At 59.1% G+C, this 115,343-nt stretch carries 90 protein-coding genes and 14 pseudogenes (1 of these 104 running past the window's edge); 45 read left to right on the top strand and 59 right to left on the bottom strand.

Going from position 1 to position 115,343, the window contains the following annotated elements; all coding sequences use genetic code 11:
* Both CES87_RS16510 and tadA read left to right on the top strand, forming a co-directional pair.
* A protein-coding gene (locus CES87_RS16510) for a multicopper oxidase family protein (RefSeq protein ID WP_128606964.1) crosses the window boundary here: on the top strand, positions 1-218 show its 3' end. It extends 1,159 nt beyond the left edge of the window; only the last 218 of its 1,377 coding nucleotides appear in the window; the start codon falls outside the window, past its left edge; the stop codon is at positions 216-218.
* Positions 218-715 (top strand): tRNA adenosine(34) deaminase TadA, encoded by a 498-nt coding sequence (tadA, locus tag CES87_RS16505; protein WP_128606963.1) that lies wholly within the window; start codon positions 218-220, stop codon positions 713-715. Before CES87_RS16510 ends, tadA begins: the two co-directional genes overlap by 1 nt.
* 125 nt (positions 716-840) lie before the next feature.
* On the opposite strand, the pseudogene cmoB reads toward tadA, so the two are convergent.
* The 7 genes and pseudogenes from cmoB to CES87_RS16465 all read right to left on the bottom strand — a co-directional run bounded on the left by cmoB (position 841) and on the right by CES87_RS16465 (position 10,705).
* Positions 841-1,796 (bottom strand): annotated as a pseudogene (gene cmoB, locus CES87_RS16500) (tRNA 5-methoxyuridine(34)/uridine 5-oxyacetic acid(34) synthase CmoB).
* Complete coding sequence (gene cmoA, locus CES87_RS16495) at positions 1,793-2,572, bottom strand: carboxy-S-adenosyl-L-methionine synthase CmoA (RefSeq protein WP_178081434.1); 780 nt, start codon at positions 2,570-2,572, stop codon at positions 1,793-1,795. Before cmoA ends, cmoB begins: the two are co-directional and overlap by 4 nt.
* A gap of 182 nt (positions 2,573-2,754) precedes the next feature.
* Positions 2,755-3,390 carry a lysoplasmalogenase gene (locus CES87_RS16490; protein ID WP_128606960.1) on the bottom strand — a complete coding sequence of 212 codons (636 nt, stop codon included), beginning with the start codon at positions 3,388-3,390 and terminating at the stop codon, positions 2,755-2,757.
* 2 nt (positions 3,391-3,392) lie between these two features.
* A complete protein-coding gene (locus CES87_RS16485) occupies positions 3,393-3,785 on the bottom strand; it encodes a protease inhibitor I42 family protein (protein ID WP_128606959.1) in 393 nt (130 codons plus the stop codon).
* A 195-nt stretch (positions 3,786-3,980) separates the two neighbouring features.
* A complete protein-coding gene (lon, locus tag CES87_RS16480; protein WP_128606958.1) occupies positions 3,981-6,398 on the bottom strand; it encodes an endopeptidase La in 2,418 nt (805 codons plus the stop codon).
* A 314-nt stretch (positions 6,399-6,712) separates the two neighbouring features.
* The gene (locus CES87_RS16470) at positions 6,713-9,121 is read right to left on the bottom strand and encodes a glucose/quinate/shikimate family membrane-bound PQQ-dependent dehydrogenase (protein ID WP_128606956.1); all 2,409 of its coding nucleotides are present in this window, start codon (positions 9,119-9,121) and stop codon (positions 6,713-6,715) included.
* A 201-nt stretch (positions 9,122-9,322) separates the two neighbouring features.
* Complete coding sequence (locus CES87_RS16465; RefSeq protein WP_128606955.1) at positions 9,323-10,705, bottom strand: carbohydrate porin; 1,383 nt, start codon at positions 10,703-10,705, stop codon at positions 9,323-9,325.
* Positions 10,706-11,068: 363 nt separating this feature from the next.
* On the opposite strand from CES87_RS16465, the gene CES87_RS16460 reads away from it, so the two are divergent.
* Together CES87_RS16460 and CES87_RS16455 are read left to right on the top strand one after the other, a co-directional pair.
* Positions 11,069-11,299 (top strand): VF530 family DNA-binding protein, encoded by a 231-nt coding sequence (locus CES87_RS16460; RefSeq protein ID WP_057398608.1) that lies wholly within the window; start codon positions 11,069-11,071, stop codon positions 11,297-11,299.
* A gap of 2 nt (positions 11,300-11,301) precedes the next feature.
* Positions 11,302-11,969: pseudogene (locus tag CES87_RS16455) on the top strand (Pr6Pr family membrane protein).
* A 117-nt stretch (positions 11,970-12,086) separates the two neighbouring features.
* On the opposite strand, the gene CES87_RS16450 reads toward CES87_RS16455, so the two are convergent.
* The 4 genes from CES87_RS16450 to CES87_RS16435 all read right to left on the bottom strand — a co-directional run bounded on the left by CES87_RS16450 (position 12,087) and on the right by CES87_RS16435 (position 18,382).
* Complete coding sequence (locus CES87_RS16450; RefSeq protein WP_128606954.1) at positions 12,087-12,878, bottom strand: siderophore-interacting protein; 792 nt, start codon at positions 12,876-12,878, stop codon at positions 12,087-12,089.
* Positions 12,875-13,450 carry a PadR family transcriptional regulator gene (locus tag CES87_RS16445; RefSeq protein ID WP_128606953.1) on the bottom strand — a complete coding sequence of 192 codons (576 nt, stop codon included), beginning with the start codon at positions 13,448-13,450 and terminating at the stop codon, positions 12,875-12,877. Before CES87_RS16445 ends, CES87_RS16450 begins: the two co-directional genes overlap by 4 nt.
* 135 nt (positions 13,451-13,585) lie before the next feature.
* On the bottom strand, positions 13,586-16,699 hold the full coding sequence (locus tag CES87_RS16440) for a transglycosylase domain-containing protein (RefSeq protein ID WP_128606952.1): 3,114 nt from the start codon (positions 16,697-16,699) through the stop codon (positions 13,586-13,588).
* Between the two features lie 534 nt (positions 16,700-17,233).
* Entirely contained in the window at positions 17,234-18,382 is a 1,149-nt protein-coding gene (locus CES87_RS16435; protein ID WP_128606951.1) for an OpgC family protein, read from the bottom strand.
* Between the two features lie 243 nt (positions 18,383-18,625).
* Here CES87_RS16435 and CES87_RS16430 point away from each other — a divergent pair, with 243 nt between their 5' ends.
* The 3 genes from CES87_RS16430 to CES87_RS16420 are packed head-to-tail and all read left to right on the top strand — an operon-like array spanning position 18,626 to position 21,448.
* Positions 18,626-19,000, top strand: a complete 375-nt coding sequence (locus tag CES87_RS16430; protein WP_128606950.1) for a GtrA family protein — start codon at positions 18,626-18,628, stop codon at positions 18,998-19,000.
* Positions 18,997-19,938 (top strand): glycosyltransferase family 2 protein, encoded by a 942-nt coding sequence (locus CES87_RS16425; protein ID WP_128606949.1) that lies wholly within the window; start codon positions 18,997-18,999, stop codon positions 19,936-19,938. The genes CES87_RS16430 and CES87_RS16425 overlap by 4 nt, the downstream gene beginning before the upstream one ends.
* A gap of 1 nt (position 19,939) precedes the next feature.
* Positions 19,940-21,448 carry a glucosyltransferase domain-containing protein gene (locus CES87_RS16420; protein ID WP_128606948.1) on the top strand — a complete coding sequence of 503 codons (1,509 nt, stop codon included), beginning with the start codon at positions 19,940-19,942 and terminating at the stop codon, positions 21,446-21,448.
* Positions 21,449-21,472: 24 nt separating this feature from the next.
* Here the strand turns inward: CES87_RS16420 and CES87_RS16415 are convergent, their stop codons facing one another.
* Both CES87_RS16415 and CES87_RS33195 read right to left on the bottom strand, forming a co-directional pair.
* Positions 21,473-23,092 carry an FMN-binding glutamate synthase family protein gene (locus tag CES87_RS16415; protein ID WP_128606947.1) on the bottom strand — a complete coding sequence of 540 codons (1,620 nt, stop codon included), beginning with the start codon at positions 23,090-23,092 and terminating at the stop codon, positions 21,473-21,475.
* A 566-nt stretch (positions 23,093-23,658) separates the two neighbouring features.
* Positions 23,659-23,895 (bottom strand): DUF4234 domain-containing protein, encoded by a 237-nt coding sequence (locus tag CES87_RS33195; protein ID WP_256590946.1) that lies wholly within the window; start codon positions 23,893-23,895, stop codon positions 23,659-23,661.
* Positions 23,896-24,086: 191 nt separating this feature from the next.
* Between CES87_RS33195 and CES87_RS16405 the strand changes: the two genes are divergently transcribed.
* From CES87_RS16405 to CES87_RS16395, 3 genes are read left to right on the top strand one after another with little or no spacing between them, the layout of a single operon-like run.
* Entirely contained in the window at positions 24,087-24,530 is a 444-nt protein-coding gene (locus tag CES87_RS16405) for an NUDIX domain-containing protein (RefSeq protein WP_128606946.1), read from the top strand.
* Between the two features lie 22 nt (positions 24,531-24,552).
* Positions 24,553-25,191, top strand: coding sequence for a LysE family translocator (locus CES87_RS16400; protein ID WP_128606945.1), 639 nt, complete (start codon positions 24,553-24,555; stop codon positions 25,189-25,191).
* A 2-nt stretch (positions 25,192-25,193) separates the two neighbouring features.
* Positions 25,194-25,691: a GNAT family N-acetyltransferase gene (locus tag CES87_RS16395; RefSeq protein WP_128606944.1), complete on the top strand. Its 498-nt coding sequence runs from the start codon at positions 25,194-25,196 to the stop codon at positions 25,689-25,691.
* 118 nt (positions 25,692-25,809) lie between these two features.
* Here CES87_RS16395 and metR read toward each other — a convergent pair whose 3' ends face one another.
* On the bottom strand, positions 25,810-26,727 hold the full coding sequence (gene metR, locus CES87_RS16390) for a transcriptional regulator MetR (RefSeq protein WP_128606943.1): 918 nt from the start codon (positions 26,725-26,727) through the stop codon (positions 25,810-25,812).
* 111 nt (positions 26,728-26,838) lie between these two features.
* Between metR and CES87_RS16385 the strand changes: the two are divergent.
* The 3 genes and pseudogenes from CES87_RS16385 to CES87_RS16375 all read left to right on the top strand — a co-directional run.
* Positions 26,839-27,507 (top strand): annotated as a pseudogene (locus tag CES87_RS16385) (5-methyltetrahydropteroyltriglutamate--homocysteine S-methyltransferase); the annotation flags it as partial.
* A 265-nt stretch (positions 27,508-27,772) separates the two neighbouring features.
* Positions 27,773-28,804 (top strand): alpha/beta fold hydrolase, encoded by a 1,032-nt coding sequence (locus tag CES87_RS16380; RefSeq protein ID WP_128606941.1) that lies wholly within the window; start codon positions 27,773-27,775, stop codon positions 28,802-28,804.
* 162 nt (positions 28,805-28,966) lie between these two features.
* Complete coding sequence (locus CES87_RS16375) at positions 28,967-29,635, top strand: DsbA family oxidoreductase (protein WP_128606940.1); 669 nt, start codon at positions 28,967-28,969, stop codon at positions 29,633-29,635.
* 134 nt (positions 29,636-29,769) lie between these two features.
* Here CES87_RS16375 and CES87_RS16370 read toward each other — a convergent pair whose 3' ends face one another.
* The 6 genes and pseudogenes from CES87_RS16370 to CES87_RS16345 form a co-directional block, all read right to left on the bottom strand.
* Positions 29,770-31,161 carry a sigma-54 dependent transcriptional regulator gene (locus CES87_RS16370; RefSeq protein WP_128606939.1) on the bottom strand — a complete coding sequence of 464 codons (1,392 nt, stop codon included), beginning with the start codon at positions 31,159-31,161 and terminating at the stop codon, positions 29,770-29,772.
* Positions 31,151-32,923 carry an ATP-binding protein gene (locus CES87_RS16365; protein WP_371858218.1) on the bottom strand — a complete coding sequence of 591 codons (1,773 nt, stop codon included), beginning with the start codon at positions 32,921-32,923 and terminating at the stop codon, positions 31,151-31,153. Before CES87_RS16365 ends, CES87_RS16370 begins: the two co-directional genes overlap by 11 nt.
* A 10-nt stretch (positions 32,924-32,933) precedes the next feature.
* Positions 32,934-34,061, bottom strand: coding sequence for a GNAT family N-acetyltransferase (locus CES87_RS16360; RefSeq protein ID WP_128606937.1), 1,128 nt, complete (start codon positions 34,059-34,061; stop codon positions 32,934-32,936).
* A 109-nt stretch (positions 34,062-34,170) separates the two neighbouring features.
* On the bottom strand, positions 34,171-35,088 hold the full coding sequence (locus CES87_RS16355) for a carboxylesterase (protein WP_128606936.1): 918 nt from the start codon (positions 35,086-35,088) through the stop codon (positions 34,171-34,173).
* Positions 35,085-36,478, bottom strand: a pseudogene (locus CES87_RS16350) (aspartate aminotransferase family protein). Before CES87_RS16350 ends, CES87_RS16355 begins: the two are co-directional and overlap by 4 nt.
* Complete coding sequence (locus CES87_RS16345) at positions 36,471-37,184, bottom strand: MtnX-like HAD-IB family phosphatase (RefSeq protein WP_128606935.1); 714 nt, start codon at positions 37,182-37,184, stop codon at positions 36,471-36,473. The pseudogene CES87_RS16350 and the gene CES87_RS16345 overlap by 8 nt, the downstream one beginning before the upstream one ends.
* Before the next feature lie 219 nt (positions 37,185-37,403).
* On the opposite strand from CES87_RS16345, the gene CES87_RS16340 reads away from it, so the two are divergent.
* A complete protein-coding gene (locus CES87_RS16340; RefSeq protein ID WP_128606934.1) occupies positions 37,404-38,165 on the top strand; it encodes a MipA/OmpV family protein in 762 nt (253 codons plus the stop codon).
* A gap of 144 nt (positions 38,166-38,309) precedes the next feature.
* On the opposite strand, the pseudogene CES87_RS16335 reads toward CES87_RS16340, so the two are convergent.
* The 11 genes and pseudogenes from CES87_RS16335 to CES87_RS16285 all read right to left on the bottom strand — a co-directional run bounded on the left by CES87_RS16335 (position 38,310) and on the right by CES87_RS16285 (position 49,120).
* Positions 38,310-38,704: pseudogene (locus CES87_RS16335) on the bottom strand (transporter).
* 10 nt (positions 38,705-38,714) lie between these two features.
* A pseudogene (locus CES87_RS16330) lies at positions 38,715-39,088 on the bottom strand (transporter).
* A pseudogene (locus CES87_RS16325) lies at positions 39,085-40,001 on the bottom strand (arginase). Before CES87_RS16325 ends, CES87_RS16330 begins: the two co-directional pseudogenes overlap by 4 nt.
* Before the next feature lie 235 nt (positions 40,002-40,236).
* Positions 40,237-40,566, bottom strand: a complete 330-nt coding sequence (locus tag CES87_RS16320) for a GlpM family protein (protein ID WP_178081433.1) — start codon at positions 40,564-40,566, stop codon at positions 40,237-40,239.
* Positions 40,567-40,586: 20 nt separating this feature from the next.
* Positions 40,587-41,865, bottom strand: a pseudogene (locus CES87_RS16315) (sigma-54-dependent transcriptional regulator).
* A gap of 31 nt (positions 41,866-41,896) precedes the next feature.
* Positions 41,897-43,810, bottom strand: coding sequence for a sensor histidine kinase (locus CES87_RS16310; protein WP_128606931.1), 1,914 nt, complete (start codon positions 43,808-43,810; stop codon positions 41,897-41,899).
* A gap of 153 nt (positions 43,811-43,963) precedes the next feature.
* A complete protein-coding gene (locus CES87_RS16305) occupies positions 43,964-44,698 on the bottom strand; it encodes an amino acid ABC transporter ATP-binding protein (RefSeq protein ID WP_096513228.1) in 735 nt (244 codons plus the stop codon).
* The gene (locus CES87_RS16300; protein WP_128607081.1) at positions 44,695-45,366 is read right to left on the bottom strand and encodes an amino acid ABC transporter permease; all 672 of its coding nucleotides are present in this window, start codon (positions 45,364-45,366) and stop codon (positions 44,695-44,697) included. Before CES87_RS16300 ends, CES87_RS16305 begins: the two co-directional genes overlap by 4 nt.
* Positions 45,366-46,112 carry an amino acid ABC transporter permease gene (locus CES87_RS16295; protein ID WP_128606930.1) on the bottom strand — a complete coding sequence of 249 codons (747 nt, stop codon included), beginning with the start codon at positions 46,110-46,112 and terminating at the stop codon, positions 45,366-45,368. The genes CES87_RS16300 and CES87_RS16295 overlap by 1 nt, the downstream gene beginning before the upstream one ends.
* Positions 46,113-46,305: 193 nt before the next feature.
* Positions 46,306-47,220: a glutamate/aspartate ABC transporter substrate-binding protein gene (locus CES87_RS16290; RefSeq protein WP_128606929.1), complete on the bottom strand. Its 915-nt coding sequence runs from the start codon at positions 47,218-47,220 to the stop codon at positions 46,306-46,308.
* Positions 47,221-47,494: 274 nt separating this feature from the next.
* Positions 47,495-49,120, bottom strand: a complete 1,626-nt coding sequence (locus CES87_RS16285) for a glucan biosynthesis protein D (RefSeq protein WP_128606928.1) — start codon at positions 49,118-49,120, stop codon at positions 47,495-47,497.
* A 413-nt stretch (positions 49,121-49,533) separates the two neighbouring features.
* Here CES87_RS16285 and CES87_RS16280 point away from each other — a divergent pair, with 413 nt between their 5' ends.
* Positions 49,534-49,719 (top strand): hypothetical protein, encoded by a 186-nt coding sequence (locus CES87_RS16280; RefSeq protein ID WP_017340256.1) that lies wholly within the window; start codon positions 49,534-49,536, stop codon positions 49,717-49,719.
* 10 nt (positions 49,720-49,729) lie between these two features.
* On the opposite strand, the gene CES87_RS16275 is transcribed toward CES87_RS16280, so the two are convergent.
* Positions 49,730-49,924 carry a hypothetical protein gene (locus CES87_RS16275; RefSeq protein WP_128606927.1) on the bottom strand — a complete coding sequence of 65 codons (195 nt, stop codon included), beginning with the start codon at positions 49,922-49,924 and terminating at the stop codon, positions 49,730-49,732.
* A 214-nt stretch (positions 49,925-50,138) separates the two neighbouring features.
* Positions 50,139-50,651, bottom strand: a complete 513-nt coding sequence (locus tag CES87_RS16265) for a Bro-N domain-containing protein (protein ID WP_128606926.1) — start codon at positions 50,649-50,651, stop codon at positions 50,139-50,141.
* Between the two features lie 299 nt (positions 50,652-50,950).
* Here CES87_RS16265 and CES87_RS16260 point away from each other — a divergent pair.
* Both CES87_RS16260 and CES87_RS16255 read left to right on the top strand, forming a co-directional pair.
* Positions 50,951-52,203 (top strand): annotated as a pseudogene (locus tag CES87_RS16260) (ATP/GTP-binding protein).
* A gap of 2 nt (positions 52,204-52,205) precedes the next feature.
* On the top strand, positions 52,206-52,832 hold the full coding sequence (locus tag CES87_RS16255) for an RloB family protein (protein ID WP_128606925.1): 627 nt from the start codon (positions 52,206-52,208) through the stop codon (positions 52,830-52,832).
* A gap of 57 nt (positions 52,833-52,889) precedes the next feature.
* Here the strand turns inward: CES87_RS16255 and CES87_RS16250 are convergent, their stop codons facing one another.
* The 8 genes from CES87_RS16250 to CES87_RS16215 form a co-directional block, all read right to left on the bottom strand.
* Positions 52,890-54,374: an APC family permease gene (locus tag CES87_RS16250; RefSeq protein ID WP_128606924.1), complete on the bottom strand. Its 1,485-nt coding sequence runs from the start codon at positions 54,372-54,374 to the stop codon at positions 52,890-52,892.
* 260 nt (positions 54,375-54,634) lie between these two features.
* Complete coding sequence (locus CES87_RS16245) at positions 54,635-56,059, bottom strand: gamma-aminobutyraldehyde dehydrogenase (RefSeq protein ID WP_128606923.1); 1,425 nt, start codon at positions 56,057-56,059, stop codon at positions 54,635-54,637.
* Between the two features lie 169 nt (positions 56,060-56,228).
* Positions 56,229-57,056 carry an ABC transporter permease gene (locus CES87_RS16240; RefSeq protein WP_128606922.1) on the bottom strand — a complete coding sequence of 276 codons (828 nt, stop codon included), beginning with the start codon at positions 57,054-57,056 and terminating at the stop codon, positions 56,229-56,231.
* Positions 57,046-57,993, bottom strand: coding sequence for an ABC transporter permease (locus CES87_RS16235; protein ID WP_128606921.1), 948 nt, complete (start codon positions 57,991-57,993; stop codon positions 57,046-57,048). Before CES87_RS16235 ends, CES87_RS16240 begins: the two co-directional genes overlap by 11 nt.
* Before the next feature lies 1 nt (position 57,994).
* Complete coding sequence (locus CES87_RS16230; RefSeq protein WP_128606920.1) at positions 57,995-59,032, bottom strand: ABC transporter ATP-binding protein; 1,038 nt, start codon at positions 59,030-59,032, stop codon at positions 57,995-57,997.
* 177 nt (positions 59,033-59,209) lie between these two features.
* On the bottom strand, positions 59,210-60,361 hold the full coding sequence (ydcS, locus tag CES87_RS16225; protein WP_128606919.1) for a putative ABC transporter substrate-binding protein YdcS: 1,152 nt from the start codon (positions 60,359-60,361) through the stop codon (positions 59,210-59,212).
* A gap of 83 nt (positions 60,362-60,444) precedes the next feature.
* Complete coding sequence (locus CES87_RS16220; RefSeq protein ID WP_128607080.1) at positions 60,445-61,902, bottom strand: gamma-aminobutyraldehyde dehydrogenase; 1,458 nt, start codon at positions 61,900-61,902, stop codon at positions 60,445-60,447.
* A 147-nt stretch (positions 61,903-62,049) separates the two neighbouring features.
* Entirely contained in the window at positions 62,050-62,964 is a 915-nt protein-coding gene (locus tag CES87_RS16215) for a LysR family transcriptional regulator (RefSeq protein WP_020799666.1), read from the bottom strand.
* Positions 62,965-63,169: 205 nt separating this feature from the next.
* Between CES87_RS16215 and CES87_RS16210 the strand changes: the two genes are divergently transcribed.
* From CES87_RS16210 to CES87_RS16125, 15 genes and pseudogenes are all read left to right on the top strand, one after another.
* Positions 63,170-63,889: a tellurite resistance TerB family protein gene (locus tag CES87_RS16210; RefSeq protein ID WP_128606918.1), complete on the top strand. Its 720-nt coding sequence runs from the start codon at positions 63,170-63,172 to the stop codon at positions 63,887-63,889.
* Between the two features lie 331 nt (positions 63,890-64,220).
* On the top strand, positions 64,221-65,843 hold the full coding sequence (locus tag CES87_RS16200; RefSeq protein ID WP_128606916.1) for a methyl-accepting chemotaxis protein: 1,623 nt from the start codon (positions 64,221-64,223) through the stop codon (positions 65,841-65,843).
* Positions 65,843-66,379 (top strand): chemotaxis protein CheW, encoded by a 537-nt coding sequence (locus tag CES87_RS16195; RefSeq protein ID WP_128606915.1) that lies wholly within the window; start codon positions 65,843-65,845, stop codon positions 66,377-66,379. The genes CES87_RS16200 and CES87_RS16195 overlap by 1 nt, the downstream gene beginning before the upstream one ends.
* Positions 66,376-67,659: a protein-glutamate O-methyltransferase CheR gene (locus tag CES87_RS16190; RefSeq protein ID WP_128606914.1), complete on the top strand. Its 1,284-nt coding sequence runs from the start codon at positions 66,376-66,378 to the stop codon at positions 67,657-67,659. The genes CES87_RS16195 and CES87_RS16190 overlap by 4 nt, the downstream gene beginning before the upstream one ends.
* Complete coding sequence (locus CES87_RS16185) at positions 67,656-68,339, top strand: chemotaxis protein CheW (protein WP_128606913.1); 684 nt, start codon at positions 67,656-67,658, stop codon at positions 68,337-68,339. Before CES87_RS16190 ends, CES87_RS16185 begins: the two co-directional genes overlap by 4 nt.
* Positions 68,336-70,627: pseudogene (locus tag CES87_RS16180) on the top strand (hybrid sensor histidine kinase/response regulator). Before CES87_RS16185 ends, CES87_RS16180 begins: the two are co-directional and overlap by 4 nt.
* Positions 70,624-71,634: a chemotaxis response regulator protein-glutamate methylesterase gene (locus tag CES87_RS16175; RefSeq protein ID WP_128606912.1), complete on the top strand. Its 1,011-nt coding sequence runs from the start codon at positions 70,624-70,626 to the stop codon at positions 71,632-71,634. The pseudogene CES87_RS16180 and the gene CES87_RS16175 overlap by 4 nt, the downstream one beginning before the upstream one ends.
* Before the next feature lie 48 nt (positions 71,635-71,682).
* On the top strand, positions 71,683-72,684 hold the full coding sequence (locus CES87_RS16170; protein WP_128606911.1) for a PleD family two-component system response regulator: 1,002 nt from the start codon (positions 71,683-71,685) through the stop codon (positions 72,682-72,684).
* Positions 72,685-72,913: 229 nt separating this feature from the next.
* A protein-coding gene (gene prfB / locus CES87_RS16160) for a peptide chain release factor 2 (protein WP_128606909.1) occupies positions 72,914-74,009 on the top strand; the annotation gives its coding sequence in 2 pieces (ribosomal slippage) (positions 72,914-72,985 and positions 72,987-74,009; 1,095 coding nt in all).
* Positions 74,010-74,095: 86 nt separating this feature from the next.
* On the top strand, positions 74,096-75,598 hold the full coding sequence (gene lysS / locus CES87_RS16155) for a lysine--tRNA ligase (protein WP_128606908.1): 1,503 nt from the start codon (positions 74,096-74,098) through the stop codon (positions 75,596-75,598).
* A 102-nt stretch (positions 75,599-75,700) separates the two neighbouring features.
* Positions 75,701-76,417 carry a TetR/AcrR family transcriptional regulator gene (locus CES87_RS16150; RefSeq protein WP_178081431.1) on the top strand — a complete coding sequence of 239 codons (717 nt, stop codon included), beginning with the start codon at positions 75,701-75,703 and terminating at the stop codon, positions 76,415-76,417.
* Between the two features lie 157 nt (positions 76,418-76,574).
* Positions 76,575-77,113, top strand: a pseudogene (locus CES87_RS16145) (hypothetical protein); the annotation flags it as partial.
* A 47-nt stretch (positions 77,114-77,160) separates the two neighbouring features.
* Positions 77,161-78,438 (top strand): flavohemoglobin expression-modulating QEGLA motif protein, encoded by a 1,278-nt coding sequence (locus CES87_RS16140; protein WP_128606907.1) that lies wholly within the window; start codon positions 77,161-77,163, stop codon positions 78,436-78,438.
* A gap of 142 nt (positions 78,439-78,580) precedes the next feature.
* Positions 78,581-79,495, top strand: a complete 915-nt coding sequence (locus CES87_RS16130) for an alpha/beta hydrolase (protein WP_128606905.1) — start codon at positions 78,581-78,583, stop codon at positions 79,493-79,495.
* Complete coding sequence (locus tag CES87_RS16125; protein ID WP_128606904.1) at positions 79,492-79,821, top strand: hypothetical protein; 330 nt, start codon at positions 79,492-79,494, stop codon at positions 79,819-79,821. Before CES87_RS16130 ends, CES87_RS16125 begins: the two co-directional genes overlap by 4 nt.
* A 133-nt stretch (positions 79,822-79,954) precedes the next feature.
* Here CES87_RS16125 and CES87_RS16115 read toward each other — a convergent pair whose 3' ends face one another.
* Positions 79,955-80,299 (bottom strand): pilin assembly protein, encoded by a 345-nt coding sequence (locus CES87_RS16115; RefSeq protein ID WP_128606903.1) that lies wholly within the window; start codon positions 80,297-80,299, stop codon positions 79,955-79,957.
* Positions 80,300-80,544: 245 nt separating this feature from the next.
* Here CES87_RS16115 and ppc point away from each other — a divergent pair.
* From ppc to CES87_RS16080, 6 genes and pseudogenes are all read left to right on the top strand, one after another.
* Positions 80,545-83,173 (top strand): annotated as a pseudogene (gene ppc / locus CES87_RS16110) (phosphoenolpyruvate carboxylase).
* Between the two features lie 289 nt (positions 83,174-83,462).
* Positions 83,463-84,110, top strand: a complete 648-nt coding sequence (adk, locus tag CES87_RS16105) for an adenylate kinase (protein ID WP_128606902.1) — start codon at positions 83,463-83,465, stop codon at positions 84,108-84,110.
* Between the two features lie 111 nt (positions 84,111-84,221).
* Positions 84,222-84,896, top strand: a complete 675-nt coding sequence (gene tsaB / locus CES87_RS16100) for a tRNA (adenosine(37)-N6)-threonylcarbamoyltransferase complex dimerization subunit type 1 TsaB (RefSeq protein ID WP_128606901.1) — start codon at positions 84,222-84,224, stop codon at positions 84,894-84,896.
* Between the two features lie 234 nt (positions 84,897-85,130).
* Positions 85,131-85,433, top strand: a complete 303-nt coding sequence (locus tag CES87_RS16090) for a hypothetical protein (protein WP_128606900.1) — start codon at positions 85,131-85,133, stop codon at positions 85,431-85,433.
* Positions 85,433-86,293, top strand: a complete 861-nt coding sequence (locus CES87_RS16085) for a DUF72 domain-containing protein (protein ID WP_128606899.1) — start codon at positions 85,433-85,435, stop codon at positions 86,291-86,293. Before CES87_RS16090 ends, CES87_RS16085 begins: the two co-directional genes overlap by 1 nt.
* A 35-nt stretch (positions 86,294-86,328) precedes the next feature.
* Positions 86,329-87,150 carry an oxaloacetate decarboxylase gene (locus CES87_RS16080; protein WP_128606898.1) on the top strand — a complete coding sequence of 274 codons (822 nt, stop codon included), beginning with the start codon at positions 86,329-86,331 and terminating at the stop codon, positions 87,148-87,150.
* 3 nt (positions 87,151-87,153) lie between these two features.
* On the opposite strand, the gene CES87_RS16075 is transcribed toward CES87_RS16080, so the two are convergent.
* Positions 87,154-87,774 (bottom strand): energy transducer TonB, encoded by a 621-nt coding sequence (locus tag CES87_RS16075; RefSeq protein WP_128606897.1) that lies wholly within the window; start codon positions 87,772-87,774, stop codon positions 87,154-87,156.
* A gap of 93 nt (positions 87,775-87,867) precedes the next feature.
* On the opposite strand from CES87_RS16075, the gene CES87_RS16070 reads away from it, so the two are divergent.
* Positions 87,868-88,650: a class I SAM-dependent methyltransferase gene (locus tag CES87_RS16070; protein WP_128606896.1), complete on the top strand. Its 783-nt coding sequence runs from the start codon at positions 87,868-87,870 to the stop codon at positions 88,648-88,650.
* A gap of 126 nt (positions 88,651-88,776) precedes the next feature.
* Here the strand turns inward: CES87_RS16070 and CES87_RS16065 are convergent.
* Positions 88,777-89,411 (bottom strand): annotated as a pseudogene (locus CES87_RS16065) (TetR/AcrR family transcriptional regulator).
* A gap of 93 nt (positions 89,412-89,504) precedes the next feature.
* Here CES87_RS16065 and CES87_RS16060 point away from each other — a divergent pair.
* The 4 genes from CES87_RS16060 (at position 89,505) to CES87_RS16045 (ending at position 96,137) form a co-directional block, all read left to right on the top strand.
* Entirely contained in the window at positions 89,505-90,605 is a 1,101-nt protein-coding gene (locus CES87_RS16060; RefSeq protein ID WP_128606895.1) for an efflux RND transporter periplasmic adaptor subunit, read from the top strand.
* Between the two features lie 6 nt (positions 90,606-90,611).
* Entirely contained in the window at positions 90,612-93,677 is a 3,066-nt protein-coding gene (locus tag CES87_RS16055) for an efflux RND transporter permease subunit (RefSeq protein ID WP_128606894.1), read from the top strand.
* 628 nt (positions 93,678-94,305) lie between these two features.
* Positions 94,306-94,590: a DUF6124 family protein gene (locus CES87_RS16050; RefSeq protein WP_128606893.1), complete on the top strand. Its 285-nt coding sequence runs from the start codon at positions 94,306-94,308 to the stop codon at positions 94,588-94,590.
* A 200-nt stretch (positions 94,591-94,790) separates the two neighbouring features.
* Positions 94,791-96,137: a Fic family protein gene (locus tag CES87_RS16045; RefSeq protein ID WP_128606892.1), complete on the top strand. Its 1,347-nt coding sequence runs from the start codon at positions 94,791-94,793 to the stop codon at positions 96,135-96,137.
* A 137-nt stretch (positions 96,138-96,274) separates the two neighbouring features.
* Here CES87_RS16045 and CES87_RS16040 read toward each other — a convergent pair whose 3' ends face one another.
* Both CES87_RS16040 and plsB read right to left on the bottom strand, forming a co-directional pair.
* Positions 96,275-96,964 carry a DUF4197 domain-containing protein gene (locus tag CES87_RS16040; protein ID WP_128606891.1) on the bottom strand — a complete coding sequence of 230 codons (690 nt, stop codon included), beginning with the start codon at positions 96,962-96,964 and terminating at the stop codon, positions 96,275-96,277.
* Positions 96,965-97,026: 62 nt separating this feature from the next.
* On the bottom strand, positions 97,027-99,531 hold the full coding sequence (gene plsB, locus CES87_RS16035; protein ID WP_128606890.1) for a glycerol-3-phosphate 1-O-acyltransferase PlsB: 2,505 nt from the start codon (positions 99,529-99,531) through the stop codon (positions 97,027-97,029).
* A 235-nt stretch (positions 99,532-99,766) separates the two neighbouring features.
* On the opposite strand from plsB, the gene CES87_RS16030 reads away from it, so the two are divergent.
* Complete coding sequence (locus CES87_RS16030) at positions 99,767-99,976, top strand: cold-shock protein (protein WP_128606889.1); 210 nt, start codon at positions 99,767-99,769, stop codon at positions 99,974-99,976.
* 137 nt (positions 99,977-100,113) lie between these two features.
* On the opposite strand, the gene CES87_RS16025 is transcribed toward CES87_RS16030, so the two are convergent.
* From CES87_RS16025 to CES87_RS16010, 4 genes are all read right to left on the bottom strand, one after another.
* Entirely contained in the window at positions 100,114-100,491 is a 378-nt protein-coding gene (locus CES87_RS16025; protein ID WP_128606888.1) for a hypothetical protein, read from the bottom strand.
* A gap of 83 nt (positions 100,492-100,574) precedes the next feature.
* Entirely contained in the window at positions 100,575-101,384 is an 810-nt protein-coding gene (locus CES87_RS16020) for a putative RNA methyltransferase (RefSeq protein WP_128606887.1), read from the bottom strand.
* Positions 101,384-102,535 carry a succinyl-diaminopimelate desuccinylase gene (dapE, locus tag CES87_RS16015; RefSeq protein WP_128606886.1) on the bottom strand — a complete coding sequence of 384 codons (1,152 nt, stop codon included), beginning with the start codon at positions 102,533-102,535 and terminating at the stop codon, positions 101,384-101,386. Before dapE ends, CES87_RS16020 begins: the two co-directional genes overlap by 1 nt.
* A gap of 198 nt (positions 102,536-102,733) precedes the next feature.
* On the bottom strand, positions 102,734-105,325 hold the full coding sequence (locus tag CES87_RS16010; RefSeq protein WP_128606885.1) for a glycosyltransferase: 2,592 nt from the start codon (positions 105,323-105,325) through the stop codon (positions 102,734-102,736).
* Between the two features lie 228 nt (positions 105,326-105,553).
* Between CES87_RS16010 and tcdA the strand changes: the two genes are divergently transcribed.
* Complete coding sequence (gene tcdA / locus CES87_RS16005; protein ID WP_371858216.1) at positions 105,554-106,363, top strand: tRNA cyclic N6-threonylcarbamoyladenosine(37) synthase TcdA; 810 nt, start codon at positions 105,554-105,556, stop codon at positions 106,361-106,363.
* 100 nt (positions 106,364-106,463) lie between these two features.
* Here the strand turns inward: tcdA and CES87_RS16000 are convergent.
* The 9 genes and pseudogenes from CES87_RS16000 to CES87_RS15960 form a co-directional block, all read right to left on the bottom strand.
* Positions 106,464-106,760: pseudogene (locus CES87_RS16000) on the bottom strand (SufE family protein); the annotation flags it as partial.
* A gap of 131 nt (positions 106,761-106,891) precedes the next feature.
* Positions 106,892-107,995, bottom strand: coding sequence for a DegT/DnrJ/EryC1/StrS aminotransferase family protein (locus CES87_RS15995; RefSeq protein WP_128606884.1), 1,104 nt, complete (start codon positions 107,993-107,995; stop codon positions 106,892-106,894).
* Entirely contained in the window at positions 107,982-109,220 is a 1,239-nt protein-coding gene (locus CES87_RS15990) for an MFS transporter (protein WP_128606883.1), read from the bottom strand. The genes CES87_RS15995 and CES87_RS15990 overlap by 14 nt, the downstream gene beginning before the upstream one ends.
* Positions 109,221-109,275: 55 nt before the next feature.
* Positions 109,276-111,453 carry a glycosyl hydrolase family 65 protein gene (locus CES87_RS32605; RefSeq protein WP_218196299.1) on the bottom strand — a complete coding sequence of 726 codons (2,178 nt, stop codon included), beginning with the start codon at positions 111,451-111,453 and terminating at the stop codon, positions 109,276-109,278.
* Between the two features lie 20 nt (positions 111,454-111,473).
* Positions 111,474-112,523 carry an NAD(P)-dependent oxidoreductase gene (locus CES87_RS15980; RefSeq protein ID WP_128606882.1) on the bottom strand — a complete coding sequence of 350 codons (1,050 nt, stop codon included), beginning with the start codon at positions 112,521-112,523 and terminating at the stop codon, positions 111,474-111,476.
* A 21-nt stretch (positions 112,524-112,544) separates the two neighbouring features.
* Complete coding sequence (locus CES87_RS15975) at positions 112,545-113,195, bottom strand: hypothetical protein (RefSeq protein WP_128606881.1); 651 nt, start codon at positions 113,193-113,195, stop codon at positions 112,545-112,547.
* 229 nt (positions 113,196-113,424) lie between these two features.
* Positions 113,425-113,691: an adenylyltransferase/cytidyltransferase family protein gene (locus tag CES87_RS15970; RefSeq protein ID WP_128606880.1), complete on the bottom strand. Its 267-nt coding sequence runs from the start codon at positions 113,689-113,691 to the stop codon at positions 113,425-113,427.
* Between the two features lie 7 nt (positions 113,692-113,698).
* Positions 113,699-114,202: a GNAT family N-acetyltransferase gene (locus CES87_RS15965; RefSeq protein WP_128606879.1), complete on the bottom strand. Its 504-nt coding sequence runs from the start codon at positions 114,200-114,202 to the stop codon at positions 113,699-113,701.
* Positions 114,192-115,208, bottom strand: coding sequence for an aspartate aminotransferase family protein (locus CES87_RS15960; protein WP_128606878.1), 1,017 nt, complete (start codon positions 115,206-115,208; stop codon positions 114,192-114,194). The genes CES87_RS15965 and CES87_RS15960 overlap by 11 nt, the downstream gene beginning before the upstream one ends.
* Positions 115,209-115,343 lie beyond the last annotated feature (135 nt).

Below are 115,343 nucleotides of genomic sequence, written 5' to 3'. Positions count from 1 at the left end.
AGTATCAGCATCCGGTTCACCTGCACGGCATGAGCTTCAAGGTCATCGCCTCGAACCGGCACAAGGTCATTCCGTACTTCACCGACACCTATCTGCTGGGCAAGAACGAGCGCGCGCAAGTGGCGCTGGTGGCGGATAACCCCGGCGTGTGGATGTTCCATTGCCACGTGATTGACCACATGGAAACCGGCCTGATGGCCGCTATCGAGGTGGCGTGATGCGTCAGATTCGACCCGCCGCGATTATCGACCGCAGTCGTGACCGCGATTTCATGCACGAAGCCCTCGCCCTTGCCGCTCAAGGCGCTGCCCTGGGCGAAGTGCCGGTAGGCGCGGTTCTGGTGCAGGACGGCGAAATCATTGGCCGCGGCTTCAATTGCCCGATCAGCGCCAGCGACCCGAGCGCCCACGCCGAAATGGTCGCGATCCGTGCTGCGGCTCAGGCCGTGAGCAACTATCGCCTGCCGGGCAGTACGCTTTACGTGACGCTGGAACCGTGCAGCATGTGCGCCGGTTTGATCGTGCACTCGCGGATCGCGCGGGTGGTGTATGGCGCTCTGGAGCCCAAGGCCGGGATTGTGCAAAGTCAGGGACAGTTTTTTACCCAGGGCTTTTTGAATCACCGGGTGTTGTATGAGGGCGGGGTGTTGGCGCAGGAATGCGGGGCGGTTTTGAGCGAGTTCTTCAAGGCCCGTAGAGCAAAACCATCAGACTAAACTCCGAACCCCATGTAGGAGCGAGCCTGCTCGCGATGGTGTGTCAGCCAAGCAAGTGTCGACTGACACTCCATCGCGAGCAGGCTCGCTCCTACAGGGGATCTCCAGTGTTCTGGAAATCCGGGTTACTTACGAGCCACGATCACCGCCCGCATCGGCGCCGGCAGCCCTTCGATGGTCTTGCTGTGATCTTCAGGATCAAGGAAGTCGCTGAGCGATTGATACTTCATCCACTCCGTCCCGCGCTGTTCCTCGACCGTGGTTACGCTCACGTCCACGCATTTCACATCGCTGAACCCGGCACGACGCAGCCACAATTCCAGTGCCGGCACCGAAGGCAAGAACCACACATTGCGCATCTGCGCATAGCGATCTTCCGGCACCAACACCTGATGCTTGTCGCCTTCAACCACCAGCGTCTCCAGCACCAGTTCACCACCCTTGACCAGGCAATCCTTCAGCGCCAGCAAGTGTTCGATTGGCGAGCGACGGTGGTAGAACACGCCCATGGAAAACACTGTGTCGAAACCTTCGAGTTCCGCTGGCAGGTCTTCGAAGGGGAAGGGCAAGTGCCATGCATTGGGCTCTGACAAGTAGCGCTGCACCGCCTGGAACTGGCAAAAGAACAGCCAGTTCGGATCGACGCCGATCACGCTGTCCGCGCCGGCACCGAGCATGCGCCACATGTAGTAGCCGTTGCCGCAGCCGACATCGAGGATGCGTTTGCCCTTCAGATCCAGATGCGGGGCGACTCGCGACCATTTCCAGTCTGAACGCCATTCGGTATCGACGTGCACACCGAACAGGTCGAACGGCCCCTTGCGCCATGGCGACAGGCCCATCAACGCCGTGCGCATCTGCTCGCGGGTGCCGTCGTCGCAATCTGTATCCAGCTTCAGGCCATTAAGCAGATCAACTTCGCTCGGCTGGATCTTCGGCAAAGCGTCCAGCGCACTTTGCCAGCGTTCCAGGTCGCCATGACCCTTCTCCATTTTCCTGTCGAGTTGCGCTTGCAGAGTATTGGCCCAATCGGCCAGCGGTGTTCCGGCCAGACGGCGGGCGAGGGGGACAGATCAATCATGGCAAGGCAATCAACGAGGCAAAGTTAAGACACTGGAACCACGGCACGACTTTCGAGAACCCGGCGGCCAGCAGGCGTTCGCGGTGTTCTTCGAGGCTGTCGGGCTTCATGACGTTTTCGATGGCGCTGCGCTTCTGGGCGATTTCCAGTTCGCTATAGCCGTTGGCGCGTTTGAAGGCGATGTGCAGGTCGGTGAGTAGTGCATGCTCCTGTTCGTCTTCGAAACGCAGTTTTTCCGACAGGATCAGGGCGCCACCGGGCAGCAGAGACTGACGAATGCGCGAGAGCAATTCGGTGCGCTGCTCGGGGGCAATGAATTGCAGAGTGAAGTTCAGCGCCACCACCGACGCGGGCTGGAATTGCAGGGCAAGAATGTCGCCTTCAATTACTTCTACCGGCAACAACTCCTGGAACATCGAGTCCTGACCGTTGAGGTATTCGCGGCAGCGCTCGACCATGGCCGCGGAGTTATCCACAGCGATCACGCGACAACCGTCGGTGCGCACGTGGCGACGCAGAGCTTGAGTCACGGCACCGAGGGAAGAGCCGAGGTCGTAGAGCACGCTATTGGGCTGGGCGAACTGCGCGGCGAGCACGCCGAGGTTCTCCACAATGGTCGGATAACCCGGCACCGAGCGCTTGATCATGTCCGGGAACACCCGCACCACATCCTCGTTAAAGGCGAAGTCAGGTACCTGGGCCAAAGGCTGGGCGAAAAGGCGATCGGATTCTTTGCTCACGGCGGTTCCAGCGGTGTAGGTGGAAAAGGCCGGCATTTTAGCCAAGTTGGCGCGTGGATGCGCGGGTTGTCTGATAAAGCGGCGGGCAGGCCCCGGAATCGTTGTCGCCAGTGATATTGCTTTCGCGAGCAAGCCCGCTCCCACAGTAGTTCTAAGTCGGACTCAAGAAATGTATTCAGCACGGATCTAATGTGGGAGCGGGCTTGCTCGCGAAGAATTCAGCGCGGTTTTGAGCCAAATGCAGAAGCGGTAATCCCCCATTGCCCCAACCAATAACTGAGGATGATCACATAGGGCGCTGCATCGAACGGCACCACAAAGCGACTAATGCCAATCACGCTGTCCGAGAACACAAACGCCACCGCACCAGCCGCTGCCAGTAGCGCCGAGCGTTTAGGCACATCAGTGCCGAGCCGGGCCAGCGCACGCCACAGCATGGCGCTGATGGCCAGGCCGTAGACGATCACCGGGATCAGTAATGGCCCCAATCCGTGGGCGATCAAAATCCCCAACAGAACGGCACCCACACCCAAAGCAATGATCAGTCGCAACACCGCCAACCGCCGGCAATCGCTCAAGTACGCTTTCAGATAGGCCAGATGCGCGACCAAAAACGCCCCAAGGCCAAACACAAACAAATCCTCCGGCCACGCCAGCAACACATCGCCGAGCAGGGAGAAAATCAAGCCGAGGCTGATCCAGCGCCGATATTCGCTGGGCGGCGCGTCGTGCAGCCAGCCGAGCAGGGCCAGGACAGGCATTGGCTTGACCAGCAGGCAGAGCAGCACAGATTGCACGCTCAGGCCGTAGAGAAAAGTCACTGCGCCCATCAGCGCCAGGATCAGCCAGCCCACGATCAGTTAACCGAGATTGCGCAGTCGAAAGATTCCACCGGCAGCACTTCCGGTGCCCAAGGCTGTTGCGAGGTCAGACGCAAACGTCCGGCGCCGGGTGCGAACGCCTGAAAACGCCAGGTCGAGATCCCGGCCGCGCCGACTATGCCGGCGTCTTCCGGGTTGCTGTAGACCTCGGGGCTCAAGGCCCGCAATACGCCTCCGGCCGAATCCTGAATAGCCCAGCGGTAGCCCGTGGTCGGGTTGCTCGGCAGGGTCAGGATCAGGTTTTGCCCGCTGGTGAGCTTCACCGGGCATTCGCTTTGTTTTTCCACGGTCACGTTGAGCTTCGGTTGCGTAGCGCAAGCGGTAAGCAGCGCCAGGGCGATGGGGACAAACAGGCGGGTGGGGGACATAAGGTCAGTGGCTCCGGCGTTCACGACGAACGGCGAGCATAACTGAAGATGAGACAAATTGTGACGGCCACCGGAGGCCGGTGTTGGCAGGGGCTGACGCCTTCGCGGGCAAGCCTCGCTCCTACAGGGGGGGACACGTAATCTGTAGGAGCGAGGCTTGCCCGCGAAGGCGGTGGTGCGGGCGCTACATGACTGTCAGAACAGCACCTTCGCCACATCCGCAAAACGCTTGGCGAAGTGAGCGGTAATCCCTTCCTTCAGATACTCCGGCAATTCCTCGAAATTCCCCCGGTTCGCCTCCGGCAAAATCAGCTCGAAAATCTTCTGCCGCCGCGCCGCAATCACCTTCTCGCGCACGCCGCCAATCGGCAGCACATGTCCGGTCAACGTCAGTTCGCCGGTCATGGCCACGCCTTTTTTCGGCGGCTGGTTGCGCGCCAGCGAAAGCAGGGCGCTGGCCATGGTCACGCCGGCGCTCGGGCCGTCTTTTGGTGTTGCGCCTTCTGGTACATGCAGGTGGATGAAAGCTTCGTCGAAGAACTTCGGATCGCCGCCAAATGACTTCAGATTCGAACTGACATAGCTGTAGGCGATTTCCGCCGACTCCTTCATCACATCACCCAGTTGCCCGGTGAGTTTGAAGCCGCGGTTGAGGGTGTGGATGCGTGTCGCTTCGATCGGTAGGGTCGCGCCGCCCATGCTGGTCCAGGCCAGCCCGGTAATAACTCCTGTGCCGGACAGCACTTGCTCGTTACGGAACACCGGTTTGCCCAAAGAAGTTTCGAGATCTTTCGGTCCCAGCTTGATCACCGCGTTCGGTTCGTCGAGCAGTTTCATTACCGCTTTACGTACCAGTTTGCCGAGGTTTTTCTCTAGCTGGCGGACACCGGCTTCCCGTGCATAGCCGTCGATCAGTGCCTTGAGGGCACTGTCGCTGATGCTCAGGCTGCCTTTCGACACGCCTGCTTTTTCAAGCTGTTTGGGCCACAGGTGGCGCTTGGCGATGGCGACTTTTTCTTCCGTGATGTAACCCGACAGGCGAATTACTTCCATGCGGTCGAGCAAGGGTCCTGGGATCGAGTCCATGGTGTTGGCGGTGCAGATGAACAGCACCTTCGACAGGTCCATCCGCAAATCCAGATAGTGGTCGAGGAATTCGACGTTCTGCTCCGGATCCAGGGTTTCCAGCAGCGCCGAGGCCGGGTCGCCCTGGTAGCTCTGGCCCATTTTGTCGATCTCGTCGAGCATGATCACCGGGTTCATCACTTCGACGTCTTTCAACGCTTGAACCAGTTTGCCCGGTTGCGCGCCGATGTAGGTGCGACGGTGGCCCTTGATCTCGGCTTCGTCGCGCATGCCGCCGAGGCTGAAGCGGTAGAACGGCCGGCCCAGGGATTCGGCAATGGATTTGCCGACGCTGGTCTTGCCGACGCCCGGCGGACCGACGAGCAGCACGATGGAACCGCTGATCTCACCTTTATAGGCACCGACGGCGAGGAATTCGAGGATACGATCCTTGATGTCGTCGAGGCCGGCGTGGTGTTTGTCCAGCACCTTGCGCGCGTGCTTGAGATCGAGTTTGTCCTCGCCGTACACGCCCCACGGCACCGAAGTTGCCCAGTCGAGGTAGTTGCGGGTGATCGCATACTCCGGCGAGCCGGTCTCGAGGATCGACAGCTTGTTCATTTCTTCTTCGATGCGCTTCTGCGCTTGCGGCGACAGCACCTTGCCTGTCAGCCGTTGTTCGAACTGTTCGAGGTCGGCGCTGCGGTCATCCTTGGTCAGCCCCAGCTCCTGCTGGATGACCTTGAGTTGTTCCTTGAGGAAGAACTCGCGCTGGTGCTCGCCGATCTTGCGATTCACTTCAGCAGAGATCTCTTTTTGCAGGCGCGCGACTTCGACTTCCTTGCGCAGCATCGGCAGGACTTTTTCCATGCGCTTGAGCATCGGTACGCAATCGAGCACTTCCTGGAGTTCGCTGCCGGTGGCCGAGGTGAGCGCGGCGGCGAAGTCAGTCAGCGGCGATGGATCGTTGGGGCTGAAGCGGTTGAGGTAGTTCTTCAGCTCTTCGCTGTACAGCGGGTTGAGCGGCAGCAGTTCCTTGATCGCATTGATCAACGCCATGCCGTAGGCCTTGACCTCGTCGGTCGGCTCGCTGGGCTGGTGTGGGTATTCGACTTCCACCAGATAGGGCGGGCGATGGTGCTTGAGCCAGGTCTTGATGCGTACGCGGGTCAGGCCCTGGGCGACGAATTGCAGTTTGCCGTTCTCGCGGCTGGCGTGGTGCACCTTGACCAGCGTGCCGTACAGCGGCAGGGCCGAGGTGTCGAAGTGGCGCGGGTCTTCCTGGGGCGTGTCCATGTAGAAGAGGGCCAGGGACTGGTGATCGGATTTGCTCACCATATCGAGGGTTTCGGCCCACGGTTCTTCATTGACGATGACCGGCAGCACCTGGGCCGGGAAGAACGGTCGGTTGTGGATCGGAATGATGTAAACCTTGTCCGGCAGGTTCTGGCCGGGCAGGGCGAGGCCTTTGCCGGGAGTATGGTGTGGGGCGTTTTCCGGATCGGCGTATTCACTCAGGTCTTCGGGGAACTCTTGCTGGTCGCTCATTTGGGCACCTGCGCAATGGGTATGGGTCTTAGATGGGGCAGGTTGGTGGTGGTTTCAATGATGCCTTGGGGTTAATGGATCATTCGAAGGTGTGTTCAGCGGGGATTCAGGTTAGCTGGACTTTGGCACGACGCGCCCCCTGTAGGAGCGAGCCTGCTCGCGATGGTCTTCAACGATGACGGTGGAAGCCTGACACCCCGTGTCGTTCTCAGGTTCATCGCGAGCGAGCTCGCTCCTACAGGGGGCTTAGGTGTCGCAATAAAAAAAGGCGACTCCTGTGAGGGAGTCGCCTTTGATTTTACTGCCGTTGAAACTTACTCGGACAGTTTGTACGCAATCACATAGTCACCCTGTCTGGTGCCCAGCGAACCGTGACCGCCGGCGACGACGAGCACGTATTGCTTGCCATCCTTGCCGGCATAGGTCATTGGCGTGGTTTGCGCGCCGGCCGGCAGGCGGCCTTCCCACAGTTGCTTGCCGTTTTTAACGTCGTAGGCACGCAGGTACTGGTCGAGCGTGCCGCTCAGGAAGCCCACGCCACCGGCGGTGGTGAAGGTGCCGCCCAGGCTTGGCACGCCCATGCTCAGCGGAATCGGAACCGGTGAGCTGTCGCGCACGGTGCCGTTCTTGTGCATCCAGATGGTTTTGTGGGTGGTCAGGTCGACCGCGGCCACATAGCCCCATGCTGGCGCTTGGCACGGCAGGCCCATTGGCGACAGCAGCGCTTCAAGGACCACGCCGTATGGCGCGCCTTTGTTTGGCTGCACGCCTTCGGTTTCGCTTTTGCGCGGGCCTTGGGCGGCGATTTCCGCAGCCGGGATCAGCCTGGATTTGAACGCCATCCAGTCCGGGTTGACGAAAGCGATCTGACGCACCGGATCAACCGAGATGCCGCCCCAGTCGAACACACCGAAGTTTCCTGGATAAACAATCGAACCTTGCAACGATGGCGGCGTGAACGGGCCGTCGTAGCGCATGGATTTGAAGGTGATCCGGCAAACCAGCTGGTCGAACGGGGTGACGCCCCACATGTCGCGCTCTTTCAACGGTGGCGGCATGAAGTTGAGGTCGGATTTCGGTTGGGTCGGCGACGTGTGGTCGCCTTCCACCGCGCCTTGCGGCACCGGCACTTCATTGATCGGCACGATGGCCTTACCGGTGCTGCGGTCCAGTACGTAGATGCTGCCTTGCTTGGTGGACGCCAATACCGCTGGCTTCACGCCGTCTGCGGTTTTCAGGTCCATCAGGGTCGGCTGGCCGCCCACGTCCATGTCCCACAGGTCATGGTGGGTGAACTGGAAGTGCCAGCGCACTTTACCGGTGGCAATGTCCAGGGCGGTCAGACCGGCGGAGTGCAGTTCCGATTCTGGCGTGCGGGCACCACCGAACTGGTCCGGAGTCTGGTTGCCCATCGGCAGGTAGAGCATGCCGAGTTTTTCATCGACCGCGAACATGGACCACATGTTCGGCGAGTTACGGGTGTAGATCTGGCCTTCGGCAATCGGCGTCGTATCGTCCGGTTTGCCGCTATCCCAGTTCCATACCAGTTTGCCGGTGTGCACGTCGAACGCGCGGATCACGCCGCTTGGCTCGTCGGTGGAAACGTTGTCGGTGACGTGGCCGCCAATCACCACCAAGTCCTTGGTGACCGCTGGCGGCGAGGTGGAGTAGTAACCGCCGGCAGTGAAGCCGCCTATGTTGGCGCGCAGGTCGACCTGGCCCTTGTCACCGAAGTCTTCGCACATCTTGCCCGTGTCGGCGTTGAGGGCGATCAGACGGGTATCGGCGGTCGGCAGGAAGATCCGGCGTGGGCAGATGCTGGCCAGCGGTGCGCTGGCGCTGCCGGTCGGGCTCTGTTCGGAGGCGTACACGGCGTCATCGTGATAAGTCACGCCACGGCAGGTCATGTGCGCCCAACCCTTGAAGTTCGCCGCATTCTGCGTGGAGAGCTTCGGATCGAAACGCCAGATTTCCTTGCCGGTGTCCGGGTCCAGCGCTATCACCTGGCTGTGCGGCGTGCAGACGTAGAGCATGCCGTTGACTTTCAGCGGGGTGTTTTCGGCGGTGGTTTCGCCGGGATCGTTCGGCCCTGGCAGGTCACCGGTGCGGTAGGTCCAGGCCGGTACCAGTTTGTTCACGTTCTGCGGGGTGATTTGCGCCAGTGGCGAGTAACGATCGCCGTGAGCGCTGCGGCCGTAGGAGTTCCAGTCGCCGTCCGGCATGGCCGGTGCGGTATTGGTCATGCCCGACACGCTGTCGCGGTCCAGTTGGCCCTTGATTTCACCGGGGTTGGTGAACTGGCTGGCCAGTGCAGCAACGCCCGCCAGAACTACAGCTACGCTCAGCGCGCCGGTGCCCATCGGTGCGGCGCCTTCGCGCAGCAGGGGACGGCGCAACCACGGCAGTAACATGACGATGCCCAGTGCAAACAACATCGCCAGACGCGGCACCAGTTGCCACCAGTCCAGGCCAACCTCCCACAGCGCCCACACGGTGCTGGCGAACAGCACCAGTGCGTAGAGGCCCAGCGCAGCGCGGCGGGCGGCGATCAGCAGGACGCCGGTCAGCGCCAGACCGATACCTGCCAGCAGGTAATACAGCGAGCCGCCGAGCATGCTCAGCTTGATCCCCCCGGCCAGCATGGCCAGGCCCATTAGCAGAAGCAGGATGCCGAGCAGGCTCGGCAGCAGGCGGCTTCGACTCAAAGCACCATCAGTGCTCATAGTGTGGTTCTCCGTGACGTTTCAAGTAGTCCCGCGCAGGTTCACTGTAGATGATGATCCTGCGGGGCATGGTTTAGATAAATTGACGCATCCCTTGTAGGAGCTGGCTTGCCAGCGAAAACGGTGGATCAGGCAACATCTTGATTGGCTGAAAGACCGTCTTCGCTGGCAAGCCAGCTCCTACACGGTTTGCGGTGTTGGTTAGAAGGACGAAGTGACCTTGATCCCGCCAATCAGCGCGTCGTCGACCTGGTCCACGCCACCGGGGTGGCGGATGTATTGCAGGTTTGGGCGCACGGTCAGCCAATTGGTGACGTGCACGCCGTAATAGAGTTCGGCGCTGTATTCGGTGTCCTGAGGCGGCAGGAACGACGGGTCGTCGTAGTCGAAAACCGCATGGGCCTGATTGGTCGCCTCGGCGTTCTTGCGATAGGCCGGGTTGACGTGGACGCGGGCCATGGCGAAACCGATGTCATCCTTGGCACGGGCATCGAACAAGCCTTTGTAGACGATGCCAGCCTGGACATAGTTGTCGATGGCGTTGGTCTTCTTGTCGTGCATCGTTGCGTTGGCGAACACGCTCAGGCCGCGCGAATGGTCGCTGGCGATGCTGGTGATTTGCTGCTGAATGCCCAGCCACACACCGTGTTTGCTCGACGCACTGCGATAAGCCTCGCCACTCAGGGCGGCGGGCTGGCCGTTGCTGTCTTTGTAGACATCGGTGGCATTGGCGGTGCTGTAGTAGTAACCGGCGCGGTATTCGCCCGGCAGGCCGTTGAGCTTTGGCGTCCACACCAGTTCCACTGGCAGGATCGCGCCCTGGGTGCCGCTACCGCTCAGTTTGAAACCATTGCCGCGATCGAGGTTCGACGGGTTTTGCTCGTAAGCGCCGACTTGCGCGTACAGCTCAGGCGTCAGGTGATATTTGACCCGCATCGCCCATTGGCTGACCGGCCAGTTGTACCAGATGTCGCCGACCCAGTTGCCGACCTGTGAGCCGCAGAACGCCAGGTTCTGGAAGTCGCAGGGAAAGCTGTTGAAGTCTTCGCCCTCGCCAAAGCGGCCGACCTTGATGTCGAGCTTCTGGTCGAAGAATTTCTGCTGGTACCACATCTGCGTCAAACGCCAGGTTTGCCCGCGGCCCCAGACTTCCTGAGCCGAGGTGAAACCGCCGACGCGCGGGTCATTGATGCGGTCGTTGCTGATGTTGTTGCCGCTGCGCTCGGTAATGGTCAGCTGAAATTCAGCATCGTCCCAGCCAAGAATCTTCTGCAAATCGAGGTGGCTGCCGAGGCCGAACTGGTCGCTGTAGCGAGCGGTGCGATCGTGGTCGTAGCCACCGTGCAGATTGCTGCCCATTTCGCCGGTGTAATCGACTTTGAAGTCGTAGCCTTTTTCCGCAAGTTCAGTGCGCGTGCCGTTCCAGTCGCCGAGCATCCACGGTGATTCGCTATCGAAGGCCGGGGCGGCCTGAACGCAGGTAGCGAGGCTAAGCGCGGTGAATCCGCCGATCAGGCTCAAGTGTTTTTGGCGAACGGCAGGGGGAAAGACAGCGCTGTCTTTCGAGGTTTGTAAATCAGGCATTCTTGATCTTTTTCTGGGGAATGAACGGAAACAGCAGAGGCGAAGCGGGTAGCGGAAGCGTTTCAGCTAGAGCGTGCAAGGATAATGTTCTGTTACAAATAGAGAAAGGGCTTTTACTGACATGCATCGTTTCGGATTTGGTAACAGTGCCGCGAAAAAACCCATATCCCTGTAGGAGCGAGCTTGCTTGCGAAGTAGGTTTGAGCAACGCGTTAATCCAGAATGCACGCGTTATCGTTAACGACCATCGCGAGCAAGCTCGCTCCTACACAGATTCACCTACATTTAACAGACCGCTTCCCCCCAACGAAGCCCTCGGCTAAGGTGCGCGGCTTCCCATCCCTACATCGCTGAAGGCCCGGCATGACCGAACAGACCAACGACCCGCTGCACGGCGTAACCCTGGAGCAAATTCTCAATGCCCTGGTTGAACATTACGAATGGTCGGGGCTGGCCGAGCGCATCGATATCCGCTGTTTCAAGAGTGACCCGAGCATCAAGTCGAGCCTGACCTTTCTGCGCAAAACCCCATGGGCACGGGAAAAGGTGGAGCGCTTGTACGTGAAGTTGATGCGCACCAAGCGTCCGCTCTGAACATGGTTACCCAGTCAGTCACGCGACGTCGCTTTGTCGCCGTGGCCGCCGTCCTTGGCTGGGCCGGATTGAGTATTGAGCTGTACCTGACGTTCTATTCACGCTGGACATTGGCGGCCAGCCTGCTGGGCGGGCTGGTGAGCTTCTTCAGTTACTTCACAGTGCTGAGTAACACACTGGTGGCGACCGTGTTGACCTGTGAGCTGACGTCCCGCGAATCTGCTGCGCGTCGCTGGTTTTTGCAGCCGTGGGTCAGCAGCGGCGTTGCCGTGAGCATCGCCGTGGTCGGCCTGGTGTATAGCCTGTTGCTGCGCCATTTGTGGCATCCCGAAGGCTGGCAATGGCTGGCCGATGAACTGATGCACGACGTCATGCCGTTGCTGTTTCTGGGTATTGGTGGTGCTGTGTGCCCAAGGGCACATTGCGACTGCGGCACATCGCGGCGTGGGCGATTTATCCGCTGGTGTACTTCGCCTATGCGCTGCTGCGCGGGCATTTGCTAGCGGCTTATCCGTATCCGTTCATTGATGTCGGCAAGCTGGGTTATCCACAGGTGTTTATCAATGCAGGTGGGTTGCTGGTGGGGTTTGTGGTGATTGCGCTGCTATTGATAGGTATTGATCGGTGGCTCGGGCGTCGTAGTACAGGTTCGGATTTCTCGCGGCAGTGACATTGCCTTCGCGAGCAAGCCCGCTCCCACATTTGATCACTGGCGTGTACAAGTTTTGTGTTCACCACCGATTAAAATGTGGGAGCGGGCTTGCTCGCGAAGAGGCCCGCAATGACACTATTGCTCATCAGTGTCATCCAGCCGCCAGTAGCCCACAGCCTTGACGAACTGCTCGTCCAACCCATGCTCATCCAGCAACACCCGGCGAATCTGCCGCGACACTTTGCTTTCGGTCGCCACCCAGGCATACAAGCTGCCGGTGGGGATCCGGACCTGCCGTACGGTGGTCAGCAAATGGTCCTTACCACCTTCGCGCAGCACCCAGATCACATTGAATTCGGCAGCGCTCTGCAGTGTCTGCTGCTCCTTGCCGTTCTCCACTTCCACGATCACCAGCGCCCGGCGATTGGCCGCCAGACCTTCCAGGCGTCGGGCGATGGCGGGCAGGGCGGTCTCGTCGCCGATCAACAGGTAGCTGTCGAAGATGTCCGGCACGATCATCGAACCCCTTGGCCCGCCGATGTGCAGGAACTGGCCGGGTGTGGCCTGTTCGGCCCAGGTCGAGGCGGGGCCGTCGCCATGCAGGACGAAATCGATGTCCATCTCCAGCGAGTCCAGATCATAGCGACGCGGCGTGTAGTCGCGCATCGCGGGCATCGGTACGTCGCTTTTGCCAGCGCCGAGTACCAGGGTTTCCAGTGCCGCTCGTTCCGCGGCATTTTGCGGGAACAGTAGCTTGACGTGATCGTCCGTGCCGAGGCTGACGAACTCCGCCAGTTCAGGCCCGCCCAGTGTGATCCGGCGCATGCGCGGCGTCAGTTCGACCACCCGCAACACTTCCAGGCGACGACGTTTGATTTCATGCATGACGCGGTGAATGGTTTGGGATGGATGGATTACATCGGTCATTCGGCGGACTCCTGGACAGCTGTAACGGCAGGGCCGTCGACGATGGCTTTGGCGGTGTTGTTGAGCAGGTCGCGCACTCGCAGAATTTCTTCCGGGCTCCAGCGACCGTGGTGCATTTGCAAGGCATAACGCAGGTTATGCACCGCTTCATGGATCTCCGGCGGGCGATCGTGGCCACGCAGTGAACGTTTGCTGACCTCGATGCGCATCCGTACCCCGTCCAGGGCGATCGCCTGTTCCTTCAGGGACAGACGACCGGCATCGGTCACGCTGTAGCGTTTTTTTCCGCCTTCAGCGTCGCCCAGGATCATTTCGCTTTCTTCCAGAAATGTCAGGGTCGGGTAGATAACACCGGGGCTGGGGCTGTAGGCGCCGTCGAACATGCCTTCGATCTGGCGGATCAGGTCATAGCCGTGACAGGGCTGCTCGGCGATCAACGCCAGCAGCAGCAGCTTCAGATCGCCGGGGGCAAAGACCCGGGGACCGCGGCCGCCGCGTTCGCGGCCAGGACGTTTTTCAAAACCGTCGCGGCCGTCGCCGTGTTCGCGGTGTGGGGAATGATGGTCTCTCATCGGATATCTTCTCTCGTCGTATTTAGATACAACTTAAGATATATCTTTTGATGGGGCAAGTCGTTTTACGAGAATCGTTCGCGTTAACGACCAGCGGTTGACTCAAAACCCTGGACACATCCCGGGCCTGGAATTTCACCGCCGTGATAATTCAAGCGGCAGACACATCGTATGGCTGCCTGGCTGCAAGTACGGCGTGAGAATCGGCGCCATGCCCTTGAGCACCTGAACCGGTAACGCTGAAGTGAACTTGAACGCTTCGGCGGAGGCTCCGGGTACGAAGGCGGTCAAGGTGCCGAAATGGGTGTCCCCGATGTAGAACACGAAGGTGGCAGTGCGGTTGATGGATTTCGAACTCAGGATTCGCCCACCCGAACCGAAGGCCTCGATGCGGTTGTCGCCGGTGCCGGTCTTGCCGCCCATGGCCAACGGTTTGCCATCGGGTGTCACGAAACTCCCGGAGACGCGTTTGGCCGTGCCGGCATCCACCACTTGCGACAGCGCTCCACGCATGGCGGTTGCCACCTCGGAAGGCATCACCCGTTTGCCGACATCCGGATCATTGTTCAGCTTGGTTTCATACGGTGTGTTCGCGGCAAAGTGCAGGCTGTCGATACGCAGCGTCGGCATCCGCACGCCGTCGTTGAGAATGGTACCAATCAGCTCGGCCAACGCTGCCGGGCGGTCGCCAGAGCTACCGATGGCGGTGGCCAGCGATGGCACCAGGTGATCGAACGGGTAACCGACCTTTTGCCAGCGCTGGTGAATGTCGAGGAACGCCTCGATTTCCAGCATGGTGCGGATGCGGCCGTCGCGGGCGCCCTTGTGTTTGCTTTTGAACAGCCAGCTATAAACCTCCTGGCGCTCAAACTGGCTGGCCTTGACGATTTCACTCCACTTGGCGTCGGGATGGTTCAACAAATAGCCCATCAGCCACAGATCGAGCGGGTGGACCTTGGCGATGAAACCCTGGTCCGGTAGATCGTATGTGCCGGGGCCATACGCGTCATAGAGGCGCACAAGGCGATCGTCCGTGAGTTTTTCAGTGAGCTTGGCGCCTGTGAGGTGCGAGCGCACAAAGTTGTTGAAGCTCTCCTGGCTGGCATGCGGCAGTAGATATCGGTGTACGGCAGCCATACGGATCGGCGTCGGGCGCATGCTGTCGAGGAAGGTTTCGAGTCGCTCCTGGGTGTCCTTGTTTTTGTACCTTTTCCAGAACTTGAGCAGAAACGATGTGCCCTCGCGGTCGGCGAACTCGGCCAGGTATTCCTGACGCCTTGGGTCGCGGTCGTCCTTGAGCAGTTCGGCGCTGTTGTTGGGGCCCGAGTAGGTGGTGTAGCGCACCAGGTCACGCATCAGGCGAATGAACGGCAGGTTGATCGACTCTCGTATGGCGTCACGCAGGGTCGGCATGCGGCCGTTATCTTCCTTGCGGAAGTTATGGAATACATGCAGGCCACCACCAGTGAAAAACGCTTCGCCGGGGCTGGCAGAGTATTTGCGGTCCAGCGCGGCACCGAGCAGGGTCGACAGGTTGCGGTCCTTGTTCTGGATCATGTAATCGACGACCCATCGACTAATGTGATCCTGCTCCGGCACGTCGACTTTCTTCAGTTCCGGCACGGTCATGCCGGCATATTTGTCGTGCAATTCAGAGATGATTTGCAGATAAGTGGTCAGCACGCGCATTTTCGCGGTAGAGCCCAACTCCAGTTTGCTGCCTTCGTTGATGTCGAACGGCTGATCGGTGCTGTCGGTCTGCACCCGCACCCGCGAGCCGTCCGGGGTCAGTTCGAACAGAGTGAAGCTGTAACGCACTTGTGTGGTGCTGGTGGGGGTCAGCAAGCGTTCGCCCATCAGGCCGATTTGTGCGGCATAGACCGGGTCGGCGAGTTTTTTCAAGTACGCGGTAGCCTGGGTTTGCAGATCGCCTTGCAGGGTGCTGGTGGCCGAGAGGTCGAGGCGGTCGAGGTCATACAGCGGACGATTGAGCAAACCGGCCAACCGGCTGCGCGCCACACTGATGCCCTTGTTGGTTTCGATCGGTTGAATGGTTGGCTGTAACGCCCAGTCGCGATAGGTGACCTTGCTGGCCAGTGCCGCAGCGGCGAAAGGCGCATCGATCACATTGTTCTGGGCCAGCAAGCGGATATGACTGTCGGTGAGGTCGGCCAGCTCATCGCGGCCCTTGGTCAGGTAATGGGAAGGTCGGCGCTGGGCAATCATCAAGGACAGCATCTCGCGCAGGGCCAGGCCTTTCTCGGCCAGGCTTTTTGGATCCGTCGCGTCGCTGTTCAGGCTTTCGTTGGCCTTGCTGAAGTCGACGCCGTACCACACGCGCAAACCTTCAGCCATGCCGTGTACTTCACCGTGACCAGGTACGGCCGACAGGGGCACGCTGTTGAGGTAATCGCGCACCACGTTCTGCCGCACCTTGAGCGTTTCAGGCCCGTCCTGGTAGGCCCGCACGCTGGCGGAAATCATCTGACGGATTTTCTCCCCACCCGACACGGTCAAGCCATCGGGGGAGTGTCGGTACTTCTCCAGTTGCGTCGCCAGGGTACTGCCGCCGGCTGATTGACCGGGCAGGTGCAGCAGCTTGGCGACCTGGGTATACGCCGCCATGCCGAACCGCGGCCAGTCCACAGCAGGGTTGGCCATAGGCTGGCGAGGGTCGAGCAGGAAGCGGTTTTCGACAAACAGCAAGCTGTTGATCACGACTGGCGGGATCGACTCGAAGCTGGAATAGAGCTGTTGCGGATAATTGAACTGGTAAAGCGGTGCCGCCTTACAATCGGTGATCGACAACCCTGCCTGGATTTTCTCCGAATAGGGCACGAAAAAGCCCTTGTTGCTGTAGTTCATCAGCGCCGGAGAAAAGCGGGTCTGTGCGGAAATCACGTAATCGCGCTTGAGCAGCCGCGGCAGGAATTCGTCCAGTGAGCTGTAGCCCAGGCGCAAATCGAACGGGCCGGCACCCGGATAATGAATCGCATCGCTGGGACCGGGTTTGAGTTCATAGCTCAGGGTTTTGGCAAACTTGCTGACCTCCCGTGCCTGAAACCTCGAAGTGCGCATTTCCTTGGACGCGGCCAAGCCTACGACAATCGCAATGATCAGCAGCAGTAACCAGAAAGCCTTCCAGCCGTGCCGGGAACGGCGGGGTTTTTCAGGTAAAGGCGCTTCTCCATCCACTTGTTCAGTCGGGACCACAGTTTTACTCGAATCGGTTTGCCATAAAGCGCCCATAGTCACTGATCCATTCACGCAGATTGATCGGACTTGTCTGAAGCTTAGTCGGTGGTTGGCGTTGGTGAAAAAATTGTGAGGATCCAAAGAGCGGGATCGCCGGCGCTTTTCGATTTTTGTGCGATCGGCTGCTTTTTGATTTGCAGGGATATCTATTTGTTCGGTAACGGCGACATATGGTTGCGCCCATATGGCAGGTCGCTTGGAAAAGCTCGGAAAAACATTGATAGAGGCGCCGATGGAGGTATCTACGGGTTGCCGGAGAGGCTCAGGGCGTGAGGGGGAAGAAGATCAAAAGCCAAAGCAAAGCGAGGCGGCCTGACAGCCGATCTGGTTAGGGGGCTGACTGCGATCCAATTGTAGGAGCGAGCCTGCTCGCGAAAAACTACCAGACAACGCGATCATATTCAGATAGGGCGCGTTATCGTTGACGTCCATCGCGAGCAAGCATCGCTCCTACAGGGGGAACGCATTCACTTGAAATCAGGTCGGCTGTCAGGCCGCCTCGCTTTGCTTTTGTGGACAGTATTACGATCAAAATGATCGGGGCTTTATATGCTCATGCGTGTGGGTTCGCGGCAATCGATTCAAGCGCTTGTTGAATTCCAGCCACGCCCCCAGCAACGCCATCAACCCGGCGCCCACCAGCGCAGTAAAGATCTGCATGGCGAAGGCATCGTCGGTCATGGCGTTGACCATGTCCGCCAGTGGTGCCAGCAACACACCGAGGCAAAAGATTTCCAGTGAAAAACGCCCCATGCGACAGCTTTGCTGCGCCAGCCAGTTTTGCGTCCAACCCGTATCAGGAAGCAATTTCGCCGTGACGTAGGCCAGCGCCAGGAAGTGCAGCAGGCGAACGGGCGACAGGTTGGTCTTGCTGATCGGGTACAACAGATTGCTCAGGCTGGCCGGCACCAGAGCGTCGTGAATGTGCGGCCATCGCCACGCGACGGTCAGCACCCCGGCGGCGACCACGTACAGCGCCGCCGTCATGAACAACGGCTGGCGCATCAATGGCCGGGTGTCGGGCAAGCGGGGGCGCTGTGCATGAATCGCGGTGGCACCACCCAGCACGAACAGCAGTTGCCAGGCCACAGGGTTGAAGTACCACACGCCATCCTTGATGGCGGCCAGGTTCCAGCCAAACAACGGCACCGTCAGGTACACCGCCACCGACATCGCCACCACCACCCACGCCTTGCGCACCAGCAATGGCAGCACCAGTGGCAAACCCGCCAGCAGCACGATGTACAGCGGCAGCGGGTCCATCAGGTTCGGTTTGAAGCGCAATAGCAGCTCATCGATCAGGGCCTGCTGAGGGTCACTGATGAAGTGATGCATGCCCATTTCTTCAACCAGATCGCGGGTTTCCACATGGCTGTTGGCGAAGAACACAATGCCCATCAGCATCGCCAGCAAGAAGATATGCACTACATACAGCACCCAGGCGCGCCGCAGGATTTTCACGCAGGCGATCAAAAAGCCTTCGCGTGCCAGCACCTTCCCGTAGGCAAGTACCGCCGCATAACCGGCCAGAAATACGAAAACTTCGGCGGCATCGCTGAAGCCGAAGTTACGCAGGGTGATTTGACCCAAAGGATTGTGGGGCACGTGATCCCAGAAGATGAAGATCAGTGCCAGACCACGAAAAAAGTCGATCCGGTGATCGCGTGCTAGCGTCATGACGGCAGGCTCGTAAACGGGTGTTGAACAAAGGAGTAGTCGACGGCGCGAAAGCTTGCGTGCCGCAAATTGGCGGCGCGCAGGGTGGCCTGATTCGCCGGCAATTGCAAAGTCGGGGTATTACGGGATGTTGATGAGGCGTTTAACCGTTGGTCTGAAAGGTGGCCTTACCTGTGATTTCTGACAGTAGACAAGCTCAAATACGTATGGGTGAGGGCCGAGTTCTACTCCGGGAGCGTCAGCATGAGGCGGTTGTGGAAAGGGTTGTCCAGCTACACGGTGATCGGGGTCGCCAACACCCTCATTCACTGGCAGATATTCTTTCTGCTGAGCGTGGCAGCGGGTCTGCGTCAGGCGGTCAGCAATCTGGCGGCCTTTTGCGTTGCCGCCTCGTTTTCCTTTTATATGAATGCGCTCTTCACCTTTGACCGCAAGGTGTCGGTCGGCGGCTATCTGCTGTTCATGGCGGCGATGGGGGCATTGAGTTATAGCGTGGGTCATGCCGGTGACCTGTGGCGGTTGCATGGTTTGCTGACCGTGGCCCTGTTTTCGGCATTAAGCCTGGTATTGGGCTTCTTGTTTTCCAAGTACGTGGTGTTTCGCGAGCGTGAAATATGAAGATCTCGCTCATCGTTCCGGTATTCAACGAAGAGCAGGCGATCGAGCTGTTTTATCAAGCCGTACGGCACGAGTTGCAAATTGGCGACATCGACGTCGAAATCGTGTTTATCAACGACGGCAGCGCCGACCGCACAGCGGAACAGATCACCACGCTGGCGCAAGCAGACGACTTGGTCATGCTGATCAATTTTTCCCGCAACTTCGGCAAGGAGCCGGCGCTGTTTGCCGGTCTGGAATATGCCACCGGCGACGCGGTGATCCCGATGGACGTCGACCTGCAGGACCCGATCAGTGTGATCCCGTTGCTGATCGAACAATGGCGCAAAGGTGCGGATGTGGTGTTGGCGAAACGCCGGGACCGCAATTGCGACAGCTATTTCAAACGTCACAGTGCGTCGTTGTTCTACCACCTGTTGAACCGGATTTCGTACACCCGCATCGAAGAGAACGTCGGGGATTTCCGCCTCATGGATCGCAAGGTGGTCGATGTGATTCGCGCACTGCCCGAGCATCAATTGTTCATGAAAGGCGTGCTGTCGTGGGCCGGATTCAACACCGTGGTGGTGGAGTACGAGCGGGCCCGTCGCGTGGCGGGCAGCAGCAAATTCAACAACTGGAAACTGTGGAACCTGGCGCTGGAAGGCGTGACGTCGTTCAGCACTGTGCCGTTGCGTTTATGGACTTACGTCGGTGGGTGTGTGTCGATTTTCGCGGTGCTTTACGCGGTGTACATGGTGCTGGACAAGATTTTCAACGGTAACAGCGTTCCCGGTTACCCCTCGTTGATGACTGCCATTCTGTTTCTTGGCGGCGTGCAGCTGATCGGTATCGGCATCCTGGGTGAGTACATTGGCCGTATCTATATTGAAGCCAAGCACCGACCGCGCTACGTGGTCAAAGACATCGTCGGCGGTAAACAGCAGCGCAGGCCTTAGCATGGGCAGGTTGAGCGATTTCTTCGTCAAGGAACTGGGGCGTCGTCAGGTCTGGGTGTTTTTTCTGCTCGCGACTTTTGTGTATGTCGTGCCGTTGATCCTTGCGGACTATCCCTACATCGATGACAACTGGCGTTCGTTGTCGGCCGGCATGGCCTGGACAGAGCAGGGGCGATTGTTCGCCGAGCTGTTCTACAACGTGCTGACCTTCAGTAATGCCGCACCGAACATCTTTCCATTGCCGTTATTGATCGCCACTGCGGCCATGTCCTCGGCGCTCACCAGCATTACCTTTCATTACTTTCGCCAGCCGACCGTTGCTAGCTGCCTGGTGCTGTTGCCGCTCTGGTACAACCCGTTCTTCCTGCAAAACCTGTCCTATCAGTACGACGGCGCGCCCATGGCCTTGAGCGTCGTGGCGGTGATCTACGCCATCACGTTTCGCAGCCCATCGCGCAATGTGCGATGGCTGGTGCCGTCGTTTTTGATTGCACTGGCACTGGGGCTTTATCAGCTGAGCATTAATGTGTTTCTGGGCCTGTGTTGTCTGGAGTTGCTCAGAGCGGCCAATGACAAAGTGCCCTGGTCGCAGTGGGGCGCGTTGATTGGCTGGAAGATTGCCCAGGTGGTGCTAGGCGTGTTGATTTACGGCGTCACTGCCTACCCGTTCATGGGGTCGAGTCGTACCTTGTTTTTGAACGGTTCGGCGCAGCCGTTGCTGCAGATCTACACCAATATCGCCAGGGTGCTGGAGAAAGTTGTCCTGCTGTTCCATGGCGGATTTGCCTGGGTGTTTGCCGGGTTGTTGCTGTGCGCCATTGCCGGCGCGGTTCGTCTGGGGTTGAGCGTCGTTGAACGAGAGGAGGACGGCTCGAAAAAGATCTGGATCGGCCTGCTGTGTCTGCTGACCGTGCCGGTGGTGTTGCTGTTGGTGTCGGGTGTGGCGCTGTTTTTTCGCGACTTCAACGAAGGCGCCAGAACTTTGATGGGATTCGCCGTCTTGTTGGTGCTGATGTTCTATTTGAGCCATCTGGCGCTGACGTCTGTACATGAGCGAATGCCACTGCTGTTGTTGGTGCCACTGTTGGCGATGCTGTCCCTGTCGTTTGCCTATGGCCGGGTCCTGACGGTGCAGAAAGCCCTCGCTACCAGCGCGTTGTATAGCCTTGAACGCGATATCAACAGCCATCAAACGTTGCGCGAGGCCAAGCGCATTTACATGTCAGTGACCTATTCCGATCACTGGTTGCTGGGGGCAGCAGGTTCGTTCAAGCAGATGCCGGTACTGCACTATCTGCTGAATATCGACTTTTTCATGCTGGCGGAAAATCTGCCCAAGGTGGGCATTACCAACGTGGTCGCGGAGAGGGAGCGGCGTAATGCGACGCGGGTGGGGTATCAGCATTATCCGCCGCTGGTGGAGAGCCCGTATTACCGGATTTACCTGATCGGCGAATACGGTTTTATCGTCATGAAGGAACCGGCCCCGATCAAATCGCTTCGCTGGTGAAGCGCAATGCCGGGACCGTCGGGATCAAGCAGCGGCGACTTCATTAGGCTCGAAACTGTCCGCCCGCGCCATCTGCCACATCCGCGAATAGAACTCGCCATTCACTTCCCCAGTCAGCAATTCCCCCGGTTTCAGGAACACATGCAGCTGCGAGAACAGTTTGATCTCGGTCGCCGACATGCGCCGCACCAGGTGCTTGGCTGACAACTGCGACGGGTGTTCAAGACCGGCAGCAGCAAGCATTTCAGCCAGACCCTTGAGGGTGTTGCGGTGGAAGTTGTAAACGCGCTGGGCCTTGTCCGGGACCACCAGTGCGCGCTGGCGCAGGGTGTCCTGGGTAGCGACGCCGGTCGGGCATTTGTTGGTGTGGCAGCTCTGCGACTGGATGCAGCCGATCGCGAACATGAAACCCCGTGCCGAGTTGGCCCAGTCGGCGCCGATGGCCAGCACGCTGGCGATATCGAACGCGCTGACGATCTTGCCGCTGGCGCCGAGTTTGATTTTGTCCCGCAGGTTCAGACCCACCAGCGTGTTGTGCACGAACAGCAAACCTTCGCGCATTGGCACGCCGATATGGTCGGTGAACTCCACGGGCGCGGCGCCGGTGCCGCCTTCCTTGCCGTCGACGACGATGAAATCCGGGAGGATGCCGGTTTCCAGCATGGCCTTGGCGATGCCCATGAACTCCCACGGGTGACCGAGGCAGAACTTGAAGCCCACCGGTTTGCCACCGGACAGCTCACGCAGCTGCTGGATGAAATGCATCATCTCGATCGGCGTGGAAAACGCGCTGTGCCGCGACGGTGAGATGCAGTCCTCGCCCATCAGGATGCCGCGGGTGTCGGCGATCTCTCGTGTGACTTTGTGCTTGGGCAGAATCCCGCCGTGACCGGGTTTGGCGCCCTGGCTCATCTTGATTTCGATCATCCGCACTTGTGGCGTTTGTGCCTGCGCGGCGAAGCGTTCCGGGTCGAAGCGGCCGTCGGCGGTGCGGCAACCGAAATAGCCGCTGCCCAGCTCCCAGGTCAGATCGCCACCGTGTTCGCGGTGATAAGGGCTGATGCTGCCTTCGCCGGTGTCGTGGGCGAAGTTGCCGAGTTTCGCGCCCTGGTTCAGCGCGCGGATGGCGTTGGCGCTGAGCGAGCCGAAGCTCATGGCCGAGATGTTGAACACCGACGCGGAGTACGGCTGGGTGCATTGCGGGCCACCGACCGTGACCCTAAAACCGCTCGGGTCGCTCAAGGGCGCGGGGCGCATCGAGTGGCCGATGAATTCGAAGCCCGACTGATACACGTCGATCAAGGTGCCGAACGGTTTGTCGGCGCTTTCATTCTTGGCTCGGGAGTAGACCAGCGAACGCTGGGCCCGGGAAAAGGGCAGGGCATCGCTGTCGGATTCGAGCAGGTACTGGCGGATTTCCGGGCGAATGCCTTCGACCAGATAGCGGATGTTGCCCAGGATCGGGTAATTGCGCCGCACCGCGTGGGGGCTTTGCAGCAAATCGCCAATGCCGATCAGGCTGAGCACGCCGGTGACGGCGGTGATTGGCCACAGCCAGTCGTGTTCGAGGAAGGGCAGGCTGGCGAGGGTGAATATCACGCAGACGGCAAAGAAGGCGTAGCGGCTCAGGAGTGACAGGCTCATACGGTTTCCTTGGGTTCGGACTCAATATTTTTGGCCGGGCGGGCGCAAATCCCGTAGGAGCAAAGCTTGCTCGCGATATAGGTTGTTCGCAGCACCCACGGTGCAATCCGCATACTGGCGCACAGACAGCGACCGGGCAATCTTTCCGGCAAGGACCACCCATGGAGCTGGAGCCGAGTTGGTTGACTGATCTGCTGACGCTTTCGCTGGCAAGCCAGCTCCAAGTTATGCGCAATCTTTGTAGGCGCTGACTTGCCAGCGAAGAGGCCCAAACCACCACTACACCTCTTTAACTAATCAGCCAAACAACAACGTCACACCCGAAACACTTCGCCTCAAACGCTGATTGTTTGGTCTTTCAGCCGTTTTTTCTTCGTGTTTTTGTTTGTCGCGGGGAAGGGAGTTGATGCAGTAGTTGACATGGTAAAACGTGAACAACACAGAAAAGACACGGTTCATACGGGGCTCGAAATCGTGCTCAATCAAGGCGTACGTCCTGAGTGCCCTTCTTACACGGAAGCACCAAATAACAGTGATTGACCAAACCGTTAAATACCAAGCGTGGGCTAGCCCTGAAGTGTAGGGGTCGACAATTTGGACCAGCAAAGCCCCATGCCCATGAAAGCCAGATATCCAATCAGAAAAGTCGTACTCATCACCTTGATGTGGGTGACCTCTTCAACTGCCGTAGAAGCTTTGTACAACCAGATATACGAATAGAGCCCTGCCGTGATGAGCGTCAGCAGAATGAAAGGAAATGTCTTGATGTTGATTTTTTCTTTAAGCGTTGAGATGTCGGACATGCAAGTTGTTCCATTGGCAGCGAGATTGGCGAGGGACCGTTGAAAATCGGTGCAAACACGCTACCAAACTCGTACGTGGGAAATTTCCTGACTTGTAAGCAGAAACTTCCGGTCTTTGTCGGGATTCAATACTTGGCCGACCCATAAAGGCGTGGGATTCTGTGCACCCCCAAATGGACCCTTGGTGAGTGATGTCTTTTTCTACTGATATTTCCTTCAACGGCTCGGTCGTTATCCACATCGCCGCCGCCCTCTTGATCGGCCCTGACGGTCAAACCCTGCTGGTACGCAAGCGCGGTACCGAGGCGTTCATGCAACCGGGGGGCAAGATCGAAGCCCATGAACAACCGGTCAATGCCCTGGCCCGTGAGCTGGAAGAAGAGTTGGGTCTGGTCATTGATCCGGCGCAGGCATCCTTTCTCGGCCAATTCTCGGCCCCCGCTGCCAACGAGCCTGGATTTTTCGTACAGGCGGAAATCTTTCTGCTGACCATCGATACGCAAGTCACCCCGGCGGCCGAGATTGAAGAGGTGATCTGGATCGACCCGGCCAGCGATGGCGATCTCATTCTGGCCCCATTGACACGGGACCTGATCCTGCCGTTTTATCGGGCTTCGCTAACTGCGACCGCCTGATCATCTACGCAAAGGACTCGCCATGATCCCGATTCAAGACTTGCTGATATTCGCCGCTGCCGCGCTGCTGATGGTGCTGACGCCGGGGCCGAACATGATTTATCTGATCTCCCGTTCGATCTGCCAGGGACGCAAGGCTGGCGTGACCTCGCTGTTGGGTGTGGTAGCCGGATTTTTCGTTCACCTGTTCGCTGCTGCTGCCGGTTTGACCGCGGTGTTCCTGGCGGTGCCGATGGCCTATGAAGTCTTGAAGTGGGCCGGCGCGCTGTACCTGTTGTGGCTGGCCTGGCAAGCGGTCAAACCCGGTGCGCGGTCGCCGTTCGAGGCTCAACAGTTGCCGCCGGATTCGTCGCGCAAGCTGATCACCATGGGTTTTCTCACCAGCGCCCTGAACCCCAAGATCGCGGTGTTTTACCTGTCGGTGTTTCCGCAGTTCATCACGCCCGAGCACGGTTCGGTGTTCACGCAAAGTATCGTTTTGGGCCTGACCCAGATCAGCGTCAGTTTCAGTGTCAATCTGCTGATCGCACTGTTTGCCGCGGGCATCGCCTCATGGTTCGTCAACAACCCGAGCTGGCTGGCGTTGCAGCGTTATTTCATGGGTTTTGTACTGTCGGCGCTGGCGCTGCGGCTGATGCTTGAACAACGCCGGATGGCTTGAACATGTGGATTCAGCGCCTGGATACCAGCCATGCACTGGACTATCGGGCGCTGATGCTCGAAGCCTATGACCGGCATCCGCAGGCGTTCACCTCCAGTGTGCGCGAGCGTGCGTCAATGCCGCTGAGTTGGTGGGAGTCGCGCCTGACCGGCAAGCTCGATGTGGTGCTTGGCGCGTTCGAGGAGGGCAAATTGGCGGGCATCGCCGGCCTGGCCTTCGAACCCCGGGAAAAGGCCCGGCACAAGGCGACGCTGTTTGGCATGTACGTGTCAGACCACGTGCGCCAGCGGGGGATTGGCCATCAACTGGTGCAGGCGGTTCTGGCCGAGGCGCGGAGCCATCAGGGCTTAAGGCTGATCAAATTGACCGTCACCGCGGGCAACGATGTCGCGTTCAGCCTGTACCGGCGCTGCGGTTTCATTCAGTTCGGTCTGGAACCGATGGCGGTGCGGGTGGGTGAGGAATACTTCGACAAAATCCACATGTGGCGCGAAATCTGAAATTCCCACGACCCCTGTAGGAGCGAGGCTTGCCCGCGAAAGGGACGATGCGGTGTTCAGACAGACCGTGTCATCGTTCTTCGCGGGCAAGCCTCGCTCCTACAGGGGATGTGTCGCTTTAGCGGACGGCACTCACCCCATCCAAAGTCGAAAACGATGTGTCCTTGGCCGTCAGCAGAAAATCGCGCATGTACGGCGCATCCAGCATGTCAGCCCGAATCCCCGCATACAGCGTCGCAAACAAGCCTTTCTCGCCCAGCCGCTTGGCCTTCACGTAGCCCCGTGAGCTGTATTCATGCAGCGCCCAATGGGGCATGCCGCACACGCCGCGTCCGCTGGCCACCAGCTGCATCATCATTACCGTCAGTTCCGAGGTGCGCACCTGGGCCGGTTCGACGTCGGCCGGTTCCAGGAAACGGGTGAAGATGTCCAGCCGGTCACGCTCCACCGGGTAAGTGATCAAGGTTTCGGTGAGCAAGTCTTCCGGGACGATGTACGCCTTGCTCGCCAAGCGGTGCTGATTGGCCACTGCGAGCATGGCTTCATAGGTAAACAGCGGCACATAGGTGATCCCGACCAGGTCCACCGGGTCGGACGTGACCACCAGATCCAGATCGCCGCGGGCCAGGGCCGGGAGCGGGGCGAAGGAGAAGCCTGAGGCCAGGTCCAGTTCGACTTCCGGCCAGGCATCGCGGAACTGGTCGATGGTCGGCATCAGCCACTGGAAGCAACTGTGACACTCGATTGCCATGTGCAAGCGCCCCGCGGTGCCACCGGCCAGACGACTGATATCACGCTCGGCAGCGCGCAGCAGCGGCAGGGTCGCATCGGCCAGTTGCAGCAAGCGCAAACCGGCGCTGGTAAAACGCACGGGTTTGGTCTTGCGCACGAACAGCGGCATGCCCATGCGCTCCTCCAGCTCCTTGAACTGGTGGGACAGCGCCGACTGGGTCAGATGCAGGCGATCGGCCGCATCCACCAGGCTATCGGCTTCGCGCAAGGCGTGCAGGGTCTTCAGGTGACGGATTTCAAGCACCGCAGGGCTCCATGAGGAAAACTTATGATCAACACGAAAAGGTTGAGTTTGTCTCATGTTGGGTGGGCTGTCGACAATAGCCCCATCTTTTACCCCAAGAGCACATTCGACATGGCCGTTGCCCACTCCCTGGATTTCCCGCGCATCGACGCCGACCGCGAACTGAAAAAAGCCCTTGAGTCCTACTGGAAGGTCGATCTTGACCAGAACGCGCTGTTCCATGAAGTCGAAGAAGCCAAGGCCCTCGGTCACACCGTCAAACCCATCATCATCGGACCGCTGACTTACCTGTGGCAGTGTAAGGCAAAAGGCAATGACGTCGACAAACTCGACCTGCTGGACCGCCTGCTGCCGATCTACGGCGAGATCCTCGGCCGCCTCGCTGCCCAAGGCGTGGAGTGGGTGCAGATCGACGAACCGATCCTCACCCTTGACCTGCCACAGGAATGGAAAAACGCTTTCGAACGTGCCTACAACATCTTGCAATATTCGCCGCTGAAAAAACTGGTGGCGACCTGCTTCAGCGGTCTGCAAGACAACCTCGGTCTGGCCGCCGGCCTGCCGGTGCAAGGCTTGCACATCGATGCGGTGCGCGCGCCCGACCACCTGCTGCACGTACTCGATCGCCTGCCGACCTACAAGATTCTCTCGGTGGGTCTGGTCAACGGTCGCAACGTTTGGCGCTGCGAGCTGGAGCCCGTGCTCGCCCAACTGCAATTTGCCCAGGAACGTTTCGGCGACAACCTGTGGGTCAGCAGTTCCTGCTCGCTGCTGCACAGCAATACGGTGGCGGCGGCTGCGTAGTCAGCTGTCTTAAATTCCTGCTGCGCATGCTCTGACGCCTTCGTACAGGGTTTTGTGTCGCACATAAATCTGTGAACGACACAAATCCTGTAGGAGTGAGCCTGCTCGCGATGCGGGCGATTCGGTTTCGAAAATGACCGCTCGGCACTGTTCATCAAACTGTCACGGAACTGTGGCAGCGCACTTGAACAAACTTCATCAGACTCGCGCTCTACTGGGGTTCTGCGTTTCGGTGTTTTTCATGCGTGCTTTGTTTTTATCAACGGCCATTTTTCTGGCCGCACTTTTCAGCCTGCCGTCCTTGGCAGCGTCTCGTTGCGATGTGAATGTTCCGACCGAACGGGTCGATCTGGCGCAGGTGAGCCTGGCTTTCCAGAGCATCGGCCGTGCGTCGGACCCTGCATTGTTGTTGGTGATGGGGCTTGGCGGACAGTTGATTCACTGGCCCGACGAAGTCGTGGTTGCGTTGTGTCAGCAAGGTTTCAGGGTAATTCGCTATGACAATCGCGATGTCGGCTTGTCGACCTGGCGGCAAGCACCGGTCGAGGCCAACCTGACCTTCGAAGTGCTGCGCTACAAACTCGGGTTGCCGGTGTCGGCTCCGTACTCACTGACCGACATGGCGGATGATGGCCTGGGTCTGATGGATGCATTGCATATTGAACAATTCCACGTGCTGGGGGCGAGCATGGGCGGGATGATCGCGCAGCACATGGCGGCCATGGCACCGCAGCGGGTCGAGAGCCTGACCCTGATCATGACCTCGTCCGGTGCCGAGGGTTTGCCGGCGCCGAGTGCGGCGTTGGTACAGTTGCTCGCGCGCCGTGGCGCACCGAATCGCGAAGTGGCCCTGGAGCAACAGGCCGATCTGCTGGCGGCGCTGGGCAGCCCGACGGTGAGCGATGATCGGCAGGCGTTGTTGCATCAGGCGGCGCTTTCGTATGACCGGGCGTTCAATCCCGAGGGCGTGAAGCGCCAGATCATGGCGATCCTGGCCGAGCCGAGCCGGGTGGCGCTGCTCAATCAACTGCGCGTGCCGGCGCTTGTGGTGCACGGCACGGCTGATCCATTGTTGCCGGTGATGCATGGCGTGCATTTGGCGGCGCATCTGCACGGCAGTCAGTTGAAGCTGATTCCCGGGTTGGCCCATCGTTTTCAGGAGGCGTTCAAGGCACCGTTGCTCGCGGCGGTATTGCCATATTTGCGTGCTCATCGTGAAGACACTTCGCATTGGGCGCAGATCGAACCGGTGGCTGAACACAACCTCCTGTAACACCCCAATCTGTAGGAGCCGGCTTGCTGGCGAATCAGGCGATGCGGTGTCTCAGGCATACCGTCTTCGCTGGCAAGCCAGCTCCTACAGGGATTGGGATTGCGACCACATACGGGTGTATCGTTCGACCTTTCCCGCGCGTTTCAGCCAGCGAGGTGTGCAATGAGTTCCCCCTTGAAAATCGATTTCGTCAGCGACGTGTCCTGCCCCTGGTGCGTCGTCGGTCTGTACGGCCTGACCCGAGCCCTGGAGATTTTGCGTGACGAGGTCCGAGCCGAGATCCGCTTTCAGCCTTTCGAACTGAATCCGAAGATGGGCCCCGACGGGCAGAACATCACCGAGCACATCACCGAGAAGTACGGCTCGACACCGGAGCAGTCGCAAAAAAATCGCGAGATGATCCGCGCGCGCGGTGCCGAGGTCGGGTTTGCGTTTCGCACCGATGGCAACAGTCGCATCTACAACACCTTCGATGCCCACCGCTTGCTGCATTGGGCGGGTCTGGAAGGGCTGCAACTGCCGTTGAAGGAAGCGTTGTTCAAGGCGTATTTCACTGACGGGGGCAACCCGTCCGACCCCACTCAGCTTGCACTGGTAGGCGAAAGCGTCGGGCTGGATCGGCAGCGGGCCGAGGCGATTCTGGCGTCGGATGAATTTGCCGAAGAGGTTCGCCAGGAGGAACAGCTGTGGCTGTCCCGCGGCGTCAGTTCGGTGCCGACCGTGGTTTTCAACGGCCAGTACGCCGTTACGGGTGGACAACCGGTGGAAAGCTTCGTCGGGGCGATTCGCCAGATCATGAGTGAAGCGAAGGGCGGCACCGTTAACGGCTAATACCCTACCCCCTGTAGGAGCGAGCTCGCTCGCGATGGACGTCAACTTTAACGCGCCCTGTCTGGATGATCGCGTTGCTTGGGCGTTTTTCGCGAGCAGGCTCGCTCCTACAGTTGAAAACCATCCACTGCCCTTCAGCGCACAATCTTGTCCACATGAATCCCCAGTTTTTTCAGCCGGTACCAGAAACTGCGCTCGGATATCCCGATCAACTGCGCAGCCGCTGCCTGCACGCCATTGCTCTGGGCCAGGGCGGCCAGAATGTAGGTCTTTTCGACCTCCGCCAGCGCGGCTTCAAGGTCCGACGGCACGTTAGTGCCTTCGCTGAGGATGGCGTTGTTGGCGGCCGGTGATGAAGCAAACAGATACGCGGGCAGATCATGGTCTTCAATCACCGCCCCTGAGGCGACGATGGTCGCGCGCTCCACGCAGTTTTGCAGTTCGCGGATGTTGCCCGGCCACGAATAATTGGCCATGGCCTGCAACGCTTGCGAACTGAAACCGGTGATGCGTTTGCCTGCCGTGGCGCCCAGGGTGTGGGCAAAATGGCGGGCCAGCGCGGCGATGTCTTCGACCCGCTCGCGCAGGGCGGGAAGGGGAATCGGGAATACATTGAGGCGATAGTAGAGATCTTCGCGAAACTCCTTGTTGGCCACCGCTTCCAGCAAATTTTTGTTGGTGGCGGCGATGACCCGCACATCGACCTTGCGCTCGCGGGGATCGCCCACCGGTTCGATCACCCGCTCTTGCAGGGCCCGGAGGATTTTCGCCTGCAAGGCCAGCGGCATTTCACCGATTTCGTCGAGAAACAGCGTGCCCTTGTCGGCCTGCATGAAGCGTCCGACCCGGTCGGCCACGGCCCCGGTGAAGGCACCTTTGCGATGGCCAAACATTTCGCTTTCCAGCAATCCTTCGGGTATGGCCGCACAGTTCACCGCGACGAAGGGTTTGTCGGCGCGATTGCCATGTTTGTGAATCGCCCGGGCGACCATCTCCTTGCCGGTGCCGCTCTCGCCGGTCAGCAGGATCGTCGCGTTGCTTTCTCGTACCGAATCGATGGCGTGCAGCACCCGTCGGAAGCTCGGGCTGTCACCGATCAGGCTGTCAATCTGCTGGTGTTCGTCGAGTTCGGCGCGCAGGCGCTGGTTGTCTTTGAGGATGTCGCGAAATTGCAGGGCTTTGTTGACGGTGATGTCCAGTTCATCAATGTCGAACGGCTTGGCGATGTAGTCGAAGGCGCCGTTGCGCATAGACTGCACGGCGTTTTTCACCGTGCTGTAAGCGGTCATGACGATGACCGGCAACTGCGGAAAGCGGCTTTTGATTTCCGCCAGCAATTGCGGGCCGTCCATGCCGGGCATACGCCAGTCGCTGATCACCAGGTCGATGTCTTCGACTTCCAGCACCTTGAGTGCATGCAGCCCATTGCCGGCGGTGAACACGCTAATGCCGTTCTGACTTAACGCCGAGGCCAGCAGGTCGCAGAGCTTGGGCTCGTCATCGACCACCAGTACGTTATGTGTCATCGCTGCCCTCATCGAAATCTTCACCATTGGCCGGAATGTACAGGCTGAATGTGGCCCCGGCATCTTTTTCACTGGCGCACTCGATGCGCCCGTCATGACTTTCCATGATCGAGAACACCTTCGCCAGACCCAGCCCGGTGCCGGAGGCCTTGGTGGTGACGAACGGCGTGAAAATTCGTTCGAGCATGTCCGGTGCAATGCCCTGACCGGTGTCGCCGATGCTGATCACGGTGTACGGCCCATCGCTGCTGATCCCCAGGGTCAGGCGGCCCCCGCCGGGCATGGCGTCGATGGCGTTGACGATCAGGTTCAGGCCGGCCTGCTTGAGCTGCCGGGCGTCGGCGTGAACCGTGGCTGCGGGAGCCTGATCGTCGATGCGCACATCGATGTTGTGGCTGGCCAGTTCCGGGGCGCAAAAACCCGCCAGATCCTCCACCAATAACCGCGCCGGTTGCGTCGAGCGCATGGGTGCGCTGGGCTTGGCGAAGTCGAGGAATTCGGTGATCAAGTCGTTGATACGGCTGACTTCGCTGACCACGTATTCCAGGTGTCGCTTGTCGTTCTCGGGCAGATCGGCGCGCCGATGCAGCAGCTGTGTGGCGGTTTTGATGATACCCAGCGGGTTGCGGATTTCATGGGCCAGGCCCATGGCGACTTCGCCCAGCGCATGCAAACGGTCGCGACGGCGCAACTGCGACTCCAGATGCTGCAACTCGCCGAGACGTTCACTCATGTGGTTGAAGGTGCTGCTCAACTCTGCGAGCTCATCAACGCCGGTCACCGGCAAGCGTTGGCGATAGTCCCCGGCGATCACCGCTTGAACGCCACGGGCGAGACCGCGCAAGGGTTTGGTCAAGCGTTGGGACACCAGCCAGCCGACCGTAAGAGAGGCCGCCGAGCTGAGCAGGAAAATCAGGATGAACAGGTTGCTCTGATTGACCAGTCCCAAAAGGCTACTGTGACGCAGCAGGCCACTGAAGATCACGCCTTGCAGCTCACCGTTCTCGTTGAGAATCGGCCGGTAGATGCCGCTGTAGCGGTTGGTGAATTGCTCGATCGGCTGCTTGGTGCTGCGCAGGATCTGTTCGATTGTTTCCGGTACGGCCGCCGGGTGATCTTCAAAGCGCTGGGTGGAAAAAATCTCCGAGAAGTCATCGCCCTTCGCCAGGTACAGCCGCAAGTCAAGGGAATGCACATCGGCCACGCTGGTAAGGAAACTGCTGTCCAGGTAAGTGGCAATCACCAGCTTGTATCCGACACCCTCCTGTTCGGTCTCAAAAGTCGAGACCACCGTACCGGTCGCCACGCCTCCGACTTGCAGGGTTTGCAGGACGGCTTTGGGTGCGATGCTGATCTGGCGGACGATGTCGTCGGCGGCGGTACTGAACAGCACTTTGTGGTCACTGTTGCGTACCAGCGCCACCACGTCGATTCCCATGGAGTCAGCAATATCGGCGGTCAGCTTATCGTTTCGAGTCGTCAACTGATCGGTGGGTGGGCGTGTGTAGCGCAAGAACAATTGCGCGGCCCGGGCGTTTTCCCGCAGGATTTCGCTGATCTCGTCTTCAACGATTTTGGTCGATTCCTGCAGCCAGATTCGCACGTTGCTGTCGAAAATCTGCGACAGCGTGGTGGCCGCCAGTTCGGCCGCAATCATGGTCGGGATCACGCTGACCAGCCAGAATGCCAGCACCAGTTTACGTTGCAGGCTCCAGCCGGAGAGGGCGAAAGGTCGGGCGTCGGGGCGTCGGTCTTTGGTCATCATGCTTCGCTTATTGCTGCTCGCTTATCGCAGCAGCCATGGCAGGGTCGGATCGGTCCGGGCGGATAAACATTTTTACCAGCCGCAACAGGCTGTCGAGCAGGCGGTTGCGGTGGCGGAAAAACACGGTGTTGCCGGTAAACGAGCACCCCAGGCGCAGCTTGTTGGCATAGCCGGCCTGGCCGCACGCATAGATCGCAAGGCCGTGTTCAATACAGTAGTCGACATTGGTCAGCCAGCTGCGCACGTACAGGTTGTGCTCGCGGGTTTTGCTCAGGTCGTGGGCAAAGAACTTGTCCACCAGGCGCTGCTCGTCCAGCAGCACCAGATTGAAAGCCACCAGCTCTTCGCCCAGCCAATAGAGCACACATGCCGCGCGCTTATCGAGGTGTTCCAGCACTTGTCGGAAGTAGCCCGGTGGCAGGCGCTCGAAGGTCAGGTCGCTGCGGGCGAGCGTGGCTTCGTAAAGCTGCATCATTCGCGGGAGCTGGTCTTGCACCGAACGTCGCCATTCGATGCGCGGGCCTTGGCCGCGCAGGGTGCGGCGCAAGTCTTTGCGGGTGGATTTGCCTAGGGTGCCGAGGTAGGCGTCGACGGAGCCGAAGGTAATCGGCAATTGGGCACTGGGCAGACCGGGCATATTTTGCAGCCCCGCGTCATGGCAGGCCTGCAACCACTGTGGGTCACGGTGCGAGGCGTCCTTGACCGCCAACAGACCGATGCCGGCCTGATCGGCATCCTTGCGCGCCAGATTCAATAGTTGTTCGAGCAGGGCAGGGCGCCGATTCGTGGCGATATGCCGGGCTGTGCCGACATGGCACTGCTCGGCCACCGGCGAGCCGAGGGCGTAGAGGCGCACATCGAACAGCCCCGGCCAGCAGCGCCGCAACCGTTCGCTGATGCGTTTGCCCAGGCCTTGAACCGTGGTGTCCAGCGAGTATGCGGTGGTGAACGCCACGGCTGCCGCAATCAATACATCGCCTTCAAACAGCGCCAGATAGCGCCATTGAAAATCGGCAATGCCCGAGCGTTCAACGGCCCGGTAGTAATCCCAATTCTCCAGTTCGTCGGGGAAACAGTCATTCCAGGCACCGCGGTCGAGGGCTTCGATCGTCGAAAAGGCGAGGGCAGTGATCACTTCGTTTCCTTAAAATTGCTCACAATTGCGGCCGTTACCCGATCTCCTGTAGGAGCGAGCTTGCTCCGGGCGGCGTTTCGACGATGGTCGTCAACGATAACGCGGGATTTCAGGATGAACGCGGCGCTCTTGAGTCCATCGCGAGCAAGCTCGCTCCTACAGGATTGCGTTGTGGGGCGGTTGCTTGTCGCATGAAGCGGTGCTGGATAAAGTCCGCGCTCAACTCCACCACGCGCCGGTATTGCAGGTCGACGGTGATCATGTGATAGCAGTCGTCCAGCAGGACTTTCACTACCGGTCCACCGAGTTTGCGTTCCACGTAATCGGCGTTCCAGCGGCTGGTGATGTCGTCTTCTCGCGAGTGCAGCACCAACGCTTGGGTGGTGATCTGTGGCATGCGTTTTTTCACCGCCGCCACCAGTCGATGCAACTCCCGAACACTCACGCCGGACATGGACAGCAGCCCGGCATTGCTGCTTTCGCCCGCCTTCATCTGTCGCTCGACGATTGCCCGCAGGCGTTCGTCCTTGATGCCAAAGGGGGATTTTTCGTTGAAGCGGCACAGGTGCACCCCAAACGGAATCGACATCACCAGGCTGCTCAATTTCGCGATCCAGGGCATGTTCCAGCCGTCGTAACGCAGCGTCGTCGAGTACAGCATCAAGCCTTCGATCTGCCCCGGATGCTCGGCTGCCAGATACATCGACAACACCGCGCCCATGGACAAACCGCCGACGAACACGTGCTCGTGTTTACGCCGTATACCGACGAAGGTGTTGCGCGCGCTCTCGTACCAGTCGCGCCAACCCGTGGCTTGCAGGTCTGCATTGTCACCGCAGTGGCCGGCCAGGGTCGGTACGTAGACGGTGTGTCCGGCCTTGGCCAGTCCCATGGCGACCCGGCGCAGTTCTGTCGGGGTGCCGGTGAGGCCGTGGATCAACAGCACCGCGACCTCCCCGCTGCCGAGAATGAATCCGGCGCTGCCTTCGCCCATGTCTATTGCATCGGGTGAAAGCGCGGCGTTCATCGTTGCATCGCTCGGTGCAGCAGACGATCGAGCAGGGCGATACCCAGATCGATTTCCTGATAGCTGATCTCCAGCGACGGTGCCAGGGTGATCACGTTCTTGTAGTAACCACCCACATCGAGGATCAGACCCAGGCGTTTGCCGTCGATTTCGATGTCGCCCTTCATGCCTTCTTCGACCATGAAGTCCAGTGTCGCCTTGTCCGGCGTGAACCCGTCCGGGCCGCAGATTTCGCAACGCAGGGCCAGACCCAGACCGTCGACGTCGCCGATGATCGGGTAGCGCTTCTGCAGGTCTTTCAAGCCTTCAAGGAAGTACGCGCCTTTGTTCATGACCATCGCGCCGTAATCGACTTCGCTGGTCATCTTGAACATTTCCAAGCCCACCGCAGTACCTAGCGGGTTGGAGGCGAAGGTCGAATGTGTCGAACCCGGCGGGAAGACTTTGGGGTTGATCAGCTCTTCCTTCGCCCAGATGCCGCCCAGCGGATTGAGGCCGTTGGTCAAGGCTTTGCCGAAGACGATCACATCCGGTTTGACGTCGAAGTGCTCGATCGACCACAGCTTGCCGGTGCGATAGAAACCCATCTGGATTTCGTCGACCACCATCAAGATGCCGTGCTGGTCCAGCACATGCTTGAGTTCGCTGTAGAAGTTCATCGGCGGGATCACGTAGCCGCCGGTGCCCTGGATCGGCTCGACGTAGAACGCTGCGTACTCGCTCTGGCCGACTTTCGGGTCCCAGACGCCGTTGTATTCGGTCTCGAACAAGCGCGCGAATTGCTGCACGCAGTGGCTGCCGTACTCTTCCTTGGTCATGCCTTTCGGGCCACGGAAGTGGTAAGGAACGGGATGAAATTGGCGCGCTCGCCGAAGTGGCCGTAGCGACGGCGATAGCGGTAGCTGGAGGTGATCGACGATGCGCCGAGGGTGCGCCCGTGGTAACCACCCTCGAAGGCGAACATCAGGCTCTTGCCGTTCGTGGCGTTGCGCACCACTTTCAGTGAGTCCTCGATGGACTGCGAGCCACCGACGTTGAAGTGCACCCGGCCGTCGAGGCCGAATTTTTTCTTCGCATCAACGGCGATCATTTCCGAGAGTTCGATCTTGCCCTTGTGCAGGTACTGGCTGGCGATCTGCGGCAGGGTGTCGATCTGCTGTTTCAGCGCGTTGTTCAGGCGCGGGTTGGCGTAGCCGAAGTTGACCGCCGAGTACCACATTTGCAGGTCGAGGTACGCTTGATCGCTGGTGTCCCAGACATAGGAGCCTTCGCAGCGGCTGAAAATCCGCGGCGGTTCGATGTAGTGGACGGTGTCGCCGTAGGAGCAGTATTTGGCTTCTTTTTCCAGCAGAACCTGGTCTTCAGCGGTGGCGATTCGAATATCAGACATGATGGAAGAGTTCCTGTGTTTCCGAATTGAGGGTTTCGGTGCTGAAAGAAGTGGCGTTGGCGGCACTGGCGTTTGGTAGCAGGGCCAACAGGGCAGGGAGTTCGGCGAAACTGTCGAACCGGGCATAGGTAATGCCGTTGCGCTCGCAGTGCTCGGCCAGGCGATCCTTGGCGAACACAAAATCGGCAGTGGCGGCCACGCACATGTCGGACTGACCGTCACCGATCACCAGCACGCGCCTGGCATTGGGCGTGGATTTGCATTTGCAGTTGCCGGCAGCGGCGCGGCAGGCATCGCTGGCGTGCGGGAAGTCGATGCGCCAGCTGTCGTGATCGAGCTGACGCAAGCGGTTGGCGAGGATCGGCAGGAGGCTGACATAGTTGCGCGCCAGGATCCGCGCGATGCCTTGTTCGATACCATCGCTGACCACTTCAAGGGACGCGCCGAGACCGATGACGTGGTCGACGAAGTCGGGAAAGTCCGGATCGATTTCGATGCTATCGAAGAATCCGAGCAGCTCGGTCGGCGTCGCCTTGACCAGCGAGAGCTGGCGGCTGAGGCATTCACGGGAACCGATATCGCCGGCCAGCCACTCGTCTTCGATCGCTTCCCAGCTCGGGTCGGCGAATCGTTGGAGGATGCTGTCGATCACGTCGGTGCGGGTGATGGTTCCGTCGAAATCACACACGATATGCCAGTCAATCATCTGTTTTACCTATTGGGCCTGACGCGCTGTCTGCGCTTGCCAATGCGGTAGAGCAGGGACTGTGCCAATCGTGTCCGGCCCAGCAGGGCTGGGGTTCTGTCAGGTTTGGATGTTGACGAAGCTACAATTTTTGTAGGTCGCTACAAACAACATGAGTGCTTGCTTGGTCGAGGGAATCGGGGGATTGATGCGCGCATGTCCCGTTAAAGGAATTGCCTCATGTCGAGGATTACCGTGGCGCTGTTTGCAGCGCTGACCTGCCTTTCAATCAACGCCAGGGCCGAAGGCATTACCGGTGAAGCCGGGCTTGGCCTCAGCTATCAACCCCATGATCCGACCGGCAGTCGCTACGAAAGCCGGCCAGTGCCGTACCTTGATCTGGACTGGGGCGACGTCAGCCTGAGCACCGATGACGGGCTGACCTGGAATGCGTTCAAAGCCAATGGCTTCAGCGCCGGGCCGTACGTGAATTACCTGCCAGGGCGGACCTCCAATGGCCAGTTGCGTGGCCTGCGCGACGTGCCGGATATGGGCGAGGTGGGCGGGTTCGTGCAGTACGCGCCGGCCGATTTCTGGCGGGTGTTTGCCTCTGTTGGCCAGGCTGTCGGTGGGGGGCACGGGCAGGGTGGAGTGCTTGGGCGGGTCGGTGGGGAGCTGGGTTATCCAGTGGGCGGCGGCGTGATTGGCAGCACCAACCTCACGGCCCATTTCGCCGATGCCCGGCAAACGCAGACCTATTTCGGCGTCAGTGCCGATGAATCCCAGGCCTCGGGAATTCGCCGCTACAACGCTGGCGGTGGGTTGCAGAACGTGGCGTTGACCCAGAGCTTCGAGTTTCCACTGGCACCGCACTGGTCGTTGCTGACCAGCGCGAGCTGGATTCACCTGACGGGTTCTGCGGCGGACAGCAGCATTGTCAAAGCCGTCGGGCGTGCAGACCAGGTTGAAGCGCAGGTGGCGATTGCCTACAAGTTTGACTAGAGAGTTTTATTGGCCTGGCTGACGCCTTCGCGGGCAAGTCGGAACGCCGCCCGCTCGCGCCTACAGGGGATTTGGGTCAACTGTAGGAGCGAGCGGGCGGCGTTCCGACTTGCCCGCGAAGAGGCCTTTGTGATCAACACAAATCTACTTTTCCTCACCCTCGGCCAGCAACGCAATCCCGCCCATGATCACCGCCACACCCACCCAGTGCAGCACGCTGATCTGCTCCCCAACCCCAGCCACGACCCCAGCAGCACCCCGACAAACACCAGTGAACTCAAGGGAAACGCCAGGGACAGACTGCTGCGCCGCAGATCAGCATCCACACAAAAACGCCCCGATGTAGCAGGCAATCGCCAGCCACACACCAGGATTGACCGCCACGGCGAGCAGCCATTGCAGGTTGAAATCCATTTGCCCCAGTTGATCGCCGCCCACTTGGTGGCGATCTGGCCGGCGCTTTCGAAGCCGATCAGCAGCGCCCAAAGGACGATGGTGCCGAGGCGTTCGTGCAGCCAGTCAGACTTGCTACTGATCATCGATTGACCTTCATCCATGAGCAACACACACGAGCATCACGCCGCCGTAATGACCAGCGTGCCAAGCCAGCGCCGACGGCTGACGGATTCGCCGAGGATCATTTTGCCGGCCAGCACTACGCCGCAATAAGCCAGTGCCGCTGCCGGAAACAACAGGCTCAGTGGCGCCCGGGACAGCGCTTCGAGCCAGACGAAAAACTCGATCACATAGGCGCCGATGCCGCACCACAGCAGTGGGGCGTTGAACACCTGCCCCCAGAACGCGTTCAGGCGAAACCCGCCTTCCAGTTCCGGCAAACGGTCCAGGCCGAGCTTGAAACAGAGCTGGCCGATGACGTCCAGCACAATGGAAAATGCCACCAGAACGATTACAGTCAAGTTCATGGGAACAGCTCCTCGAACAACTCGATCAGGGCCTGATTGGTCGTGGCGTTGCGCAGCAGATCTGCTTCGCTCCAGCGCTCCGCCGGGGGCTGGTCGGACCTGGCTTCCCAGCGTTGAAGGCGTTGCTGAACGCCGGGCGGGCGTACTCGCCACAGATGTCGATGCCGAGGATGCGTTTACTGGCCGCGAGCACACGAATCGCCTGCAACAGATGACTCAAGCGCATGCCGCCCTGATCCCAGTTGGTCGCCGCGTCTTCGCTGGCCAGCACATCCTTGTCGATGGTGATCCACACCGCTTTGGTGGGCAGGTGGCGACCAGTTGCTGGAGAAATTGCGACCAGTCCAGCCCGGACAGGTTGCGCCAGTGCAGCAGGTTTTCCTGTTGTCGATGCCCGGCACCGTCACCGATCATGCCCCAGATTTTCGAGGGCGGACGCTGCCAGGGGAATATCTGCAAAACACCGCGTTCGAGCGCACGCAGATTGCCGCCCTTGAACTGCGGATTTTGCAGGTCATCGCTGCACGGACCGAGGGTGACGATGCGCTGGATATTCGGCAGTTTCAGCGCCTGATTGACCCACGAACCGCAATGTCGGCGCGGGGCGAATCGGACCCAGTCAGGGTGGTTGTCAAAGTGGATCAGGCTTACCGGCTCCGGCAAGTCGGTCAGAAAGGCCGGGGTCAAATGGTGGTAGTCGCCGGAACCGACGAAGAAAATTTCCGGCTGCGGGCCTGTGTGCCGGGCCTTTGCTGCAGGCGTTCGGTAAAGCGATGCCAGGTGCGTTCACTTGACCACAGCCGCAGTTTCGGGCCGAGGTCGAGCAGGTCAAGGCGTTTGGCGCGGCCGCTTTCGAGCAACTGCGCGATGGGGCCTGGGCAGTCAGGCTGTGGTCGAGATCTAAAATGTTCAAGGTCAGGATTTTCCCTTGGCAGGCCTGCCAGACACCGGCTTCATCGATCATGAAGGCCGGCCGGGGGGCTTTTGGGGGTAAATGCAAGGGATGGGCCAGCCACGAACGATCGGACACCATCCTGTTGTTGTAGGAGCGAGGCTTGCCCGCGAAGAGGCCGGTACATTCAACATGGATGGCGACTGACTCGACGCCTTCGCGGGCGAGCCTCGCTCCTACAAGGGCAGTGTAGTGTTCAGGCTTGGAAGCGTACCCAGACGCTGACGAGCACAGTCGCAGCCATCAACCACGCCACCGCCGCCACGGCCAGCGAAGCCTCCAGCCGCATCCGGTCCACCATCACATACAAGGCCGCCAGGTAGACGAAATATGGAATGATCGACCACATGCCAAACACGATGGTGGTCTTCAGATCATCAATCGAGCGCCCCTTGCCGACGATGTAATGGGCGATCAGCGCAAAGGTCGGAAACAGCGGCACCAACCCGGCGATGTAATAGTTTTTGGTCCTGGCCAGGGCGGCGAGTATCACCACCACTGCCGCGCCCAGGGTTGCTTTGAGAATCAGGTCCACACACGTCTCGCTTAATGGCTCAGGCCGTACTTTTTCACTTTGTCGAACAGTGTGGTCTTGGCCATGCCCAGTTCCTGGCTGGCCTGAGTCAGGTTGCCGCCGCTGCGCTGCAAGCATCATCAACAGGTTGCGTTCGAAAGCTTCCACCGCTTCGGCGAAGGCCAGGCCTTGAGCGCTGCCGCCCGCGCCGGGTTTTTTGAAGGCCGGAAGACCGAGGGCAAAACGTTCGGCGACGTTACGCAGTTCGCGCACGTTGCCCGGCCAGTCGTGGCTCATCAGGGTCGACAGGGTCTGGTTATCCAGTTCCGGCGCGGTGCGGTCGAAACGCAGGGACGATTGCTGCAGAAAATATTGGAACAGTTGCAGGATATCTTCGCGACGTTCGCGCAGCGGCGGCAGTTCCAGGGTCACCACGTTGAGGCGGTAATAGAGGTCGCTGCGGAACTCGCCGGCCTTGCTCGATTGGTCCAGGTCGGACTTGGTCGCAGCGATGACCCGGCAATCCACCGCCACGCTCTGGTTCGAACCGAGGCGTTCGAGGGTGCGTTCCTGCAACACCCGCAGCAGTTTGATCTGCAGCGGCAGCGGCATGCTTTCTACTTCGTCGAGGAACAGCGTGCCGCCGTCGGCATGTTCGATCTTGCCGATCCGGCGTTTGCCAGCGCCGGTGAAGGCATTGGCTTCATGGCCGAAGATTTCGCTCTCGAACAGGTTCTCTGGCAGACCGCCGCAGTTCAGCGCAACGAATTGCTTGGTATGTCGGCGACTGAAGTCATGCAGGCAGCGCGCGACCAGTTCCTTGCCGGTGCCGGTTTCACCCTCGATCAGCACGTTGGCCGAGGTATCGGCGACGTTGGCAATAAGTTCGCGCAGGGTCTGCATGGCAGGCGAACGGCCGATGATCCGGCCTTCGAGGGAATCGCGCTCGGCCAGTTGCCGGCGCAACGACGAGACTTCCCGCGCCAGGCTGCGTTGCTCCAGCGCGCGGCGTGCCACATCCACCAGGCGTTCAGGGGAGAAGGGCTTCTCCATGAAATCGTAGGCGCCTTTCTGCATCGCACCGACGGCCATGGAAATGTCGCCGTGGCCGGTTATCAACACCACCGGCAAGCTGCGGTCGCGGGCCTTGAGGCGGTTCAGCAGCTCCAGGCCATCAATGCCCGGCAGGCGAATGTCGCTGATGACGATGCCGGCAAAGTTGTCACCCACCCGCTCCAGAGCTTCTTCCGCGCTGGCGACACCAACGCAGGGAATGTCTTCCAGCGTCAGCGCCTGCTGGCAGCCGAGCAGTACGTGGGGGTCGTCTTCGACGATCAAAACACTAAGGTCGTTGTTCATATTGGCTCGGCGGGAGTGGGCTTACCAACGGTAAACTGAGGACGAATGCGGTGCCACCGCTGGCCGGGTGCTCGACACCCAGATGACCGCCGGTGGCGGCGGCCAGGCTCGCAGAAAGGGTCAGGCCAAGGCCCAGGCCCTGTTCGCCGGGTTTGGTGGTGAAGAACGGTTCGAATAAATGCTTGCGCGCTTCGGCGTCGATGCCGTGGCCGTTGTCGCGGACACGCAGCCGATACTTGCCGTCGACTGTGTCGCCTTCGAGCCACAACACCGGCTGCGGCTGCGCCTGCATGGCATCGAGGGCGTTACCGATGAGATTGACCAGAATCTGCTCCAGACGGGTCTGGTCGATCTGCACCTGCACATCTTCGAAATGGCGGTGCAGTTGCAAATGGGCGTTTTCCACCCGTGCGCCGAGCAACTGCAAGGCGGCGTCCACGCCTTTGCCGAGGCCGGCCTGACCCTTGTCGTCACCGCGCCGGGCGAAGGAACGCAGGCTGGCGGTGATCCGGCCCATGCGGTCGATCAATTCGTTGATGGTCTTGAGGTTGGTGCTGGCCACGTCCAATTGACCGCGCTCGAGAAAACGCACGGTATTGCCGGACAGCGTACGCAGCGCCGCCAGGGGCTGGTTCAATTCGTGGGCGATGCTGGTGGACATCTGGCCGATGGCCGCGAGCTTGCCGGCCTGCACCAGTTCATCCTGAGCGCGACGCAGCGTCTCTTCGGCTTGACGCCGTTCGCGGATCTGGCCCTTGAGCCGTTCGTTGCTGGCGCGCAGGTCGACGGTGCGTTCGGTAATCCGACGCTCCAGTTGATTGTTGGCTTCCTGCAAGGCTTCCCGGGCGGCTAGGCGGGTGGCGATCACCTTGCGCCGCTCGTTCCAGGCGATCAACAGAAACGCCACGAGGGCAAACGCCACCGCCACCAGAATCCCCTGATTGATCGCTTCGCGGCGTAAATCCTGCAGCGGCGTCAGCAGGGTGAAATTCCACGGCGTATCGCTCAAGGGCCTGGTTTGAGACAGGTAGCTGATGTTTTCTTCGTCGGAAACCAGTTCGCTGTTGGCCGGAAAGGTCAGTTTCTCCACGCCTTCGGACAGGGTTTCCCGGGCCAGCGGTTGCAGTTCGTTGAGCGGGAACCAGTAATACTGAAGGCTGCGGGCCAGTTTTTCCTTGGTCTCATCGCTCAGTGGTACCACCGATTTCAAGCGACGCGCCGGATCGCTGGACAGAATAATGATGCCGTTCTCGTCGCTGACGAAGGCTTCCAGGCGCGCTCGCTGCCAACGTTCTTCCATGGCTTCGAGGCGGACCTTGACCACCGCGACACCGATGATCTTGCCGTGTTCTTCCAGGCCATGAGCCAGGTAGTAACCGGGTTCGCCGTTGGTGCTGCCGATGCCGTAGAAACGTCCTGGCTGACCGCGCACGGCGTTCTGGAAATAGGCACGGAAGGACAGGTCTTCACCGAGGTAACTGTCAACATCGCGCCAGTTGCTGGTGGCCATGACGCGACCGGTGGTATCCATCACGTAAATGGCCCGACTGCGGCTGCGCCGGTTCAGGCCTTCCAGGTAATCGTCGACCGTTTGCCGGTGTTCCGGGGTCGGGTCGGCCAGCAGTATCGAAACACTGGTTTCGAGTTCCAGCAGGCTGGGCAGGTAGGTGTACTTGCTGATTTCGCTTTCGACGGCGCGGGCGTGCAACTCCAGCTGGCGCTGGCCGTTTTCGCCGAGGCTGCGGATGCCGTAGTGCTCACTGACCCAGAAGCCGATATAACCCAGTCCGATCATCAGCGCGATGATCAGTGGCGGCAGGAACAGATGTCGAATCAGACGGGGTTTCACGGCGAGTGATGGCGACGCGGCGCGATAGAGATTGGGGTCGCATTTCATCACAGATGCCTTGGGTCAACCACAACACTTGCTCTCGATCCAATGCCGGCCCTTTGTAGGAGCGAGCTTGCTCGCGATGGTGTGTCATACGACACGGTGTATCTGACACTCCATCGCGAGCAAGCTCGCTCCTACACAGGGCAGCGGTGTGGCTTAGTGCTGCAGAATCTTGTTGAGGAAGTGCTGCGTACGATCGGCGCGATGGCTGATGTCGCCGAAGAACTCTTCTTTCTTGCAGTCTTCGATGATCTTGCCCGCGTCCATGAAGATCACGCGATCGGCCACTTTACGGGCGAAGCCCATTTCGTGGGTCACGCACATCATGGTCATGCCTTCGTGGGCCAGTTGCACCATCACGTCCAGCACTTCGTTGACCATTTCCGGGTCCAGCGCCGAGGTCGGTTCGTCGAACAGCATGACGATCGGGTCCATCGCCAGCGCACGGGCAATCGCCACACGCTGCTGCTGACCACCGGAGAGCTGACCCGGGTGCTTGTGGGCATGAGCCGAGAGGCCGACACGCTCCAGCAATTGCAGGCCTTTCTTGGTCGCTTCGGCCTTGCTGCGGCCCAGCACCTTGATCTGCGCGATGGTCAGGTTTTCGGTGATGGTCAGGTGCGGGAACAGTTCGAAATGCTGGAACACCATGCCCACGCGCGAACGCAGTTTCGGCAGGTTGGTCTTCGGGTCGGCAATGGACGTGCCGTCGACCACGATGTCACCTTTCTGGAACGGTTCCAGCGCGTTGACGCACTTGATCAGGGTCGACTTGCCGGAACCGGACGGCCCGCACACGACGATCACTTCGCCTTTTTTGACCTCGGTGCTGCAATCAGTCAGCACCTGGAAGTCCCCATACCACTTGTTGATGTTTTTGATAGAGATCATACGGCGAACCTTTTTTGCAGACGCTTGACCAGCTGCGAGGCGGCAAAGCTGATGATGAAGTACACGAGACCTGCGAAGATCAGGAACTCATTGGAGCGCCCAATGATGTCGCCACTGGCGCGCGAAGCATTGAGGAAGTCCACCAGGCCGACGGCGTAGACCAGCGAGGTGTCCTGAAACAGGATTATGCTCTGTTGCAGCAACAGCGGGGTCATCTTGCGGAACGCCTGCGGCAGGATGATCAGGCGCATCATCTGGCCATAGCTCATGCCCAGCGCTTGCGCAGCACCCATCTGACCCCGGGGAATCGACTGCACGCCGGCCCGGACGATTTCACAGAAGTACGCCGCTTCGAACATCATGAAGGCCACGATGCAGGAAGCGAACGCGCCGATCGGGGTGTCTTCGCCGGTGATCCAGCGCAGCACGAACGGCACCGCCAGGTAGAACCAGGTGATGACCAGCAGCAACGGAATCGAACGGAAGTAGTTAACGTAGGCGCCGGCAATGTTCGACAGCAGTTTGCTGTGGGACAGGCGCATCAGGGCCAGGATGGTGCCGAGAATGATCCCGCCAACCACGCCCAGGACCATCAGTTGCAGGGTCATGACCATGCCGTTCCATAAGCCCGGCAGGGACGGGATGATGCCCGAGAAGTCGAATTCCATCATTTACCCCCTACGGAAATCAGGCCTGGTACGGCGACTTTCTTCTCGACCATGCGCATCAGCAGCATCAGGCTCATGTTCATGGTGAAGTAGATCAGCGTGGCCAGGGTGAACGCTTCGAACAGGTTGGCGGAGAACTCGGCGGTCTGTTTGGTCTGCGCGAGCAGCTCCATCAGGCCGATCAGCGAGGCCACGGACGAGTTCTTGAAGACGTTGAGAAATTCCGAGGTGAGCGGCGGAATGATGATCCGGTAAGCCTGGGGCAGCAGCACGTTCCAGTAGATCTGCGGCAGCTTGAAGCCCATGGCGCGTGCAGCGGATTCCTGGCCTTTTGGCAGCGCCTGGATACCGGTGCGCACTTGTTCGCAGACCCGGGCAGCCGTAAACAGACCGAGACATACGACGACGCTTAGGTAGGCCGAGGTGGTCGGGTTCAGGTCCTGCTTGTACCACTCCTGCAGGTTTTCAGGCAGCAGATCAGGCACCAGGAAGTACCAGATGAACAGCTGAACCAGCAGCGGCACGTTACGGAAGAGTTCGACGTAGCAGGTGGCGATGCCCGACACGATGCGGTTCGGCACGGTACGCATGACGCCCAGAATCGAGCCCAGTGTCAGGGCAATGATCCATGCCACGATGGCGACGGCGATGGTCCAGCCCAAACCGGAGATGAACCAGTCGAGATAGGTCTCGCTGCCCACGCCGGTGGACTTGAAGAACACGCCCCAGTCCCAGTTGTAATTCATTAGGGTCTCCCCTCGGATTCGATCGATGTACAAGTACCCGCTTGGGGAAACTCCGTTCCCACCTGACCTTGATGGTCAGGCACACACGATCGGCTCGACAGCCACCGGTCCGAGTGTTTCCAGAAATGCCAGCAGGGAGTGACAACCTCCCGAAAGGGCAGTGGCCCTCTCAGGAGATAAGGTTAGTCAGAAATCAGGATTTCTTGTCGTCAGCCGCTTTATCGGTCGGCGTGGCGATCAGGGCCTTGAGCTCATTGCTCATCGGGAAGTTCAGGTTCAGGCCTTTTGGCGGGATTGGCTGCATGAACCATTTTTCGTAGATCTTGTTGATCTCGCCCGAAGCGTAGGTGGCCTTGATGGCGTCATCCACAGCCTTTTTGAACGGCTCGTCGCCTTTGCGCACCATGCAGCCGTAGATTTCGTAGGACTGTGGAGTACCGGTCACGGCCCAGTCAGTCGGTTTCTTGGCCTTGGCTGATTCACCGGCCAGCAGGGCGTCGTCCATCATGAAGGCCACGGCGCGGCCGGTTTCCAGCATCTGGAAGGACTCGCCATGGTCTTTGGCGGAGATGACGTTCATGTTCATCTGCTTGTCGGCATTCATCGACTTCAGGATGCGCTCGGATGTGGTGCCAGCGGTGGTCACGACGTTTTTGCCGGCCAGATCGCCGAAATCCTTGTACTGGGAACCTGCCTTGGTCAGCAGACGAGTACCGATTTCGAAGATGCCGACGGAGAAGTCAACTTGCTGCTGACGCTCGACATTGTTGGTGGTGGAGCCGCACTCGAGGTCCACGGTGCCGTTCTGCACCAGCGGGATACGGGTTTGCGAGGTGACCAGGTTGTATTTGACTTGCAGGTTCGGCAGGTCCAGGTCTTTTTTCAGGGCTTCGACGACTTTCAGCTGGATGTCGTGGGAGTAGCCGACCGGTTTGCCCGAAGCGTCTGCAATGTAGGAAAACGGAATGGAAGCGTCGCGATGTCCGAGGGTGATGACGCCGGACTCTTTGATCTTCTTCAGGGTGCCGGTGAGTTCGGCGGCGAAAACTGGAGTGCTGATCAGAGCGGCAGCAATGGCTGCGCCCAGGATATGGGGAACGATGCGCATCAAATTTTCCTCGACATTGTTTTTTTTATGGAGCCAGTTCATCGGCCTTTTGTGCTTCGAATGCCTGACGGCTCCTGAAGTGTTGCACAACAGACATTCGTCGAAGAAGTGTAGAGCATGACTCATGCCAGGCCAGGCTGAATGAATCAACTTATTGATATATAAGGAGATTAAAGTTTTTTTGCGCGAATTTTTACGTTGAATAATCCGGTTATCCGAACCGACCGGCAAGTCGCGTTCGGAAAACCGAATGGTGGCGGGGCGCAACCTGGTATCAGGGGTATTTGCGCTTGTCCGGTGCTGGCGGGAAGTATTGATACAACCAGGTTTCACTCAGCGTGCGGTCGTTGGTGCGAATGAACAGACGCAGTTCGACCGGTTCCACACTGTCGTTGGTCGGGTACCAGTCGAACAGGATGCGATAGCCCTTGATGTCATCGAGCACCAGCACGCTGAAATCCTTGACCTGCCCGTTCGAACACGTGACCACCGGTTCGATGCCGGCGCCTTCGGGCAAACGGTCCAGGCCGCCACCGGTGAAATCCACGGCAAAACGGCGTGCCCATACCTCAGGGTAATGCTCACCCGGCGCCCAACCTTCGGTGAACCCGCCCATCCCCGAACGAGTCGCGTGTACCCGCGCCAATGGTGTGCCAACAGGCGGCAGGGCGCTCCAGTAGAGCTTGTAGCCGTAGTTGAGCGAGTCGCCGGCCGCCACCGGTTTTTTCGGCGTCCAGAATGCGACGATGTTATCGAGGGTCTCGCCGGTCGTAGGAATTTCCAGCAGGTCGATAGAGCCTTCGCCCCACGGGGTTGTAGGTTCTACCCACAGACTCGGGCGTCGGCTGTACCAGTCGACGGTGTCCTGATAATTGGCGAACTCGTGATCGGTCTGCACCAGGCCGAAACCTTTCGGGTCATTATCCGCGAAGGCATTGAATTGCAGGGTGGCCGGGTTGTTCAGCGGGCGGCAGATCCACTCGCCGTTGCCACGCCACATCGCCAGGCGATCGGAGTCGTGGATCTGCGGGTGGATGGTGTCGCACATGCGGCGTTCGTGGGTGCCGCAGCTGAACATGCTGGTCATAGGCGCGATGCCCAATTGTTCTATCGCGGTGCGCGCGTTGACGTGGGCGTCGATCTCCATCACCACGCGCTCGGCCTGGCAATCGATATCAAAGCGGTAGGCGCCAGTGGCACTCGGGGAGTCGAGCAGGGCGTAGACCACGAAGCGGGTGCTGTCCTTGTCCGGCGTCTCGAACCAGAACTTGGTGAAGTCGGGGAATTCTTCGCGCTTCTTGGCGTAGGTGTCGATCGCCAGGCCGCGAGCCGACAAGCCGTATTGGCCGGTGGCGTCCACCGCGCGGAAATAGCTGGCGCCGAGGAAGGACACCACGTCGTGTTTATCCAGTTCCGGCGCCTTGAACAGCTTGAATCCCGAAAACCCCAGGTCGCCCGTGAGTTGCTTGGTGTCGACCGTGGTTTTTTCATAATTGAACAGCGACGGGTGGAAATGCACCTCGCGGGACATGCGGGTCTTGGGGTCAACACTGTACATGCGCACCGGTTGCTTGAAACCCATGCCGACGTGGAAAAACTGCACGTCCAGCTGACCCTTGAGCTCTTTCCACAGCGAATGGTCGCCGTCATAACGGATGGCGTTGAAATTCTGTGGGGTCATGGTTGCCAGGGTCGGTGGCAGCACCTGCTTGGTGTCCTGATAACGGTTGCTGGCGAGCTGCTTGGCCTGGATCTTCAGGGCGTCGAAGTCGAAGGCCTGGGCTTCACCGTCGGCGGTTTCGGTGGCTGCCCAGGCGCGGGCGGCGAGCAGGCCGGTGGCGGACAAACCGGTGTAGGCCGCGATAGCCATAGAGGCTTTGAGCAAGTTCCTGCGGTGCATAAATTCACCCTGTCGTGAACAATCCCGCGCCGTTCCTGGCGCGTACTGGATCAGAGATAACGGTTCGGACATGCCTTCGGCCAAACGCAACGGTCTTTAAACAGATGCCGAATAGCATAAACCGTTCGATCGCAGCGCAAAATTGATTGATGGCAAGACGCTGGCGCGGCAATGAAACAAGACGTTTCGGGAATTTTCCGACAGTGCCGTCTGATTTACAGGGCATTTCTGCTTTTTTTGACTAATTACTCTAAAAACCGCTTTTCAGCGCCGGGAATATTTCTATTCTGTGCTCATAACCGGTTTACGCCCTTCGGGCCGGTACGGTTCAGCTGCTCACGAGGCGTTGCTGAAAAAGGGTTAGGGCGATGCGGTTTCTGAAGTTTTCTTTGACGTAGAGAAGGACATCGTCCATGTCGAAAGTACAAGGCATCACTGAAATGTTGGGAATCTTTCCGTGCCTGGGTATCGGGAGGCGAAGGCGTCGGCTCAATAGCGAGGAGCTGAAGCTGGTGGAGCGGTATCGGGAGCTGTCGGAGAGTGACCGGATTGCCATGAGGTATCTGGTGGATGCGATGAGGAGTGTTTCGCGGTTTTGAGTGGATCTGGCTACCGTGAAAGCCATTTGGCTTTTACGGTAGCCAGGCTGGTCAATTTGCCTGCATTAGCGTCTGCAATGCCAGCGTTGATCGCCTGCCGCAGGGCCGATTGCTGGTTGAGCAGTTGGAGGTGATTCTCTGCATACGAGCCGTCACTTGGAATAATTTCGATGACGCTTCGTTTAGCGCTGCGAGTTTCGCTCATGATGAAAGTGACCCATTCGAATGTAATCCTATGTAGGAGCGAGCCTGCTCGCGATGGTGGTTAACGATTACGCGTGCTTGGTGGCTTTACGCGGCGCTCTTGAGTTCATCGCGAGCGAGCTCGCTCCTACAGGAGGACCAACTGATGTGAGGAATCGAACCAATGGGACGGACTGTGAAGTCTGTCCCTTTTTTATCCGCTCGATTTATCCCCTTCAGTTGCAAGTGCCAGCAATAGGGAAAGGGCGTTGTACCTGCATCAAATCAGGCATGTCCCGCCATTTGATCCATGCGTGATGTTGGTAATGCAGCAAAGGCACCGTGATTCCGGCCCAATGCAAGGCACTCAGGCTTGGCTGATCCTGCGCAGTTGCAGCGTGCGAATCACGCAACATCGGCACGACTTCATTACTCAGCCATTGGCGCAGGTTGCGGTTCTCCGGGACGAAGTGATGAACCAGCAAGGCGTACATGCCAGATTCACTGACCATCAGCGTTTCGATTGTTTTGCCGTCCTTGAGCAACCAGACGCTGCGACGCTGATCGGGGTCGAGCTTTAGGGTGAGTCGTTCATTCAAGGGTTTGCCCATCAGGCGCCCCAGATCCTGGACGCAGAACCAGGCTTGTTGATCTTGCATGAAGGCGTGGAGGAAACGGTTGTGGCGGGTGAAAACGGTTGGGGTAATGAAGGAACGAGTTTCAGATGGATTTGACGTGTGCATAAGCATTTTTCGACTCCAAGTTGTAAAGGGAGCCGCCACTCAATTGAGCGCGGTTGCGCCGTGTTGATTTTGCTCCGACTTCGACACCGGGCCGCTGTTTTGCAGCGACGGATGAAGCCTATCGGTCACGCGCTTGCGGCGCCACGTCTTTTCCGGAGACGCTGTTTGTAGGAATCGGTGTTTTAGCTAGAAGGCATGGTCTGTAGGAATTTCCTGTTTTTGCATGGGGCGCAGTGAAACAACACCTGAGCCGCGGTTTTTCCTTTATTTATTCGAATCCAAGGAATGAACTGCAGGTTTTCTCCATGCTGATCGAATTTTCTGTTTCCAATTATCGCTCGTTCCGTGACAGGCAAACCTTGTCCATGGCGGCGACTCCTCGCCTGAGCAAGGTGCGCAACGTATTCAAATCATCCACGAACTCAGAGAGGCTTCCTGACCTTTTGAAGGTGGCTGCGATTTACGGTCCCAATGCCTCTGGCAAATCTTCGTTGATCCGTGCGATGGGGATAGTCGGCCGCCTGCTTGCTACGTCTTCAGGCTCGAATGGCGAACCAATTCCGGTTTCGCCATTTCGTTTTGATCGCGAACTGAAGGATGAACCCAGTATTTTTGAGTACAACTTCATTCAAGGCGGGCTGCGATATCGTTTTTTGCTGGGGTTGACCGGACAGAGGGTTGTTAAGGAACAATTGGTTGCGTACCCGAGAGGTAAAGAAACGCTTCTTTATGATCGCTACTTCGATGCTGAAGGCGAGCACTATGTTTTTGGTAAAACGCTGGAGGGCGGCAAAGAGGTGCATTGCGCATGGCGGCGTTTGACGAGCCAAAAAATGCTCTTTATCGCGCAAGCCGTTACCAACAGCAGTGAAGAATTGAGTCAGTTACGAGCTCCATTCAGTTGGTTTCAAACCGGCCTTCTCGTCGTTGAACAGAACAACATGATGGGGTTGTCTTCGGCCTCGATCAGGTTTCTTCAGATGGTGTCGGACCATAAAAATGATCTTCGGGACTTTCTTAAAGCGCTTGATATTCCAGTATCTGCCATTGAGCTCAATTTAGACGAATCCGCTTCGATTCAGAGCAACAGAAGACTCACGCTTAAGGATTTTTTGCCGCTGCGAAAAAGGACAAATTGACTCTGACGCACTCCAGTATTTCAGGCGATGCGGATTTCGATTTTTCCGAAGAATCGTGCGGGACAAAGAACCTGATTGGCTTCTGGTTGCCCTGGTTCATGATGAATCAGGCGGGTGGCAGCGGTGTGCTTTGTGTCGATGAACTGGACAGTAGCTTGCACCCAGACATTGTCGCTGACTTGATCGGAAAGCATTTGGACAGCGGGTTGGACACCCAATTGATATTTACCACTCACGATACGCATCTCATGAACGAAAAGATTCTGCGCCGCGATCAGTTCTGGATTACTGAGCGCGATGCCTATGGCGCCACGTGTCTGTTTTCGGTTCATGACTTTGAAGGCCGGGAGAGTGAGGATGTAGAGAAACGCTACTTTGAAGGCCGTTATCGTGGATTACCGCTGATAAGGCAGGGATGAGCATGGCGAGTTTGAGTAAGTCATTTGATCGCAAGGCATCACGGTTCAAACCTCAGCCTAAAGTGCTGGTGTTATGCGAGGACAGCAAATCAGGGAAGCGATATCTAGAAGAGGCGGCGCTTTATTTTCGGGCCAGGGCTCAGGTTGAAATTGTTCACTGCGGAGTTACGCACCCGAGCGGTATTGTTGAGCGAGCAGTCATCCGGCAAAAAGGTTTCGACAAAGTGTTTTGTGTGTTGGATCGCGATACGCATCTCTGCTTTCAGCGTGCATTGAATGTTGCGAAGTTCCATCCAAAGATCAGAGTCATTGCCTCGTATCCCTGCTTTGAGTTTTGGCTTCTGTTGCACTTCGGTTTCAATCGAAAACCCTTCAGAGCTGCCGGGAAATATTCGCCGGGTGATCTGGTGACCAAGAGCCTGAGACAAAAGCCCAGTATGAATCAGTACGACAAGGGCAAAGAGACCAGCTATTTCGCTCAACTGCTTGGTGAGCCATTTCATAAAGCGAGAACGTTGGCGCCGAGGGTTCTTGAGGACGTAGTCATCAGTGGCGAGCCCAACCCGAGTACCGAAATTCACTTACTCATGGATGAATTCGAAACTCTCTCCACACCGCAAAAGATCTAGCATCTTGAACCCTGCCCGCATCTCTGCGGGTAGGGTGCTTGATCGAAGAGTGAATTTTTACCGACTAACCTGCCACGCATCCCCCGCAGGCGCGGTCCCGTGGTCATACGGCTTGCCGATCCACATGTAGAGCAGCCCCAGGCCGATAACGATGGCGGTGCTCAGGACCATGGCGTAGTTGATGTACCACGCCGCGTCCGGGGTGCGTGGCCAGGCCATGTTAATGATGGCGCCGATGCCATAGACCAGCGCACCGATGTTGACTGCCCAACCCCAGGCACCGAGGGTGAATTTACCGCCGGGTTTCCAGCCTTTCATGCGTGCATACAGGGCGCCAAGCACGATCATCTGGAACGCCAGGTAAATGCCGATGGCGGCGAAGCTGACGATGGTGGCGACCGCATCTTGCAGGAAGAAGCCGAGGATGATGATCAGTGCCGGCAAGACACCGGACACGAACAGCGCGGCAACTGGAACCTGGGTCGTAGGAGAAATCTTTTTCAGCAGTCGGCTGCCGATAACCATTTCGTCCCGAGCGTAGGAATACAGCAGACGACTCGCCGCTGCTTGCAAGCTGATGACGCAGGAGATGAAGGAAATCATCACCACGCCCATCACCATTTTCGAACCGACCGGGCCGAAGGCGTTGTTGAGGATGGTGCCGACCGGGTCCTTGTCGGTGCCGTTGATCACCGCTTGCATGTCCGGCACGGCGAGGATCAGAGCCAGGCAGGCGAACATCGCCGAGATGCCGCCGATGTAGATGGTCATGCGCATGGCCACCGGAATCCGTTTGCTGGGGTTCGGGGTTTCTTCGGCCACATCGCCGCAGGCCTCGAAGCCGTAGTACAGGAACATCCCCGCCAGCGACGCGGTGAGGAAGGCCGGCAGGTACGAGCCGTCGACGCTGATGTCGAAGGTGTTGAACAGCACGCTGATCGGCTGATGGCGCTCGAAAACCAGCAGGTAAACGCCAACGATCACCGCGCCCACCAGTTCGCAGAGGAAGCCGAACATGGCAATGCGCGCCAGCACCTTGGTACCGCTGAGGTTGACCAGGGTGGCGAACAGCGTCAGTACCAGGGCGATGACAATGTTGGTGTTGTTGCTCGGTTCAAAGCCAAGCATGGCCGCCAGGTAAGGACCGGCACCGACTGCAACGGCGGCGATGGTCACGCACAGGGCGATGGAGTAGATCCAGCCGACCATCCACGCCCAGCGCTTGCCCACCAGACGACGGGCCCACGGGTACACACCGCCGGAAATCGGGAATTGCGAGACCACTTCACCGAATATCAGGCACACCAGCAACTGGCCGCAACCGACCAGCAGGTAGGCCCAGAACATCGGTGGTCCGCCCGCGGCGAGGCACAGGCCGAAGAGGGTATAAACCCCTACGACCGGAGAGAGATAGGTGAAGCCCAGGGCGAAGTTTTCCCACAGGCTCATGCTGCGATTGAAGTTGGAGGTGTAACCCAGTTTGCGTAGTTGCTCGGCATCGCTGTCGGCAACGGCTGCAGAGAGATCGGGTGATGCACTCATGTGTGTTTGCTCCGGAAAATCGGCAGATTTCGGATGTCCGATTCCGTGGCGGGGTCTTGGAGACGCCGCCCGGATCGGTGATTATTGTTTTAGCTTCTTTGGTGTGGAACCTGGTGGTGCGTGGTGCCGGTTTCGACCTTGAAACCGAGGTGACGCCTTCGTTGTAGGAGCGAGCATGCTCGCGAGAGACCTGAGAGCGCCGCGGGGTATCAGGTTTCCCGCGTCATCGTTGACCTCCATCGCGAGCAAGCTAGCTCCTACTAGTGCTTGAACATCACATGCCGCACTACGGTGTAATCCTCCAATCCATACATCGACATGTCCTTCCCGTACCCGGACAGTTTCTGACCGCCATGGGGCATTTCGCTGACCAGCATGAAGTGGGTGTTGACCCAGGTGCAGCCGTACTGCAAACGGGCCGACAGGCGATGGGCGCGGCCGACGTCGGCGGTCCACACCGACGACGCCAGGCCGTAGTCGGAATCGTTGGCCCAGCCCAGCACCTGCGCTTCGTCGCTGAATTTCGTCACCGACACCACCGGGCCGAACACTTCGCGGCGAACGATTTCATCGTCCTGCTGCGCGTCGGCCAGCACCGTCGGTTCGAAGAAGAAACCGTTGCCTTCCACTGTCTTGCCGCCGGTGATCAGGCGGATGTGCGGCTGCGCCACTGCGCGTTCGACGAAGCCGGCGACGCGGTCACGATGTTGCGCGGTGATCAGCGGACCAAGTTCGGTAGCCGGGTCATCCTGCAAGCCGTACTTGATGCTGCTGACTGCGGCGCCGAGCTTCTCGACGAACTTCTCGTAGATACCTGCTTGCGCATAGATGCGACAGGCGGCGGTGCAGTCTTGCCCGGCGTTATAAAAGCCGAAGGTGCGGATGCCTTCGACGGCGGCGTCGATGTCGGCATCGTCAAAGATGATCACCGGGGCCTTGCCGCCCAGTTCCATGTGCATGCGTTTGACGCTGTCGGCGGTGCTGGAAATGATGTTCGAACCGGTGGCGATCGAACCGGTCAGCGACACCATGCGCACTTTCGGGTGGGTGACCAATGGGCTGCCTACGGTAGGACCGCGGCCGAAAACCAGGTTGAGCACACCGGCCGGGAATATTTCTGACGCCATTTCGGCCAGACGCAACGCAGTCAGCGGCGTTTGTTCCGACGGCTTGAGCACCACGGTATTGCCGGCGGCGAGGGCCGGGGCGATTTTCCAGGCGACCATCATCAGCGGGTAGTTCCACGGCGCGATGGACGCGATCACGCCCACCGGGTCGCGACGGATCATCGAGGTGTGGCCGGGCAGGTACTCGCCACCGGCCGAACCGCTCATGCAGCGGCTGGCACCAGCGAAGAACCGGAACACGTCGGCAATCGCCGGGATCTCGTCGTTCAGCGCGGCGCTGTAGGGCTTGCCGCAGTTGTCCGATTCCAGTTTGGCCAGCTCGCAGCCGTTAGCCTCGATGGCGTCGGCGAGTTTGAGCAGCAGCAGCGAACGTTCTTTTGGCGAGGTGTGCGACCAGCCGTCGAACGCTGCATCGGCGGCGCGCACGGCGGCATCGACCTGGGCTCCGCTGGCTTCGTTTATTTCCACCAGCACGCGGCCCAGCGCCGGGTTGAACACTGGTTGGGCAGGGCCTTCACCGTTGACCAGTTGGCCGTTGATCAAGAGTTGGGTTTGCATGGCTATGTCCTCACTATCACTTTTATTTTTCTGTTTGAACCGGATCTAAATGTAGGAGTGAGCCTGCTCGCGATAGCGGTCTTACAGTCGACATTACTGTTGAATGACAGTCAGTCATCGCGAGCAGGCTCACTCCTACAGAGATTCGGTTCCTTCAGTGGTTATTCGGTTATTTCCCGCCACTCCCCGCCACGCTTTCACCGCCACGGGTCAGGTAATAGGCGCCGAGAATCGGCAGCATGGTCACCATCATCACCAGCATCGCGACGACGTTGGTCACCGGCACATCCCTTGGGCGGCTGAGCTGGTTGAGCAGCCACAGCGGCAAGGTGCGTTCATGGCCAGCGGTGAAGGTGGTGACGATGATTTCGTCGAACGACAGTGCGAAGGCGAGCATGCCGCCGGCCAGCAATGCCGATCCGAGGTTGGGCAAAATGATGTAGCGGAAGGTCTGCCAACCGTCGGCGCCTAGGTCCATCGAGGCTTCAATCAGGCTGTGGGAGGTACGGCGCAAGCGGGCGATGACGTTGTTGTAGACGATCACCACGCAGAAGGTCGCGTGGCCGACGATGATGGTGAACATCCCAGGCTCGATGCCCAGCGTCTTGAAGGTCGCCAGCAGCGCGATCCCGGTGATGATCCCCGGCAGGGCAATCGGCAGAATCAGCATCAGCGAAATGCCTTGCTTGCCGAAGAAATCCCGCCGGTACAGCGCCGCCGATGCCAGCGTTCCGAGGACCATGGCGATCAGCGTGGCTATCGAAGCGATCTGTAGCGACAGCTTGATCGCTTCCAGCACGTCGGGTCGCGAGAACGCCACGCCGATCCATTTCAGGGTGAAGCCCTTGGGTGGAAAGCTGAAGGCCGCGTCTTCGGTGTTGAAGGCGTACATGAAGATGATCAGGATCGGGAAGTGCAGAAACACCAGCCCGCCCCAGGCTGCGATTTTCAGGCCTAAAGAGGCTTGCTCCCCTTGCTTCTCTGATTTAGAGCGCATCGAAGGCCCCCAGTCGTTTGACGATGGATAGGTAAACGGCGATCAGCACGATCGGCACCAGGGTGAACGCTGCAGCCATCGGCATGTTGCCGATCGCGCCTTGCTGGGCGTACACCATGCTGCCGACGAAGTAGCCGGGCGGGCCCACCAGTTGCGGCACGATGAAGTCGCCGAGGGTCAGCGAGAAGGTGAAGATGGAACCTGCGGCAATGCCCGGCACCGACAGAGGCAGAATCACCTGCATGAAGGTCTGGCGCGGCTTGGCGCCCAAGTCGGCGGAGGCGTGCAGCAGCGACGGCGGCAGGCGTTCCAGCGAAGCCTGGATCGGCAGGATCATGAACGGCAGCCAGATGTAGACGAACACCATGAAACGCCCCAGGTGCGAGGTCGACAAGGTACTGCCACCGACGCCTGGAATTCCCAGAACGAACTGCAACAGCGGCTCCAGCCCCAGGTGCTGGACGAACCACTGCGCCACGCCGCCCTTGGCCAGCAGCAGCGTCCAGGCATAGGCCTTGACGATGTAACTGGCCCACATCGGCATCATCACCGCGATGTAGAAAAATGCCTTGGTCTTGCCGGTGGTGTAGCGCGCCATGTAGTAGGCAATCGGGAACGCAACGATGGCGCTGGCGATGGAGACCCCGATGGCCATGCTCAAGGTACGCAGGATGATGTCGAAGTTCGACGGCTGGAACAGCGCGGCGAAGTTCGCCAGGGTCAGGTCGGGGGTGACCGCCATGGTGAAGTCGTCGAAGGTGTAGAAACCTTGCCACAGTAACGTCAGCAACGAACCCAGGTAGATCGCGCCGAACCACAGCAGCGGCGGAACCAGCAGCATCGACAGGTACAGGTTTGGCCGGCGATACAACAGGTTGGAAAACCTGCGTAGCGGCGAGCCGCCAGCCGGGGTTTGAGAGATGGCCAAGGTGTTCACTTCACACCCCGCCCACTACGGTGTCGTGCAACGGGATCATGGCTTCACGCGCCCAGCGTGCGCTGATGCGGTGCCCGGTCTGATGCTGAGCGCTGACATCCTGCCATTGATTGTTGGCCTGGCTGATGTTCAGGGTCTGGCCGTTTTCCAGCTTGAGTTCGTAGCGGGTGGCACTGCCTTGGTACTGGATGTCGTGCAGCAGACCGCTGACTTCGATCTCATGGCTGGCCAGCGGACCTTCGGCGAAACGCACGTGTTCCGGGCGAATCGAAAAAGGCTGTGGATTGCCACTCAATTGCCTCGCGAGGTCACCGCGAATCACGTTGGAAGTGCCGACGAATTCGGCAACGAAAGTGGTCGCAGGTTTCATGTACAGGTTGCGCGGCGAGTCGACCTGTTCGATGCGACCCTTATTGAATACAGCGACGCGGTCGGACATCGACAGCGCTTCGGTCTGGTCGTGGGTGACGAAAATGAAAGTGATGCCGAGCTGGCGTTGCAGCTTCTTCAGCTCGCCTTGCATTTGTTCGCGCAGCTTCAGGTCCAGTGCGCCGAGCGGCTCGTCGAGCAGCAGCACGCGCGGCCGATTGACCAGAGCACGGGCCAGGGCCACACGCTGGCGCTGACCGCCGGAGAGCTGCACCGGCTTGCGCTCGCCGTAGCCGCCGAGAGCGACCATGTCGAGTGCTTCTTCGGCGCGTTTCAAACGTTCGGCTTTGCCGACGCCTTTGACTTTCAAACCATAGGCAACGTTGTCGCGAACGTTCATGTGCGGGAACAGCGCGTAGTCCTGGAACACGGTGTTCACGTCACGCTGATACGGCGGCAGCCCGGCGGCTTCTTCGCCATGAATGCGGATCGAGCCTGCGCTGGGTTGTTCGAAACCGGCGATCAGGCGCAGACAAGTGGTTTTGCCCGAGCCGGAAGGCCCCAGCATGGAGAAAAACTCGCCGTCCTGGATGTCGATGGAAACCCGGTCAACGGCTTTCACTTCGCCGAACTGACGGGAAACGTTGGTGAACTGGACTGCAAGCGTCATGGTGCGGTGCTCCAAAAAGGCGAAGGCCGTCGCAGCGGCCCTGCCTGGACTTCTGAAAAATCTGAATCGGTAGAGAGCGCTTTGCGCTCTATCGCTGGCAAGCCAGCTCCTACAGGGGGCCGTGTACTTTGTAGGAGCTGGCTTGCCAGCGATAAAGGTCCGAAGGACCTTCAGGCGTTATCTGCCGCCCATGATCGCGATGTAGTCCTGGGTCCAGCGGCTGTAGGGCACGAACTTGCCACCCTCAGCCTGCGGGGTTTTCCAGAAGGCGATCTTGTCAAAGTTGTCGAAACCGTTGGTCTTGCAGCCCTCGGCACCAAGCAATTCGCTCTCTTTGCACGCCGCCGGAACCGCTGGCAACGAACCGAACCACGCCGCTACGTCACCCTGGACTTTCGGTTGCAGCGACCAGTCCATCCACTTGTAGGCGCAGTTCGGGTGTTTGGCGTCGGTGTGCAGCATGGTGGTGTCGGCCCATCCGGTGGCGCCTTCTTTCGGGATGGTCGAGGCGATCGGTTGTTTGTCGGTTATCAGGCCGTTGACCTGATATGGCCAGGAGCTACCCGCGGCTACGCCTTCGTTCTTGAAGTCGCTCATTTGCACAGTGGTGTCGTGCCAGTAGCGGTGGATCAATGGCTGCTGGGCGCGCAACAGATCGAGCACGGCCTTGTATTGCACCTCGGTCAGTTCGTAGGGGTTCTGGATGCCCAATTCCGGCTTCGCGGTTTTCAGGTACAGCGCCGCGTCTGCGATGTAGATCGGGCCGTCATAAGCCTGCACGCGGCCCTTGTTCGGCTTGCCGTCCGGCAGGTCTTGGGCATTGAACAACACGCCCCAACTGTTCGGGGGGGTCTTGAACACATTGGTGTTGTACATCAGCACGTTCGGGCCCCACTGATACGGGGTGCCATAGGTCTGCTTGTTGACCACATACCATGGCGCATCTTTCAGGCGCGGGTCGAGGTTCTTCCAGTTCGGGATCAAAGCGGTGTTGATCGGCTGCACACGCTTGCCGACGATCAGGCGCAGGGAGGCATCGCCGGAAGCTGTGACCAGATCGTAACCGCCCTTGGCCATCAGGCTGACCATCTCATCTGAGGTGGCAGCGGTCTTCACATTGACCTTGCAGCCGGTTTCCTTCTCGAAACCGGTGACCCAGTCATAGGCCTTGTCGCTTTCGCCACGTTCGATATAACCGGGCCACGCCACAATATCCAGTTGGCCTTCACCGGCGCCGACAGCCTTTAGCGGCTCGGCGGCCTGGACACTTGCACTGGCCAGCAGCGCTGTGGTGATTGCACTGAGCAGTGCGGTCTTGTGCACGAACATGGGGTTTCCCTCTTCTTTAAATTATGGTCGGGGCAGTTTTGAACGTGGTGAAGCATGCCGTTAACGGCTTCTTATTAGCGTAGTCAGAGATGTTGTCCGTGGCGTGCCATGATGTGCCGCACCACGCTGTAGTCCTGGAGCGAATCGCTGGACAGGTCTTTGCCGTAGCCCGAACGCTTCAGCCCGCCATGGGGCATTTCGCTGACCAGCATGAAATGGCTGTTGATCCAGGTGCAGCCGTACTGCAACCGCGCGGCGACCTGCATCGCCTTGTCCAGGTTCTGCGTCCAGACCGAGGACGCCAGGCCGTATTCCGAATCGTTGGCCCAGTCCACCGCTTGTTCCAATTGATCGAAACGGGTCACGGTCACCACCGGCCCGAACACTTCGCGCTGGACGATTTCGTCGCTCTGTTTGCAACCGGCCAGCAATGTCGGCTGGTAATAGAAACCGGCGCCGGAATGCACCGCTGCACCGGTCACCCGTTCAATGTGCGGCTGGCCGAGGGCACGCTCGACGAAACTGGCCACGCGGTCGCGCTGGCGGGTGCTGATCAGCGGGCCGATTTCGTTGTCGGCATCGCGCCTGCCAGCGAAACGCAGGCTGCTGACCGCCGCGCCGAGCTCGGCCACCAGGCGGTCGTGAATCCCGGCCTGTGCATAAACCCGGCAGGCAGCGGTGCAATCCTGCCCGGCGTTGTAATAGCCGTAGGTACGCACGCCTTCGACTACGGCCTGGATGTCGGCATCGTTGCAGACGATCACCGGGGCTTTGCCGCCCAGTTCGAGGTGAGTGCGCTTGAGAGTTTTTGCCGCGGCCTGGAGGATTTTCTGTCCGGTGACGATATCGCCGGTCAGCGACACCATCCGTACTTTGGGATGGCTGACCAAGTGGCTGCCGACCCCTTCACCCCCACCGCACACAATGTTGATCACGCCGGGCGGCAGGATCTCGGCCAGCGCTGGGGCCAGGGCCAGAATCGACAGCGGCGTATGCTCCGACGGCTTGAACACCAGCGTATTACCGGCGGCCAGTGCCGGGGCGATTTTCCACGCGGCCATCATGATCGGGTAATTCCACGGCGCAATCGACGCCACCACGCCAATCGGATCGCGGCGCACCATGCTGGTGTAGCCCGGCAGGTATTCGCCGCTGAGCTGGCCGGTCTGGCAACGCACGGCGCCGGCGAAGAAGCGGAACACGTCGACCGTGGCGTTCAGGTCATCCTGACGGGCCAGATGCAACGGCTTGCCGCAATTCAAGGCTTCGAGGCGGGCGAGCAGGTCGGCGTTTTTTTCAATGGCGTTGGCGATGTCCAGCAACAGGTTCGAGCGCTGCTGCGGCGTAGTGCGCGACCAACTGGCGAAGGCACGATGGGCGGCATGGATAGCGGCTTCGACTTGTTCGGTGCTGGCTTCGGCGATCCGCGTCAGGACGTCACCGGTGGCCGGATTGAGGATCGGTTCGACAAATCCCTGGCCCGCGATCAATTCGCCATCAATCAACAACGCGGTGAACAACGGGGTCTGCGCGCCAGCCATTTTTCGGTTTCTCTTTTCTGGTGTGGCTTCTTGTGTAGACATAGCGGCGCTCCCTGTGACTGGGGCCCGGCCGTCTTTATTAGATAAAACAAGACTAGTGCGCGGACCCGAGGTCGACAAATACTAAATACTGAAGGTGGCGTTCGATTAAATAGATGGCTTGCGTCCACCGTGAGGTTGTTCACGGGCGACCGTCAGAAACGGGTCCACCAATGCCGGTCGCGCGGTACCGCGACGCCAGGCCAGGCCGACGTCGAGGGTCTGACTCAGGTCCGCGATCGGCCGCGCTTCGATGATGTCGCCCTCCAATGACCAGGGGCGGTAGGTCATGTCGGGCTGAATCGAGACCCCCAATCCGGCGGCCACCAGGCTTCGCACCGCTTCGGTCGAGGCGGTGCGCAAGGTGATACGTGGTTGCAGCGAGGCGGCGGTCCACATGCGCTGGGCATTGCGGTCCATTTCATCGACGTTTAGCTGAATCAGCGGCTCGCGGGCCACATCGGCGAGGTTGATGCTGTCGTGTTCCAGCAGCGGATGCTGGGCCGGCAGCCATAGCCGGTGCGGCGAGTGGGTCAGTACCTCGGTCTGCAAGGCGTGGCGGTCTTCAAGGTTGGAGAGGATCAGCACGCCGACATCGATCTCGCCGCTGACCAGCAAATGCTCGATGTAAGGGCGTTCATCCTCCATCACGCGGATTTCGACGTTGGGGTAGGCGCGCTGGAAACGGGTGAGCAAATCCGCCAGATAGTAGCCAGCCACCAGACTGGTCACCCCGACGATCAACTGCCCGGCAACCTGATCGGTGCTTTGTTGCAGGCTGCGTTTGGCGTTGTCGACCGTGGCCAAAATCAGGTGCGCCTGGCGCAGGAACTGATGCCCCTGATGGGTCAGGGTCATACCCTTGGCATGGCGGTTGAACAGGCCGACGCCGATTTCCTGTTCCAGTTGCTGGATCGCCAGGGTCAGGGTGGACTGGGAAATGAACGCGGTTTGCGCGGCGGCGGAGATAGAGCCGGTCTCGGCCACGGCAATGAAATGACGGATCTGACGCAAGGTCATCATGGAGAGCGTACCGGTGGGCGGTTTTTATCGATTTGTTCGAGTGTATATCTAATTTTCTGAAAGCAGCCGCATACCGCAAGCCTCAAGCGGCAAGTGGAAAAGCGGCGGAGCAACATCTGGAAGCACTCTCGCGGCAGGTCTCGGGCACTTTCGATCTAGGCTGGTGGCCTCAAGGTCCGGTTAAACCTTTTAGTGGAGGCGGAAAATGAACACCCGTGGATTGCTTGATCAGCTACTCAAGTCCGGACAGGATATGTTGCAGAACAAGACGGGCGGGGCGCAGAACAAGGCGTCTGGTGGTCTGGGCGGGTTGCTTGGCGGTAGCGGCGGCTCGGGTGCACTTGGCAGTTTGCTTTCCGGCGCGGGCGGTGGTGCACTCGCGGCCGGTGCCATGGGGCTGCTGCTGGGTAGCAAGAAGGCGCGCAAAGTTGGCGGTAAAGTCGCAGTCTATGGCGGTCTCGCCGCGTTGGGCGTGCTGGCCTACAAGGCATACGGGAACTGGCAGGCCCAGCAGGGCAGCGCGCCAAGGACCGAACCGCAAACCCTTGATCGTGTGCCGATGGCGCAAGTCGAGCAGCACAGCCAGGCAATTCTCAAGGCGCTGGTGGCCGCTGCCAAGGCTGACGGACATATAGACGAGCGCGAACGCGAGCTGATTGAAGGCGAGTTCACCAAGCTCGACAACGATCAAGAGTTGCAACACTGGCTGCACGCCGAACTGAACAAACCTCTGGACCCAAGCGATGTCGCCCGCGCCGCCAGCACCCCGGAAATGGCTGCCGAAATGTACATCGCCAGCGTGATGCTGGTGGATGAGGAGAGCTTCATGGAGAAGTCCTACCTCGATGAACTGGCGCGTCAGCTCAAGCTGGAGCCGGGGTTGAAGGCCGAACTGGAAAAGCAGGTGCGACTGGCGGTGGTGTAAGTCGTAAAACCGTCGTCGCGATGTAGGAGCCGGCTTGCTGGCGATAGCGGTGTATCAGCCGCCATCAATGTCGATTGATGCGCCGCCTTCGCCAGCAAGCCGGCTCCTACAGGTCCGGCGTACTCACACCACACCCCTCAATGACCAATCCACAGCCCCTTTCTGCCAATTCACCACTGGCGCTTCTCCCTCGATATGGCGGAAAGTCCCCAACCAGAGCCAATCCCTGCTTTTTATAGACAGGATGAGAAGTGGTGCGTACCCGTCTTATAAATGAACCACCGCCCTCGGTTATACTCCCCGCATTTCGAAACAGCCCCGAGGACAGACTTTGAAAAACTGGACGTTGCGCCAACGCATTTTGGCGAGCTTTGCGGTAATCATCGCCATCATGTTGTTGATGGTGGTCGTCTCGTATTCGCGGCTGTTGAAGATCGAAACCAGCGAAGCCAGCGTGCGTGAGGATGCGCTGCCGGGGGTGTATTACAGCGCTTCGATTCGCAGCGCCTGGGTTGATAGTTTCATCCAGACCCAGGAAATACTCGGCTTGAAGGAAGGGCAGGGGATCTCTGCCGAAGACGCCGCCGACTTCAAAACCTTCGAAGCCAATGTGCAAAGCGCGATCAGTGACTATCGCGCCACCATCACCACGGATGAAGACAAGGTCGAAATGGTGGCGTTTGAAAAGCTGCACGAGGATTACAACAAGATCCTCGCGGCCGTACTGGATTTGCATAAGCGTAATCAGAGTGCCGAAGCCATCAAGCTGTTCAACGAACAGATGATCCCGGCCTGGACCGCGGGGCGCATGAAACTCAATGACATCATTCGCGAAAATAAAGCAGTGGCGGACCAGGACATCGCGGCCATCGATGACGCGGTACTCACTGCGAAAATCATCATGGGCATTTCCCTGCTGATCGCCGTGCTAGCCGCTGGTCTCTGCGGTCTGTTGCTGATGCGCGCAATCATGTCACCGATGAATCTCATCGTGAAAATCCTCGAAATCATGCGCACCGGCGACCTCAGTGGCCGCTTGAACCTGGAGCGCAAGGACGAGTTCGGCGCCGTGGAAACCGGCTTCAACGACATGATGACCGAGCTGACATCCCTGGTGTCCCAGGCCCAGCGCTCGTCGGTGCAAGTCACCACGTCGGTCACCGAAATTGCCGCCACCTCCAGGCAGCAACAGGCTACCGCCACCGAAACCGCTGCCACCACCACCGAAATCGGCGCGACTTCCCGGGAAATCGCGGCAACTTCGCGGGATCTGGTGCGTACCATGACTGAGGTCTCCACCGCTGCCGATCAGGCGTCGGTGGCTGCCGGCTCCGGACAGCAGGGCCTGGCACGCATGGAAGAAACCATGCACTCGGTGATGGGCGCGGCCGATCTGGTCAACGCCAAACTGGCGATCCTCAACGAGAAGGCCGGCAACATCACTCAGGTGGTGGTGACCATCGTCAAGGTCGCCGACCAGACCAACCTGTTGTCGCTCAATGCCGCCATCGAAGCCGAGAAGGCCGGTGAATACGGTCGCGGGTTTGCCGTGGTCGCCACCGAAGTACGACGCCTGGCCGACCAGACCGCTGTAGCCACCTACGACATCGAGCAGATGGTTCGCGAGATTCAGTCGGCGGTGTCGGCCGGTGTGATGGGCATGGACAAGTTCTCCGAAGAAGTGCGCCGGGGCATGTCCGAGGTGCAGCAGGTCGGTGAGCAGTTGTCGCAGATCATCCATCAGGTGCAGGCCTTGGCGCCGCGAGTGTTGATGGTCAATGAAGGCATGCAGGCCCAGGCTACCGGCGCCGAGCAGATCAACCATGCGCTGGTGCAATTGGGCGATGCCAGCAGCCAGACCGTCGAGTCCTTGCGCCAGGCCAGTTTCGCCATCGACGAGCTGAGCCAGGTGGCCGTCGGGCTGCGCAGTGGCGTTTCGCGATTCAAAGTCTGATGAGCGAACTGACGGCCAGACGCACTGCCGTGAAGCAGGCGTTGCATGCGTTGTTCCTGGTGTTTCGCATCGGCAGCGAGCGCTACGCCTTGCAGGCGATCGAGGTGGCGGAAGTGCTGCCGCGTTTGCCATTGAAACCGATTGCCCACGCGCCGCACTGGGTGGCCGGGGTATTCGGCTGGCGCGGCGCGGTGGTGCCGGTGATCGACCTCAGCGCATTGACCTTCGGTACGCCTGCCCAGGCACGCACCAGCACACGGCTGGTGCTGGTCAATTACCGGCCGGATGAAAGCTCACAGGGGCAATTGCTCGGGCTGATTCTGGAACAGGCCACGGACACCTTGCGCTGTGACCCCGCGCAATTTCAGCCCTATGGTCTGGACAACCGCCAGGCGCCTTACCTGGGGCCGGTTCGCAAGGACGAGCAGGGCTTGCTGCAATGGGTGCGGGTCGCCGATCTACTGGATGAACGGGTTCGCGCGCTGTTGTTTCCGTCCCCGCCTCTGGACCTGGGACTGCTTGAGGAGCAGCCATGAGCGGCGATCAGCGGTTTTTCGATTTCCTTAAGGAGCGCATCGGCCTCGACGTGACCTCTGTAGGCCCGGCGATCATCGAGCGCGCGGTGCGCCAACGCAGTGCCGCGTCCCAGGCGCAGACGGCTGACGAATACTGGCGCACTTTGCAGGGCTCAAGCGACGAGCAACAGGCGTTGATTGAAGCGGTGATCGTCCCGGAGACCTGGTTTTTCCGTTACCCGGAATCCTTCGCCACCCTGGCGAAACTGGCCACCAGACGGCTTGCCGAAATCAACCACATGCGGGCCCTGCGGATTCTAAGCCTGCCGTGCTCAACCGGCGAAGAACCGTATTCGATTGCAATGGCTCTGCTGGATGCCGGGTTCAAACCGCACCAGTTCAAGGTCGAAGGCATGGACGTCAGCCCGATGTCGGTGGAAAAAGCCCGGCGTGCGCTGTTCGGCAAAAATTCGTTTCGCGGGCAGGACATCGCGTTTCGTGACCGCTATTTCACGGCTGAAAATGACGGCTATCGCCTCAGCGGTCGGGTGCTGGAACAGGTGCTTCTGCAGGTCGGCAATCTGCTCGATCCGGCGTTGCTCGCCAACGAACCGCCCTATGACTTCGTGTTCTGCCGCAACCTGCTGATCTACTTCGATCTGGCGACGCAAAAACAGGTGATCGAAGTCCTCAAGCGCCTGACCCACGTCGACGGCGTGCTGTTTATCGGCCCGGCCGAGGGCAGTCTGCTGGGGCGTTTGGGCATGCGCTCGATCGGTATCGCGCAATCTTTCGCCTTCAGTCGCCAGCGTGCTGTGAACCCTGGGCCGTTGCCGACATTCGTTGCCACGCCCACGCCCACGCCCATGCCGTTGCCGCCACAGGTGCGCAGCGTTGTGCCGCCTCCGCTCATCAGGCGCCCATTCGCCAGCGTTGCGCGAACGCCGCAAACTGCGAAACCGGGCAACACTGACGCCGCCACGCTGCTGGCGAACATCGCCGCACTGGCCGACGAAGGCAAAAGTGCGCAAGCCCGTACCGCGTGCGAAATTTACCTGCACAATCATGAACCGGCGGCCCAGGTGTTTTACTGGCTGGGGCTGCTCAGCGATGTCGCTGGCAGCGTCCTGGAAGCCCAGGGCTTTTATCGCAAGGCGTTGTACCTCGAACCGCAACATCCCGACGCGTTGATGCATCTGGCTGCCTTGCTGCAATCCCAGGGCGACACCGTGGGTGCCAGACGATTGCAAGACCGCGCCGCCCGCATCGAGCGCGCCGCCGACAGTGAGCGTAAACGATGATCGTCTCCGACACCTTTAGCGTTACCCGTGAAGATGCCCAGGCTATCGACGATTGCTGGAACCGCATCGGTATTCATGGCGACAAGTCCTGCCCGCTGCTGATCGAGCACATCCATTGCCGTAATTGCGCGGTGTATTCGGCCGCCGCAACGCGCCTGTTGGATCGTTATGCGTTGCAGCAGGAAGATCGCGTGCAAGTTTCAGGCACGGCCGAGATCGAGGTGAAAACCCGCTCGCTACTGATGTTCCGCCTCGGCGAAGAATGGCTGGGCCTGGTCACCCGCAGTCTGGTGGAAGTGGCGCCGCAGCAAGCCATTCACTCGTTGCCGCACCAGCGCTCCCGGGCCTTGCTCGGGGTGGCGAACGTGCGCGGCGCGCTAGTGGCGTGCCTGTCTTTGGTCGAGTTATTGGGTCTGGACAGTGTCAGTAGCGTGGCCTGCGGTGCGCGGGTCATGCCGCGCATGCTGATCATCGCTGCCCACGGCGGGCCGGTTGTGGTGCCGGTGGACGAGGTGGACGGCATCCACGCCATCGACGAGCACATTCTGGAGGCAGCGTCGCGCTCCGGCACTCAGGCCAGTGCCAAATACACCCGTGGCGTGTTGCAGTTCAAAGGTCGCAGCCTGCGTTGGCTGGATGAAGAACAGCTGTTGTCCGCCGTGACCCGGAGCCTTTCATGACCCCCGAGCAATTGCGCGACGCCTCTTTGCTGGAACTGTTCAGCCTGGAAGCCGAAGCCCAGACCCAGGTGCTGAGCGCAGGTCTGTTGGCGCTGGAACGCGACCCGACCCAGGCCGATCAACTCGAATCGTGCATGCGGGCTGCACATTCGCTCAAGGGCGCGGCGCGGATCGTCGGTGTCGATGCCGGGGTCAGCGTTGCCCATGTCATGGAGGATTGCCTGGTCAGTGCCCAGGAAGGGCGACTTTACCTGCGCCCGAACACATCGATGCGTTGTTGCAAGGCACCGATCTGCTGATGCGCATTGCAACGCCCGGCAATACGCCGGGGCCTTCGGATATCGAGGCCTATGTTGCGCTTATGGCACGCTTGCTCGATCCGACAGCTGCCATACCCGCCATACCACCTGCCGCGCCGGTGATGGCGGAGCTTGAGCTCGAAGCGTCCGCCCCAGGGTCGATGCGACCCAGCCGGTCGCCGAGCCACTGCCTGCCGAATCCGTGGCAGCGCCAAAAAGACCAGGCGCGCCACTGATAATGGCGAGCGCGTATTGCGCGTCACTGCCGAGCGCCTGAACAGCCTGCTCGATTTGTCGAGTAAATCCCTGGTGGAAACCCTGCGGCTCAAGCCGCACCTGGCTACCATGCAGCGTCTCAAGCGCATGCAGAGCAACAGCCTGCGGGCGCTGGAAAACCTTAACGTCCATCTCAAGGATCATGCCCTGAGCCTCGAAGCTCAGGAAGCCCTCGATGACGCGCGGCGATTGCTGGCGCAATCCCAACAAATGCTGGTGGAAAAAAACGCCGAGCTGGATGAGTTCGCCTGGCAAGCCAGTCAGCGCGCACAAGTGTTGTACGACACCGCGCTGGCGTGCCGCATGCGGCCGTTCGCCGATGTGCTGGCCGGTCAGGTGCGCATGGTTCGTGATCTGGGGCGCAGCCTGGGCAAACAGGTTCGGCTGGAGATCGAGGGCGATAAAACCCAGGTTGACCGGGATGTGTTGGAGAAACTCGAAGCACCGTTGACGCATCTGCTGCGCAATGCAGTCGATCACGGCATCGAAACCCCGGAGCAACGGCTGTTGGCCGGCAAACCTGAAGAAGGGCTGATTCGCTTGCGCGCATCCCATCAGGCCGGATTGCTGGTGTTGGAACTCAGTGATGACGGCAACGGAGTTGATCTGGAGAAAGTCCGCCGCAGCATCGTCGAACGCCAATTGTCGCCGGCCGAAACAGCCGCGCAGTTGAGTGAAGAGGAGCTGCTGACGTTCCTGTTCCTGCCGGGTTTCAGCCTGCGCGATACCGTCACCGAAGTCTCCGGACGCGGCGTCGGTCTGGATGCGGTGCAGCATATGGTCCGTCAGTTGCGCGGCGCAGTGGTGCTGGAGCAGACGGCGGGCGAGGGCAGTCGCTTCCACCTCGAAGTGCCGTTGACCCTGTCGGTGGTGCGCAGCCTGGTAGTGGAAGTCGGCGAAGAGGCCTATGCCTTCCCGCTGGCTCACATCGAACGCATGTGCGATCTGGAGCTGGCGGACATCGTGCAGGTGGAGGGCCGGCAACACTTCTGGCATGAAGGCCGGCACGTCGGACTGGTCGCCGCCAGCCAATTGCTGCATCGTCCGGCGAGCCAGGGCGGTCAGCAGTCCCTGAAAGTCGTGGTGATTCGCGAGCGCGATGCGGTTTATGGTGTCGCTGTCGAGCGTTTTATCGGCGAGCGGACGCTGGTGGTGCTGCCGCTGGATGAGCGCCTGGGCAAAATCCAGGACATTTCCGCCGGGGCCCTGCTCGACGACGGTTCTGTGGTGTTGATCGTCGACGTCGAAGACATGCTGCGTTCGGTGGATAAACTGCTCAATACCGGGCGCCTGGAGCGCATTGCTCGTCAAAGCACTCAGGCCGTCGAGGCGGCCCGCAAGCGGGTTCTGGTGGTCGACGATTCCCTGACCGTGCGCGAACTGCAACGCAAGCTGCTGCTCAATCGCGGCTATGACGTGGCGGTGGCGGTCGACGGCATGGATGGCTGGAACGCCCTGCGCTCGGAGGATTTCGATCTGCTGATCACCGACATTGATATGCCGCGCATGGACGGTATCGAGCTGGTGTCCCTGTTGCGACGCGATAACCGCCTGCAATCGCTGCCGGTGATGGTGGTGTCCTATAAGGATCGTGAGGAGGATCGCCGTCGTGGACTGGACGCCGGAGCCGACTATTATCTAGCCAAGGCCAGTTTTCATGACGACGCCCTGCTCGATGCAGTGGTTGAGCTCATAGGAGGAGCGCGGGCATGAAGATCGCAATCGTCAACGACATGCCCATGGCCGTGGAAGCCTTGCGCCGGGCGCTGGCTTATGAGCCGGCGCACCAGGTGATCTGGGTTGCCGCCAATGGCAAGGAAGCGGTGCGAAAGTGTGCCGAACAGACGCCTGACCTGATCCTGATGGACCTGATCATGCCGGTGATGGACGGGGTGGAAGCCACCCGCCGGATCATGGCCGAAACGCCCTGCGCCATCGTCATCGTCACCGTGGATCGCCAGCAGAACGTGCACCGGGTGTTCGAGGCCATGGGCCACGGCGCACTGGATGTGGTCGACACCCCGGCGCTCGGTGCCGGCAATGCCCAGGAAGCGGCGGCACCGTTACTGCGCAAGATCATGAATATCGGCTGGCTGATCGGCGAGAAGGGCAGTCGGGAGCGACCGGCTCCCGGCCCGTTGCGCAGTTCGGGCTCACGTCAGAGTCTGATCGCCATTGGTTCATCCGCTGGCGGACCGGCAGCGCTGGAAGTCCTGCTCAAGGGACTTCCACGGAATTTCTCCCCGGCCATCGTTCTGGTACAGCATGTTGACCAGGTATTTGCCGCCGGCATGGCCGAATGGCTCGGCAGCGCCAGCGGGCTCAATGTGCGCCTGGCCCAGGAAGGCGAACCGCCGCAAAGCGGAACGGTGTTGCTGGCCGGCACCAATCACCATATTCGACTCCTGAAAAACGGCACGCTGGCTTACACCGCCGAACCGGTCAACGAGATTTATCGACCCTCGATCGATGTGTTTTTCGAGAGCGTCGCCAGTTACTGGAGCGGCGATGCGATAGGCGTTTTGCTCACCGGCATGGGGCGTGATGGCGCACAGGGGCTTAAACTCATGCGCCAGCAGGGCTACCTGACCATCGCACAGGACCAAAACAGCAGCGCGGTGTATGGCATGCCGAAGGCGGCCGCGGCCATCGACGCCGCCGTGGAAATACGCCCGCTGGAAAAGATAGCGCCACGATTGCTGGAGATCTTTCCAAAATGACTACTATTAGCAGCAATCCTGGCACAGGCAGTTCTCAGGTGAACGCACATGAATGAATTACAGCTCGACGACTTCAAGACTGACGAAAATGCCGCCATGGTGTTGTTGGTGGACGATCAGGCGATGATCGGCGAGGCGGTGCGGCGCGGGTTGTCGAACGAGGAAAATATCGACTTCCACTTCTGCGCCGACCCGCATCAGGCCGTTGCCCACGCAGTCCGCATCAAGCCGACGGTGATCCTGCAGGATCTGGTCATGCCGGGTCTGGACGGCCTGAGCCTGGTACGCGAATACCGCAATCACCCGGCGACCAGGGACATTCCGATCATCGTCCTGTCGACCAAGGAAGACCCGCTGATCAAGAGCGCGGCGTTCTCGGCCGGGGCCAACGATTATCTGGTCAAACTGCCGGACAACATTGAACTGGTCGCGCGCATTCGCTATCACTCGCGCTCCTACATGACCCTGTTGCAGCGGGATGCGGCGTACCGCGCATTGCGCGTCAGCCAGCAGCAGTTGCTCGACACCAACCTGGTGCTGCAACGCCTGATGAACTCCGACGGCCTGACCGGGTTGTCGAACCGTCGGCATTTCGACGAGTACATGGAGCTGGAGTGGCGGCGCTCGCTGCGTGAACAGAGCCAGTTGTCGCTGCTGATGATCGACGTGGATTACTTCAAGACCTACAACGACACCTTCGGCCACCTGGAAGGTGACGAAGCCTTGCGCAAGGTCGCCACGGCGATCCGTGACGCCGGTGCCCGGCCTTCCGACCTGCCGGCCCGTTACGGCGGCGAGGAATTCGCCCTGGTGCTGCCCAACACCTCCCAGGGCGGTGCGCGGCTGATTGCAGAGAAACTGCGCATGACCGTGGAAGCGCTGAAGATCCCGCACACTTCCCCGGCCGAAGGATCGAGCCTGACCATCAGCATCGGCTTGGCAACCATCATCCCGAAAGCGGGCAGCCATTGCCGTGAATTGATCTCGGCGGCGGACAAGGGGCTGTACCTGGCGAAGAACAATGGGCGCAATCAGGTGGGGATCGGCTGAACACCTCCCCCTGTAGGAGCGAGCCTGCTCGCGATGGTCGTTAACGATAACGCGTAAAACCAGATGCCCCGCGACGCCTTTAGGTTTTTCGCGAGCAAGCTCGCTCCTACAGGGCGAGCCTTGGCGGCGATGGTAAACCCCGCCTTTTCAGCCAAGCGGACTGCCGTTTGCGGCCGTTTGCCGGTATACTCGCCGGCTTTCAAAAGTTCGCCAACGAGTGCTGCCCGCCATGGAAATCAACCCGATCCTTAACAGCATCAAGGACCTGTCCGAGCGCTCCGAAACTATTCGGGGGTATCTTTGACTACGATCAAAAGCATGAGCGTCTGACTGAAGTCAATCGCGAGCTTGAAGATCCGAGTGTCTGGAACAACCCTGAGTACGCTCAGAACCTGGGTCGCGAGCGTTCGCTGCTGGCCCAGATCGTAGAAACCCTCGATGAAATGTCCAGCGGTCTGGCCGATGCCAAGGACCTGCTGTTGATGTCTGCCGAGGAAGAAGACCAGGCCGCCGTCGACGACGTAGCCCTTGAAGTAGAGCGCCTGCGCGAAGCCCTCGAGAAGCTCGAATTCCGTCGCATGTTCAGCGGCGAGATGGACCAGAACAACGCCTACCTGGACATCCAGGCCGGCTCCGGTGGTACCGAAGCCCAGGACTGGGCCAACATTTTGCTGCGCATGTACCTGCGCTGGGCCGATAAACGCGGTTTCGACGCGACCATCATGGAGCTGTCGGCCGGTGAAGTCGCCGGGATCAAGGGCGCTACCGTGCACATCAAGGGCGAATATGCCTTTGGCTGGCTGCGGACCGAGATCGGCGTGCACCGTCTGGTGCGCAAGAGTCCGTTCGACTCCGGCAACCGTCGTCACACCTCGTTCTCTGCAGTGTTCGTATCGCCGGAAATCGATGACAATATCGAAATCGACATCAACCCGTCGGACCTGCGGATCGATACCTATCGTTCCTCCGGTGCCGGTGGTCAGCACGTAAACACCACCGACTCGGCCGTACGTATCACCCACGTACCGACCAACACCGTGGTCAGCTGCCAGAACGAACGTTCCCAGCACGCGAACAAAGACACCGCGATGAAAATGCTGCGGGCGCGCTTGTACGAGCAGGAAGTGCAGAAGCGCAACGCCGCTTCGCAAGCACTGGAAGACACCAAGTCGGATATCGGCTGGGGTCACCAGATCCGCTCGTATGTACTCGATGCATCGCGAATCAAGGATTTGCGTACCAACATCGAACGCAGCGACTGCGACAAGGTGCTCGACGGCGACATCGACGAATACCTGGTGGCAAGCCTGAAACAAGGCCTGTAATAGATCCCCCTGTAGGAGCCGGCTTGCTGGCGATCCCCAGGCCGCAGGCCTGGGGGCAACGAACCTGTGATGGAATATTTAAAGACATGAGCGACCTAGAACTCGACCCGCAAGCCCTGCAACAGGAAGAAAACTCCCTGATCGCCCTGCGCAAGGAAAAGCTTGCTGCCGAGCGCGCCAAGGGCAATGCCTTCCCCAACGACTTCCGTCGCGAAAACTACTGCGAAGACTTGCAGAAGCAGTACGCGGACAAGACCAAGGAAGAGCTGGCAGAGGCTGCAATCCCGGTCAAGGTTGCCGGTCGCATCATGCTCAACCGTGGCTCGTTCATGGTGATCCAGGACATGACCGGTCGCATCCAGGTCTACGTCAACCGCAAGACCCTGTCCGAAGACACCCTGGCCGCGGTGAAAACCTGGGACATGGGCGACATCATCGCCGCTGAAGGCACCCTGGCCCGTTCCGGCAAGGGCGACCTGTACGTCGAAATGACCGAAGTGCGCCTGCTGACCAAATCCCTGCGCCCGCTGCCGGACAAGCACCACGGCCTGACCGACACCGAACAGCGCTACCGCCAGCGTTACGTTGACCTGATCGTCAACGAAGACGTGCGCCAGACCTTTCGCGTGCGTTCGCAAGTCATCGCCCACATCCGCAGTTTCCTGATGAAGCGTGACTTCCTGGAAGTGGAAACGCCAATGCTGCAAACCATTCCGGGCGGCGCGGCAGCCAAGCCGTTTGAAACCCACCACAATGCATTGGACATGGGCATGTTCCTGCGTATCGCGCCGGAGCTGTATCTGAAGCGGCTTGTTGTTGGCGGATTCGAAAAGGTGTTCGAGATCAACCGCAACTTCCGTAACGAAGGCGTTTCGACTCGTCACAATCCAGAATTCACCATGTTGGAGTTCTACCAGGCTTACGCCGACTACGAAGACAACATGGACCTGACCGAAGAACTGTTCCGTGAGCTGGCGCAGCTGGTTCTGGGCAGCACCGACGTGCCATACGGCGACAAGGTGTTCCATTTCGGCGAGCCGTTCGTGCGTCTGTCGGTGTTCGACTCGATCCTCAAGTACAACCCCGAGCTGACCGCTGACGACCTGAACGACATCGACAAGGCCCGTGACATCGCCAAGAAGGCCGGTGCCAAGGTGCTGGGCTTCGAAGGTCTGGGCAAACTGCAAGTGATGATTTTCGAAGAACTGGTCGAGCACAAGCTGGAGCAGCCGCACTTCATCACCCAGTACCCGTTCGAAGTCTCGCCGCTGGCTCGTCGTAACGACGACAACCCGAACGTCACCGACCGTTTCGAGCTGTTCATCGGTGGTCGTGAAATTGCCAACGCCTACTCCGAGTTGAACGACGCGGAAGACCAGGCCGAGCGTTTCATGGCGCAGGTGGCCGACAAGGACGCGGGCGACGACGAAGCCATGCATTACGACGCCGACTTCGTTCGCGCGCTGGAGTACGGCATGCCGCCAACGGCGGGTGAAGGCATCGGCATCGACCGTCTGGTGATGTTGTTGACCAACTCACCGTCGATCCGCGACGTGATCCTGTTCCCGCACATGCGACCGCAAGCGTAAATGTTTCAATAAAAAAACCGCCTGAAATGGCGGTTTTTTATTGCCTGTCTGGTACAAACGTATCAAATGGTTACTTTTGAAGTAGAGAGAGGAATTCTCGTCGTGAACCACGCAATGGCTCAAGAAGGTGCAGCGGACGTCGCCACTGCAGTTGCAGAAAGTGTTCAGTACCAGGGCCGCAAGGCCAGCCGGCAGGGCAGCGAGCAGCGTCGACAGGAAATCCTCGATGCCGCGATGCGCATTGTCGTGCGCGATGGCGTTCGCGCCGTGCGCCACCGGGCGGTGGCCGCCGAGGCCAATGTGCCGCTATCGGCCACAACCTACTACTTCAAAGATATCGATGACCTGCTCACCGATACCTTCGCCCAATACGTGGAACGCAGCGCCGCCTACATGGCGAAGCTGTGGGTGAACAACGAAGGGCTGCTGCGGGAAATGATCGACAGTGGCGACGGCAGTCCGCAGTCGCGTTCGCACCTGGCGGACGCCATTGCGCGGCTGATGGCCGACTATGTTCACCGGCAACTGGTCAACCGTCGTGAACACTTGATGGCCGAGCAGGCGTTCCGTCAGGAGGCGCTGCTGAATCCGCGTCTGGCCGAATTGGTGCGCTCGCATCAGCAAATTCTCCTGCAGGGCTCCTGTCAGCTTTTTCAGGTTTTGGGGTCCCGCGAGCCACAACAGGATGCCAAAGTGTTGACGGCTATAATCGGACGGATGGAATATCAGGGCCTGCTCAACGACGCCGAGCCGGTCGCCGAAGAGGAAATGCTCGGTATCTTGACCCGATACATGCACCTGGTATTGGCGTCGGTGTGATCCCTGCGGGTAACTCAATCCTGTAGGAGCGAGGCTTGCCCGCGAAGACGGTTTAACATTCAGCACGTGTGTTGACTGACACAATGCCTTCGCGGGCAAGCCTCGCTCCTACGGGTGCAGTGGCAATTCGGGGTTGTGTGTTCAAAGGGAGTGTTGAATGAAAGCCTGGCGTGTCGTAATGATCGCCTTGTCGTTCCTGTTGCTCAGTGGCTGTCTGGTGACCTTCAAGGAGCCGCTGCCCACGAGCGAGCCCGCGCCCAAAGGGTTGCTTGGCAAATGGACCAGCACCAACGCCTGGGGTGAGCCGCTCAACCTGGAACTCACCCGCGTCGGCGACAATCGCTATCAGGCAGTCAGCTACTTCAGGAGCAAACCCAGGGAGCGCGAAGCCTCCCCCTTCACGGTATCGCGCCACGGCAACCGCTGGTATCTCTCGCGAAGGTGCCGGCGCAGTTCGGCGGGCATTTCACCATTGCCGGCTTTGAACTCACCGACAAGCATGAACTGGTGATCTACAACCTCGACCTCGAGCAGATCAATCAGGCGTTGCAGCAAAAAGCGTTGAACGGCGAAGGCTTTGAGACCGACGATGGCGACGGCGTGTTGATCGACAGCAATATAGACCAGGTGTCCGCCTACCTCGACGATCCGGCTAATTCCGATGTGTTCGTCGAAGTGGTGCGTTACCAGCGTCAGCCAAGCCAAGTAAATCCAGCACATAACGGTTTCAGCAGGAGTTTCGGGTGGACGATTACCAGCAGTCGATACGCATTTTGTCCGATCGCATTGTGCTGGCGCAGACGCCGATCCGCGTCCTCGATGCGGTCAAATGGGACGAGAACATCCGCAAGGGTTTCCTCAAGGCCAAGGGCAAGGAAATGCCGGCTGTGGACCGCGATTACTACCTCAACCGGCCACTGGCGTTCGATTCCAGCAAAGTGAAGCTGGAATTCCAGAACATCGAGCGCGACATTACCCGCCAGCTCGGCCAGTTCAATCCGGTCGGTCAGATCATGCGCCGCATGTGCAAGGAATACCGGATGGTGGTGCGCATGCTCGAAGCGCGCGGCACCGAGGATTTCGGCCTGATTTCCCAGGAACTGTACGGCGCCGCCTCCGATGCTTTCCACGCCGGTGACCCGACGCTGTCCGACCTTGGCCTGATGCTGTCCGATTACCTGAACAACATCGACGGTCGTGGCGACCTGAAGGACGAACCGAAGACCCTGACTGCCAAGGACGCCGTCCACCTGCTGCAAACCCGGTTGAACAAGGTGTTTGGTGAAGCCGAGGAAACCATCCGGGTGTTCGAGTCCGACGGGATCGTCGCCGATGCGGCGGCGGGTGCCGATTACATCAAGATCCGCACCGACGCGATGTTCAACGAGCGTGACGTACGCGCCCTGGAAGTCCACGAAGGGCTGGTGCACGTCGGCACCACCCTCAACGGTCTGAACCAGCCGATCTGCACCTTCCTCTCCAAGGGCCCGCCCTCGTCGACTGTGACCCAGGAAGGCCTGGCGATCCTGATGGAAATCATCACCTTTGCCTCTTACCCCAGCCGCCTGCGCAAACTGACCAACCGCACTCGCGCCATCCACATGGTGGAGGAGGGTGCCGACTTCCTGCAGGTGTTCGAGTTCTTCCGCGAACAAGGTTTCGAAATGCCCGAGAGTTACAGCAACACCAGTCGCGTATTCCGCGGCTCGGTGCCGACAGGTCTGCCATTTACCAAAGACTTGTCCTACCTCAAGGGCTTTATCATGATTTACAACTACATTCAGTTGGCCGTGCGTAAAGGCAAGTTGGAGCAGATACCGCTGTTGTTTTGCGGCAAGACCACCCTGGAAGACATGCGCACCTTGCGCCAGTTGGTGGATGAGGGGCTGGTGGTGCCGCCCAAGTACCTGCCGGAACAGTTTCGCGACATGAACGCGTTGTCGGCATGGATGTGCTTCTCCAACTTCCTCAACCACCTGAGCCTGGACCGGATCGAAGCGGATTACTCGAACATCCTGTAATCACCACGCCCCCTGTAGGAGCTGGCTTGCCAGCGAAGAACGATAACGCGGTGTATCTGTTATGCCGTGGTGAAGCATTCGCTGGCAAGCCAGCTCCTACAGGATTGTGCGGATATCCATTCACACTGCGAGGTTTCAACGGATGAGAATCCTCGGCATCATCTGCCTTCTTCTGACCCTGAACGGTTGCAGCTCCCTGCTGTTCTACCCCGAACCCGGCCAGTTGTTCACCCCGGAAAAAGCCAATCTCGAATACCGCGACCTCACCCTGACCACCGCCGACGGCGTCAGACTGCACGGCTGGTGGCTGCCGGCCAAACAAGGCGTCGAGGTCAAAGGCACGGTGCTGCACCTGCACGGCAACGGCGGCAATCTGCCCATGCACCTGGGCGGGAGTTACTGGTTGCCGGAGCAGGGGTATCAAGTGCTGCTGATTGACTATCGCGGTTACGGTTTGTCCGAAGGCAAACCAAGCCTGCCGGCGATTTACCAGGATATCGACGCCGCGTTCAAATGGCTCGACCAGGCGCCAGAGGTGAAAGGCAAGCCGCTAATCCTGCTGGGCCAGAGCCTTGGTGGTTCGATGGCCATTCACTACTTGGTTCAACACCCCGAACGCCAGACGCAACTCAAGGCCTTCGTCCTCGATGGCGTACCCGCCAGTTACCGCAGCGTCGGCCAGTTTGCGTTGAGCCATTCATGGCTGTTGTGGGCGTTCCAGGTGCCGCTGTCCTGGCTGGTGCCGGACGGCGACAGCGCGATCAACTCCATGGCGCAGCTCAATGGCGTGCCGAAACTGATCTACCACAGCATCGACGATCCGATCGTGCCTCTTTCCAACGGCATCCGACTGTATCAAGCTGCGCCGCCGCCGCGAGTCCTGCAACTGACCCGAGGCGGGCATGTGCAGACGTTCGCCGACCCGGTCTGGCGTAAAGTCATGGTGCGCTACCTTGAAGACCCGCAGCATTTCAACGGCCTGCGCCGCTTGGGTGAGATCCCCAATTACCCGGCACCCCAGAATTCTGAAAATGAACCACCAGAGAGCCCGCAATGAGTGAAGAACGTAACGCCATCCCGCTGATCATCACCGGTATCTGCAGCATTCTCGGCACCGTCGCTGCCCTGTGGTGGTACGGCTACCTGCACTTCGCCAAGCCTGAAGATGCGTTGCTGCTCAACGAATTCACCATGCTCAAGACCGTGCCGGGTGAGGACTACAAAGTCTCCCTGGAACCGGCGGCGCAAGTGGCGCAATGCATTGATGGGGTGCTGGTGTTGTTTGATACCGAGCAGAAAGGCCTGACTGGCGTACTGATCAACGACCGGAAAAAAGCCGTGCGGTGCATGGGGCAGGAAACCCCACAGGAGCTGGAACAGTAATCCGTTATTTCCTTGAAAAAGAGATCAAATGTGGGAGCGGGCTTGCTCGCGAAAGGACCATTACATCCAACATCAATGTTGACTGATAGACCGCTTTCGCGAGCAAGCCCGCTCCCACAGGTTCATGGCGAATTCAGTGTTTTTGCTTGTCGTTAACCGCCGACAAGTCGTGCAAATGACGACGGGACAATGCGAGAAAACGCGGAGTCGGACCGACGTCTTCGTACAGTGGATCGCCCTCTTCGTCAGTGGCAACCACGGTCGAGCCCTTTACGTACGGGAAGCTCTTTTCCAGTTCTTCCAGGGCGGCGCCAATCAGTTCGCCGAGCAGTTCTTCGGGTTGCCGTTTGGGGTACATATCGATGATCGCCGCCAATCTTGCGGCAGCTTCAACATCCAGATGAATCGAGTAGCCGGTGTCGGTCAGGCGACCCTTGGCGTTTTCTTCCCAGTGATGGGCAAGCTCGCGGATTTTCATGATGACCTCATTACGCGCCTGCTCGTGGCAGGGCGGGAAAATGTCCGGCATTGGCCGGCGAAAGCCGTTGTACGACTTATTATTCAGACTAGCTTCTGCCCGGCAGGTTTAAAGTCCCTTCGTCGTCTGGGTTGTAAGAAACGGCCTGGAACGGCACTCTCTAGTTCAAGAGCATCCAACTCAAGAGCACCTAACTCAAGAGCATGAGTTTCTTGGCCGCCTGCAATTTTGCTGGAGAACCGCTGATGACCGATATTGATGCACGCTTGCGCGAGGACGTTCACCTGTTGGGTGAACTGTTGGGCAACACCATTCGCGAACAGTACGGGGACGGCTTCCTCGACAAGATCGAGCAGATCCGCAAGGGCGCCAAGGCTGACCGCCGCGGCTCCATGGACGCCGAGCTGAGCGCCAGCCTCAACCAGTTGACTGAAGACGAATTGCTGCCGGTGGCGCGGGCGTTCAACCAGTTTCTCAACCTGGCTAACATCGCCGAGCAATACCAATTGATTCACCGCCGCGAAGAGTCGCAGCCCGCGCCGTTCGAAGCGCGAGTCCTGCCGGAACTGCTCGCTCGCCTGCGCGCTGAAGGGCATGGCGCGAGTCCCTGGCGCGGCAGTTGGGGCGACTGGAAATCGAGCTTGTTCTCACGGCTCACCCGACCGAAGTCGCGCGCCGCACGCTGATCCAGAAATACGACGCCATCGCCGCGCAACTGGCGGCCCTGGATCACCGCGACCTGACCAGCGCCGAGCGCGAGCAGATCAAGTCGAAGCTGCAGCGCCTGATCGCCGAAGCCTGGCACACCGAAGAAATCCGCCGTACGCGTCCGACACCGGTCGATGAAGCCAAATGGGGTTTCGCGGTGATCGAGCATTCACTGTGGCAAGCAATCCCCAATTATATGCGCAAGGCCGATCAGGCTTTGCACGCCGCCACCGGCCTGCGTTTGCCGCTGGAAGCCGCACCGATTCGCTTTGCCTCGTGGATGGGCGGCGACCGCGATGGCAACCCCAACGTGACGGCCACCGTCACCCGCGAAGTGCTGTTGCTCGCGCGGTGGATGGCAGCCGATCTGTACCTGCGCGATGTCGATCAGCTCGCGGCCGATTTGTCGATGCAGCAGGGCAGTGACGCACTGAAGGCCAAGCTAGTGACAGTGCGGAACCCTATCGCACAGTGCTTAAACAGCTGCGCGAGCGTCTGCGTGCCACGCGCAGTTGGGCTCATACCGCCTTGACGACACCCACGCCTGTCACCGCCGACGTGCTGCAAAACAACCGCGACCTGCTCGACCCGCTGGAGCTGTGCTACCACTCGTTACATGAGTGCGGCATGGGCGTGATTGCCGATGGGCCGTTGCTCGACTGCCTGCGCCGGGCAGTCACGTTTGGCTTGTTCCTGGTGCGTCTCGACGTACGTCAGGACTCGTCGCGGCACAGCGCGGCCATGACCGAAATCACTGATTACCTCGGTCTGGGTCGCTACGAGGATTGGAGCGAAGAAGAGCGCATCGCTTTCCTGACGCGCGAACTGAACAACCGTCGACCGTTGTTGCCGGCCCACTACAAACCGTCCGCCGACACCGCCGAAGTGTTGGCAACCTGCCGGGAAATCGCCGCTGCACCAGCGGCGTCCCTCGGTTCGTATGTAATCTCCATGGCCGGTGCCGCTTCCGATGTACTGGCGGTGCAACTGCTGCTCAAAGAGTCGGGCGTGTTGCGGCCGATGCGCGTGGTGCCGCTGTTCGAAACCCTGGCCGACCTCGACAACGCAGGCCCGGTGATCGAGAAACTGTTGCTGTTGCCGGGCTATCGCTCGCGTCTGCAAGGGCCGCAGGAAGTGATGATCGGCTATTCCGATTCGGCCAAGGACGCAGGCACCACAGCGGCGGCCTGGGCGCAGTATCGGGCGCAGGAACGTTTGGTCGATATCTGCCGTGAGCAACAAGTAGAACTACTGTTGTTCCACGGTCGCGGCGGCACTGTGGGCCGTGGCGGCGGCCCGGCACACGCGGCGATTCTGTCGCAGCCGCCGGGATCGGTGGCGGGACGATTCCGAACCACCGAGCAGGGAGAAATGATTCGATTCAAATTCGGCCTGCCGGACATCGCCGAGCAAAACCTCAATCTGTATCTGGCCGCGGTACTGGAAGCGACCCTGCTGCCACCACCGCCGCCGACGCCTGAATGGCGCCACCTGATGGACGAATTGGCTGCCGATGGTGTCAGCGCTTACCGCGCCGTGGTGCGGGAAAATCCGCAATTCGTCGAGTACTTCCGCCAGTCCACGCCAGAGCAGGAACTCGGACGCTTGCCATTGGGCAGCCGTCCGGCCAAGCGCCGCGCCGGCGGGATCGAAAGCCTGCGGGCGATTCCGTGGATCTTCGGCTGGACCCAAACGCGGTTGATGCTGCCGGCCTGGCTCGGCTGGGAAGCGGCATTGAGCAAGGCGCTGGAGCGCGGCGAGGGTGAGCTGCTGGGGCAGATGCGTGAGCAGTGGCCCTTCTTCCGAACCCGCATCGATATGCTGGAGATGGTATTGGCCAAGGCTGACGCGGATATCGCCCGGTCCTACGATGAGCGTCTGGTCGAGCCGGACTTGCTGGCTTTGGGTGCGCACTTACGCGACCTATTGTCGCAGGCATGCTCGATCGTCCTCGGGCTGACCGGTCAGTCGCAGCTACTGGCACATAGCCCAGATACTCTGGAATTCATCCGTCTGCGCAACACCTACCTCGATCCGCTACATCTATTACAGGCCGAATTGCTTGCCCGTTCGCGGCAACAGGAAATGGCGCAGGACAGCCCCGTGGAACAGGCGTTACTGGTGTCTGTGGCGGGGATTGCCGCCGGTTTGCGCAATACCGGCTAAGGTTTTTTACCGTGGGGTCAGGCCTGCGATGCGCGCATCGCAGGCCGATCAAATGGCTGCTGTAAAAGTACGGCGAGGCGACAGTTAATGATGGGGTTGCGACTTGGGGAACCACACCGAAAGGTCACAGGAGGAGGCGGTTTCTCCGACTTTTGGCGGCTTGTGTGGGCGCAGCCTGCTGTGTATCTTGATCAGCCTTTGGCCGTTTGGGCGGTCACGACCCTATTTTTGAGATTGGCCCCAAGAGGCGAATCTGACGTTATCTATATAAAAATTGAGGAGCACATCGATGCGCGTCATTCTGCTGGGAGCTCCCGGGGCCGGTAAAGGTACTCAGGCGAAGTTCATCACCGAAAAATTCGGCATTCCGCAAATCTCCACCGGCGACATGCTTCGTGCAGCGGTCAAGGCCGGCACCGAGCTGGGCATTAAAGCCAAGGGCATCATGGATGCCGGGGGCCTGGTGTCCGATGACCTGATCATCGCCCTGGTCAAGGACCGCATCGCCCAGTCCGACTGCGCCAACGGTTTCCTGTTCGACGGTTTCCCGCGCACCATTCCTCAGGCTGAAGCCCTGGTGGAAGCTGGCGTGGAGCTGGATCACGTACTCGAAATCGCTGTCGATGATGAAGAAATCGTTCAGCGTATCGCCGGTCGCCGTGTTCACGAGGCCAGCGGCCGCGTGTACCACACCGTCTACAATCCGCCGAAAATCGCTGGTAAAGACGACATCACCGGTGAAGAACTGGTGCAGCGCAAGGACGACACCGAAGAAACCGTGCGTCATCGCCTGTCGGTCTACCACGACCAGACCAAACCGCTGGTAGCTTTCTACCAAAACCTGGCAGAAGCCAAAGGCAAGCCGAAGTACAGCCACATTGCTGGCGTCGGCTCGGTTGAAGTGATCACCGGCAAGGTGCTTGAAGCACTGAGCTGAAAAGACTGATCGGCTTCATCATCTACGGCCCGCTTGCGGGCCGTAGTTGTTTATACTGACTCACTTTTTTCTGATCACTCTTTTTTCTACCCCTTTCTTACGGAAACATCGATGAGCACCTTGCTGGCCCTGGACACCGCGACTGAAGCTTGCTCCGTTGCCTTGCTGCATGACGGCAAAGTCACGAGCCATTACGAGGTGATCCCGCGCCTGCATGCGCAAAAGTTACTGCCGATGATCCAGCAATTGCTGGCCGACGCCGGCACGACCTTGCAGGCGGTCGATGCCATCGCTTTCGGTCGCGGACCGGGTGCGTTCACCGGTGTTCGCATTGCTGTCGGCGTAGTCCAGGGTTTGGCGTTCGCCCTGGATCGCCCGGTTTTGCCGGTATCGAATCTGGCCATATTGGCTCAGCGCGCGTACCGCGAACACGGTGTCAGCCAAGTCGCTGCAGCTATCGATGCGCGCATGGACGAAGTGTATTGGGGCTGCTACCGCGCGACGGCGGGGGAGATGCGGCTGGTTGGCCAGGAAGCGGTGTTGCCACCGCAAGTGGCAGCATTGCCGGCCGACGCCAGCGGCGAATGGTTCGGCGCAGGCACGGGTTGGGGCTATGCCGAACGCATCGCCGTCAGCCTGAGCGGGCAGGATGCGGGCATGCTGCCCCACGCCGAAGACCTGCTGACACTGGCGCGGTTTGCATGGGAACGCGGCGAGGCGATCGTGGCGGATGAGGCGCAGCCGGTTTATTTGCGCGATAAAGTGGCGACGCCCAAGGCACGTTAATCCGCAACACCGAGTTGTCCCATTCGCGGGCAAGCCTCGCTCCTACAGGATTCGCGCAAAACCTGTAGGAGCGAGGCTTGCCCGCGAAGGCGATCGAACGGACACAGCCAATCGTCGTTTTCTAACCCCTGCTTTTAAACCTTTTGTCTTTTATGTGTTCTAGTTATCACTCGGCGGTTTGCGAAGTGGAATATGCGCCACTAAACTGCCACCACTGATACCGAGCATGCACTTATGCGTATAGACGGCATTTCCTCTCAGTCCTACCCCATCAAGCGCAAGCCTCGCAATGGCAATGTGGTGGAAGACGAGTCCGTCGATATCGAAGGCGAGCTGGAGTTTCCGTCCGAAGAGCAGATGGCCGCCCGTGCCAAAGCCGCTGCACAACGCCTGAGCAATCTCCCCGCCCGTCAGCAGGACATGCTTTACCATCGTGCCATGAGCAAAAGCGTGGCGATGGCCCTGGCCAGCTACCTGAGCACCGCCGGTTTCGTCGACTGGGATGCAGAGGTGCTGGGCCTCGATCTGTACATCTGATGTTGCTGCCGTATTACCTCGGCTGCCCGTCCTGGAGTGAAAACGCCTGGCGCGAGTACCTGTATCCGCCAGATGCCAAGCCCGCCGAATTTCTCAATCTCTATTCCCAAGTATTCAACGCCGTGGAAGGCAATACGACCTTCTACGCGAGCCCGGCTGCCAGCACCGTGCAGCGCTGGGCCGAAACCTTGCCCGAACACTTTCGCTTCACTGCCAAGTTCCCTGGCGATATCAGCCACGGCGGTGACCTGCGCGAACAACTGACCGCTGCCGAAACCTTCACCCAATTGCTCAGGCCGCTCGGCGAGCGGGTGTCGCCGCTGTGGTTGCAGCTGTCGAAAAACTTCACACCACAACGCTTGCCCGAGCTCGCCGGATTTATCGATGCTCTGGAGCGGCCCCTGGCGGTGGAAGTGCGGCATGATGATTTTTTTGCCAAGGGCGACAGTGAGCGGATGCTCAATCGCCTGCTGCTGGATCATGGTGTCGAACGCATTTGTCTCGATCCGCGCGCGCTGTTCAGCTGCATCTCTACCGATCCTTCAGTACTCCACGCCCAATCGAAAAAGCCCAGGGTCCCGCCGCGCCCGGCGGCGTTTACTCAATTCCCCCAAGTGCGCTTCATCGGCCATCCGACGCTTGAGGCCAACGACCCGTTTCTGCTGCCATGGGTGGAGAAAATCGCCCTGTGGATCGAAGAGGGCCGCACGCCGTACATCTTCCTGCATACCGCCGACAACGTGCTGGCGGCGAAACTGGCGCAGCGTTTCCATGCCAGGCTGATGCTGCGTTTGCCTGGCTTGCCGGCGCTGCCTGAGCTATACAGAGAACCCGCCACCGAGCAACTTGGCTTGCTCTGAAAGCGGATTCATTCGCCTTTTTCAGGAGCCTGCCAATGGATGCGCAAACCCTTCGAGCCCACGCGTTCAAAGCCTTGCACGAACGCGACGGCGTTTTTGTGATCCCCAACCCATGGGATGCCGGCTCGGCAAAAATGCTCGCCAGCCTGGGCTTCGAGGCGCTGGCAACCACCAGCGCCGGATTCGCCTTTTCCCAAGGACGCCCCGATGGCGGGCTGACGCTGGACGATACCCTGGCCAACGTCCGGGCCATTGTCGCTGCCACCGACTTGCCGGTTGCGGTCGATTTGGAAAACGGTTTTGCCGATGATCCTGCCGAATGTGCCAAAAGCATTTTGCTGGCTGCCGAAGCGGGTGCTGTCGGCGGCTCGATCGAAGATGCCACTGGCCGTGAAGACGCCCCGATCTATTGCTTCGAGCATGCCGTGGCGCGCGTCAAAGCCGCTGTTGCTGCCGCCCGCAGCTTGCCTTTCCCTTTCACGCTGACCGCCCGGGCCGAGAATTTTCTGCATGGCAATCCGGATCTTGATGACACGATTCGACGCTTGCAGGCCTTCGCCGAGGCCGGTGCCGACGTGCTTTACGCACCGGGTTTGCGCAACGCTGAAGACGTATTGGCGGTGGTTCGCGCCGTGGCGCCGAAACCGGTCAACGTGTTGATGTCCGGTGGCTTGAAGCTGACGGTGCAAGAACTGAGCGAAATGGGTGTTAAACGCATCAGTGTCGGCTCGGCGCTGGCACTGGCGGCTTTAGGCGAGTTCTACCGTGCCGCTGAAGAGATTCAGACGTCGGGCACGTTCGGGTTCACGTCGCGGTCCATGCCGTATGCGCAGGCCAATAAGTTCTTCAAAGGCTGAAGATCAGGCGGCGAGGCGCAGGTTCTGCAGGATGATCGGGCGCGCCCAGCCGTTATCGAAATCGAGTTGTTTCTGTTGTTCCACCAGTTCTTCAGCCGAGAACGGCGGGAAAGGCTTGTCCAGCAGATCGAGTTCGAACTCGGCGATTGGCAAGCGCAGCGGACGCGTTTGCGGCGCCGGACCGGCTTCTGGCAACGGCTGGCCGGCGGTCAACACGATCGGGCGCACCCAGCCGCTTTCGAAGTTCTGCTGTTTCTGCTGGGCGACGATTTCTTCAGGCGGGAACGGCGGGAACGGCTTGTCCGCCAAGTCCGTTTCAAACTCGGCAATCGGCAGGAACAGTGGCTCGGGCGGGCGAATCTCATTGTCCTTCACATCGCATTCGCGCTGGGAAACGATGTGCGCCAGCAGGTCGCTGCCAACGGTGGGTTCGACCGGGCTTTCGATATCGACCGGTGGAAAGTTCAGCGATTCAGGCAGCACTTCACCCGACTGTTCGGCCAGTGCTCGGGCAAAGAAATCCTGCCAGATGTGACTGACGCCGCTCAGTGCCTGGGTATTTCGCAAGTTGTAGTCGCCGTAGGGCGAGATAAAACCTGTGATTGTGGGTTGAATGTCTGACATTTCTCTCGGTCGACGCTCAGCTCTGGCAAAATGCTCGATAGTTTTGTTATCGGCCGTTTTTGCCGATCATTAATTTTTTGAGCGTGTTTTCCCATGATTGAGCAACCTGCGGCGTGCCGCATCCATGTCGAAGCCCTGGGCGCGACCTTTCAGCCACAGGCCGAGCACTGGGCCGAGCGCCTGGGCCTGCCGCTGCAGGTGGATGACGGTGAGTTTGCGTTGCAGGTGGGCGAGCAGGGGTTGCAGCTGCAACAGCTCGGCCCGGACGCACCGGGCCCGGTACGAGTGGATTTCGTCGAGGGTGGCGCGGCCCATCGCCGGTTGTATGGTGGTGGCAGCGGGCAGATGATCGCCAAGGCTGTCGGAGTCGCCCAAGGCGTGCGTCCGCGGGTGCTGGATGCCACGGCGGGGCTGGGCAAGGATGCGTTCGTGCTGGCAAGCCTGGGCTGCGAGATGAGTCTGATCGAGCGTCAGCCGTTAATCGGTGCCTTGCTCGAAGACGGTCTGGCGCGAGGAGCAGAGGATTTCGACGTGGCGCCGATCGTGGCGCGCATGCGTTTGCTCAAGGGCAATTCGATCGAGGTGATGCGCAACTGGGAAGGCGAGCCGCCGCAGGTGATCTACCTCGACCCGATGTTCCCGCATCGTGAGAAAACCGCGTTGGTGAAGAAGGAAATGCGCCTGTTCCGGCCGCTGGTGGGCGATGACCCGGATGCACCGGCGTTGCTCGAAGCCGCATTGGCTTTGGCCACCCACCGGGTCGTGGTCAAGCGCCCACGCAAGGCGCCGTGCATCGAAGGGCCCAAGCCCAGTCATGCGCTGGATGGCAAGTCCAGCCGGTATGACATTTATCCGAAGAAAGCACTCAAGCCCTGACTCGACGATGATCGTTCCCACGCTCTGCGTGGGAATGCAGCCCGGGACGCTCTGCGTCCCATTCGAGAGCTGGAACGCAGAGCGTCCCTTGAGGCATTCCCACGCAGAGCGTGGGAACGATCACCGCTAGGGCCGATACGCCCGCATAAACAACCCCACCACTTCCTGCACATGGCTCTCGGCCGCATCACCGGTCAATGGCTCGCCGCAGCCATACAACAACCGGAAATTCGCAGCCCCCTTGAGCAGGCAAAGAAGTGTTCCGCCGCGTTGTGCGGTTTGTCGATGCTCAACGCGCCACTCTGATCGACCTTGCTCAGCAACCGCTCCATGCCAAGCAGCATGCGTTGCGGGCCGGCCTCGAAGAAGATTAGCGAGAGTTTAGGGTCCTGGCTGCCCAGGGTCATGATCAAGCGGTGCAGGTTCACTGATTCATTGCTGTTGATCAGCTGGTGAAAGCCGCGGGCGATGTTAAGCAGCACGGTTTCCACCGCAACGCCCTCTGGCAACTCGAAAAACAGCGTCGGCAACTGCTCTTCGCACTTGGCCACCACGGCGGCGCAGAACAGCGTCTCCTTGTCGTTGAAATGGCTGTAGACCGTCAGCTTCGACACATTGGCCTGCGTTGCGACAGCATCCATTCTGGTGTTGGCATATCCCTTGGTCAGAAACAGCGTTTTCGCTGCGTCGAGGATTGCCTGGCGCTTGGCCAGATCCTTTGGGCGGCCTGGGCCGTTGGGTGCTGAAAGATTGTTCGGCATATGCGCTTTTATTACTGGACTGGTGAGTTTGCTATTAATAACATACTGGTCAGTATAATTATTCAAAGCACCATTAGCGAAAGGTCCTTCACCATGTTCCGCTATGCCTTGCCCCTCGCGTTGCCAATCAGTCTGGCGTTTTTATTGACGGCGTGTGGTCACGAAGAGGCGCCTCAAGTCAGCGTTCGCCCAGCCATGGTGGTGCAGCCAGAGCCTTCGGCCCAGGCAACGGAAAGCTATCCCGGTGAAGTCCGCGCCCGCTATGAGCCGGACTTGGCGTTCCGCATCGGCGGCAAAGTCAGCCGACGACTGGTAGAAGAGGGACAGCGGGTCAAGGCCGATCAACCACTGGCGGAGCTCGATCCTCAAGATGTGCGTCTGCAACTGGAGGCCACCCGCGCTCAAGTCGCCGCCGCCGAGGCGAATCTGAACATGGTGCGCGCCGAGCGTGATCGCTACAAAACGCTGATGGAGCGTCAGATGGTCAGCCGCTCGCAGTATGACAATCAGGAAAATCTCTACCGTTCCGGCGAAGCGCGCCTTAAACAAATCAAAGCCGAATTCAACGTGTCCAGTAACCAGGCCAGCTACGCCGTGTTGCGTGCACCGCAGGACGGCGTCGTGGCCAAGCGGGCGGTGGAAGTCGGGCAGGTAGTGGCCGCAGGGCAAACGGTGTTTACCCTGGCCACCGATGGCGAGCGCGAAGTGTTGATCAGCCTGCCGGAGCAGAACTTCGGCCGCTTCAAGGTCGGTGAGCCGGTCTCGGTAGAGCTCTGGACCCAGCCTGATCAGCGTTTCGCCGGGCGGATCCGTGAACTGTCACCCTCTGCCGATCCTAAGTCCCGTACCTTCGCCGCACGTATCGCTTTCACTGGCGGCAAGGTTCCCGCCGAACTCGGTCAGAGCGCACGGGTGTTCGTGCAGACCGCCGAGGCAGTCCCGCTTTCGGTGCCGCTCTCTGCGCTCACCGCAGAAAACGGCGTGACTTATGTCTGGGTCGTCAGCGCCAACAACACCCTGAAGAAGACCCCGGTGCGGGTCGGCGCCTTCGGTGAGAAAACCGTCCCGGTGCTCGAAGGTCTCAACGCCAGCGACTGGGTGGTGGCCGCTGGCGTCCATGTGCTTCTCGACGGGCAGCAGGTGCGCCCGGTGGATCGCTCCAACCGCGTGGTCAATCTGGCGGACAAGGAGTAATCCCCGATGGGCTTCAATCTTTCCGAATGGGCGCTGCGTAACCGCCAGATCGTACTGTTCCTGATGCTGTTGCTGGCAATCGTTGGCGCACTGTCCTACACCAAACTCGGCCAAAGCGAAGACCCGCCGTTTACTTTCAAGGCCATGGTTATCCGCACCAACTGGCCGGGCGCTACGGCGCAGGAAGTCTCGCGACAAGTCACCGAACGCGTCGAAAAGAAACTGATGGAAACCGGTGAGTACGAACGCATCGTGTCGTTCTCCCGCCCGGGCGAATCCCAGGTGACCTTCATTGCCCGCGACTCCATGCACTCGGTGGACATTCCGGAACTCTGGTATCAGGTGCGCAAGAAGGTCAGCGACATCCGCCAAACACTTCCGCCGGGCATTCAGGGGCCGTTCTTCAACGATGAATTCGGTACCACCTTCGGTAATATCTACGCCTTGACCGGTGACGGTTTCGATTACGCCGTGCTCAAGGATTACGCCGACCGCATCCAGATCCAGCTGCAACGGGTCAAGGATGTCGGCAAGGTCGATCTGCTCGGTTTGCAGGACGAAAAAATCTGGATCGAGCTTTCCAACGTCAAACTTGCCACCCTCGGCTTGCCTTTGGCGGCAGTGCAGCAGGCGCTTGAAGAACAGAATGCGGTGTCCACCGCCGGCTTCTTCGAAACCAGCAGCGAGCGATTGCAGCTACGGGTCTCGGGGAATTTTCAGACAGTCGAAGAGATAAAAAACTTTCCGATCCGGGTCGGTGATCGCACCTTCCGTATCTCCGATGTGGCCGACGTGCGCCGAGGTTTCAATGATCCACCGGCGCCGCGCATGCGCTTCATGGCTGAGGACGCTATTGGTCTGGCCGTGGCCATGAAGGACGGTGGCGACATTCTGGTACTGGGCAAGGCCCTGGAAGTCGAGTTCGACCGCATCCAGAAAAACCTCCCGGCCGGCATGCAGCTGCGCAAGGTTTCCGATCAACCGGCGGCGGTAAAAACCGGTGTCGGCGAGTTCGTCCAGGTATTGGTGGAAGCCCTGGCGATTGTGTTGCTGGTGAGTTTTTTCTCCCTCGGCGTGCGCACCGGCATGGTGGTCGCGCTGGCGATTCCGCTGGTGTTGGCGATGACCTTCGCTTGCATGTACTACCTCGGCATTGGCCTGCACAAGATTTCCCTCGGCGCGTTGGTGCTGGCGCTGGGCTTGCTGGTGGACGACGCGATCATTGCCGTGGAAATGATGGCGATCAAAATGGAGCAAGGCTTCGACCGGATCAAGGCAGCGAGCTATGCCTGGACCAGCACCGCTTTCCCGATGCTCACCGGTACGTTGATCACCGCAGCCGGCTTCCTGCCGATCGCCACCGCGCAATCGGGCACCGGCGAATACACCCGTTCGATCTTCGAGGTCGTCACCATCGCGCTGCTGGCGTCCTGGGTGGCTGCCGTGCTTTTCGTCCCCTATCTGGGGGAAAAACTCCTGCCGGATCTGGCGAAAATTCATGCCGCGAAACATGGCACTGGTCAACCTGATCCCTATGGCACGCCGTTCTATCAGCGCGTCCGACGCCTGGTGGAGTGGTGTGTACGCTGGCGCAAAACGGTCATCGCGCTGACTGTGGTGTTGTTCATTGCCTCCATCGTGCTGTTCCGCTTTGTGCCGCAGCAGTTCTTCCCGGCATCTGGCCGGCTGGAATTGATGGTCGATCTGAAGCTGGCCGAAGGCGCTTCGCTGAGCAACACCGCCGAGGAGGTCAAGCGCCTCGAAGCGCTACTCAAGGACAAAGCGGGGATCGACAACTACGTGGCTTACGTGGGCACAGGTTCACCGCGTTTTTATCTGCCGCTGGATCAGCAACTTCCCGCAGCGAGTTTCGCCCAGTTTGTTGTGCTGGCGAAAACCATCGAGGAGCGCGAAACCCTGCGCACCTGGCTGATCGAAACCCTCAACGAACAATTCCCGGCCCTGCGCTCGCGGGTCACGCGTCTGGAAAATGGCCCTCCGGTTGGCTATCCGGTGCAGTTCCGTGTGACGGGCGAGCACATCGAGGAAGTCCGCGCGCTGGCCCGCAAAGTAGCGGCCAAGGTTCGTGAAAATCCGCACGTGGTCAACGTCCACCTTGATTGGGAAGAACCGAGCAAAGTCGTGTATCTGAACGTCGATCAGGACCGCGCGCGGGCACTGGGCGTGAGCACGGCAAACCTGTCGAGGTTTTTGCAGAGTTCGCTGACCGGTTCCAGCGTCAGTCAGTATCGCGAAGACAACGAGTTGATCGAAATTCTGCTGCGCGGCACCGTGCATGAGCGCACCGAGCTGTCGTTGCTGCCAAGCCTGGCAGTGCCGACCGACAACGGGCGCAGCGTCGCCCTGTCACAGATCGCGACCCTGGAATACGGTTTCGAAGAAGGGGTGATCTGGCACCGTAACCGCCTGCCCAACGTCACCGTTCGCGCCGACATTTACGGCAAGGAACAACCGGCGACGTTGGTGCAACAGATCATGCCGACCCTCGATCCTATTCGCGCCGAATTGCCGGATGGGTATCTGTTGGATGTCGGTGGCACGGTGGAAGATTCCGCGCGCGGGCAGAACTCTGTGAAGGCCGGTGTGCCGCTGTTCATCGTGGTGGTGCTGACGTTGCTGATGCTGCAACTGCGCAGTTTCTCACGCACGGCGATGGTGTTTCTGACGGCGCCGTTGGGCTTGATCGGGGTGACGCTGTTTCTGATGGTGTTCCGTCAGCCGTTTGGTTTTGTGGCCATGCTTGGGACCATCGCGTTGTCGGGGATGATCATGCGTAACTCGGTGATCTTGGTGGATCAGATCGAGCAGGATATCGCTGCCGGGCTGAAGCCTTGGCAGGCGATCATTGAGGCGACGGTGCGGCGGTTCAGGCCGATTGTGTTGACGGCGCTCGCGGCGGTGTTGGCGATGATTCCGTTGTCGCGCAGTGTGTTTTTCGGGCCGATGGCGGTGGCGATCATGGGGGGGCTAATTGTGGCTACGGCGTTGACGCTGTTGTTCTTGCCTGCTTTGTATGCGGCCTGGTTCAGGGTCAAGAAAGAGTCGGTCTAGGTGTTGGACTTGGCGGCCTCGGGGCCGACCAGGCTTTAGGTTGTCGGAGAGGGAGTACATATCCATTCCTGCGGCAACGGCTGCTATTGGTTCCGCTTTTACAGCGGGTCACTTGGAAGAGCCCCAAGTAACCAAGGGCTCTTGCCCCTGTCGTTCGGTGCCTCGCTGGGGCTCGGCATTCCCTCGCTCCGGTCCTGCTCCGTGGGCCCGCCGCGATCGGCCATCCTTGGCCGTGCGCGGCTAACCCGGCATCCATGCCGGGTTGCCCACTGCGCAGAACCTGCGCTCGGCCTCTCGAGGGTGCAAGAAGATCAAGATCAAAAACCAGATCAAAAGCACACGAGGCGGCCTGACAGCCGACCTGATTTCGCAGATGTACCCGATCCCTGTAATTGGATGGACTCGCCCAAGCCAAGGCGGCCTTACAGTCAACGATGTTTGCCACTCAATCAAATCATTCAGAACCTTCCCACAACACTTTCAGGTTGTCCCTAGGAACCACGATCTCTAGCCTTTGTCCGTCGCTGCCAATTCAGCGACCGGGACTGCAAGCCCGAAATTTGTTAGGCGCTAATAAGCGCCGCATCTAAAAATGATGTTGGGCGCTCCAGTCTCAAGGAGTTGCACCATGAACAACGAATCCATAAACCATCCAGAATCTACGCCCGCTGACCAACAGGCGAAAACCACTTACCGCCCCTGTCCAATATTCACCATCCATCCCGGCATAAACTCAGAAACCCTCCTGGTCCACGCCCACGAAACCCTGGCGTCGGCCAATGTAATGGCAACCGAGTTGTCTTCCAGCCTGACCGGCCCGACGTGCAATCTGGTGCTCGGAATCCAGCAGATGATTGTCCTGGCCCAGCTATCGGTGAATCGCGTGCTCGATCAGCTTGATCCGCAGCAATAGCCCAACAAAAAAGCCCGCTGAATCTTTGAAGGTCAGCGGGCTTTTTAATCGGTGAAGATCGTTCTGTCAGTCAAATCGAATCGTGCCCATCGCGAGCAAGCATTGCTCCTACAACTATTTCAGAACCGTCCGATATTGAGACTCGGAGGTCCGGATGTTGTACTCAAAACTCAGTTTCACGAGTTTTTGAGACAGTGCCAATGAAAAAGCCACCCATGCTGAAGGGAAGGTCAGACCCGGTATTTGATCTACTGACGAAGTCGCCGCACAAGGAACGACTCTCGGACTACCTCACTCTACTCAAGCCCCTGGACGATCGGGGGCGCTATCTGCCATTTGAAGATTTGCGGTACCGCTGGGCGGCGGGGCTGGATTCGAATCTGTGTTGGGCCTTGGTCAAGAAGGCCCGGACCGCGCAGTACTCCAGCCTGTTGCCATTGGGTGAGCCGATGCAATGGGGCAACTTCGTGCTGACGCCGTTGGCACAAAAAGCGATTTCCGCTGTGGACCGTCAAACGACGACGGCCGCACTGGAGTACATGACCAGTCAGATCGGCGAGTGCGCGCATTTCAGCTATCTACTCAACGACCTGATCGAAGACGAAGCCATCAGCAGCAGTCAGCTCGAGGGCGCGGCGACCACCACTCGGGTGGCCAAGGACATGCTCAAGCGCCATCGCCTGCCGCGCACACCGGATGAGCGAATGGTGATCGGCAATTACAAGATGATGAACTTCGCTTGGGAAAAACGTTACGAGCCGCTGAGTGTGGAACTGATCATGGCACTGCATCGCGTTGGCGTTGCAGGCATTGATGATGCGCAATATTCACCGGGAAATTTGCGGCTCAATGATGACGTGGTGGTGCAGGACGGACAGGGCAATACGGTTCACGTACCGCCTCCCGCTACCGGCATCGCAGGGCGTTTGCGGGTGTTGTCGATGTGGATCAATCACTCTCACAACAACCCCCATCGGGCGGATTACCTGCATCCGATGATCAAAGGCATCGCACTGCATTTTGCATTGGGTTACGAACACCCATTCCGCGATGGCAACGGCCGCGTCGCGCGGGCGTTGTTCTACTGGTTCATGTTCAAGAATGATTTCTCGGCATTTCGCTACATCGCAATCAGTGTTTTGCTGCGCAATGCGCCGGTGAAGTACGGGCGCTCCTATCTCCATACCGAAGCGGATGACCTGGACCTGACGTATTTCATCGATTTCCAGTGTTCGGTGGTGCTGCGTGCTGTCAGCAGCTTTACCGAGGCTTATAGGAAAAGTCTGGTTAATGCCGAGTGCTTTGATCGATGGTTGTCGGAATCTGGCTTTTTCGACCGACTGACCGGCAAACAGCGGGCGGTGTACCAGGTGGCCAAGAGTGGGATGGCCAAGGAGTTCACAGCGGTCAATGTGAAGGAGAATCTGGGGTGTTCGTACAACACGGCGTCGGCAACGTTGAACGGGTTGGTTGATTTGGAGTTGTTCGAGAAGCGCAAGATGGGGCGGGAATGGGTGTTCTTTTTACGGCCAGCTTCCGCGATCTGATCGTTCCCACGCTCTGCGTGGGAATGCCGCCGGGGACGCTCCGCGTTCCGCTGTCAACGCAGACTTGAGTCCTGCGCACTGTGACGCAGAGCGTCACGGGATGCATTCCCACGCGGAGCGTGGGAACGATCAACAAATCACAACGAACCAAACACCTTCTTCGCCAAACTGGTGGCTGCGGCCGCCGGGTTCTTGCGGATGGTTTCTTCCTGTTTGCCGATCATTTCGAACAAGCCGTTCAGCGCCTGTTCGGTGACGTAGCTTTCGATATTGGCATTTTTCGTATCGACTACGCCCATGGTCGCGGCTTGGCCGGCGAACGAGTTGTATTGTTTGGCCAGGCCGACCTGATCGGTGGCTTGCTTGACGATAGGCAGGAACTTGGCGCGAATCTGTTCGCGGCTGGTTTTGTTCAGGTACTGGGTAGCAGAATCGTTACCGCCACTGAGGATGCCCTTGGCGTCGTCGACGGTCATTTTCTTCACCGCATCGACGAGGATCGGCTGGGCCTGGACCACGGCGGTTTCCGCCGCTTTGTTCATGCTGGCTTCCAGTTGATCGACCTGATCACCCATGCCGAACTGTTTCATTTTGCTGGCGACCTTGCCCAGTTTGCCTGGCAGTTCGATTTTTACGTCCGGGTTGTTGCTGAAACCGCCCGGCGTGCCGAGTTGTTTCACGGCCAATTGCGCGCCTTGGGTCAGGGCATCCTTGAGACCACCGGTGGCGTCTTGTTGCGACAGATCAGAGAGAGACAGCGCCATGGCGCTGGCGCAGATCATCAAGCCTGCACACAGGCCGGCAAAGCGGAGGGTAGGGCGGAGCATGGCAGCTTCCTTAATCATTAGAGAGTTAGTGGACGGCGTTGACACAGGGAGGCTATGGGAATTCAGTCGGGCTGTGCGGGAGCATTGGCTTGATCCGCCGCATCTTCACTGCGATGCAACGCCACCTGCCGGATCGACAAACGAATCTCCGCCGGCAACACCCGTTTGGCCGCGCCCTCGGCCAGTTCGCCGAGCAGTTCGTGATAGCCCAGTTTGCCGGCCTCGTCGCGTTTGAGCGCGTCGAGATCGAGCATGGTCTGGATGAAGTGGCGGAACAGGCTCTTGTCGAAAAACTCCGGAGCGTTCAGGCCATGCAGGATCGACAGGCGCTGGGCCATGACCGTGCACAGGTCTTCCAGTTCTTCGGCGCTGATGCTGTTCTGCCCACTATTGAGCAGCAGGGAAACAGTCATGTAGAAGCGCTGCAAGGTCTGGGCGATGCTTTTCGACAGCAGCGTCAGCAGCACGAAATGTCGCGAACTCGGTGCCGGGCGCAGGTAGACGTCGTTCTCGAAGCGCAGCAGGCCTTGTTCGACAAACGCTTCGAGCCATTGATCAATCACCGCGTCCAGCTCATCCAGCGACCAGCGAATGAATAGCTCGGCTTGCAGGTACGGGTACAGCGCACGGGTGTAGCGCAGGATCTGTTCGCGGTTCATGCGCGACGCGCTCTGGAAGAAGCTCGCCAGCAGCGCCGGCAACGCAAAGATGTGCAGCACGTTGTTGCGGTAGTAGGTCATCAGGACGGCATTTTGCTCGTCCAGATAGAGAATCTTGCCCAGGGCATCGTTCTGTTCGGACAGCAGGTCCATGTCCTTCACGTGCTTGATCAGCGCGCGACCGTCACCGTCCGGCAACGTGGTGTGCGGCGAATACGGAACCTTGCGCAACAGCGCCAGATACAGGTCGAGCACTCGCGCCATCGCCCGATCGTCCAGCGCCAGACGGCTGGTGGACAGCAGCGCCAGGGCCACCAGGTTGACCGGGTTGATTGCCGCTGCTTCGTTCAGATGCTGCGCGACTTTCTCGCCGAGACGGTTGGTGGTTTCGTTGAGCCAGGCCGGTTTGAACTGCGGGCCGAGCTCTTGTTTGCGCCAGTCCGGCTGTTCGCTGTCGAGGAACTCGGCCAGTTTGATCGGCTCGCCGAAGTTCACTGCCACCTGACCAAAACGCTGTTTGAGGGCGCCGATGACTTTGAAAATGTCGAAGATCGATTCTTTCTTCTTGCTCGCCCCGCGCAGTTCCCCTAGATAAGTGCGGCCTTCCAGCACGCGTTCATAACCGATGTACACCGGCACGAACACGATCGGCATGCGCGAGGAGCGCAGGAAGCTGCGCAGGGTGATCGCCAGCATCCCGGTTTTTGGTTGCAGCATGCGCCCGGTGCGCGAACGGCCGCCCTCGACGAAGTACTCCACCGGGAAGCCCTTGGTGAACAGGGTGTGCAGGTATTCGTTGAACACCGAGGTGTACAGCGGGTTGCCCTTGAACGTGCGGCGCATGAAGAACGCACCACCGCGACGCAGCAGGCCGCCGATCACCGGCATGTTCAGGTTGATCCCGGCGGCGATGTGCGGCGGGGTCAGGCCGTTGCGGAACAGCAGATAGGACAGCAGCAGATAATCCATGTGGCTGCGGTGGCAGGGCACGTAGATGACTTCGTAACCTGGGGCGACCTTCTGCACGCCTTCGATGTTGTTGACCTTGATACCGTCGTAGATCTTGTTCCAGAACCAGCTCAGCACCACTTCCATAAAGCGGATCGCGGTGTAGGTGTAGTCCGAGGCGATTTCGTTGCCGTAGCGCAGCGCCTGCGCCTTGGCTTTCTCCGGGGAAATGTTTTCCCGTTCGGCTTCGTCGAGGATCGCTTGCTTGACCAGTGGTTGGTTGACCAGGCCCTTGACCAGATGGCGACGGTGGGAAATGTCCGGGCCGATGACCGCAGCTTTCAGGTTGCGAAAGTGCACCCGCAGGATGCGTTGGGCCATGCGCACGGTGCGCTCGTGGCCTTTGTTGTAGTTAATCAGTTCGCGCAAATGGATCGGCGCCGAGAACTGCACGCGAGTCTTGCGCCCCAGCACAATGATGCTGAGCAAGCGACGCAGACGTCCTGTAACCGCCCAACTATCGGCGAACAGCAACTTCCACGGACTCGATTCGCTGTCTGGCGACTGGCCCCAGAACACGCTGACCGGAATGATCTGCGCATCTTCTGCGGCGTTCTGGCTCAAGGCGCTGACCAGGCGGGTCAGCGTCGGCGGCGCGCCGCGCTTGTCCTGGCGACCGAGCCAGTCCGGGTCTGGTGTGAGGTAGAAGAACGCCGCCGGTTCCAGCAGATTGCCCACCGATACCGGTAGCACCGGGCGCGGCAGGCCAGCCTTGCTGCACTCGGTGTCGACCACGGCGAGGTCAGTCAGCGAAGGGTTTTGCAGGACGTAGAACACCGGGCGACTGCGATCGAGGTTGAGGGTGAACGACGACTGGTTGATCGTCTCCGAGCGAACCCAGAGGTACAGCAGTCGGCGCAGGGTGCCAAACACAAGACGGCGGAGCGGGGAACGGGTCATACGGCATCTGCATGAGTGAGTAAAACCGAGCGTTTGCTCGGGCGGTCGATAGTGTGCCGGATTCACTGAAAATCGGCAAAAAAGCGGCAATTAAAGTCCTGTTGAGAGATTAAACGTCTGTCATATACTCGGCGCTCTGTCGCCGCTGCCCTTCATGGGACGGCATGTGCAGGCTGACGTTCCCGAGGCTTTCCTGCGAAAAGCCCGATCAATAATAAAAAAGGAGTATGAACAGATGGCAACACGTGAAACCGGCAACGTGAAGTGGTTCAACGACGCCAAGGGCTACGGCTTTATTCAGCGCGAAGATGGGGTGGATGTGTTCGTGCACTACCGTGCGATTCGCGGTGAGGGGCACCGATCGCTGAATGAAGGTCAGCAGGTTGAGTACGCGGTAGTTACGGGTGAGAAAGGTTTGCAGGCTGAGGATGTGGTGGGGCTGTAAACCCACCCTTCAGATCACGCAAAACCCCGTAGGAGCGAGGCTTGCCCGCGAAGGCGGTGTGTCAGTCCACATTAATTTTTACTGATACACAGCCTTCGCGGGCAAGCCTCGCTCCTACGGGTTTGCGGCGCGGCGGGTTAAGCAGTTTTCCAGGTGATTTCTTCTTCGCCATCGGCGCTGATGCGCATCCAGCGATCTGCCGTCTCTTCACCTTCTTCCTCGATCCAACTGCCCGGCGCGCAACGCACTTCGACGTTCAGTGCGGCAAACGCGGCGCGGGCGCAGGCGATGTCGTCTTCCCACGGGGTCTGGTCACTTTCCAGGTACAGGCTGTTCCATTTTCCTACGGCTTTGGGCAACCAGGTCACTGGCACGTTGCCGGCTTTGCACTTGTAAGTCTGGCCTTTCTGTACCCAGTCAGTGCACGGGCCCAAGGCCGCGCCGAGCCAGGTGGATACGGCCTTGTGGTCGACGTCGGCGTCTTTCAGGTAAATCTCGATATCGGGCTGGCGCATGGATGTCCTCACTGCGTGTCTGAAAAATCCATTCGCGGATTTAGCCGGTCTCAAGCCGCTGCTCAAGACCAAAATTATTTGGATTACTGAAGTACGAAATAATCGTAGCGCATCGAGACGGTGACCTCGAACGGCTCTGCCTGCTCGATGACCGCTGCCCGGCGCTCGGCACTGGCGCGCCAACCGTGTGGCGTCATGGCCAGCAGGTTCGCCCGGTCCTGACCACTGGCAAGCGTCAGTTTGAATTCGAGGGTTTCGCTGTGTTGCAGCGCCATGCCTTCGGGCACCAGGGCCAGATGCTTGTCGTCGGTGTATTCACGAACTTCATCGTACAGGCGCTCGCGCAATTCCATCAGGTGGCCGCTGGTCGGTCCGACTTTCATCAAGCCGCCGCCGGGGCTGAGCAGGCGTTTGGCCTCCTGCCAGTCAAGCGGGCTGAAGACGCTGGCCAGGAACTGGCAACTGCCGGACGCCAGCGGCACGCGGGCCATGCTGGCGATCAACCAGGTCAATTGCGGATTGCGTTTGCAGGCGCGTTTGACCGCTTCCCGGGAAATGTCCAGGGCATAGCCGTCGGCGTCCGGCAAGGCATCGGCGATTTGCGCGGTGTAATAACCCTCGCCACAACCAATGTCGACCCAACGCTGCGGCGCTACACCTGCCGCCAGTTCCGCCAGACGCCTGGCCACCGGCGCATAGTGCCCGGCGTTCAGGAAGTCCCGACGGGCTTCAACCATCGCCTGGTTATCCCCAGGGTCACGGCTGTTCTTGTGCTGCACCGGCAGCAGATTCAGGTAACCCTGGCGCGCACGGTCGAAACGGTGCCCGGCGGGGCAGACCACGCCGTTCTCCACCGCGTTGAGCGGTTCGCTGCAAATCGGGCAAGCCAGCATCAGGCGAGCAACTTGATCAGGGTCTGGTAGTAGATTTCGGTCAGCACATCGAGATCGGCCGCCAGTACACGCTCGTTGACCTGATGAATGGTCGCGTTGACCGGCCCCAGCTCGACCACTTGCGTGCCCATGGTCGCAATGAAGCGCCCGTCGGACGTGCCGCCACTGGTGGACGCCTTGGTTTCACGACCGGTGATGTCCTTGATGCTCGACGACACCGCGTCCAGCAACGCACCCGGTTCGGTGAGGAACGGCAGGCCGGACAAGGCCCAGTCGATGTGCCAGTCCAGGCCATGCTTGTCGAGGATGTCGGCAACGCGCTTTTGCAGGCCTTCGACGGTGGATTCGGTGGAGAAACGGAAGTTGAACACCGCCACCAGATCACCAGGAATCACGTTAGTCGCGCCGGTGCCGGAGTTGACGTTGGAGATCTGGAAACTGGTCGGCGGGAAGAAATCATTGCCGTGGTCCCAATGCTCTGCGGCGAGTTCAGCCAAAGCAGGGGCGGCGAGGTGGATCGGGTTCTTTGCCAGGTGTGGATAAGCCACGTGACCTTGTACGCCGCGCACGGTCAGCTTGGCGCCGAGGGAACCGCGACGACCGTTCTTGACCACGTCACCGACGAGGGTGGTGCTCGACGGTTCGCCGACGATGCACCAGTCCAGACGCTCCTTGCGCGCGACCAGGCGTTCAATTACAGCCTTGGTGCCGTGGTGGGCGGGGCCTTCTTCGTCGCTGGTGATCAGGAAAGCGACCTTGCCCTTGTGATCCGGGTAGTCGGCGACAAAACGCTCGGCCGCCACTGTCATGGATGCGAGGCTGCCTTTCATGTCCGCAGCGCCACGGCCGCAGAGCATGCCGTGTTCATCGATCACCGCGTTGAACGGGTCGATCTGCCAGGCCGTTACCGGGCCGGTTGGAACCACGTCGGTGTGACCGGCGAAGCACAGCACCGGGCCGTCGTGTTTGCCGTGGGTGGCCCAGAAGTTATCCACATCTTCGATGCGCATCGGTTCCAGCATGAAACCGGCATCGCCCAGGCGCTGCATCATCTGCTTCTGGCAATCGGCGTCGACCGGCGTCACGGACGGACGGCGGATCAGATCGATGGCGAGTTGGAGGGTCGGCGAAAGGTCGGCGTGGGCCGTCATGTAAGACTCCGGATTTTACTTGTAGGAGCGAGGCTTGCCCGCGAAGAACGATAATGGGGTGTATCTGTTACACCGCGTCGCATCATTCGCGGGCAAGCCTCGCTCCTACAGGAAATATGGGGGTTTGGCGTGGAAAATGGCGGTTATCTTAAAGCAAAACGGCGACCATTGGCCGCCGTTTAGTGCATCGGTGAAGATTTAGACCGCTGGCGCCGTTTCGGTCTCGGCTGCAGGTTTGGGCAGCGAAGACAGGAACGCCATGATCAGTGCCGCCAGGTACGGCAGCGACTGCACCAGCAACATGGTCACCCAGAAGCGCATGTCGTTGCTCGGCATGCCATTGACCAGGAAGATCCCCAGCGCCGCGCCCCACAACAACAGCATGATGAACATCTCTTCTCGTGCCTCCGAAATCGCTACCCAGAAGCCATGGTTATCGGCGTTCTTTGGTGTGCGGAAAAACGGAATGCTGCTGGTGAAGAAACCGTACAGCACCGCTTTGGCGATGGTGTGCGACAACGCCAGCCCGGCCAGCGCCGCGCAGAACGCGTCTTTCAGGTTCACGCCCACCGCACGACGGTAGAGGAAGATGATCTTGCCGACCTTGAACACGAACAGCGCCAATGGCGGGATCGCGAAAATCAGCAGCGGCGGATCGACCCGTTGCGGCACGATAATCATCGCCGCCGACCACAACAGCGCGCCGACGGTGAAGAAGATGTTCATGCCGTCCGCCACCCACGGCAACCAGCCCGCGAGGAAGTGGTAGCGCTGGCCGCGGGTCAGCTCGGTGTCCTTGCCACGCAGCAGGCTGCGGGTGTGACGCTTGATGATCTGAATCGCGCCATAGGCCCAGCGGAACCGCTGTTTCTTGAAGTCGATAAAGGTATCGGGCATCAGGCCCTTGCCGTAGCTGTCGTGGTAATAAGCAGCCGACAGACCTTTTTCGAATACCCGCAGGCCCAGTTCGGCGTCTTCACAGATGCACCAGTCGGCCCAGCCCAGTTCTTCGAGTACCGAACGACGGGTCATGGTCATGGTGCCGTGCTGGATGATCGCGTCACGGTCGTTACGGGTGACCATGCCGATGTGGAAGAAACCTTTGTATTCCGCGTAGCAGAGCTTCTTGAAGGTGCTTTCGTTCTGGTCGCGGTAGTCCTGCGGCGACTGCACCACGGCGATCTTCGGATCGGCGAAATGCGGCACCATGTGCTTGAGCCAGTTGGGGTGAACGCAGTAATCGGAGTCGATCACCGCGATCACTTCGGCATCCTTGGCGGTGTGCGGAATCAGGTAGTTCAGTGCACCACCCTTGAAGCCGGCCAACGGCGCGACGTGGAAGAACTTGAAGCGCGGACCGAGGGTTTCGCAATAATCGCGCACCGGTTCCCAGACCGCCGGGTCCTTGGTGTTGTTGTCGATGATCAGGACTTCGAAGTCCGGATAGTCGAGGTTGGCCAGGGCGTTGAGGGTCTGTTTGACCATCTCCGGCGGCTCGTTGTAGCACGGCACATGGATCGAGACTTTCGGTCGATAGTTCGAATCCCCGACCACCGGCAAAAATTCCCGGCGCCGCTTGTGAGTCCACACCGCTTCGGCCAGTTCGTGGGCTTCGGCGAGCAACACGATAAACACCCCGAGCGCGCCGAGGGCGAGCAGGATGCCCACCGTCAGGCTGAACCAGGTGCTGTATTGCAGGCTGTAGTCATAGCCAATCCACACCAGCACCGATCCGCAGAGGAACGCGATAAAGGTCAGGAAGGTGCGGCCACGCTGGCGCAGGGCCGAGCCGTCGATCATCAGCAGGGTCAGCGACAACAGCGCAAGCACCACCGAGCCGACCGCCAGCACGCGCCATTGCGGGATCGCGACCACCGGGCCTTCGAAGTTGAATTTCTGCTGGCGCGCGGCGTTGAACACGCCCCAGTACGCGCCCACCGAACCTTCGTCACTGGCCTTCCACGGCTGGTCGAAGGCTTCGATCACGAAGTAGTTGAAGCCTTGGCGGTTGAGCTTGTTGACCAACGTGCGCAAGTAAATTGCCTGATCCGCCGGCGTCGCATCGGCGCCACCGCGCATACGACCGTTGCTCGGCCAGCCGACTTCGGAAAGCAGCAATGGTTTTTTCGGGAACATCTTTTTCAGGTCGCGGGCGCGGTCGAGGACGAACTGCTGGGCCTTGTCCACCGGGATGAACTCCCAGTAAGGCAGGATGTGCGCGGCGATCAGGTCGACGTGCTTGGCCAGCTCCGGGTGTTCTTCCCAGACGTGCCACTGTTCGGACGTCGTCACTGGCACTTTCACGGCGGCGCGGACACGATCAAGCAGTACGCTGAGTTCCTGGGCGGTGATTTCCTCACGGAACAGCGCTTCGTTACCGACCACCACGCGAACCACGCTGCGCGAGGAGTTGGCGATTTCGATGGCGCGCTTGATCTCCCGTTCGTTGCGTTCCTGATCCGGGCTGATCCAGATCCCCAGCGTCACCCGCAGGCCGAACTCTTCCGCCAGTTTGGGGATGTTCTCCAGCGTGCCATCAACCGAGTAGATACGGATGTTGTCCGTCAGCTTGCTCATGATCTCGAGGTCGCGACGCATCTCATCGTCGGTCGGGTACTGATCTTTCTGTGGGAATTGGCCCTGCTGGAACGGCGAATAGGAGAAGCCAGAGATCTGTTCAGGCCAGTTGGGGGCGGTGACCGGGCGATTGATCAGCGCCCAGAAGCCGGTAAACAAGGCAGCGATGGCAAGCACCACTACCAGGTTGAGTCCAAATTTACGCGATGACATAGCTATTTCGGGTTCCAAAGGCTGTGGAACGAAGGAACGGTCGGCGGCCGGCTGCTCAAGGGCGAGGGCGCGCATCCTACACTGGGCCTTCCCTGACCGTACAGCAGACAGGGAAATGCCTGACTTTGGGCAATTGGCTTTCACATAAGTTCTTACACTTGTAGCTTGAAACTTAAAATTTCGTACTACGAAGCCCTATACTGCGCGCCGGTTTTTGAGGTGTTGGTCATGAGTACAGAAGATCCGCGGTTTGCTGGCATCGCCCGTTTGTATGGCATCGAAGGGCTAGAGCGCCTGCGCGCGGCCCATGTGGCGATCGTCGGCGTGGGTGGTGTCGGTTCGTGGGCGGCGGAAGCCATGGCCCGTTGCGGTGTGGGCGAGATTTCGCTGTTCGACCTCGACGACGTCTGCGTCAGCAACGCCAACCGTCAGCTGCACGCGCTGGACAGCACCGTCGGCAAACCCAAGGTCGAGGTGATGGCTGAGCGCCTGCGCGGGATCAACCCCGACTGCACGGTGCACGCTGTGCCGGATTTCGTCACCCGCGAGACCATGGCCGAGTACATCACGCCGAACATCGATTGCGTGATTGACTGTATCGACAGCGTCAACGCGAAAGCGGCGCTGATCGCCTGGTGCAAACGGCGCAAGATCCAGATCATCACCACCGGCGGCGCGGGCGGGCAGATCGACCCGACGCTGATCCAGGTCTGCGACCTGAACCGTACCTTCAATGATCCGTTGGCCTCAAAAGTGCGCTCCACCTTGCGCCGCGACTACGGCTTCTCGCGCACCGTGACCCGCCATTACAGCGTGCCATGCGTGTTTTCCACCGAACAACTGCGCTACCCGAAACCGGACGGCAGCATTTGCCTGCAAAAGAGTTTCGTCGGGGATGGTGTGAAGCTGGACTGTGCTGGCGGCTTTGGCGCGGTGATGATGGTGACGGCGACGTTCGGCATGGTCGCGGCGACCAAGGCTGTGGACAAGATTGTGGCGGGGGTGAGGCGGCCGGCAGAACGGGTCAAACCCGCCTGACCCGATGGATGAAAAACCTGTAGGAGCGAGGCTTGCCCGCGAAGGCGTCCTGCCTGATACACCGCTTTCGCGGGCAAGCCTCGCTCCTACAGGTGCAGAGTTAACCAGCCAACTCATTCATTCGCTGAAGCACCGCATTCAGACCATTGCTACGCGACTGGGACAACTGGCGACCGAGCCCCAGTTGATTAAACCAGTCCGGCAAATCCACCTGCTTCAAGTCAGCCGCGGACAATCCGTTGACCCGCGCAAGCAGCAGCGCCACCAGTCCGCGTATTAGCCGGGCATCGCTGTTGGCATGGAACTGCCAATAACCGTCGTGCAATTGGCCCACCAGCCACACCTGGCTTTCACAGCCGTGCACGCGGTTGGTGTCGAACCTATCACCATCGCCCAAGTGCGACTGATCAATCAGGAGTCGCCGAGTACCGATATTCGCTCGTCCCAACAAGGGGACCTGCCCCCGTGAACACTGTCCTTTCCTGCTGCGTACCTGCCGTTGAACATGTGTTTGCGCCGCGGCATAGGTCATTGACTTTCCATAACCTCAAAACGCTTTATCGCGCCTACGACCTGTTCGACATCACGGTCTGTCAGATGATGGTGACAAGGGAGAGTGAGCATTTCCCGGGACAGGCGCTCGGTATTGGGCAAAACAACCCGAGGTTGGCTCTTCAACCAAGCTTCTTGCCAATGAATAGGCGTTGGATAGTGAATATCTGCTTGGATACCATTCTCGGCCAGGTAGCTCTGTAACCTGTCTCGGTGCTTCGACTGCACCACGTAGTGGTAGTAGGACCCTCCGGGTTTACCACCGCCAAGGTCTAGGGCCGTCGCCGTCCCACTCAGGGCCTGATCATAAAGAGCAGCGATTTCCAGTCTCCGCTTTAACCATTGGTCCAGATACTGGACCTTGATGTTGAGGGCTGACGCCTGCAGCGAATCGAGGCGCGAATTGATTCCGAACAATACGGATTCATTGCGTGTTTCCAACCCGTGATTACGAGCCCTCCTGGCGTACTCGGCAATCTTCGTATTGGTCGTCACCAGTATTCCACCATCTCCCACGCCACCAAGTGTCTTCAGTGGGTGCATGGAGAAGGCTGATGCATCGCCCCGAGTGCCCACTTGATGCCCGTCTAGGGTAGTGCCGATAGCCTGGGCGCAGTCTTCGATTACAGCCACACCGCGAGAACGACACAAGTCGATTATTGAGTCAATGTTCAATGGACGGCCGCGCAGGTAAACCGGTATGACTGCTTTTGTCCGGGCATTCATTAGAGGCTCGATGGTATCGACGTTGATGAGTTCATCATCGCCCACATCTGCCAGTACGGGTTTCGCGCCGGTGGCAATAATTGCCCCCACTGTCGCAACAAAGGTATTTGCGCAGGTGATGACTTCAGCGCCAGGCCCTATTCCAAGAGCTCGCAGCGCCAGTAGTAAAGCGTCGGTGCCTGAGTTGAGGGAAATGGCATGGGCCCCGTTGCATCGTTCGGACATCCATCTTTCGAACTTCACGACTTCCTCGCCAAGCACAAAGTCTCCCGTCGCCAAAAGCTCCTGCCAACGTTGGAGAATCAGGGCTGAAAGATCTTGGGCCTGTTCTTTCACATTATTACACTTGATCATTTTGAGCACTCCTTGGTAAGAACGTAAGGGACGCCAGAACAATTAACAGTGTGCCTGCGGCACTGAGGATTGCCGTGAGGGAAAGGGTCTGGGAATAACCGATCATCCCGCCGACGATTCCGCTACCGAGATAAATGAAGGGGTGCACGCCACTGGTAAAGAACGTATCGACTGCCACCACTTTGCCAAGATCCTTCTCGGGAGACAGTGTCTGCATCGCCGTGGCCCATCCAGTCAACCAGGACGCTTCGACGATGCCCACGAAGGTTGCCCCCAGAATTGCCATCCAGGCCGAGGTGCCCAAGCCGAGAAGGGCCATCGCGCCAGCCAGGAACAAGCCACAGGTCACGGCGAGACCGATCAGGCGTTTATGTCCCGAAGCGATCACCGTGACGATAGACCCGATGCACGCACCAAATCCCGATGCGGCCAGACATAAACCCCACATTTCTTCGCTGAAGCGATCGCTGATGGCATAGGGCGCGACGACCAGAAAAATCGGGAAGCACAGTACATTCAACACGAGTGTGGCTGCGAAACCCAGCAAAAGCGTGGAGTTGCCAGCAACGACGGTAATACCGTTGACCGCTTCTCGGAGCGAGAACTCCTCCTCGAACTCGTGGGGCTCCACATTGGGCAACATCGCCGTATAAATGGCGGCGCAGAAGAATGTCAGACCATCGATCAAGATGCCCCAGACCGGGTCCCAGAAAATGATGAATACTCCCAGCGTCGCGGGAAACAGCACAGCGACCAGATTATCGACAAAGTTCATCGCACCATTGCCCGCCACCAGTGCTTGCCTGGGTAGCAAATTGACGAGCAGTACCTGAGCGCACGGACGGGAAACCCCGATGCCGATGCCAAATATCAGATAGGCAAAGACCAGCCACCACCAGGGCGCACCGGAGACGATTAGCGCCACCGCAGCCATTTGCGCAAAACCACGCGCCGTATCGGTGTAAATCAGAACCTGCTTCGGAGACTTTCGATCCGCAAGCAAACCTCCAGCCAGGGCTCCGATCACGGTCCCGACCCCGACTGCCGCCATGACAAAACCGAAAACTTCTGCTGCGAAGCCGGTCCGGATAAGCGCTATCGGCAGCGCGGCCAGACAAATAGCGTCGCCGGCCATCGATAGGCTCTGCCCGATGAGTAGCTTGCGAAAAGACGGGACGCTTAACGCATCGGTATAAGGAGAAAAGTGATCGGCAATAGAAATCATAAGTACTCCTCCTTGAGTCCTATGCTCGCGTCCTGGTTAAAGTGCGTAGCGAGCTTCAGCCCCCCCGCCTTACCACCAGTTCTCCTTGACCGAGGATCGAGACCTTGAGCCGCTGCCCACGAAAGTAAAGGGTGAAATGGCAAGAGTCCCAATGGGAAGGTAGCTGCGGCCGGAAGGACAATTGCCCCTCTTTGACATTAAGGCCGGCCAATCCCTCGACAAGTCCCTGCCAGGCGCCGGCATAGGCGGAAAGATGCAATCCGTTGCTGTAGTCGGCCACGGGGGTGAAGTCCAAGTTGTAGCGACTCGCCCGTAGTATGAAGTCGGCACAAGTTACCGTCTCGCCCAAATGCGCCGCCACCACGGCATGGGGGCCATAGCTCAGTGAAGACTCATGCACCGTACGCGGTTCATAATAGTGAAATGCAGTGCGTTTAACGATATCTGAAAAGTGCTCAGGAAATAGTGACATGAGCAAGATGATGTCCGCTTGCTTTACCAATCGTGAATCGAAGTTTTGCAACTTCTCGGCCGTTTCCCGTTCAGCGTCATCGACAAACTGAGGACCACGTTTCTTATCCATTCTGAGTCGGGTGTCCGGCAGGGAAGCATAACCCTCGAACTCCTCAGGGATCGAAACACCATCCACCATCATCCAGGGCAGGTAAACGTTATCCGCCAAGGTGTACCAACACTCGATTTCCGTCGCCGGCACCGGCGGGAAACCACAACGCGCCACCAACGACAGTGCAAGCTTGATGCACCACCTGAGCATATAGTTGGTAAAGAAACTGTTATCCACATGGTAATGGTATTCATCCGGCCCCATCACCGACTTCAGGACATAGGCTTGCTTGTGCTCTGACCAGATGAAAGCTGACGCCGCGAACCTGGCGCTTTCAACAATAATTTGGTATCCCCGCGACTCCATGTACGTATCGTCACCGGTGGCTGCCCAATATTTATTCAGCGCATAGCAAACATCCGCCGATACATGCAGGACCTCCTTGACACTCCATTCTCGTCTTATTTCCGGATCGGGGTATGACAGCACGTAATGGGGCCCGTTCTCGGTGCCCATATCGTTGGATGCTTCAGGATAACGAGCCCCGGCGAAACCGTTGGCCTGGGCGAACAACCGCGCCTCCTCTATGAAATCGTAGCGATAGTCGATCAAGGCTTTTGCCAGGTCGGGGTCGTTCCAGATCCAGAAAATACATTTATGCAGTTCAGTATCGAAGAACGTGGCGCCAGAATGATAGGTGCTGGTTAGTCCTCGTGCCGGTGAAATCACACCTCGGCCATTGATCGTAGAGCCGACACCATGTTGCAAGAGTTGGAAAACGGCGTATTTCATACCGAGTTCCGCATGACTGCCTCTTGATTTGATGATGACTTCATGGTCCTTCCAAAGCGTATCCCACTTTTCCTGGTGTACGTTTTCGATGCCAGCCGGGTCGGTTGCAGATGAAGAATACGTAGAAATTGGATTAGGCGAATCTCGTGCTAATTGCCAGTGGGCGGATAGCTGCTGATGCCTGGTTGTCGAAAAATCAAAAGTTATCGAGACAACGCAGCCATTCTCCTTTTCATCCCAGTAAACAGCAGTGCTGGCGGCCGGATGGGATCTTTCGAAACGAAGGTTATAGTCCAGTCGCTGTTCTTGCGTCTCCACTATTACACTCAAGTCCCCGCCGTCACAGAGACTCTGTTTGATGCGGTAGTGACGAGCAGTCAACCAATCGCAGGCACCCAGGTATTCATTCAGTGCCGAGTCGTCCATGCCAAAGTCCAAGCGTACCCGATGCGGTTTTTCCCAGCCGCTTACACGGCACAACCCTATGTACGTCGAGGCGGCGGCGACATCGGGCGCGTCGATCAATTGCCTTACCGTCAACTCGTATACGAAGTCCCCGACCTGCACCCGCTCCGTACTGGTGACGGTCGCCTTGTCGAGCGACAAAACAACAGTCGGAGCGTCCTGTATGTGGCGGGCGCGCTCGCCGGTATCGACGTCATAGATTCGGATAATCCTCGGCGCCGGCAGTGAAACTATCTCCCTTGACACCCCGAGCCCAGCAGCATAGACACCTCCTACCAACAACTGTGTGCGTTTCGTTCGCGCCGATGACTCGGGTACGTAGGGACGCACCCCTATGTGAGCATTGGCGAGGGTCGCCACGCAGGCTACAAAGGAGGAAGATCTCGAGCTGACCTCGACGATATCCTCCACCTGTTTTCCATAAGAAATGCTTAGCACGACGAGGTTTCTCCGCAAGGCTCGAAGGACCAATCGTTGTGCTGCATATTTCGTACGTTGTGGTAGCGGGTGTCCGAGAGTACATCATCGCTGTCTGTGAATTTCCCCGACTGCCATTGCTCGCATAACTCCAGGACGGCATCCCTGATCGAATAGATGAACTCGAACCCGAGTTGCTGCTGGACTCGACTCGAATCCAGGCGATATGAGCGGACATCATCACTGGCGGTGGTGGTGATCGGTACGTTGGTCGAGAAGTACTTGTCGACGATATCTTTTACCTGATTTGCGATATCCGTGACCGTATGATTTTCATAACCGACGTTGATGGCCGTTCCACAGATCGTACTCAGAGACTCTCGCTGGACGAGCATCGTATAGAGTCGGGTGAGATCGCCGATATGGACATTTGGTCGGTACTGGGTGCCTCCAAACACGTTAATTTCACCCCGCGCAAGCGCGCTGACAGTCAGGATATTTACCGTAAGGTCAAGACGTTGCCGAGGCGACCAACCGCAGACCGTAGCTGCTCTAACGGCCACGGTCCGAAAAGCTGAATCGGTCAAGTCGAAGAGTATCTTCTCCCCTTGCGCCTTGAATCGATTGTAGTCAGTGATCGGAACACAGGCTTGGTTCTCATCGACGAGGGGTTCTGTATTGATCCCGTACACGCTCGCCGACGAGGCGAAAATGAAACGCTGGCAACCCAGACGCTTTGCGCTGCCCATTAAATGGGGCAGGCAATCGATATTGATTGACTGGCCCAGTTCAGGGGCCGAATTGAAACTAGGGTCATTGGCTACTGCAGCGAGATGAATAACGGTACTGGCGCCCTGCAACATCTTCTCCACGACGGGTTTGTCACGTATATCACCCTTGATAAATTCGAGGCGAGGGTGGTTCATGAGCAGCTCAAGACCATTGGAGAAGAACAGCGCGTCCAAGACCTTCACTCGATAACCTGCGGCCAGCAGTTTGGGAACCAAGCGGGATCCGATGTAGCCCGCCCCGCCTGTTACAAGAACAACCGATACATTACTCATATCTTTTCCTTCCCTTGGTTATTATTTCGGCAACATAAATTCATCGAGTGATGTAAGTATCGAGACACGTGGGTCGCATGCTTTGGATTCACGATGGTTACGGCGAATCTGCCAGGCATTGATTCCAAGGCCGCAGGCGAGATCAGCAGCGTATGGGCTGTCGTCGATAAGATGGATATCCTTAGTAGCCCGCGTACCGATCAACTGCTGAAACAGCTCGCCTCGTGTCTGATTGACTGATTGCTGAAAAACTGTCCTGGGTTGTGTGAACGACAACACCGACTGGCGCAATGTGATATCGAACAAATCGCGGGCGTTCTGCGAAGCCGTATAGAAGATGACCGTCTGCCGGGCATCGTCAATGCGCTGAAGCAGGCGTAGCGCATCGCTGAAAAGTTCGGTGCCGGCGCACAGGCGCTGAAATTCGACCTGCTTGTAGTCGGCAAGCTCACGGGTATTCAATACGTGGAGCGCGCCCTGGCCTTTAGCGCATCTTTTCAGCTCTAAAAGACGTGAAGCCCCTTCCATGCGGGGACGCCCAGCAATGTGATCGATGTACTCCTCATGAGTCAGTTCTGAGCCTCCCATTTCGAAAGCTGTTCTGCGCCAAGCCTCGAAATGCGGCGTATCGATCAGTGTCCCGTCAAGATCTATCAATAGGAGAGTCGCCATGTTCAATCATCCTGTTACATATTTTTGGACATGACTAATCGCGCAATCCGCGAGGTCGAGTCGAATATCGTGTCGTCGGTCAGAACCATACGTCCGCCCGCACTTTCAACCAGGGCTAGTTCCGCTTGTAGTCTGACGTCTGAACCGTCGCTATAGTCCGCACCCTTGAAGTACACATCAGGTCGCAAGGACTTGATCATGTACTCGGCCGTTGGCGTGTTGTTGACAATCACATGATCGCAATAGCGGATTGCGGCAATAAACTCGGCCCGCTTGCAGTCAGGAAAAACCGGCCGATCAGGTCCTTATTGACAAAGTTGTCAGCTGTAATTGAAACAAACAAGCGGTCGACCATAGTGCGGGCCCGCTTGAGGTGATAGATATGTCCAGGGTGGACTATGTCAAAACAGCCGTGGCAAAGCCCAACGATGAGATTGTTGGTTCGGCAATACTTGGCGGCATTGTGCAATTCTGCGATGTTATTCAATACGCCCATGATAGTATCATTTCCTTGAAGTCAGATATTTCGCCATTATGTTTAAGTGTTCGTGGTCGCCCCAATAGTCGGGTAGTTGCCCGACAATCTGAAAGCCATTACGCAGATGAAACAGATAGGCTGCCCGTTCCTGATCTATATTTCCAATGTCTAGGCATAAATAGCGCTTGCCTCGCTCTAAGGCATATTTTTCGATTAGCGAATACAGCAGCGTGGCAATTCCATAACGTCGATAGTCTCTGTCAACGATCAACCAGTCGGCCCAAAGTGCCTGCGTGGATGGAATCGGGCCAGGCGCACAGCCCAAGGTCCCGACAATAATCCCATCCACAGTCGCGACAAAACGACTTCCTTCATGATCATGATTCGCGAGTTCGTTGGAAAACTGGATGTGTGCAGATTCCGTCAGATCCTCTGAAGATGCAATTTGAGCAACCAAATCCAATAGCGCTGGTATATCGGACTCATTGAAATGGCGGATGTAAATATCCTTGTTGTATTCACTTCGCATGAAACTTTAACCTCTTCAGTGCCGAGTCCAGTCGCTCACAAGCATCGTCGATCATCTTATGAGTATGGGCGGCCGATAAAGTAACGGGTTCAGGACAGTAACTAAGAGGCATCAGAAAGCCGTACAGGCCATATTCCATGGATAGTATGTAAAACAATTTCTGAGCGAACTCTACAGGGTAGGAGTCTTCTATTTCCCTCATTGTCCGAGGGCGCTCGCATGCGCCAATATGAACGCCGATCCGTCCGCCATAGCTGTCTAGGTAGCAGGGTATTCCGTGCTTGTCGAAAACATCCCTCAGGCCCTTCTTCAACTGGTACTCCAACGCCTCAACATGTCGAAACACAGCGCCGTCCGCTAGATGCTCGATAACAGCAAGAGCAGCGGACACTGAGAGATAGCGGCCTGTATTCGTGCCGCTGATCTGTAAAGGTCCCCGAGGCGCTATGATGTCCATGTACTCGGCTTTACCGGCGATTCCGGCAATCGGCATGCCGCATCCGAAAGCTTTACCGTAGGCCGCGATGTCCGGGACTACACCGTAGTCTTCCTGAGCCCCGCCGAGGCTGCCACGAAATCCAGTCAATACTTCATCAAAGATAAGTAGAGCGCCATGTTGACTCGTAAGTGCGCGTAGCTCCTGCAAGAATCCTTCGTCCGGTCTTATGCAGCCGATATTCAAGGCCACGGGTTCGAGAATGATGCAGGCTACATCCTCCTTGTATCGTTCAAATGCCATCTGTACGGCTTGTAAGTCGTTCCATGGTATCGGGACAGTCAGCATGCCGTATTCATCAGGAATGCCAACGGTTCCTGACAACCGCTCCAACTCGCCACAGGCCAGTACTTGACCCGAGCGCGGAGATGAATCGACATTCCAAGTCAGAGAATCATTGAGTCCATGGAAATGTCCCTCGAACTTAAGGATGATTCGTTTGCCGGTCACGGCACGGGCTATGCGAGTGGCATACATGGTGGCTTCAAGACCGGAGTTGACTAGGCGCAACTTTCAGCACACGGCACCACAGCGCAAAATTTTTCACTTAATAGTCTATGTTTGTCTGTTTCGTATTGTTGAAGAAAGCCTTGCGACAAAGAGCGGGTTATAGAGTTTTTATGATCGCGCTATCGTGCCCCAAAA

The organism is Pseudomonas sp. ERMR1:02, assembly GCF_002277815.1.
In the GTDB taxonomy this organism is placed as follows: domain Bacteria; phylum Pseudomonadota; class Gammaproteobacteria; order Pseudomonadales; family Pseudomonadaceae; genus Aquipseudomonas.
Note: the sequence above shows the minus strand (reverse complement) of the source record. Positions and strands in the feature narration are given on the sequence as shown.

What these genes read in the sequence shown, in the direction of transcription:
- CES87_RS16460 (WP_057398608.1), top strand. Translation starts at nt 11,069, where the DNA reads ATGACCGAACAGACCAACGACCCGCTGCACGGCGTAACCCTGGAGCAA.
- tsaB (WP_128606901.1), top strand. Translation starts at nt 84,222, where the DNA reads ATGAGCACCTTGCTGGCCCTGGACACCGCGACTGAAGCTTGCTCCGTT.
- CES87_RS16060 (WP_128606895.1), top strand. Translation starts at nt 89,505, where the DNA reads ATGTTCCGCTATGCCTTGCCCCTCGCGTTGCCAATCAGTCTGGCGTTT.
- CES87_RS16415 (WP_128606947.1), bottom strand. Translation starts at nt 23,092, where the DNA reads ATGAGCCTGTCACTCCTGAGCCGCTACGCCTTCTTTGCCGTCTGCGTG.
- CES87_RS16485 (WP_128606959.1), bottom strand. Translation starts at nt 3,785, where the DNA reads ATGTCCCCCACCCGCCTGTTTGTCCCCATCGCCCTGGCGCTGCTTACC.
- CES87_RS16020 (WP_128606887.1), bottom strand. Translation starts at nt 101,384, where the DNA reads ATGCTGGCTTGCCCGATTTGCAGCGAACCGCTCAACGCGGTGGAGAAC.
- CES87_RS16445 (WP_128606953.1), bottom strand. Translation starts at nt 13,450, where the DNA reads ATGAGAGACCATCATTCCCCACACCGCGAACACGGCGACGGCCGCGAC.
- CES87_RS15990 (WP_128606883.1), bottom strand. Translation starts at nt 109,220, where the DNA reads ATGATTTCTATTGCCGATCACTTTTCTCCTTATACCGATGCGTTAAGC.
- CES87_RS16355 (WP_128606936.1), bottom strand. Translation starts at nt 35,088, where the DNA reads ATGAACGCCGCGCTTTCACCCGATGCAATAGACATGGGCGAAGGCAGC.
- lon (WP_128606958.1), bottom strand. Translation starts at nt 6,398, where the DNA reads ATGAGCGACCAGCAAGAGTTCCCCGAAGACCTGAGTGAATACGCCGAT.
- CES87_RS16130 (WP_128606905.1), top strand. Translation starts at nt 78,581, where the DNA reads ATGAGAATCCTCGGCATCATCTGCCTTCTTCTGACCCTGAACGGTTGC.
- CES87_RS16125 (WP_128606904.1), top strand. Translation starts at nt 79,492, where the DNA reads ATGAGTGAAGAACGTAACGCCATCCCGCTGATCATCACCGGTATCTGC.
- CES87_RS16375 (WP_128606940.1), top strand. Translation starts at nt 28,967, where the DNA reads ATGAGTTCCCCCTTGAAAATCGATTTCGTCAGCGACGTGTCCTGCCCC.
- CES87_RS16300 (WP_128607081.1), bottom strand. Translation starts at nt 45,366, where the DNA reads ATGGAATTCGACTTCTCGGGCATCATCCCGTCCCTGCCGGGCTTATGG.
- CES87_RS16030 (WP_128606889.1), top strand. Translation starts at nt 99,767, where the DNA reads ATGGCAACACGTGAAACCGGCAACGTGAAGTGGTTCAACGACGCCAAG.
- adk (WP_128606902.1), top strand. Translation starts at nt 83,463, where the DNA reads ATGCGCGTCATTCTGCTGGGAGCTCCCGGGGCCGGTAAAGGTACTCAG.
- CES87_RS16340 (WP_128606934.1), top strand. Translation starts at nt 37,404, where the DNA reads ATGTCGAGGATTACCGTGGCGCTGTTTGCAGCGCTGACCTGCCTTTCA.
- CES87_RS15975 (WP_128606881.1), bottom strand. Translation starts at nt 113,195, where the DNA reads ATGGCGACTCTCCTATTGATAGATCTTGACGGGACACTGATCGATACG.
- dapE (WP_128606886.1), bottom strand. Translation starts at nt 102,535, where the DNA reads ATGACGGCCCACGCCGACCTTTCGCCGACCCTCCAACTCGCCATCGAT.
- CES87_RS16010 (WP_128606885.1), bottom strand. Translation starts at nt 105,325, where the DNA reads ATGTCATCGCGTAAATTTGGACTCAACCTGGTAGTGGTGCTTGCCATC.
- CES87_RS16290 (WP_128606929.1), bottom strand. Translation starts at nt 47,220, where the DNA reads ATGCGCATCGTTCCCCATATCCTGGGCGCAGCCATTGCTGCCGCTCTG.
- CES87_RS16050 (WP_128606893.1), top strand. Translation starts at nt 94,306, where the DNA reads ATGAACAACGAATCCATAAACCATCCAGAATCTACGCCCGCTGACCAA.
- CES87_RS16230 (WP_128606920.1), bottom strand. Translation starts at nt 59,032, where the DNA reads ATGACGCTTGCAGTCCAGTTCACCAACGTTTCCCGTCAGTTCGGCGAA.
- CES87_RS16265 (WP_128606926.1), bottom strand. Translation starts at nt 50,651, where the DNA reads ATGCTTATGCACACGTCAAATCCATCTGAAACTCGTTCCTTCATTACC.
- plsB (WP_128606890.1), bottom strand. Translation starts at nt 99,531, where the DNA reads ATGACCCGTTCCCCGCTCCGCCGTCTTGTGTTTGGCACCCTGCGCCGA.
- CES87_RS16285 (WP_128606928.1), bottom strand. Translation starts at nt 49,120, where the DNA reads ATGCACCGCAGGAACTTGCTCAAAGCCTCTATGGCTATCGCGGCCTAC.
- CES87_RS16405 (WP_128606946.1), top strand. Translation starts at nt 24,087, where the DNA reads ATGTCTTTTTCTACTGATATTTCCTTCAACGGCTCGGTCGTTATCCAC.
- CES87_RS16370 (WP_128606939.1), bottom strand. Translation starts at nt 31,161, where the DNA reads ATGACACATAACGTACTGGTGGTCGATGACGAGCCCAAGCTCTGCGAC.
- CES87_RS16440 (WP_128606952.1), bottom strand. Translation starts at nt 16,699, where the DNA reads ATGGGCGCTTTATGGCAAACCGATTCGAGTAAAACTGTGGTCCCGACT.
- tcdA (WP_371858216.1), top strand. Translation starts at nt 105,554, where the DNA reads ATGAGTACAGAAGATCCGCGGTTTGCTGGCATCGCCCGTTTGTATGGC.
- CES87_RS15995 (WP_128606884.1), bottom strand. Translation starts at nt 107,995, where the DNA reads ATGATCAAGTGTAATAATGTGAAAGAACAGGCCCAAGATCTTTCAGCC.
- CES87_RS16305 (WP_096513228.1), bottom strand. Translation starts at nt 44,698, where the DNA reads ATGATCTCTATCAAAAACATCAACAAGTGGTATGGGGACTTCCAGGTG.
- CES87_RS16075 (WP_128606897.1), bottom strand. Translation starts at nt 87,774, where the DNA reads ATGTCAGACATTCAACCCACAATCACAGGTTTTATCTCGCCCTACGGC.
- CES87_RS16215 (WP_020799666.1), bottom strand. Translation starts at nt 62,964, where the DNA reads ATGATGACCTTGCGTCAGATCCGTCATTTCATTGCCGTGGCCGAGACC.
- lysS (WP_128606908.1), top strand. Translation starts at nt 74,096, where the DNA reads ATGAGCGACCTAGAACTCGACCCGCAAGCCCTGCAACAGGAAGAAAAC.
- CES87_RS16275 (WP_128606927.1), bottom strand. Translation starts at nt 49,924, where the DNA reads ATGAGCGAAACTCGCAGCGCTAAACGAAGCGTCATCGAAATTATTCCA.
- CES87_RS16220 (WP_128607080.1), bottom strand. Translation starts at nt 61,902, where the DNA reads ATGGCTGGCGCGCAGACCCCGTTGTTCACCGCGTTGTTGATTGATGGC.
- CES87_RS16080 (WP_128606898.1), top strand. Translation starts at nt 86,329, where the DNA reads ATGGATGCGCAAACCCTTCGAGCCCACGCGTTCAAAGCCTTGCACGAA.
- CES87_RS16115 (WP_128606903.1), bottom strand. Translation starts at nt 80,299, where the DNA reads ATGAAAATCCGCGAGCTTGCCCATCACTGGGAAGAAAACGCCAAGGGT.
- ydcS (WP_128606919.1), bottom strand. Translation starts at nt 60,361, where the DNA reads ATGTTCGTGCACAAGACCGCACTGCTCAGTGCAATCACCACAGCGCTG.
- CES87_RS16025 (WP_128606888.1), bottom strand. Translation starts at nt 100,491, where the DNA reads ATGCGCCAGCCCGATATCGAGATTTACCTGAAAGACGCCGACGTCGAC.
- CES87_RS15965 (WP_128606879.1), bottom strand. Translation starts at nt 114,202, where the DNA reads ATGCGAAGTGAATACAACAAGGATATTTACATCCGCCATTTCAATGAG.
- CES87_RS16170 (WP_128606911.1), top strand. Translation starts at nt 71,683, where the DNA reads ATGAATGAATTACAGCTCGACGACTTCAAGACTGACGAAAATGCCGCC.
- CES87_RS16425 (WP_128606949.1), top strand. Translation starts at nt 18,997, where the DNA reads ATGAAGATCTCGCTCATCGTTCCGGTATTCAACGAAGAGCAGGCGATC.
- CES87_RS16465 (WP_128606955.1), bottom strand. Translation starts at nt 10,705, where the DNA reads ATGCCTGATTTACAAACCTCGAAAGACAGCGCTGTCTTTCCCCCTGCC.
- CES87_RS16040 (WP_128606891.1), bottom strand. Translation starts at nt 96,964, where the DNA reads ATGCTCCGCCCTACCCTCCGCTTTGCCGGCCTGTGTGCAGGCTTGATG.
- CES87_RS16450 (WP_128606954.1), bottom strand. Translation starts at nt 12,878, where the DNA reads ATGACCGATGTAATCCATCCATCCCAAACCATTCACCGCGTCATGCAT.
- CES87_RS33195 (WP_256590946.1), bottom strand. Translation starts at nt 23,895, where the DNA reads ATGTCCGACATCTCAACGCTTAAAGAAAAAATCAACATCAAGACATTT.
- CES87_RS16175 (WP_128606912.1), top strand. Translation starts at nt 70,624, where the DNA reads ATGAAGATCGCAATCGTCAACGACATGCCCATGGCCGTGGAAGCCTTG.
- CES87_RS16085 (WP_128606899.1), top strand. Translation starts at nt 85,433, where the DNA reads ATGTTGCTGCCGTATTACCTCGGCTGCCCGTCCTGGAGTGAAAACGCC.
- CES87_RS16365 (WP_371858218.1), bottom strand. Translation starts at nt 32,923, where the DNA reads ATGACCAAAGACCGACGCCCCGACGCCCGACCTTTCGCCCTCTCCGGC.
- CES87_RS16400 (WP_128606945.1), top strand. Translation starts at nt 24,553, where the DNA reads ATGATCCCGATTCAAGACTTGCTGATATTCGCCGCTGCCGCGCTGCTG.
- CES87_RS15970 (WP_128606880.1), bottom strand. Translation starts at nt 113,691, where the DNA reads ATGGGCGTATTGAATAACATCGCAGAATTGCACAATGCCGCCAAGTAT.
- cmoA (WP_178081434.1), bottom strand. Translation starts at nt 2,572, where the DNA reads ATGCCGGCCTTTTCCACCTACACCGCTGGAACCGCCGTGAGCAAAGAA.
- CES87_RS16070 (WP_128606896.1), top strand. Translation starts at nt 87,868, where the DNA reads ATGATTGAGCAACCTGCGGCGTGCCGCATCCATGTCGAAGCCCTGGGC.
- CES87_RS16090 (WP_128606900.1), top strand. Translation starts at nt 85,131, where the DNA reads ATGCGTATAGACGGCATTTCCTCTCAGTCCTACCCCATCAAGCGCAAG.
- CES87_RS16045 (WP_128606892.1), top strand. Translation starts at nt 94,791, where the DNA reads ATGAAAAAGCCACCCATGCTGAAGGGAAGGTCAGACCCGGTATTTGAT.
- CES87_RS16190 (WP_128606914.1), top strand. Translation starts at nt 66,376, where the DNA reads ATGAGCGGCGATCAGCGGTTTTTCGATTTCCTTAAGGAGCGCATCGGC.
- CES87_RS16395 (WP_128606944.1), top strand. Translation starts at nt 25,194, where the DNA reads ATGTGGATTCAGCGCCTGGATACCAGCCATGCACTGGACTATCGGGCG.
- CES87_RS16195 (WP_128606915.1), top strand. Translation starts at nt 65,843, where the DNA reads ATGAGCGAACTGACGGCCAGACGCACTGCCGTGAAGCAGGCGTTGCAT.
- CES87_RS16435 (WP_128606951.1), bottom strand. Translation starts at nt 18,382, where the DNA reads ATGACGCTAGCACGCGATCACCGGATCGACTTTTTTCGTGGTCTGGCA.
- tadA (WP_128606963.1), top strand. Translation starts at nt 218, where the DNA reads ATGCGTCAGATTCGACCCGCCGCGATTATCGACCGCAGTCGTGACCGC.
- CES87_RS16250 (WP_128606924.1), bottom strand. Translation starts at nt 54,374, where the DNA reads ATGAGTGCATCACCCGATCTCTCTGCAGCCGTTGCCGACAGCGATGCC.
- CES87_RS16245 (WP_128606923.1), bottom strand. Translation starts at nt 56,059, where the DNA reads ATGCAAACCCAACTCTTGATCAACGGCCAACTGGTCAACGGTGAAGGC.
- CES87_RS16420 (WP_128606948.1), top strand. Translation starts at nt 19,940, where the DNA reads ATGGGCAGGTTGAGCGATTTCTTCGTCAAGGAACTGGGGCGTCGTCAG.
- CES87_RS16255 (WP_128606925.1), top strand. Translation starts at nt 52,206, where the DNA reads ATGGCGAGTTTGAGTAAGTCATTTGATCGCAAGGCATCACGGTTCAAA.
- CES87_RS16430 (WP_128606950.1), top strand. Translation starts at nt 18,626, where the DNA reads ATGAGGCGGTTGTGGAAAGGGTTGTCCAGCTACACGGTGATCGGGGTC.
- CES87_RS16280 (WP_017340256.1), top strand. Translation starts at nt 49,534, where the DNA reads ATGTCGAAAGTACAAGGCATCACTGAAATGTTGGGAATCTTTCCGTGC.
- CES87_RS16210 (WP_128606918.1), top strand. Translation starts at nt 63,170, where the DNA reads ATGAACACCCGTGGATTGCTTGATCAGCTACTCAAGTCCGGACAGGAT.
- CES87_RS16470 (WP_128606956.1), bottom strand. Translation starts at nt 9,121, where the DNA reads ATGAGCACTGATGGTGCTTTGAGTCGAAGCCGCCTGCTGCCGAGCCTG.
- CES87_RS16345 (WP_128606935.1), bottom strand. Translation starts at nt 37,184, where the DNA reads ATGATTGACTGGCATATCGTGTGTGATTTCGACGGAACCATCACCCGC.
- CES87_RS16055 (WP_128606894.1), top strand. Translation starts at nt 90,612, where the DNA reads ATGGGCTTCAATCTTTCCGAATGGGCGCTGCGTAACCGCCAGATCGTA.
- CES87_RS16380 (WP_128606941.1), top strand. Translation starts at nt 27,773, where the DNA reads ATGCGTGCTTTGTTTTTATCAACGGCCATTTTTCTGGCCGCACTTTTC.
- CES87_RS16295 (WP_128606930.1), bottom strand. Translation starts at nt 46,112, where the DNA reads ATGAATTACAACTGGGACTGGGGCGTGTTCTTCAAGTCCACCGGCGTG.
- CES87_RS16240 (WP_128606922.1), bottom strand. Translation starts at nt 57,056, where the DNA reads ATGCGCTCTAAATCAGAGAAGCAAGGGGAGCAAGCCTCTTTAGGCCTG.
- CES87_RS16185 (WP_128606913.1), top strand. Translation starts at nt 67,656, where the DNA reads ATGATCGTCTCCGACACCTTTAGCGTTACCCGTGAAGATGCCCAGGCT.
- CES87_RS15980 (WP_128606882.1), bottom strand. Translation starts at nt 112,523, where the DNA reads ATGAGTAATGTATCGGTTGTTCTTGTAACAGGCGGGGCGGGCTACATC.
- CES87_RS16310 (WP_128606931.1), bottom strand. Translation starts at nt 43,810, where the DNA reads ATGAAATGCGACCCCAATCTCTATCGCGCCGCGTCGCCATCACTCGCC.